This is a genomic window from Granulicatella adiacens ATCC 49175, assembly GCF_025150565.1.
Taxonomy (GTDB): Bacteria; Bacillota; Bacilli; order Lactobacillales; family Aerococcaceae; genus Granulicatella; species Granulicatella adiacens.
In genome coordinates this window covers 1,672,471-1,787,813 of sequence record NZ_CP102283.1, presented here as the reverse complement: position 1 = coordinate 1,787,813, position 115,343 = coordinate 1,672,471, and the positions used below count along the sequence as shown (strand labels likewise).

Annotated in this window: 106 protein-coding genes, 1 other RNA gene and 5 pseudogenes (1 of these 112 running past the window's edge); 89 read left to right on the top strand and 23 right to left on the bottom strand. The window is 38.1% G+C overall.

Annotated features, from left to right (window positions below; translation table 11 throughout):
* Positions 1-162: 162 nt before the first annotated feature.
* From ffs to NQ540_RS08750, 9 genes are all read left to right on the top strand, one after another.
* An RNA gene (gene ffs, locus NQ540_RS08790) (signal recognition particle sRNA small type) lies at positions 163-249 on the top strand.
* A gap of 78 nt (positions 250-327) precedes the next feature.
* On the top strand, positions 328-2,472 hold the full coding sequence (locus NQ540_RS08785) for a HelD family protein (RefSeq protein ID WP_005606322.1): 2,145 nt from the start codon (positions 328-330) through the stop codon (positions 2,470-2,472).
* 61 nt (positions 2,473-2,533) lie between these two features.
* The gene (dnaX, locus tag NQ540_RS08780) at positions 2,534-4,252 is read left to right on the top strand and encodes a DNA polymerase III subunit gamma/tau (protein WP_005606320.1); all 1,719 of its coding nucleotides are present in this window, start codon (positions 2,534-2,536) and stop codon (positions 4,250-4,252) included.
* A 28-nt stretch (positions 4,253-4,280) separates the two neighbouring features.
* Positions 4,281-4,598 carry a YbaB/EbfC family nucleoid-associated protein gene (locus tag NQ540_RS08775; protein ID WP_039848979.1) on the top strand — a complete coding sequence of 106 codons (318 nt, stop codon included), beginning with the start codon at positions 4,281-4,283 and terminating at the stop codon, positions 4,596-4,598.
* Between the two features lie 17 nt (positions 4,599-4,615).
* On the top strand, positions 4,616-5,212 hold the full coding sequence (gene recR, locus NQ540_RS08770; protein WP_005606316.1) for a recombination mediator RecR: 597 nt from the start codon (positions 4,616-4,618) through the stop codon (positions 5,210-5,212).
* Positions 5,213-6,022: 810 nt separating this feature from the next.
* Positions 6,023-6,466, top strand: coding sequence for a hypothetical protein (locus tag NQ540_RS08765; RefSeq protein WP_223429362.1), 444 nt, complete (start codon positions 6,023-6,025; stop codon positions 6,464-6,466).
* 11 nt (positions 6,467-6,477) lie between these two features.
* Complete coding sequence (locus NQ540_RS08760) at positions 6,478-6,849, top strand: TIGR02328 family protein (protein WP_005606314.1); 372 nt, start codon at positions 6,478-6,480, stop codon at positions 6,847-6,849.
* A 1-nt stretch (position 6,850) separates the two neighbouring features.
* Entirely contained in the window at positions 6,851-7,318 is a 468-nt protein-coding gene (locus tag NQ540_RS08755; RefSeq protein ID WP_005606313.1) for a hypothetical protein, read from the top strand.
* A gap of 12 nt (positions 7,319-7,330) precedes the next feature.
* Positions 7,331-7,792 (top strand): hypothetical protein, encoded by a 462-nt coding sequence (locus NQ540_RS08750; protein WP_005606312.1) that lies wholly within the window; start codon positions 7,331-7,333, stop codon positions 7,790-7,792.
* A gap of 416 nt (positions 7,793-8,208) precedes the next feature.
* Here the strand turns inward: NQ540_RS08750 and NQ540_RS08745 are convergent, their stop codons facing one another.
* On the bottom strand, positions 8,209-9,426 hold the full coding sequence (locus NQ540_RS08745) for an alpha/beta hydrolase family protein (RefSeq protein ID WP_005606311.1): 1,218 nt from the start codon (positions 9,424-9,426) through the stop codon (positions 8,209-8,211).
* A 398-nt stretch (positions 9,427-9,824) separates the two neighbouring features.
* Between NQ540_RS08745 and NQ540_RS08740 the strand changes: the two genes are divergently transcribed.
* The 4 genes from NQ540_RS08740 to NQ540_RS08725 all read left to right on the top strand — a co-directional run bounded on the left by NQ540_RS08740 (position 9,825) and on the right by NQ540_RS08725 (position 12,892).
* The gene (locus tag NQ540_RS08740) at positions 9,825-10,310 is read left to right on the top strand and encodes a hypothetical protein (RefSeq protein WP_005606309.1); all 486 of its coding nucleotides are present in this window, start codon (positions 9,825-9,827) and stop codon (positions 10,308-10,310) included.
* 17 nt (positions 10,311-10,327) lie between these two features.
* Positions 10,328-10,807, top strand: a complete 480-nt coding sequence (locus tag NQ540_RS08735) for a hypothetical protein (protein WP_005606307.1) — start codon at positions 10,328-10,330, stop codon at positions 10,805-10,807.
* 211 nt (positions 10,808-11,018) lie between these two features.
* Positions 11,019-11,792, top strand: a complete 774-nt coding sequence (locus NQ540_RS08730) for a hypothetical protein (RefSeq protein ID WP_156780439.1) — start codon at positions 11,019-11,021, stop codon at positions 11,790-11,792.
* Positions 11,793-11,905: 113 nt separating this feature from the next.
* The gene (locus tag NQ540_RS08725; protein WP_039848976.1) at positions 11,906-12,892 is read left to right on the top strand and encodes a hypothetical protein; all 987 of its coding nucleotides are present in this window, start codon (positions 11,906-11,908) and stop codon (positions 12,890-12,892) included.
* Between the two features lie 33 nt (positions 12,893-12,925).
* Here the strand turns inward: NQ540_RS08725 and NQ540_RS08720 are convergent, their stop codons facing one another.
* Positions 12,926-13,141, bottom strand: a complete 216-nt coding sequence (locus tag NQ540_RS08720; RefSeq protein WP_005606301.1) for a hypothetical protein — start codon at positions 13,139-13,141, stop codon at positions 12,926-12,928.
* Positions 13,142-13,394: 253 nt separating this feature from the next.
* Between NQ540_RS08720 and NQ540_RS08715 the strand changes: the two genes are divergently transcribed.
* The 9 genes and pseudogenes from NQ540_RS08715 (at position 13,395) to NQ540_RS08675 (ending at position 22,593) form a co-directional block, all read left to right on the top strand.
* Entirely contained in the window at positions 13,395-13,880 is a 486-nt protein-coding gene (locus tag NQ540_RS08715; RefSeq protein ID WP_005606299.1) for a hypothetical protein, read from the top strand.
* 21 nt (positions 13,881-13,901) lie between these two features.
* Complete coding sequence (locus NQ540_RS08710) at positions 13,902-14,588, top strand: YjjG family noncanonical pyrimidine nucleotidase (protein WP_005606298.1); 687 nt, start codon at positions 13,902-13,904, stop codon at positions 14,586-14,588.
* 127 nt (positions 14,589-14,715) lie between these two features.
* Positions 14,716-15,621 carry an alpha/beta hydrolase family protein gene (locus tag NQ540_RS08705; protein ID WP_005606297.1) on the top strand — a complete coding sequence of 302 codons (906 nt, stop codon included), beginning with the start codon at positions 14,716-14,718 and terminating at the stop codon, positions 15,619-15,621.
* A gap of 191 nt (positions 15,622-15,812) precedes the next feature.
* Positions 15,813-16,318: pseudogene (locus tag NQ540_RS08700) on the top strand (mobilization protein); the annotation flags it as partial.
* Positions 16,319-16,469: 151 nt separating this feature from the next.
* Positions 16,470-16,667: pseudogene (locus tag NQ540_RS08695) on the top strand (CopY/TcrY family copper transport repressor); the annotation flags it as partial.
* 17 nt (positions 16,668-16,684) lie between these two features.
* Positions 16,685-18,127, top strand: coding sequence for a multicopper oxidase family protein (locus NQ540_RS08690; protein ID WP_005606293.1), 1,443 nt, complete (start codon positions 16,685-16,687; stop codon positions 18,125-18,127).
* 645 nt (positions 18,128-18,772) lie between these two features.
* A pseudogene (locus tag NQ540_RS08685) lies at positions 18,773-19,707 on the top strand (replication initiator protein A).
* A gap of 527 nt (positions 19,708-20,234) precedes the next feature.
* A pseudogene (locus NQ540_RS08680) lies at positions 20,235-20,432 on the top strand (CopY/TcrY family copper transport repressor); the annotation flags it as partial.
* Positions 20,433-20,451: 19 nt separating this feature from the next.
* Entirely contained in the window at positions 20,452-22,593 is a 2,142-nt protein-coding gene (locus NQ540_RS08675; RefSeq protein ID WP_039848973.1) for a heavy metal translocating P-type ATPase, read from the top strand.
* 331 nt (positions 22,594-22,924) lie between these two features.
* Here the strand turns inward: NQ540_RS08675 and NQ540_RS09730 are convergent, their stop codons facing one another.
* On the bottom strand, positions 22,925-23,149 hold the full coding sequence (locus NQ540_RS09730; RefSeq protein WP_005606287.1) for a hypothetical protein: 225 nt from the start codon (positions 23,147-23,149) through the stop codon (positions 22,925-22,927).
* Positions 23,150-24,112: 963 nt separating this feature from the next.
* Here NQ540_RS09730 and NQ540_RS08665 point away from each other — a divergent pair.
* Both NQ540_RS08665 and NQ540_RS08660 read left to right on the top strand, forming a co-directional pair.
* The gene (locus tag NQ540_RS08665) at positions 24,113-24,481 is read left to right on the top strand and encodes an ArsR/SmtB family transcription factor (protein WP_005606286.1); all 369 of its coding nucleotides are present in this window, start codon (positions 24,113-24,115) and stop codon (positions 24,479-24,481) included.
* Positions 24,474-26,603 carry a heavy metal translocating P-type ATPase gene (locus NQ540_RS08660; RefSeq protein WP_005606284.1) on the top strand — a complete coding sequence of 710 codons (2,130 nt, stop codon included), beginning with the start codon at positions 24,474-24,476 and terminating at the stop codon, positions 26,601-26,603. Before NQ540_RS08665 ends, NQ540_RS08660 begins: the two co-directional genes overlap by 8 nt.
* A 274-nt stretch (positions 26,604-26,877) precedes the next feature.
* On the opposite strand, the pseudogene NQ540_RS08655 reads toward NQ540_RS08660, so the two are convergent.
* Positions 26,878-28,224: pseudogene (locus NQ540_RS08655) on the bottom strand (IS3 family transposase).
* 276 nt (positions 28,225-28,500) lie between these two features.
* Between NQ540_RS08655 and NQ540_RS08650 the strand changes: the two are divergent.
* Positions 28,501-28,692, top strand: a complete 192-nt coding sequence (locus NQ540_RS08650) for a hypothetical protein (protein ID WP_039848970.1) — start codon at positions 28,501-28,503, stop codon at positions 28,690-28,692.
* A 178-nt stretch (positions 28,693-28,870) separates the two neighbouring features.
* Here NQ540_RS08650 and NQ540_RS08645 read toward each other — a convergent pair whose 3' ends face one another.
* The gene (locus tag NQ540_RS08645) at positions 28,871-29,005 is read right to left on the bottom strand and encodes a hypothetical protein (RefSeq protein WP_256365583.1); all 135 of its coding nucleotides are present in this window, start codon (positions 29,003-29,005) and stop codon (positions 28,871-28,873) included.
* Positions 29,006-29,282: 277 nt separating this feature from the next.
* A protein-coding gene (locus NQ540_RS08640; protein WP_217950634.1) for an IS3 family transposase occupies positions 29,283-30,631 on the bottom strand; the annotation gives its coding sequence in 2 pieces (ribosomal slippage) (positions 29,283-30,190 and positions 30,190-30,631; 1,350 coding nt in all).
* Positions 30,632-30,809: 178 nt separating this feature from the next.
* Here NQ540_RS08640 and NQ540_RS08635 point away from each other — a divergent pair.
* The 10 genes from NQ540_RS08635 to NQ540_RS08590 all read left to right on the top strand — a co-directional run bounded on the left by NQ540_RS08635 (position 30,810) and on the right by NQ540_RS08590 (position 42,711).
* On the top strand, positions 30,810-32,054 hold the full coding sequence (locus tag NQ540_RS08635) for a DUF6161 domain-containing protein (RefSeq protein ID WP_259912510.1): 1,245 nt from the start codon (positions 30,810-30,812) through the stop codon (positions 32,052-32,054).
* Between the two features lie 464 nt (positions 32,055-32,518).
* Positions 32,519-32,785 carry a hypothetical protein gene (locus tag NQ540_RS08630; protein WP_005606270.1) on the top strand — a complete coding sequence of 89 codons (267 nt, stop codon included), beginning with the start codon at positions 32,519-32,521 and terminating at the stop codon, positions 32,783-32,785.
* On the top strand, positions 32,727-33,017 hold the full coding sequence (locus NQ540_RS08625) for a helix-turn-helix domain-containing protein (RefSeq protein WP_223429363.1): 291 nt from the start codon (positions 32,727-32,729) through the stop codon (positions 33,015-33,017). Before NQ540_RS08630 ends, NQ540_RS08625 begins: the two co-directional genes overlap by 59 nt.
* A gap of 95 nt (positions 33,018-33,112) precedes the next feature.
* Positions 33,113-33,358 carry a DUF2922 domain-containing protein gene (locus NQ540_RS08620; protein ID WP_039848965.1) on the top strand — a complete coding sequence of 82 codons (246 nt, stop codon included), beginning with the start codon at positions 33,113-33,115 and terminating at the stop codon, positions 33,356-33,358.
* A 187-nt stretch (positions 33,359-33,545) separates the two neighbouring features.
* Entirely contained in the window at positions 33,546-33,785 is a 240-nt protein-coding gene (locus NQ540_RS08615) for a helix-turn-helix domain-containing protein (protein WP_005606264.1), read from the top strand.
* Positions 33,786-35,963 carry a type I restriction-modification system subunit M gene (locus NQ540_RS08610; RefSeq protein WP_005606262.1) on the top strand — a complete coding sequence of 726 codons (2,178 nt, stop codon included), beginning with the start codon at positions 33,786-33,788 and terminating at the stop codon, positions 35,961-35,963.
* Positions 35,956-37,335 carry a restriction endonuclease subunit S gene (locus tag NQ540_RS08605; RefSeq protein ID WP_005606260.1) on the top strand — a complete coding sequence of 460 codons (1,380 nt, stop codon included), beginning with the start codon at positions 35,956-35,958 and terminating at the stop codon, positions 37,333-37,335. The genes NQ540_RS08610 and NQ540_RS08605 overlap by 8 nt, the downstream gene beginning before the upstream one ends.
* Positions 37,325-40,234: a type I restriction endonuclease subunit R gene (locus NQ540_RS08600; RefSeq protein ID WP_005606258.1), complete on the top strand. Its 2,910-nt coding sequence runs from the start codon at positions 37,325-37,327 to the stop codon at positions 40,232-40,234. Before NQ540_RS08605 ends, NQ540_RS08600 begins: the two co-directional genes overlap by 11 nt.
* Before the next feature lie 209 nt (positions 40,235-40,443).
* Positions 40,444-41,520, top strand: coding sequence for a hypothetical protein (locus tag NQ540_RS08595; protein ID WP_039848962.1), 1,077 nt, complete (start codon positions 40,444-40,446; stop codon positions 41,518-41,520).
* 15 nt (positions 41,521-41,535) lie between these two features.
* On the top strand, positions 41,536-42,711 hold the full coding sequence (locus NQ540_RS08590; RefSeq protein WP_005606254.1) for a hypothetical protein: 1,176 nt from the start codon (positions 41,536-41,538) through the stop codon (positions 42,709-42,711).
* 780 nt (positions 42,712-43,491) lie between these two features.
* Here the strand turns inward: NQ540_RS08590 and NQ540_RS08585 are convergent.
* Positions 43,492-44,256: a class I SAM-dependent methyltransferase gene (locus tag NQ540_RS08585; RefSeq protein WP_005606252.1), complete on the bottom strand. Its 765-nt coding sequence runs from the start codon at positions 44,254-44,256 to the stop codon at positions 43,492-43,494.
* 148 nt (positions 44,257-44,404) lie between these two features.
* Here NQ540_RS08585 and NQ540_RS08580 point away from each other — a divergent pair, with 148 nt between their 5' ends.
* Both NQ540_RS08580 and NQ540_RS08575 read left to right on the top strand, forming a co-directional pair.
* Positions 44,405-45,124, top strand: a complete 720-nt coding sequence (locus tag NQ540_RS08580; protein ID WP_005606250.1) for a hypothetical protein — start codon at positions 44,405-44,407, stop codon at positions 45,122-45,124.
* Entirely contained in the window at positions 45,114-45,716 is a 603-nt protein-coding gene (locus NQ540_RS08575) for a hypothetical protein (RefSeq protein ID WP_005606249.1), read from the top strand. The genes NQ540_RS08580 and NQ540_RS08575 overlap by 11 nt, the downstream gene beginning before the upstream one ends.
* Positions 45,717-45,924: 208 nt before the next feature.
* On the opposite strand, the gene NQ540_RS08570 is transcribed toward NQ540_RS08575, so the two are convergent.
* Positions 45,925-47,277, bottom strand: coding sequence for an MATE family efflux transporter (locus NQ540_RS08570; protein ID WP_005606248.1), 1,353 nt, complete (start codon positions 47,275-47,277; stop codon positions 45,925-45,927).
* 280 nt (positions 47,278-47,557) lie between these two features.
* Here NQ540_RS08570 and NQ540_RS08565 point away from each other — a divergent pair, with 280 nt between their 5' ends.
* The 6 genes from NQ540_RS08565 to mscL all read left to right on the top strand — a co-directional run bounded on the left by NQ540_RS08565 (position 47,558) and on the right by mscL (position 53,329).
* A complete protein-coding gene (locus NQ540_RS08565) occupies positions 47,558-48,973 on the top strand; it encodes a Y-family DNA polymerase (protein ID WP_039848959.1) in 1,416 nt (471 codons plus the stop codon).
* 2 nt (positions 48,974-48,975) lie between these two features.
* Positions 48,976-49,332, top strand: a complete 357-nt coding sequence (locus NQ540_RS08560; RefSeq protein ID WP_156780437.1) for a hypothetical protein — start codon at positions 48,976-48,978, stop codon at positions 49,330-49,332.
* Between the two features lie 88 nt (positions 49,333-49,420).
* Complete coding sequence (locus NQ540_RS08555) at positions 49,421-50,119, top strand: GNAT family N-acetyltransferase (protein ID WP_005606242.1); 699 nt, start codon at positions 49,421-49,423, stop codon at positions 50,117-50,119.
* Between the two features lie 152 nt (positions 50,120-50,271).
* Entirely contained in the window at positions 50,272-51,720 is a 1,449-nt protein-coding gene (locus NQ540_RS08550; protein ID WP_005606240.1) for an amidase, read from the top strand.
* An 11-nt stretch (positions 51,721-51,731) separates the two neighbouring features.
* The gene (locus NQ540_RS08545) at positions 51,732-52,853 is read left to right on the top strand and encodes an NAD(P)/FAD-dependent oxidoreductase (RefSeq protein WP_005606238.1); all 1,122 of its coding nucleotides are present in this window, start codon (positions 51,732-51,734) and stop codon (positions 52,851-52,853) included.
* A 92-nt stretch (positions 52,854-52,945) separates the two neighbouring features.
* Positions 52,946-53,329: a large conductance mechanosensitive channel protein MscL gene (gene mscL, locus NQ540_RS08540; RefSeq protein WP_005606237.1), complete on the top strand. Its 384-nt coding sequence runs from the start codon at positions 52,946-52,948 to the stop codon at positions 53,327-53,329.
* A gap of 470 nt (positions 53,330-53,799) precedes the next feature.
* Here the strand turns inward: mscL and NQ540_RS08535 are convergent, their stop codons facing one another.
* On the bottom strand, positions 53,800-54,810 hold the full coding sequence (locus NQ540_RS08535) for a hypothetical protein (RefSeq protein ID WP_005606235.1): 1,011 nt from the start codon (positions 54,808-54,810) through the stop codon (positions 53,800-53,802).
* A gap of 170 nt (positions 54,811-54,980) precedes the next feature.
* On the opposite strand from NQ540_RS08535, the gene NQ540_RS08530 reads away from it, so the two are divergent.
* The gene (locus tag NQ540_RS08530; protein ID WP_005606233.1) at positions 54,981-55,394 is read left to right on the top strand and encodes an EamA family transporter; all 414 of its coding nucleotides are present in this window, start codon (positions 54,981-54,983) and stop codon (positions 55,392-55,394) included.
* Positions 55,395-55,440: 46 nt separating this feature from the next.
* On the opposite strand, the gene NQ540_RS08525 is transcribed toward NQ540_RS08530, so the two are convergent.
* Together NQ540_RS08525 and NQ540_RS08520 are read right to left on the bottom strand one after the other, a co-directional pair.
* On the bottom strand, positions 55,441-55,773 hold the full coding sequence (locus tag NQ540_RS08525) for a hypothetical protein (RefSeq protein ID WP_005606231.1): 333 nt from the start codon (positions 55,771-55,773) through the stop codon (positions 55,441-55,443).
* Between the two features lie 15 nt (positions 55,774-55,788).
* On the bottom strand, positions 55,789-56,181 hold the full coding sequence (locus tag NQ540_RS08520; RefSeq protein ID WP_005606229.1) for a hypothetical protein: 393 nt from the start codon (positions 56,179-56,181) through the stop codon (positions 55,789-55,791).
* 110 nt (positions 56,182-56,291) lie between these two features.
* Between NQ540_RS08520 and NQ540_RS08515 the strand changes: the two genes are divergently transcribed.
* The 3 genes from NQ540_RS08515 to NQ540_RS08505 all read left to right on the top strand — a co-directional run bounded on the left by NQ540_RS08515 (position 56,292) and on the right by NQ540_RS08505 (position 58,631).
* Positions 56,292-57,005: a YaaA family protein gene (locus tag NQ540_RS08515; RefSeq protein WP_039848957.1), complete on the top strand. Its 714-nt coding sequence runs from the start codon at positions 56,292-56,294 to the stop codon at positions 57,003-57,005.
* Between the two features lie 88 nt (positions 57,006-57,093).
* Positions 57,094-57,819, top strand: coding sequence for a helix-turn-helix domain-containing protein (locus NQ540_RS08510; protein WP_005608237.1), 726 nt, complete (start codon positions 57,094-57,096; stop codon positions 57,817-57,819).
* On the top strand, positions 57,711-58,631 hold the full coding sequence (locus NQ540_RS08505) for an IS3 family transposase (RefSeq protein WP_324602849.1): 921 nt from the start codon (positions 57,711-57,713) through the stop codon (positions 58,629-58,631). The genes NQ540_RS08510 and NQ540_RS08505 overlap by 109 nt, the downstream gene beginning before the upstream one ends.
* A 122-nt stretch (positions 58,632-58,753) precedes the next feature.
* On the opposite strand, the gene NQ540_RS08500 is transcribed toward NQ540_RS08505, so the two are convergent.
* From NQ540_RS08500 to NQ540_RS08470, 7 genes are all read right to left on the bottom strand, one after another.
* The gene (locus NQ540_RS08500; protein ID WP_005606227.1) at positions 58,754-59,131 is read right to left on the bottom strand and encodes a hypothetical protein; all 378 of its coding nucleotides are present in this window, start codon (positions 59,129-59,131) and stop codon (positions 58,754-58,756) included.
* A 20-nt stretch (positions 59,132-59,151) separates the two neighbouring features.
* On the bottom strand, positions 59,152-59,700 hold the full coding sequence (locus NQ540_RS08495; protein ID WP_005606226.1) for an EndoU domain-containing protein: 549 nt from the start codon (positions 59,698-59,700) through the stop codon (positions 59,152-59,154).
* Between the two features lie 312 nt (positions 59,701-60,012).
* Positions 60,013-60,345, bottom strand: a complete 333-nt coding sequence (locus NQ540_RS08490) for an Imm59 family immunity protein (RefSeq protein WP_005606224.1) — start codon at positions 60,343-60,345, stop codon at positions 60,013-60,015.
* Positions 60,346-60,347: 2 nt separating this feature from the next.
* Positions 60,348-62,318 (bottom strand): T7SS effector LXG polymorphic toxin, encoded by a 1,971-nt coding sequence (locus NQ540_RS08485; RefSeq protein WP_050755095.1) that lies wholly within the window; start codon positions 62,316-62,318, stop codon positions 60,348-60,350.
* A 184-nt stretch (positions 62,319-62,502) separates the two neighbouring features.
* Complete coding sequence (locus NQ540_RS08480) at positions 62,503-63,243, bottom strand: MerR family transcriptional regulator (protein ID WP_005606222.1); 741 nt, start codon at positions 63,241-63,243, stop codon at positions 62,503-62,505.
* Between the two features lie 370 nt (positions 63,244-63,613).
* Positions 63,614-64,027 (bottom strand): peptide deformylase, encoded by a 414-nt coding sequence (locus NQ540_RS08475; protein WP_005606220.1) that lies wholly within the window; start codon positions 64,025-64,027, stop codon positions 63,614-63,616.
* Positions 64,028-64,039: 12 nt separating this feature from the next.
* Entirely contained in the window at positions 64,040-64,585 is a 546-nt protein-coding gene (locus tag NQ540_RS08470) for a TetR/AcrR family transcriptional regulator (RefSeq protein ID WP_005606218.1), read from the bottom strand.
* Positions 64,586-64,721: 136 nt separating this feature from the next.
* Here NQ540_RS08470 and NQ540_RS08465 point away from each other — a divergent pair, with 136 nt between their 5' ends.
* Both NQ540_RS08465 and NQ540_RS08460 read left to right on the top strand, forming a co-directional pair.
* Positions 64,722-65,423, top strand: a complete 702-nt coding sequence (locus NQ540_RS08465; protein WP_005606217.1) for an ABC transporter ATP-binding protein — start codon at positions 64,722-64,724, stop codon at positions 65,421-65,423.
* A gap of 14 nt (positions 65,424-65,437) precedes the next feature.
* Positions 65,438-68,893, top strand: a complete 3,456-nt coding sequence (locus NQ540_RS08460) for an FtsX-like permease family protein (RefSeq protein WP_039848955.1) — start codon at positions 65,438-65,440, stop codon at positions 68,891-68,893.
* Positions 68,894-69,228: 335 nt separating this feature from the next.
* On the opposite strand, the gene brnQ is transcribed toward NQ540_RS08460, so the two are convergent.
* A complete protein-coding gene (brnQ, locus tag NQ540_RS08455) occupies positions 69,229-70,545 on the bottom strand; it encodes a branched-chain amino acid transport system II carrier protein (protein WP_005606215.1) in 1,317 nt (438 codons plus the stop codon).
* A 168-nt stretch (positions 70,546-70,713) separates the two neighbouring features.
* On the opposite strand from brnQ, the gene NQ540_RS08450 reads away from it, so the two are divergent.
* From NQ540_RS08450 to NQ540_RS08380, 15 genes are all read left to right on the top strand, one after another.
* Positions 70,714-71,652, top strand: coding sequence for a nucleoside hydrolase (locus tag NQ540_RS08450; RefSeq protein WP_005606214.1), 939 nt, complete (start codon positions 70,714-70,716; stop codon positions 71,650-71,652).
* A 232-nt stretch (positions 71,653-71,884) separates the two neighbouring features.
* Positions 71,885-73,255, top strand: coding sequence for a serine hydrolase domain-containing protein (locus NQ540_RS08445; RefSeq protein ID WP_005606213.1), 1,371 nt, complete (start codon positions 71,885-71,887; stop codon positions 73,253-73,255).
* Positions 73,256-73,268: 13 nt separating this feature from the next.
* Positions 73,269-73,631, top strand: coding sequence for a DUF2620 domain-containing protein (locus NQ540_RS08440; RefSeq protein WP_005606212.1), 363 nt, complete (start codon positions 73,269-73,271; stop codon positions 73,629-73,631).
* 20 nt (positions 73,632-73,651) lie between these two features.
* A complete protein-coding gene (locus NQ540_RS08435; protein ID WP_005606210.1) occupies positions 73,652-74,956 on the top strand; it encodes a YhfT family protein in 1,305 nt (434 codons plus the stop codon).
* A 12-nt stretch (positions 74,957-74,968) separates the two neighbouring features.
* On the top strand, positions 74,969-75,856 hold the full coding sequence (locus tag NQ540_RS08430) for a phosphotriesterase family protein (protein ID WP_005606208.1): 888 nt from the start codon (positions 74,969-74,971) through the stop codon (positions 75,854-75,856).
* Positions 75,853-76,950: an aminotransferase class V-fold PLP-dependent enzyme gene (locus NQ540_RS08425; protein ID WP_005606206.1), complete on the top strand. Its 1,098-nt coding sequence runs from the start codon at positions 75,853-75,855 to the stop codon at positions 76,948-76,950. The genes NQ540_RS08430 and NQ540_RS08425 overlap by 4 nt, the downstream gene beginning before the upstream one ends.
* A 14-nt stretch (positions 76,951-76,964) precedes the next feature.
* Complete coding sequence (gene yhfZ / locus NQ540_RS08420; RefSeq protein ID WP_005606204.1) at positions 76,965-77,888, top strand: GntR family transcriptional regulator YhfZ; 924 nt, start codon at positions 76,965-76,967, stop codon at positions 77,886-77,888.
* A 13-nt stretch (positions 77,889-77,901) separates the two neighbouring features.
* Positions 77,902-78,270 (top strand): hypothetical protein, encoded by a 369-nt coding sequence (locus tag NQ540_RS08415; RefSeq protein ID WP_005606201.1) that lies wholly within the window; start codon positions 77,902-77,904, stop codon positions 78,268-78,270.
* On the top strand, positions 78,260-79,414 hold the full coding sequence (locus NQ540_RS08410) for an alanine racemase (RefSeq protein WP_005606199.1): 1,155 nt from the start codon (positions 78,260-78,262) through the stop codon (positions 79,412-79,414). The genes NQ540_RS08415 and NQ540_RS08410 overlap by 11 nt, the downstream gene beginning before the upstream one ends.
* Before the next feature lie 4 nt (positions 79,415-79,418).
* Complete coding sequence (locus tag NQ540_RS08405) at positions 79,419-80,633, top strand: phosphopentomutase (RefSeq protein WP_005606198.1); 1,215 nt, start codon at positions 79,419-79,421, stop codon at positions 80,631-80,633.
* 9 nt (positions 80,634-80,642) lie between these two features.
* Positions 80,643-81,659: an amidase family protein gene (locus NQ540_RS08400; protein ID WP_005606197.1), complete on the top strand. Its 1,017-nt coding sequence runs from the start codon at positions 80,643-80,645 to the stop codon at positions 81,657-81,659.
* Positions 81,660-81,777: 118 nt separating this feature from the next.
* The gene (locus NQ540_RS08395; protein WP_005606196.1) at positions 81,778-82,239 is read left to right on the top strand and encodes a Dps family protein; all 462 of its coding nucleotides are present in this window, start codon (positions 81,778-81,780) and stop codon (positions 82,237-82,239) included.
* 151 nt (positions 82,240-82,390) lie between these two features.
* A protein-coding gene (locus NQ540_RS08390; RefSeq protein WP_223429364.1) for an IS3 family transposase occupies positions 82,391-83,739 on the top strand; the annotation gives its coding sequence in 2 pieces (ribosomal slippage) (positions 82,391-82,832 and positions 82,832-83,739; 1,350 coding nt in all).
* 706 nt (positions 83,740-84,445) lie between these two features.
* Positions 84,446-85,504, top strand: coding sequence for a PTS transporter subunit IIC (locus tag NQ540_RS08385; protein WP_039848954.1), 1,059 nt, complete (start codon positions 84,446-84,448; stop codon positions 85,502-85,504).
* A gap of 18 nt (positions 85,505-85,522) precedes the next feature.
* Positions 85,523-86,449, top strand: a complete 927-nt coding sequence (locus tag NQ540_RS08380) for a 2-dehydropantoate 2-reductase (protein WP_005606194.1) — start codon at positions 85,523-85,525, stop codon at positions 86,447-86,449.
* A gap of 246 nt (positions 86,450-86,695) precedes the next feature.
* Here the strand turns inward: NQ540_RS08380 and NQ540_RS08375 are convergent, their stop codons facing one another.
* Genes NQ540_RS08375 through NQ540_RS08365 form a run of 3 tightly spaced genes read right to left on the bottom strand, consistent with a single transcriptional unit; the run spans position 86,696 to position 88,804 of the window.
* Complete coding sequence (locus NQ540_RS08375; protein ID WP_005606193.1) at positions 86,696-87,388, bottom strand: 5'-methylthioadenosine/adenosylhomocysteine nucleosidase; 693 nt, start codon at positions 87,386-87,388, stop codon at positions 86,696-86,698.
* A gap of 3 nt (positions 87,389-87,391) precedes the next feature.
* Positions 87,392-88,279 carry a MetQ/NlpA family ABC transporter substrate-binding protein gene (locus NQ540_RS08370; protein WP_005606192.1) on the bottom strand — a complete coding sequence of 296 codons (888 nt, stop codon included), beginning with the start codon at positions 88,277-88,279 and terminating at the stop codon, positions 87,392-87,394.
* Positions 88,280-88,330: 51 nt separating this feature from the next.
* A complete protein-coding gene (locus NQ540_RS08365; RefSeq protein ID WP_039848953.1) occupies positions 88,331-88,804 on the bottom strand; it encodes an S-ribosylhomocysteine lyase in 474 nt (157 codons plus the stop codon).
* Positions 88,805-89,337: 533 nt separating this feature from the next.
* Between NQ540_RS08365 and NQ540_RS08360 the strand changes: the two genes are divergently transcribed.
* From NQ540_RS08360 to NQ540_RS08240, 25 genes are all read left to right on the top strand, one after another.
* Entirely contained in the window at positions 89,338-90,105 is a 768-nt protein-coding gene (locus NQ540_RS08360) for an ABC transporter ATP-binding protein (RefSeq protein WP_039848951.1), read from the top strand.
* Positions 90,098-92,068 (top strand): ABC transporter permease, encoded by a 1,971-nt coding sequence (locus NQ540_RS08355; protein WP_005606189.1) that lies wholly within the window; start codon positions 90,098-90,100, stop codon positions 92,066-92,068. The genes NQ540_RS08360 and NQ540_RS08355 overlap by 8 nt, the downstream gene beginning before the upstream one ends.
* Before the next feature lie 168 nt (positions 92,069-92,236).
* Complete coding sequence (locus NQ540_RS08350) at positions 92,237-93,004, top strand: ABC transporter ATP-binding protein (RefSeq protein WP_039848950.1); 768 nt, start codon at positions 92,237-92,239, stop codon at positions 93,002-93,004.
* On the top strand, positions 92,997-94,958 hold the full coding sequence (locus tag NQ540_RS08345) for an FtsX-like permease family protein (RefSeq protein WP_005606187.1): 1,962 nt from the start codon (positions 92,997-92,999) through the stop codon (positions 94,956-94,958). Before NQ540_RS08350 ends, NQ540_RS08345 begins: the two co-directional genes overlap by 8 nt.
* A gap of 234 nt (positions 94,959-95,192) precedes the next feature.
* A complete protein-coding gene (locus NQ540_RS08340; RefSeq protein ID WP_039848948.1) occupies positions 95,193-96,269 on the top strand; it encodes an ABC transporter ATP-binding protein in 1,077 nt (358 codons plus the stop codon).
* Positions 96,269-97,144 carry a carbohydrate ABC transporter permease gene (locus NQ540_RS08335; protein WP_005606185.1) on the top strand — a complete coding sequence of 292 codons (876 nt, stop codon included), beginning with the start codon at positions 96,269-96,271 and terminating at the stop codon, positions 97,142-97,144. Before NQ540_RS08340 ends, NQ540_RS08335 begins: the two co-directional genes overlap by 1 nt.
* 1 nt (position 97,145) lies before the next feature.
* Positions 97,146-97,964: a carbohydrate ABC transporter permease gene (locus tag NQ540_RS08330; RefSeq protein ID WP_005606183.1), complete on the top strand. Its 819-nt coding sequence runs from the start codon at positions 97,146-97,148 to the stop codon at positions 97,962-97,964.
* On the top strand, positions 97,948-99,240 hold the full coding sequence (locus tag NQ540_RS08325; protein WP_005606181.1) for an MBL fold metallo-hydrolase: 1,293 nt from the start codon (positions 97,948-97,950) through the stop codon (positions 99,238-99,240). The genes NQ540_RS08330 and NQ540_RS08325 overlap by 17 nt, the downstream gene beginning before the upstream one ends.
* A gap of 27 nt (positions 99,241-99,267) precedes the next feature.
* Complete coding sequence (locus NQ540_RS08320; RefSeq protein WP_005606180.1) at positions 99,268-100,563, top strand: extracellular solute-binding protein; 1,296 nt, start codon at positions 99,268-99,270, stop codon at positions 100,561-100,563.
* Positions 100,564-101,394: 831 nt separating this feature from the next.
* Complete coding sequence (locus NQ540_RS08315; protein WP_005606178.1) at positions 101,395-101,940, top strand: DUF1697 domain-containing protein; 546 nt, start codon at positions 101,395-101,397, stop codon at positions 101,938-101,940.
* A gap of 176 nt (positions 101,941-102,116) precedes the next feature.
* Complete coding sequence (locus NQ540_RS08310; RefSeq protein ID WP_005606176.1) at positions 102,117-103,673, top strand: bifunctional metallophosphatase/5'-nucleotidase; 1,557 nt, start codon at positions 102,117-102,119, stop codon at positions 103,671-103,673.
* Positions 103,674-104,098: 425 nt separating this feature from the next.
* Entirely contained in the window at positions 104,099-104,743 is a 645-nt protein-coding gene (locus NQ540_RS08305; RefSeq protein WP_005606172.1) for a hypothetical protein, read from the top strand.
* Between the two features lie 20 nt (positions 104,744-104,763).
* Positions 104,764-106,002: an alpha/beta hydrolase family protein gene (locus NQ540_RS08300; protein WP_005606169.1), complete on the top strand. Its 1,239-nt coding sequence runs from the start codon at positions 104,764-104,766 to the stop codon at positions 106,000-106,002.
* Between the two features lie 3 nt (positions 106,003-106,005).
* The gene (locus NQ540_RS08295) at positions 106,006-106,410 is read left to right on the top strand and encodes a hypothetical protein (protein WP_156780436.1); all 405 of its coding nucleotides are present in this window, start codon (positions 106,006-106,008) and stop codon (positions 106,408-106,410) included.
* A 14-nt stretch (positions 106,411-106,424) separates the two neighbouring features.
* Positions 106,425-106,745 carry a hypothetical protein gene (locus NQ540_RS08290; protein WP_005606165.1) on the top strand — a complete coding sequence of 107 codons (321 nt, stop codon included), beginning with the start codon at positions 106,425-106,427 and terminating at the stop codon, positions 106,743-106,745.
* Between the two features lie 200 nt (positions 106,746-106,945).
* Positions 106,946-107,590, top strand: a complete 645-nt coding sequence (locus tag NQ540_RS08285) for a hypothetical protein (protein ID WP_005606163.1) — start codon at positions 106,946-106,948, stop codon at positions 107,588-107,590.
* Positions 107,591-107,635: 45 nt separating this feature from the next.
* Entirely contained in the window at positions 107,636-108,280 is a 645-nt protein-coding gene (locus NQ540_RS08280; protein WP_005606161.1) for a hypothetical protein, read from the top strand.
* A gap of 128 nt (positions 108,281-108,408) precedes the next feature.
* Positions 108,409-109,077: a hypothetical protein gene (locus tag NQ540_RS08275; RefSeq protein WP_156780435.1), complete on the top strand. Its 669-nt coding sequence runs from the start codon at positions 108,409-108,411 to the stop codon at positions 109,075-109,077.
* 61 nt (positions 109,078-109,138) lie between these two features.
* The gene (locus NQ540_RS08270) at positions 109,139-109,822 is read left to right on the top strand and encodes a response regulator transcription factor (RefSeq protein WP_005606156.1); all 684 of its coding nucleotides are present in this window, start codon (positions 109,139-109,141) and stop codon (positions 109,820-109,822) included.
* Positions 109,819-110,817: a sensor histidine kinase gene (locus tag NQ540_RS08265; protein WP_005606154.1), complete on the top strand. Its 999-nt coding sequence runs from the start codon at positions 109,819-109,821 to the stop codon at positions 110,815-110,817. Before NQ540_RS08270 ends, NQ540_RS08265 begins: the two co-directional genes overlap by 4 nt.
* A 129-nt stretch (positions 110,818-110,946) precedes the next feature.
* Complete coding sequence (gene rapZ / locus NQ540_RS08260; RefSeq protein ID WP_005606151.1) at positions 110,947-111,843, top strand: RNase adapter RapZ; 897 nt, start codon at positions 110,947-110,949, stop codon at positions 111,841-111,843.
* Complete coding sequence (locus NQ540_RS08255; protein ID WP_005606148.1) at positions 111,840-112,883, top strand: gluconeogenesis factor YvcK family protein; 1,044 nt, start codon at positions 111,840-111,842, stop codon at positions 112,881-112,883. The genes rapZ and NQ540_RS08255 overlap by 4 nt, the downstream gene beginning before the upstream one ends.
* A 38-nt stretch (positions 112,884-112,921) precedes the next feature.
* Entirely contained in the window at positions 112,922-113,899 is a 978-nt protein-coding gene (whiA, locus tag NQ540_RS08250; protein WP_005606146.1) for a DNA-binding protein WhiA, read from the top strand.
* A gap of 48 nt (positions 113,900-113,947) precedes the next feature.
* Positions 113,948-114,325, top strand: coding sequence for a single-stranded DNA-binding protein (locus tag NQ540_RS08245; RefSeq protein WP_005606144.1), 378 nt, complete (start codon positions 113,948-113,950; stop codon positions 114,323-114,325).
* 54 nt (positions 114,326-114,379) lie between these two features.
* Positions 114,380-115,069: a DUF554 domain-containing protein gene (locus NQ540_RS08240; protein ID WP_005606141.1), complete on the top strand. Its 690-nt coding sequence runs from the start codon at positions 114,380-114,382 to the stop codon at positions 115,067-115,069.
* A gap of 44 nt (positions 115,070-115,113) precedes the next feature.
* Here NQ540_RS08240 and NQ540_RS08235 read toward each other — a convergent pair whose 3' ends face one another.
* Positions 115,114-115,343 carry the final stretch of an L-lactate dehydrogenase gene (locus NQ540_RS08235; protein ID WP_005606138.1) on the bottom strand. 745 nt of this gene lie beyond the right edge of the window, so only the last 230 of its 975 coding nucleotides appear in the window; its start codon lies beyond the right edge, outside the window; it ends in the stop codon at positions 115,114-115,116.

The window sequence follows — 115,343 nt, the reverse complement described above, 5'->3', positions numbered from 1 at the left end:
AGAAGAGAACACTATGTATGGAATACTCCCAGCATTTAACCGCAAAACCGATGGGATAGTTTCATTTGCGCCCTTTATTTAGTAGTTTCCAATAATTTCTTTCTCAAGCGTTATCTGCTTGCTTTTCAAAAAGAAGTTTTGTATAATAATACGTGCCGTTAGGCCATATGGCAATAGCGAACTTATGAATCGAGTCAGGTCCGGAAGGAAGCAGCTATAAGTAATGTTCGCTATGTGCTGTATGTACATAGAAGAAGATTCAGGCTGGACCAGAGGTTCAGCCTGTTTTTATGAGAAAGAATATCCAGTGGAGGGAGAGTGAGTCGCATGAAGAACCAGAATTTCCAAGAAGAAGCTAAACATCTAGAAGGTGTGAAAAAGCTAATGGAAGACAAAATTGCATTCGAAGAAAAACGTCTGCAAGAACGCGACCTGGATATCACTAGACAAGATACAATTCAGTATGGAATCCAGCAATTAGAAAGACAAAAAGAATCTCCGTACTTTGGAAGAATTGACGTTCAATTTGGAAAAGACGAAAAAGTAGAAAAAATGTACATTGGACCAGCGACCTTCTTTGATGAAGAAGATCAAGTGCAAGTGTATGACTGGAGAGCACCCATCGCAAGTTTGTTTTATGAAGGAACCTTAGGAGAGCTCCATTACGAGACTCCAAATGGGGCGCAAAAAGCACAAGCCTTCCTAAAACGCGACATCGTCATCAAAAAAGGAACCTTACAGTCTGTTTATGATATTGAAAATGAAGAATCGCTCTTAATGGAGGCCTTAAGTGCACCGACGAATAAGGATGGGCATTTAGAAGGAATCACCGCAACGATTCAAAAAGAACAAAATGAAATTATCCGTCTGAACCCGAAAGACTGGCTCATCGTGAATGGGTGTGCCGGAAGTGGGAAAACGACGATTTTACTACAACGCATTGCATATTTGATGTATCAAGCCAAAGATAAGCGGATGAGCGATATGTTGCTCCTATCACGCAACCAACTCTTTGCAAAATACGTATCGCATGTGATCCCAAGTTTAACGGGAAGCGAGTTATACCAACAAACACTTGCGCAACATACGATTGAGTTATACCGCAAGATGTACTTGCATAAAACAACGACTTTAAGCCAAGTACCAACGCGTAAAGTGTACTTAACGGATAGTGAGTGGATTGCACTCGTTCATCGCAATCTCCAAGGGCTAACGGCGAAAGACTTACCGTATCGAGCAATCGGGATTAAAGGACAAGCGGTCTTCACGATGAAAGACTACGAAAAACTCACTGAAAATGTGAATGTGACCTTACCATTGCATCAGCAATTAACGCAAATGCAAACCGTCTTAGAGCGTACTTTAAAACGTCGTCTCAATAAATTCTTTATGTCCGAGAAGGCCAAAGCCGTCTACGAGTCTATGAATGCGATGCAAATCGAAGTCTTGATGAAGGATGTTGAGACGAAGAGTGAGGCAGAGTATTTCCAAGTGCTTGGACAAAAAGTTTTCGAAAAAGAAGTGCTTGAAGTGACGCAACAAGTAGAAATGTTCGCATTCGTGGACATCGCCTACTTGGTTCAACAATGGATGCCGCAAGCTAAAGCGCGCCGACAAGAACTAGAGAAGATGGACAATGCGCCAATTCCGTTGAAGAAAATAGAAGGGTCTCGCCTCCAAGTGACGGCAGAAGGGATTCGTCTGTTGCAATATGTGGCGACAAGAGTCACTCCGGTTCGCGATTATGTGGGGTATAGTCATCTCTTTATCGACGAAGTGCAAGATGTGTCCTTATTATGGTTAGGCACCTTATCGAATTTTTATTTCCGTGCGAAATTCACGGTTGTTGGAGACACTTACCAGTCGTTTACGACGTCTTCTACGATTTTCACATTAGGAGCGCGCCATCCAGAACTGGTCGAACTCGTCTTTCCAAATCGGACCTTGATGAATCGCTCACTTGAAATCAGCTATCGTTGTACCGCACAAATTACACGATTTGCCAATGGAATTTTAAAATGGCCACTCGATAAAAATGTATTCCCACGTACGGGAAGCGAAGTAACGCTGTATAGCGATGCAGATGGCATGCAGCTGACGCGCTTGAAAGGCTTATTAGAAGAAAGTCCCAAAGTTTATCACACAACGGCGATTTTATGTCGAACGATGGAAGAAGCAAAAGCCTTACATCAATTGCTAAACGTGGAAGACATTGCGCTTCTAGAAGATAGCAGTGAGTCTCTTGGAAGTCGCTTTGTATTAACGACGATTCAAGTGGCGAAAGGGATGGAGTTTGACGAAGTGATCATTTGGAATGCGACCGATGAAGCGTATCATACCGCAAAAGAACAAATGATGCTGTATACGACTTGTACAAGGGCAAAACACCGTCTATCCCTCATTGTTCCAAAAGGGACAGAAAGTCGCTTTATTCAGACGTTACAGGCGCCGATGAAACGCGTCGAACAGTAGAATTTTTGAAGAATCTATACTAGAATAGAACTGTAAATTTTTAAAAAGGCAGGGAAGTAATATGGCTTATCAAGCATTATATCGAAAATGGCGTCCACAAACGTTCGATGATATGGTCGGGCAGAGTGCGGTGACGCATACGTTAAAAAACGCGATTAGTAATCAAAAAACGAGTCATGCTTACTTATTTACAGGGCCTCGTGGGACAGGAAAAACGAGTGCCGCGAAGGTCTTTGCAAAGGCCATTAACTGTCCAAACCAAAAAAACGGCGAACCTTGTAACGAATGTGAAATCTGTAAAGGCATCACAAACGGAACGATTGGCGATGTGATCGAAATCGATGCGGCCAGCAATAATGGGGTTGAAGAAATCCGTGATATTCGTGACAAGGCGCGTTATGCACCAACGCAAGCCGAATACAAAATTTATATTATCGACGAAGTGCATATGCTCTCAACAGGAGCGTTCAACGCACTCTTAAAAACTTTAGAAGAACCGCCTCAAAAGGTCATCTTCATTCTCGCAACGACGGAACCGCATAAAATTCCAGCGACGATTATTTCTCGGACGCAACGGTTTGACTTTAGACGGATTACGTCCCAAGAAATTATCGACCGATTGGCGTATATCCTAGACCAAGAAGGCATCCCGTACGAAGCAGATGCCCTCAGTGTAGTGGCTAGATGTGCCAACGGGGGAATGCGGGATGCCCTCAGTTTACTCGACCAAATGATTTCATTTGGCGACGGGAAAGTCACGTTTGAAGAAGCGATTCAAGTGTCAGGAAGCCTGACGGATGACTTGATGATTGATTTTGTAGCGGACTTACAAGCGCAAAAGGCAGAAGAAGCGTTGGAAAGCTTACAACAGCTCTTTAAAATGGGGAAAGAAGCAAGCCGATTAGTCGAAGAATGGCTAGAATTTGCCAGAGACCTCCTCGTAGCCAAACAAAGTGGTGAGGCAGTCGGTCGTAGCGAACGCTTCTTGCAGTTTAAAGACGAAGTGGATGCCGCCTTTTTATACCGCTTTGTGGAAGCTTTAAACCAAACGCAACAAGAAATGCGCTTCACGACGAAACCAACGATTTCACTTGAAGTCTTAACGATTAAAATGGCACAACCACAAACAAGTGCTTCGCCTAGAACAATAGAAGCGCCAAGTAGCGAGGAAGTGGAGCAATTGCAACAACAACTCGCGCAGTTAAGACAACAAATGGCTGCATTGATGCAAGGAGGAAACGTTCCTTCTTCGCAACCGGCTCCGCCAAAACCAGTTGCAAAAGCACCAAAAGCAAGCTTCAAGCCGAATGTGTCGGCCGTGAACAAAATTTTGATGGAAGCTACCAAAGAAGACATCGAAAAGGTGCGCGACTTATGGGGCGACTTGCTCAGCTGCTTAACGCCACAACAACGAGCGCTGATGAACCAAGCACAACCGGTTGCTGCAGGGCCAAATGGGTTTGTGATGCAATTTATGTATGAACATATTTGCGGACTGGCCGAGACGACTGTAGGATTCCATGAAGAAGTTCAAGGACATCTCGAACGCCTCGGAGGCTACAGCGGAACCTTTGTTGGAGTCACGAGCGAACAGTGGCAACAAATTCGTTCTGATTTCGTTCTCGAGCGCAAGAAGAATAAAGAAGGCGAAGCGGTCTCTCATGTGACAGAGGCACCTGTTGTGGAAGAGTCGATTTCTGAGGAAGAACAAGAATTTAAACAAAAAGTACAAGATACGATTGAGCTTTTCGGGGAAGAGTTCGTTCAAATTGAAGAATAGAAAAATACGAATTAACGGAGGTACAACCATGCGTGGAATGGGAAATATGCAAGGCATGATGAAACAAATGCAAAAATTGCAAAAACAAATGGCACAAGCACAAGAAGAGTTAAACCAAACAGAATACACTGGAACTTCTCAAAGTGATTTGGTAAAAGTAACGGTAAACGGAAAACGCCAAGTCTTAAACGTGGAAATCAAACCAGAAGCAGTTGATCCAGAGGATGTAGAATTATTACAAGACTTAGTGTTAATGGCGACAAACGATGCGTTAACGCAAGCAGAAAAAGCCAACGACCAAACAATGGGTCAATTCACTAAAGGATTAAACATCCCAGGATTTTAATCAATGGAGGTTGGAGCATGCATTATCCAGAACCGATTGCACGATTGATGGATAGCTTTATGAAGCTACCGGGGATTGGTGCGAAGACGGCTGCACGACTTGCCTTCTTCTGCATGGATATGCGTGAAGAAGACGTCTTAAACTTTGCAAATTCTCTCATTAGCTGCAAGCGTGACTTACGAATGTGTTCGGTTTGTGGCAATGTGACGCAAGAGGATCCGTGCGAGATTTGTGCGGATACAACGCGCGACCGTACGAAAATTCTCGTGGTGGAAGATGCCCGAGATGTGATGAGTATGGAGCGGATGAAGGAATATAAAGGGCTCTATCATGTGCTTCACGGGGTATTGTCTCCGATGGAAGGGACGGGGCCGGATGATATTAATATTACGTCGCTGATTACGAGGTTGCAGGACCCGGAAATCCAAGAGGTTATAATCGCCACCAACGCGACAGCGGAAGGTGAAGCGACTGCCATGTACTTGTCCCGTCTTATCAAGCCAGCGGGCATCAAAGTAACGCGTCTGGCTCATGGGCTAGCGGTCGGCAGCGACATCGAATACGCAGACGAAATGACTCTCTTCCGCGCCATCGAAGGACGAAGAGAACTATAATAAAATCTATTGATTCGATGAAAATGAAGGTTAAGACGTTGTCTTAAATCGCCCTCGGGGGACATCTTCATAGTGATGATAGTAAAGGCATCGGATTGAGCCTAGGTCTCAATCCTACCGAGCTTCAAAGAGGGTGCTAGGAATAAATTCCTGGCGCCCTCTAATTCACATCGGTTGCTTTTTCTTTACTATTCTCACTATAGAGTCCCCGAGGGCTTTTTTAAGCCAACGATACGGCTTTGAATCAATAGATTTTATTTTACCTTCGATGAGGCGGGAGAGTGCGTTTCGATGGGGTGCGGGGCTAGGATGAGCCAGGCTGGTTACTTCTCTGAGTTTGTGAAGGGGACAGGCGTGGCAGAGCTTGCCTTCCGGTCTTTGGAAGGGAGAAACGCGAATGTCTTAAATCGCCCTCTAATTCACATCGGTTACTGTTCGCTATTGTTGTTACTATAGAATCCGAGGAGGGGTCGTTTCCAATCGCGCAGTGTCAACCTGTTTTATTTTTTCCTTCGATGAGGCGGGAGAGTGCGTTTTGATGGGGTTCGGGGCTAGGATGAGCAGGGTGTTCCTTTTGTGCTTGATGAGGGGACGGGGCATGGCAGAGCTTGCCTTCCGGTCTTGGGAAGGGAAACAATGCGGTGTGGTGGTTTTAGAGGGAGATGGGTGCTGGAAAGTTTGCTGCGGAAGGGTGTTTTTCTTAATCATCCGATAAATTCATGGGGGTGTAGGCGAAGTGGGGGCGGAGATGATATAATTGGGAAATAAAGTAAAAAGGCATGTTCCAGGAAGGGGAAGGCAGTGAATCAGTTGTTTAGAAGTTTTCTGTCGAAGAAGACGGTCAGTCGTTTTCGTGAAATCGTTGAGTTTTTAGCTGAAAAGGCAGAGTTGACAGAGGAGGTTCCGGCTAAAGTGGAACGAAATCCTGTTGTGCCAACGGTTGTCGTGCTGGCACTTGCCATTATTTTCTATCGGAGTTCGTTTACGTGGGTTCCGTTTCAGACATTGTTGGAACAGTTTGGATGGTTTTCTATCGGGATTCCCGCTCTCTTTATGGGGCTCTGTGTATTCTTGGTCTTATTTTTAGATCAATTATGGATTCAAAAGGATTTAAAACGAGAATTAAAAAACTTAGTGACTTTTGCTGAGCAGGTGGTCGCTCGCTTGAAGGAAGAGGGGCGCACGGAACTGGCAGAGGATATCGAAGATGTAGAAGTCCTGATGGCGGACTATAAGGACCGATTTGGATTTTAGGAGGAAGATGGATGAGATTATGGCATGAAGACTTGATTGGAAAGCTTCCGCGTCCGCAACTCTTGGGGCAACACCGTGAATGTTGTGCCCTTAGAGGAAATGGATGGGGCAAGAAGCACGCAACGGTGGACTATGTGTTTACTTATAGCCCGTATGTGCTTTATCAGTACCATACGTTGATTATGGATGAAATGGAGCGCCGTGGGTATAATGTGACCCCTCTATGGAAAGAGGCGTCGTACCGGGGAAAAGTGTGTCCGCCGTATACCGAAGTTGTGACGTGTGAGTGGAAGAGTCCGTTATACAAAGAGCATGATGATGCGTATTACAAAGAATGTGTGGAGAATTTGGCACAAAAAGGAATCGCTCTAGGAGGAGAATAGTATGTTTAAATTTCTATTTAAAGACGTTGCGACGAGAAAAATGTTAGTGAACTTCCGTGAGTTGACAAGCTACTTAATGAAAGAGGCGGGAATGGATGATGAACTACCGGGACTAGTCGACAAAATAGCATTCATCAAAATGATTGCGGGCATGTTTTTATTCATCCTAGTGATGCGTACAGGGATTTTTGGGCTACCCGTTAAGTATTTTCTTGGTAAGTTCGCCCAAGAAAATAGTGTGGTTTTTCTAATCTTCCCATTTATTTCTTTATCCTTATTTTTGGTATTCTTTTTTCTTCTGTACCGAATCTGGTCTAAAAAAGTACTGACACGTAAACTTGGCGAACTGATACCCTTTGCGGAACGTGCGATTGCATCGCTCAAAGTAGCTGGACGCGACGACTTAGAAGAGGATATCGAAGACGCAGAATTTCTGATTGAGGATTATAAGGACCGATTTGGATTTTAGGAGGAGAAGAAGATGAAGTTTTCGTTTCATAATCGCATTACGAATCAACAGTTAGCGCAGTTTCGTTATTTGACTGACATATTGACGCAAGAAGCAGGTGTCACACAGGCGAAACCAAAGCGTGCAGAACAAAAACTGGCTACGATTGGATTTATTACGGGGTTTCTAGGCTATTTCTTTATCAAGACCGAAATCTTCAAAGCACCGACAATGGCCCTCGTCGCTCGTGTAGCACAGGAGCCGGGATTTGTCTCCATCTCGCTTTTAGTCTTGTTTTTTGCCGTTCCACTCTTCTTCCTTTGGTGCCTACTTCTTTTTCTAAAGCAAAAATTTTATGAAAAAGAAATCAGTGGACTCATCGTGCTGGCCAAGAAGAGCATGGCGATTTTAAAAGAAACTAACCGCATAGATATGGACGATGACATCGAAGACGCGGAGTTTCTTATCGCAAACTATGAAAAGAACAGCTTATGAAGGTATGAAATTCATTGATAGGATGGATTTGTAAAGGGAGTTTGTTTACATACTTGGGCGAAGAGTATTTGAATGTAATTGAAAAATACCTTCAACAAACCATCAGATTGAAGGTAATGAACATGCAAGCGCCAGAGTTAGGATTAGGAATCATAGAGGTCTAAACATAGAGAGATAAATAAAAACGGCTTTCTTGTAAGTGCATGTAGCACCACAAGAAAGCCGTTTTTTGCGACGAAACTATAAAAGGTAATTTTGATGAACGGAAGTATGCAAAGATAAACAAAAGACTTTAGTTTTCTGTTTATCTGCTTAGCCTAAGATGAATCAAATAGCGTAACTACTCAATCAAAAGGATGTTACAGCTACTCAAACATTATTGTTAGGAGGACTATAATCAGGATTATAAATCTAATTTATCCCTTCTGATTCCATTCAAATAAGGTGTCCAACCAATCAAAAACGACATTATGAGCGAGTCTCAAATTGTTGACTTGGCAATGAGCATCCGCACCACTTTCCGCTTCAAAAATTTGAAGTTTAGTTTGCGGATTTTTAGACTTAAGTGCTTCGAAAATCACTCTGGTTTGGTGTTGTAATTCGGCGCCTTCACCCTCTCCCATGATAAATAGGCAAGGACACTGAATTTTTTGATAGTCCACAACCTTTGCACGCTTAAACACTTCATTAATAGCACTCTTAAAATCAGAAGTACCAAACTGCCAAGCATATTTTTTAAGATTTAAATCCGCAGCCTCATTCAGACTTCCAGCTAACTTTAAAAGGACATTCATTAACCAACTTGGAGTTTTTAGGCCTGCCCCAAATTCTTTTCTAAAGATTTCCGAAACGTCATAAATAGGAGTGCTTGCAATCCATGCATGGATTCTTGTATCTTCTTCGACAGCTTGTGCGGTAAAATATCCCCCTCCGCTAACTCCATAAATGGCTAGATGATTCAGCTGAGGATTTCTTCCTTCTAACCAGTCTATGCACTGTGAAATTGGAATAGAGGCATTTACATCAAAGGTTAAACCTCTGCCAGGGTTGGACCCTTGACCAGGTAGATCAACCATTAAAACATTGTAACTTCGCATCCAACCTGGATAGCCAGCAAAGTAAAATAAATCTTCACGATAGGTATCTCCACCACCAATCATAATCAATGTTGGACAATGATTACCACTGTGAAGATAATAGCCCGGCAAATAGGAATCTTGATAAGGAATCGATAATTCTTCGACTGGGGCTCCTAGTGATTGAATGGCGTTAGAAAACGCCGTCTCCATTTTATGAACGGTAGGCAAATACTCGTCAGAAAAAGGATTGATAAACTGAATTGCTGAACGAAGGGAATAGGTCTGTGCTAGATAATATTGTGCCTTTGTTTGCTCACTCAAACCCGAATGACTTACTTTTTGTTCAAGATAGTTTCCATGCGATAAAAAAACACTTTTCCAGTTATCAGGTTTTGGTGATTTGCCCAACTCTTGGGCAAGATAATAAAGTTCTCCGTGAGAAAAACCAAAAACTTCTCCTATACCTAACAACCAATTAAAGAAAAAATCCGTATCCCCATTTTTGAAAAATATTCGAGTAGATTGCCTTTTTAAAATAACTTCATTTTCTTTCATAACGCGCCTCTTATATTTAGGATATTTCTGTTTTTTATCATACCATATCGATAAATCTTTAACACATTTAAATGTTCGAAGATTGATTTAAGCTTTATTTACAAAGGTTTTTAACTATCTTGTCATATTCATTTTTCCTATGTTTATGGTACAATATAAGCAATTCTCGTTATCAATAGATGATAGAATTATTTAATGAGGAAAGTACATAATGTATGCTTCGGAGCTACAACGTCAAAACGTTACGGCTCCACCTTAAATAAAGAATTTACTATATTGAAAATGTTAGAGAAAAAATTAAAAGAAACCAACCGCACAAATATGACAAGCGACATTGAAGACGCAGAGTTTCTTATTGAGGATTATAAGAAGATATTCGAATTTTAGGGAGATACGAAATGAAATTATTTAGAAAAGGGATCAGACAAAGACGATTAACGCGGATGCGGGAATTGCTTACAGCGGTGATGATGCAAAATAATAGTGAGAATGAGTTGCCGCAGGATGGAAGAATCTCTAGAGGCCTCGTTCTTGCACTAGAATTTATCTTAGTAGGTTCGCTACTTATGAATCCAGACATCTTTGAGTCGGGAGGAGCTTTTATTCTGATGGGGCTTTTTTTCCCGCCGTTTTTACTTTTTGGGATTTTACTAGGGATGGGCACGCTACTCCTCATTATAGGGGTCATTTATTTGGTTCATTATTTCAGGGTAGAGTCCTATTATCAAGAGTTTGGAATGTTAACTGAACTCGCCGAGGAAGAGATTTCTGTATACAAAGAAGATCCGCTGATTCCAATGAGTAAAGAAGCGGAAAGACTACTGTACTACATGGAAGAGTTGAAGTTAGAAACAGAAGTAACCAATGACAAGGGAAGTAAATAAATTTTGGGGAATAAAAGATGAAAAGAAGATTTGAAGAGGGAAGAATTGATAGACTACAACAATTGGTCAATGAAGTTGCGGCTTTATCTGGTATGGAAGAAGAGACGATTGAAGTGCGACCGTATAGATATATTCCAAAGATACTTTTTAACATTTTAATGATTGTCGAAATCTATAATATATGGTCATTAAATTATAAAATAAGAGGATTCTTTCATTTCGTGCAAGTTTGGTATGAAGGAAATCAATACGCTGTGAAGTATGCTCTGGAATATGTTCAACATGAACCTTATATTATCGTAGTTCTTCCAATAGTGATGCTCTTTTTATATTTCTTGCAACTGCACCTTCAAAAACAAGATGTGAGAGAAGTGATTGCAAGAGCGGATGAAGAGCTCGCGAAATGGGAACACACTCCATCTGCAGAGATTCCGCATTCTGTAAAAGCATTAAAATATCATTTAGAGGAGTTACGATTAGACTACGATTTGTCTTAGAAACCTGTAAAAGGAATCTTTTTAAAAAAGGATAAATTTTAGAATGGAGGAACACCGAGAGATGCCCAAGTCTTACTACAACCTATCTGAAGACCAGCTTAGTCGATTAAGGGACCTATTGAAGAAGGTTTCTCTAGAGAATAGTCAGGTACAATCATTGCCGCGTTCATTGAGAAAAATGAGAGAGGGTCTTTTTCTTGGCAAGTTGATAATGATTGGCATTCTTTGCATCACTGCTTTTCCGCTAGTAGCACTAACTTTTGTAGTGGTTTTATTACTAGGAAATATAGAGGGGGTAAGGTATATACTATTCACTAATCTAATGGCATGGCCAATCGTATTGATCTGCTGGGTGTTTCCTCTTTTGGTACTTATTTTTAGCAACAGATTTATTCGATTTTCTAAGCAAAGAGAAACTGATAGATTAATGAATGCTGCAAATATTATTATTAATGGATCAAAAAATATACCTCAAGATTCTCTTCCGCAGGAGATTGTAACTTTAAAATATTTTATGAGTGTTATGAAAAAGGGTACAGAATTTAATCAAAATGAAAAACAAAGAGAAGATTTCAGAATCCATCGATTAAAACAGCTTTTACGAAAGATAAACCCAAAAAGAACAGACATACCGGAATCGAAATGGGGAACTCCACAACTTGTTCAAAAATGGATAGTGATAGCAGATGTTATTTTTTGCTTAGTTCTATGGCATCATTTGATATTTAGAGCGTCTGCATCTTTTACCCTCGAAAAGGGAATTATTATACTCATTATACTTCTTCTAGGAATGATCATTAGTTATAAATTACTCCTTCAGTTCCAAAAGAAGAAAGCACAACAAGAGTTTGAGGAATTATTAAAACTTGCGGATGAGGATGCGAAAAGAATCAAGGAACAACAGTTAGAACTCTCAGAAGAGTTGATTCAAGAGTTGGATGATTGTGTGTATGAATTAAGCCAAGCATACGGAATGACGGTTTAAAAACATTAAGCAGAGGCAAAAATTGAGGGATCTCTTAAAGGGATTAGAAGAGAATATGACATAGATGGATTTATGTGATGAAAAGAAATAAACAGTCGGATTTAGGGGGATCTATGAATAAGAAAAAACGGATTGAAGAAATTCAGCTGGCGCAACTAAGAGAATTTCTAATGGCAGCGATTCGAGAACGTTCAGGGGAAGTGGTTGCACTTCCTAGTGCTTCAGTAATGCCAATTATCTTAAAAAACATTTTAAAAATATTCTTGATAATATTAACTGCATTCATCTTCCTGTTTTCTTTACCAGGTTTTGAATTTTTGTTTCAGAGGTTGGTTACACATCCTTTAGAATTTTTAAAGGATCAAATTGAGTTTAATCCGTTCTTTAGAATATATGTATTTATTTTTATCGTTGGAGTTGGACTTTCTCTATGGGAACGTATGGCTTTTAAAGAAGAGCAGGCACATATTTTACGTAGAGCAAAAGAAGAAGTCTTGGAATGGCAAAACTTCACCGACGAAGAACTTCCAAACAGTGTGAAAGCATTAAAGCAGTATTTGTCTGGAAATGATGATGCGTTCAACATCGAAGAGTCACGTGAACCGGGTATAAAGTCATTATTACGATTATTTCATAGAAACGTTTCACAAGAAGATATTTCTCAACTACGACAACAGCTTGTGACCATTTTATCCAAACGACAGCAAGACGCCACAAAGTTGCCAAAAGGTGTGCCATGCTTTCTGATTAGTATCATTCATAATATAGTGCTGTTCGGTTGTTTGGTTGTCACTCTTCCAATAATAGGGTTATTCACTAAATCATACTATGATGCCATGATTGTGCTTGCTTTCTTTGGGCTTCCAATCGGCATGCTATGGGTGTTATATTTTGGGATCTCTTCTAGCGTTCATGAATATCGAAGAAGCGCTTTTACTAAACTAATAGAGATCGCTCGAGCAGAAATTGCACTGTATAAGAATGTTGCTGTGGAGGATGTTCCGGGAGAAATCAAGCAGCTTCAAAGATTGATGCAAGTGTTAGAGTCGAAATATTATATCCTGGGAGAGAACTTAGGATGGAAGAAAACCGAGAAATAATCAAGTCTTACTACAGACTTTCTGAAGACCAACTTAGTCGATTGAAGTTCCTCTAGAAAGAGTAGTCATAGAAGAGAATTTAAATATAACCGTTCCGTATACGGATGCAAAGATACGAAAAGTAGCCTCGATGTTGTTGACGTTCTTTGCAATCATTTTATCGTTGACGGGGTTTGGAACCGTCCTGTTATCCGTGGCTGCGATTATTATGCCACCTTTACTGTATTTTGCCTTTTTGATGATTGCCACTCTTTATTTATGGCTCATCTGGAGGATTCCCATTTTAGGAATTTTTTTGCAACGGCGCTATACACACGTAACCGGCTCTTTATCCAAAAAGACATCCGCGCACTCTTGCCGGTTGCCGAAGAAGCACTGAAGGCATTTCACGGAAACGAGAACGACTACGTCAAACACGCTCAGTTCCTCGTTAAAAAATACAAAACTTATGGGTTATAAGGCTACTTTAAAATAAAGAGATTTAAAAACAGAAGGAGTAAGAATGAAGAAGAAAGTCACACAAGAAACAGCCAACCGACTCCGAGAATTATTGGAAAAGGTGATTTCTGAAAGAGAAGATGCAGCACCTTTACCGAAAGATCATCAAATAGCGCGTATACTATGGCCCGTATTCGCTCTTTGTTTTGCAGGTGTCTATTTACAAAATACATACTTCTTTTTGTTGATAGGGAGTGAATTGGAATTCATTCCTAAACTGGGTGTTGGGAGAGTGATCGAAGCCTTAGTAATCATCACGAACTACTATTTCTTGTTATGGAGTGTTCCTTTTATCGTTCTAGGAGCTGTCTTTTTCTGGAGACGTCATTCTTTCAAGAAGGAATTCAATGCTTTAGTGGAACGGGCAAAGGAAGAAATCACTCTCGGGAAAAAGAAACCACTCGAGACAAATCGCACCCTTGTAAAAGGACTAGAAGGCTTTTTAAAAACATTGCAAACGGAATATCAGTTTGAACAAAGAATAAGGTAACAATGTAAAGGGGTTAGGTAGATGATCTACAAAACATTATTGTTTGATTTGGATTCGACGGTTTGGGATTTTCATTCGGCGGAGAATTACGCGCTGACGAAATTGCTGGAGAATCAAGGGGTCAGTGAGATAGAGAAGTATATTGAGGTGTACATTCCGATGAATCGTGCGATGTGGCGCTCGCTGGAGAAAAACGAAATCACCCGTGAAGAGTTAGTGGGGACGCGTTTTGCCAAGTTATTCGACCATTTCGGTTTGGAAAAAGATGGCCACGAATTAGCATCCGAATATGAGGCCATCCTCTCCACGCAAGGGCAAACGATCGATGGTGCGGAGGAAATGCTACATACGCTTACCAAGGCGGGATATGAACTCTACGCAGCTACGAATGGCATCACGACGATTCAAAAGGGTCGCTTGGAGCATTCTCCGGTTACGAAGTATTTCAAAAAAGTATTTATCTCGGAAGAATTAAAAGTCGCAAAACCAAGTCCGCTCTTTTTCGAACGAGTGGCAAAAGACATCCCGGATTTCGACAAAGAGACAGCGGTGATGATTGGGGATTCGCTCACAGCCGATATCCAAGGCGGGATTAATGCGGGAATCGACACGATTTGGATGAACCTAGCGCGTAAGGAGAACCGAACGGCGGTAAAACCAACCGTGGAAGTCCGTAGCTACGCGGAATTATTAGAATTTTTAGTATAAATGAAAACGACTGCGGGAATGTCTTGCGGTCGTTTTTTGCAAACAGAACAGTTGAGCTTTCAAGGGGAAGCGGGTAGACTACTAAAAAGGGCAAAGACCCTCTACCAGAAAAGAAAGATGGAATTCGATGAAACAACGATTGAAATTACTAGGAACACTATTTGCGGTACTCCTACTAGGAGCATGCGGACTACTGACAGAAAACACGGAGGCTCCTACGACAACAACCGTTCAAGAGACCACGCAAGCCCTGCGCGTGGAAGTGAAAGCAGACGGTACCTATACCGTGAAGGAATACACCTTTGTTAGTAACGGGAAGAAACTCTATGCCAGAGCGTACATTCCATATGTTCAAGGACAAGTTCCTTTAGTGGTCTATAGCCATGGACTCGGAGCCAGCGTGGAGCACGATGAAGAAGTACAGAAAACCTTGGCGAAGTCCGGGGTGGCGGTGTTCAGCTTTGAATTTGCCGGTGGATCTTCTTCCTCCTCTCCAAAAAGCGAGGGGGCCACGACGGAAATGTCTGTTCTAACCGAAGTGCAAAACTTGCGAGATGCCTTGCAATTTGCAAGTTCCCTCCCGTTTGTCAATACGGACCGACTCTATTTAATGGGAAGCAGTCAAGGCGGATTCGTCTCGGCACTCTTGGCGCAAGAGGCGGCAAATTTAGCGGGAGTCTTCTTGCTCTATCCAGCGTTCTCCTTACCAGACGATATCAGAAGTACCTTCGCGAGCCTAGACGCAGCCCCTGAAACGTTTAATCTTCTAGGGACAAAAATTAGCAAGAAATACTTAGCCGACGTCTATCCAATCGACGCGTATGAGGGACTGGGCAAGATTAGTTCACCCGTCCATATTTATCACGGCGCGGATGACTTTATCGTGCCCATCACTGCTTCCAAAAAAGCGGTGAAAACCCTCAAGGACGCACGATTAACCACCCTAGACGAAACCGGACACTCCCTCACAGCAGAGCAACAAGCACAAATTGGACTAGAAATTGCCGATGAGATTTTTAATGGGATGAAGTAAAAGCGACATAGAAAATTAAATACAACAAACAGGAGAAACCAGGGCGAGGGCTCTGGTTTTTTGTATAGTTTCAATCAAAAACCACCGGCTAAGTGAAGTGCACCCCAAAAGTTAGATTTTGTGTCTAACTTTTGGGGTGCACTTCAATTCAACTTGGAGGTGTTTTTATTTAATTCTCATTTACGGGGTTCAGTGCCAAAGGTTATGAAGTTTGGGCAAGAAAACATAATATCAAAACAATGGCAGATTCAATAATTAAATTAAGAAAACAAGGCATTAATTCCATTACCCAGCTCGATGATCTAATCAAAAAATCTGCCGATGATAGACAAGATTTGTTACATAAAATAAAGAACATTGAAACTAAAATGAAGAGTTTATCTCAAGATATGGAAAATATAAATACTATAAATAAGTATCGTGAAATCTATAAATACCACAAGAGAAATCCTGAAGATGAACAATTTGCAGAGGAGTATTATAGCGAACTTTCCGTATATAAAATTGCCACTAAAGAAATTTTAGAAAACTATAAAAAGCTACCAAAAACAAAAGAAATACTATCAAAACTCGATAAATTGCAAGAAAAAAGAACACCCTTATGCAAGAGTATTCTTTGAATAAAGAACAATTTTCTGACCTTGTTCAGTATAGGAAAAACTATGAAAATTATTATGGGATAGAAGTGGAGAGATAAAAAGCTATAAGCGTTGCTTATATTTATTAAAAAGACTTGACACAATTCGTTTACAATAGTAAACTTGCTTTGAACATAGTTGTTCACATCTGTAAACAACTAGGTGGAAAGAAGAATGAGCACAATACAATTTAATACTTATATCACAGATGCAGAAGATATTTTTAACCGTATTTGCAATAAGAAAGTTGGAAATGTAATAGGAAGTATCATTGAAGATCATGTTTTAAGCTTCGATGATATAGATCGACTAGAGAAAATATTAGAGATAAAAAAATCTTTCGCAGTAGAAGAAGTGGCTTGCAATTGTCCAGAAGGACAATGCGAGTGTCATTTACATCATCATTAACATAAGAAGGAATAAAAATGAGTAAGAATAAACATATGTTATTAGGTATTGGACTTACAGTCGTATTAACTGCAGTTGGATATATTACATTTTTAGAACCAATGATTAGTTATTTTAAAATAAACCAGAGTGCAGTTAATATAGATATTCAAACAAGTAAAACAAAAAGTACGCTTCCTATACCACCACTATTAGAGGATAAAAATCCAGATCCTAATATTGCGGATTTTACTTTAGAACCTCAAGAAGGAGAAACTTCATTTTTACCAAATACCAAGACACGAACTATGGGTTACAACGGAAGCTTCTTAGGCCCTGTCATCAGAGTAAGTAAAGGTGAGCAAGTAAATATGCACGTAAATAACAAGCTCAAAGAAGCAACTACAGTTCACTGGCATGGACTAGAGGTAGAAGGAGAAAAGGATGGGGGCCCTCATCAAGGAATTGAACCAGGAACAACTTGGGGGCCTAGTTTTACAGTAAATCAACAGGCTGCAACATTGTGGTATCATCCGCACTTTGGAGGAAATACTGCTACCCAAGTTTATAAAGGTTTAGCAGGACTATTCTATGTGGATGATGAAGTATCAAAAAGCTTAAATATTCCTAAGGAATATGGAGTAAATGATATACCTTTAGTAATTCAAGATAGAAGCTTTGGCAAGGACGGGAGTTTTATTTATAATACAAATATGATGGATGGAGCAACAGGGGATACTATCATAGTTAACGGAGCTATTAAACCTAATTTAGAGGTTAATAGAGTCAAGATGAGATTTAGAATAGTTAATGGTGCTAATGCAAGTAACTTTAATTTGAAGTTAGATAATAGAGATGGATTCTATCAAATAGCATCTGATGGTGGATTTTTAGAAAAACCGGTTAGCAAGAGAAATATAATGTTATCACCTGGGGAAAGAGCAGAGATAATAGTGGACTTTTCAAAGTATGAAAAGGGAACGCAGCTATCACTTATGAGTAATAAGGAAGCCATTATGACCTTTAATGTTAAAGGCGATGGGAAAGATGATACTGAAGTACCTAGCACTTTAACGAATATAGAAAGAATGTCAGAAGCACAAGCTACTAAGATAAGAAGCTTTGAGCTTCAAGGTATGGGTCACATGGTATCAATAAACGGTAAAAAGTTTGATATGAATAGAATTGATGAAACAGTGAAGCTTGGAGATACAGAGATTTGGGAAATTACAAACCCAGGATCTATGATGCATGAAATGGGGCACCCATTCCATATTCATGGCACACAGGTTCAAATTCTATCAAGAAACGGTAATGCGCCTTCTCCAGAGGAGAGCGGATGGAAAGATACTGTATATATTGAGCCTAACGAAAAAGTAAGACTTATAGTTAAGTTTAATAAGAAGGGTACTTATATGTACCACTGTCACATTCTTGAACATGAAGAAGCAGGTATGATGGGACAAATTAAAGTAGAATAATAAATAATATTTTATATCTTCATAATGCTCCCACAATTTAAGTGTAAGATTCTAATATAGAAATTACGAGGAGAGGATAAGGATATGAGAATATTAAAAATGTTGTTCAGTAAAAAATTTAAAGAAGAATATTCAAAAAAATTCAGTCTGTATTTTACCAGTTTGATAGAGATTAACGAACGATTGTTTGAAATCCTCGTCGTAACGTTTAAAACCTGACATAAAAATCCTTTCATTTTGTGTCTTAATAGACAGATTATAACACACAATTTTCTGTCCACTTTTATAGTATAGTATAGCTCCAGTTTCGACTCCTCTCAAAATTTCAGACACATACTGCGCGGTAAGTGTCTAGAGTTTTGAGAAATAAGAAAAATACTCAATAAATTTAAGAGAACGAGAAATCGTTCTCTTTTTGTTTACTTTTTACTACCCGAAAGGAAAATATTTTATGACATCAAGCTATAAAAAACACACGTTCTAAACAAAGACAGTCAAGAAACATGGTTATTGTTTCTTTGATGAAAGATACTGGTTGGTCACCTTCCAAAGTCGAAGAGTCTCTCAAAGAGCTTTAGCAATTCAATTTAATTAAATTTCCCGAATCAGGTGGGATGATGTTAAAAGTAGGTGAGGCAAAATAATATGGAAAATATTAATTTAATAAGTGTCGATGAATATCAAACTTCAGAAAGATTCTATGCATTGCCTAAAATACTTTTTGAGAGTGATCTTTACAAAGAAATGAGATTAGATGCCAAAGTCTTCTATGCAGTATTAAAAGATAGATTAAGTTTGTCTTTTAAAAATAATTGGATTGATGAAGATGGATATGGATATGTGTTTTTAGTCTATTCCAATTCTAAACTGATGGATATTTTAAATTGTTCTAAGTCTACTCTGTTAAGAATGAAAAAAGAATTAACACAATTTGGTTTAATTTATGACGTTCAACAATCAACGACCAAGACTGGGAACTTGGAAAATCGTATATATCTAGGTCAATTGAAGGATAACTTCCTTACCCAAAATAACAAAAAAGTTGAAGATTCCCATGTAGAATCTAGAGTGGTGTCAAATTTATACCAGGAGGATGTCAAAATAACACGAGGCTAGTGTCAAAATCAGCCCCTAATGATACTGAAGACAATGAGACTTATTTAAGTGAATATACTAGTTCTAGAAAGAGCTCAAAAAATTCTAAAGAATTTTCTTCGTCTACTAGAGCTGATAATATCTCATCTATTGAAAAATCCGAAAAATATATTGACCCTCAATATTATTCTCTCCTGCAGGTAATTGCTGATGAATATAACGGTAAATTTTGCCAACAAGATTTATTCACTGGTGAGTTTTAAAATTATAGTCTAACTCATAAACAAAAAATGATGATAGGACAATACCTCTCTGACGGCTATATAACAAGTCGAGAAATAATTAACGTTATTGAGCGAATATCCTATGACAGTGAATCCCCTTTAGCGTACCTTCTTAAGTCCTTAGAAAATCTCAAGGAAGAAAGAAGACTTGAAGCTAAAATCCTTGCTCATAGAAAAGCTGAAATGGCTTTTTCCGAATAGTAGGAAATCAAATAGATGGGTACTAGGTATTGTAGCAGTTTACCTTTTCTATATTTAGATACTCGAACTCGAGGATATTAATAAGACATGAAATTAAGACAATTAATAGTCGGTAAAATTGAATATTTAGAACAACAGAACAAAAGATTTGATAATTTCCGTGTGTATAGGTTTTTTTCTATTTTTCCGCTTTTTCTCAATTCTTGATTTCCTAAATACGATAAACAATTAAATTGCTCAATAGTGTTCATCATATTTAGAAAATATAATTTTAAAAATAAGGAATTCTAAAATCAATAAAAATAAATCAATGGTAACCTTATAATTAGTATTGGGTAAAGATAGGAAAACAAAGGCAATAATAGCTGTTATATTTATTTAAAAAACAAGATGCTTACATTTATTAAAAAGACTTGACACAATTCGTTTACAATAGTAAACTTACTTTGAACATAGTTGTTCACATCTGTAAACAACTAGGGAAAAGGAGAATGAGCACAATAGAATTTAATACTTATATCACAGATGCAGAAGATATTTTTAACCGTATTTGCAATAAGAAAGTCGGAAATGTAATAGGAAGCATCATTTAAGATCATGTTTTAAGCTTCGATGATATAGATCGACTAGAAAAAATATTAGAGATGAAAAAATCTTTCGCAGTAGAAGAAGTGGATTGCAATTGTCCAGAAGGACAATGCGAATGTCATTTACATCATCATTAAGTATAAGGAGGAATTTAAAATGAATAATGACAACAGATATTCGTCCCATAATCACCATGATTATGACGACATGGATAAGTTAAAACAGGAGCATGGAATCACAGATGAACATGGATACCATAAGGATCAACATCAAGTACATCATGCTGAGCATGATCACAGCGGGCACAGTGGGCATGATCACAGCGGGCATAATCACAGAGGACACAGTGGGCATGCCCACCATCATCACGGAAGCTTTAAGGAACTTTTCTTAAAGTCATTGCCACTAGGAATTATTATTATGTTCTTTTCCCCTTTGCATGGATTTAAACTACCATTCCAGTTTACTTTTCCATATTCTGATATTGTAGTAGCTATTTTATCTACTATATTAATTGTTTATGGTGGACGTCCATTCTATCAAGGTGCAGTTGACGAATTTAAACAAAAAAAACCTGGAATGATGGCACTCGTTTCTTTAGGTATAAGTGTTTCATATTTATACAGTATTTATGCTGTGATCATTACCTACGTAACGGGTGGACACGTGATGGACTTTTTCTTTGAATTTGCTTCATTACTATTAATCATGCTATTAGGTCACTGGATTGAGATGAAAGCTATTGGAGAAGCAGGAGACGCACAAGCAGCATTGGCTAAGTTAGTGCCGAAAGATGCTCACGTTGTATTAGAAGACGATTCAATTGAAACACGACCAGTTGCTGACTTAAAGATAGGTGATTTAATTCGTGTTCAAGCCGGAGAAAATGTGCCAGCAGACGGGATTATCGAGCGTGGCGAATCACGTTTAAATGAAGCTCTTCTAACTGGGGAGTCAAAAGCAGTAAAAAAAGGCCCTGGCGATGAAGTAATCGGGGGCTCAACAAATGGAGAAGGGGTACTTTATATTAAAGTGCTTGAGACAGGTGATCAATCCTTTATCTCTCAAGTACAGACTTTAATTAGCCAAGCTCAAAGTCAGCCTTCCAGGGCAGAAAATATTGCGCAAAAGGTTGCAGGGTGGCTCTTCTATATTGCTGTTATTGTCGCGCTATTTGCTTTTGTAGTGTGGATGATTATTGGAGATATCCCAACGGCAGTTATATTTACTATTACTACATTAGTTATTGCTTGTCCGCACGCATTGGGTCTGGCTATTCCATTGGTAACCGCCCGTAGCACAAGCTTAGGGGCTAGCCGTGGCTTACTAGTAAAAGACCGCCAAGCCTTAGAAATAGCTCAAGATGCAGATGTGATCATTTTAGATAAAACGGGTACTTTAACAACTGGTGAATTTAAAGTATTAGATGTAAAACTTCTTAATGACAAATATACAAAAGAGGAAATCATTGCCTTATTGGCAGGTATTGAAGGAGGATCGAGCCACCCAATTGCTCAATCAATTATAAGGTTCGCCGAGCAGCAAGATATACGTCTAGCATCTTTTGATTCGATTGATGTGATTTCCGGTGCTGGAGTAGAGGGTAAAGCAGGTGAGCACCGTTACCAATTAATCAGTCAAAAAGCCTATGGACGTAATCTTGATATGGATATTCCAAAAGGAGCAACTCTTAGTGTCTTAGTAGAAAACGATGATGCCATTGGTGCTGTAGCTTTAGGGGACGAATTAAAACCAACGAGTAAAGAGTTAATTAAAGCTCTTAAAAAGAACAATATTCAACCAATTATGGCAACAGGTGATAATGAAAAAGCGGCTCAAGGCGCAGCAGAAGTTTTAGGGATTGAATATAGATCAAATCAATCTCCACAAGACAAATATGAGTTGGTTAAAACACTTAAAGATGAAGGAAAGAAAGTTATCATGGTAGGTGATGGTGTAAATGATGCTCCTTCTCTTGCCTTAGCAGATGTTGGTATAGCTATAGGTGCTGGAACTCAAGTTGCATTGGATTCAGCTGATGTCATATTGACTCAATCCGATCCAGGAGATATTGAATCATTCATTGAATTAGCACACAAAACAACTCGTAAAATGAAACAAAACCTATTTTGGGGAGCTGGTTATAACTTTATAGCTATCCCTCTAGCTGCAGGAATTTTGGCTCCTATTGGTATCACATTAAGCCCTGCATTAGGAGCAATCCTAATGTCTGTGTCAACAGTCATCGTCGCCATTAATGCGATGTTATTAAGTTTAGATCCAAAAAATAATGGGTAACAGATTGACTGATTGCAACTCCTTAAAGTATCAAGATACAATAGTTTTACAGGAGAAAAAGAGATGTAAGTACAGGCTCTTTGTAAAATCGTGTTGGTAGAAGTAGACGATTTTTCTACCAACACGATTTTTAATGAGAAACTCAAAAAAATCAAGAGTACGAATGATTGTGCTCACTGTACTCGTACTAATCGTAGGTGCTTAGTGGGCTTTTTCAACAATGATATACAATGACAACATCAATCAGCGATTTGAAAGTTACAAGCCGCTAATGTTTAAAGTTGAAGACTTTGAAGGGCTTAAATGCACAAATTATAAATTTTCTTCATATCTATCCGCAAAATCCAACAGAGTTGCTCCCTTTGGAAAATGAAGATCTGAATTGCTTTGGTAATTTAGCCTTGATTACGGTCTCCGGTAATTCAACGTTTAATAATGCAACGCCTGTTGGCAAAGCTAGTTCAAACCCAGGAATAATTGCGCAGAGTTTGAGCTGAAAATCATGGCTGAAATGATGAAACAAAATAACAATATCTGGGACCAAAAATTGGCACATATTATCAGGACGAGATGATTAAAATTCTCGTCTCCCAAAAAGGGTAGATGATAGTAGAGATATTCTTGCAAACCCATCTATTTTGATAAGCCAATAAAACCTAAACATTTCATTTAAAAGGAAGAAGTACCAGTACATTCGGCGCAATTAGATATTATAGAAAAAATAATTCCTAAGAATCTAGTTGCTTCAATAAAATGGTGATTTTAATTATATAATGAGACGATAGAAAATAGGAGTGGTCTTTTGCATCACTCCTATTTTTGTACTAAATATGTTGTAGTTTTCTTGTACGAATAGCGGTAGATTAGTGGATTCTCTTCTAAAGAGAAACTAACAGAGCTGTTTGAGAGGATTTTAGTGGAAATTTGATTTTTTAGATATGGGACAGTTTCGTTCCACAGTATCATTTCAGCTTTTATCAACAGTCTTTCGTTCTATAGTATAGGGGGGTGCTATCAGCACATGTGGAGTGTGTGGTACTGTTGATTAGAATTTATTAGAGATAAGAGATTTGCTAATGACCGTCAAAGACACAGCCGAACAGATGGTTTTGATGTATTGCTATCTTCATAATTATACTTGGTAGCGTATCGGAGAAGTTCTATTTGCTGATGTAAGAACGGTAAGGAGATGGCATAAAAAGGCACTTGAAACGATAAAAGTCCCGGAAAATCCGATTCGAATTATAAATAGTTCTTGAGAATTTCAGTTGTTTGATAAATTTGTAGGTGATTACGCTGAAATTCAAGCTGATTCATAGAGCACCTCCTCAACAAGTTCAATACTAATAATGTTATGTACTTAAAGTCTTATGCAGATTGGTTATTTTGTTATTAGAATTGGGTACTCCAAGTCTTTTTTTATGAATTTTTTTATTCACTCAAAAAAACACTTGACTTAATTAATGAAAAGGGTGATACTATATTCAAACAAATACTTGAATGATATTGAGGTGAGAATATGATTAAAAAAGATACTTGTGAAATTTATTGTTATGACGAAGAAAAGGTCAATCGAATACAAGGTAATTTACAGACAGTAGATATTTCTAGTGTTGCCCAAATGTTAAAAGCTATTGCAGATAAAAATAGAGCAAAAATTACCTATGCATTGTGTCAAGATGACGAACTGTGTGTGTGTGATATTGCAAATATTATAGGTGTTACGGTTGCAAATGCCTCTCATCACCTGCGAACGCTCCATAAGCAAGGGATTGTTAAGTTTCGAAAAGAGGGGAAACTTGCATTTTATTCATTAGATGATGAGCATATCAGAAAAATTATGATGATTGCATTGGCATTTAAGAAAGAGGTGAAGATCAATGTCTAGTGGGAAAGCAAAACAGTTCGAAGAAGAAATGAAAGCCTATCGTGTTCAAGGATTTACTTGTACTAACTGTGCAGCCATTTTTGAAAATAATGTTAAAGAACTTCCCGGTGTTCAGGATGCGAAAGTAAATTTCGGAGCATCTAAAGTTTATGTTAAAGGGACGACAACCATTGAAGAATTAGAAAAAGCAGGAGCATTTGAAAATTTAAAAATTCGAGATGAAAAAGAACAAAGGGTAGAAGGAGAACCTTTTTGGAAGCAGAAAGAAAACATTAAGGTATATATATCAGCTCTTTTACTTGTAGTTAGCTGGTTCCTAGGAGAGCAGTATGGTGAAGAGCATGTTCTACCGACAATTGGTTATGCAGCGTCCATTTTAATCGGTGGATATTCGTTATTTATTAAAGGTCTCAAAAATTTAAGCAGATTAAATTTCGATATGAATACGCTTATGACTATTGCCATTATAGGAGCTGCAATTATTGGTGAATGGGGTGAAGGGGCAACCGTTGTTATCCTATTTGCGATTAGTGAAGCATTAGAGCGTTATTCAATGGATAAAGCACGTCAATCTATTGAATCTTTAATGGATATTGCCCCAAAAGAAGCGTTAATTCGACGAGGCAATGAAGAAATGATGATTCATGTTGATGAGATTCAAGTTGGAGACATCATGATAGTTAAGCCCGGTCAAAAGTTAGCAATGGATGGAATAGTGGTTAAAGGTACATCGACATTAAATCAGGCTGCGATTACAGGTGAAAGTGTTCCAGTAACGAAAATCACAAATGATGAAGTATTTGCAGGAACCTTGAATGAAGAAGGGTTACTTGAGGTTAAAGTAACAAAACGAGTTGAAGATACCACTCTTTCAAAAATCATTCACTTGGTAGAAGAAGCCCAAGCAGAACGGGCCCCCTCTCAAGCGTTTGTCGATAAATTTGCAAAATACTATACACCAGCTATTGTCATACTAGCTCTTTTAATTGCAGTAGTTCCACCATTATTTGGCGGAGACTGGAGCCAATGGATTTATCAAGGATTAGCTGTATTAGTGGTTGGTTGTCCTTGTGCCTTAGTAGTCTCAACTCCAGTTGCTGTGGTTACAGCAATAGGAAATGCAGCGAAAAATGGTGTATTAATTAAAGGTGGTATCCATTTAGAAGCAGCAGGACACTTAAAAGCGATAGCCTTTGATAAAACAGGAACATTAACCAAAGGGATTCCAGCTGTAACAGACATTGTGACATATGGTAGAAATGAAAATGAATTAATAACCATAACATCAGCCATTGAAAAAGGATCGCAGCACCCTCTTGCTTCAGCGATTATGCGAAAAGCAGAAGAAAATGGATTAAAATTCAATGAAGTAACAGTAGAGGATTTTCAATCCATTACAGGTAAAGGCGTTAAAGCCAAAATAAATAATGAAATGTATTATGTGGGAAGTCAAAATCTTTTTGAGGAATTACACGGAAGCATTTCAAGCGATAAAAAAGAAAAAATTGCCGATATGCAAACTCAAGGTAAAACGGTGATGGTGTTAGGAACAGAAAAAGAAATTCTTTCGTTTATTGCCGTAGCCGATGAAATGAGGGAATCGTCTAAAGAAGTTATCGGCAAGTTGAACAATATGGGAATCGAAACAGTGATGCTAACAGGCGATAACCAAAGAACGGCAACAGCCATCGGAAAACAAGTTGGTGTTTCGGATATTAAAGCTGACTTACTTCCAGAAGATAAGCTTAATTTTATTAAAGAACTTCGAGAAAAACATCAAAGTGTGGGGATGGTCGGAGATGGCGTGAATGATGCTCCAGCCCTTGCGGCATCTACCGTTGGTGTAGCAATGGGTGGTGCTGGAACTGATACAGCTTTAGAAACGGCTGACATCGCCTTAATGTCTGATGATTTGAGTAAATTGCCATATACAATAAAATTAAGTCGTAAGGCTTTAGCAATCATCAAGCAAAACATTACCTTCTCTTTGGCGATTAAATTAGTGGCATTACTTTTGGTCATGCCCGGTTGGTTAACACTTTGGATAGCGATATTTGCTGATATGGGAGCAACTTTACTTGTAACATTAAACAGTTTACGCTTATTGAAAATCAAAGGATAGGTTCTAAAATGGGTGTCAACAATCGGGTGCGATCATTGAGAACAATGTTATGCTTCAAAAGGGATATTAACAGGAAATATACAACTAAAGGACGCTTTAACTGAGCAACGGAAAAAGCCAAATTTCTCAATTGATGTTGAGAAATTTGGAGAATGTTTATACGATTAGTAAAGTTGGCGAAAATAATAAAGTTATTAATCTCATGGAGTATTTGAACTTGCAAAAAAATATTTATGAGTCATTGTACTGACCCCAAAAAGTTAGACAAAAAATATTATTGAAAGGATTTAGTTCTATACTGAACAGGACTAAGTCCTTTTAGTTTTGCTTTAATGCGTTTATTGTTGTAGTAAAAAATATACTCGGTAATAGCTTGCTCCAGTTGATCCAGAGACTTGAAATTTTTCTCAAATCCGTAAAACATTTCTGTTTTCAAGATACCAAAGAAGGACTCCATCATGCCATTATCTATGCTGGTTCCCTTGCGAGACATGGATGGACGTATACCTTTACTGGCAAGAAAACGATGATAAGCTTCATGTTGGTATTGCCACCCCTGATCACTGTGGAGAACAGTATTCTCGTATTCTTCTTCTCTAAAAAGCTTGTTCTAACATATCCTTTACTTGTTTTAAATTTGGCGAAGACGATAGAGTATACGCTATAATCTCGCTGTTATAACCATCTAAAATTGGTGATAAATATAGTTTTTGATTACTTGTTGGAATAGAAAACTCTGTAATGCCTGTATAGCACTTTTCCATCGGTTTTTCAGCTGTAAATTGACGTTGAATAATATTCTCAGCTTTCTTACCAACTTCTCCATGATAAGAAGAATACTTACGTTTTCTACGAATACGAGCAGTTAGCCCCAACAGTTTCATCAAGCGTTGTAGCTTCTTATGGTTTACGATGAACCCACGGTTTCTAAGTTCAAGAGTAATACGACGATATCCATAATTTCCTTTATGTTCGGTATAAATGGTTTCTATTTCGTTTTTTACGGCCTGATTCTTATCTTCTAGGTTTAGCTGCTTTAAGTGATAGTAGTAAGTTGAACGAGCAAGTGTAATAATCTTTGGAAGAATATCTAAAGGAAACTCTGACACTAACTCTCTGACAATCTGCGCCTTTCTTCTTTCTCTTTTTCCTCCTTCAAGCGGAGTTCTCTCAACTTTTTTAGAATGGCATTCTCCGCTCTTAAATACTCATTTTCAGCCTGAAGGCGTTCTAGTTCTGTCATCTCTTCTGGTTTTTTCTTTGGCTTACGTCCCATTTCAGGTACTCTCCCTCTTGTTTTCTCAACAATAGTATACTTATTTTTCTTGTATTGTGCGAGCCAGTTGTGAAGAGTGGCACGCGCAGGGAGGCCGTATTCGAGAGAAACTCTTTCTTTACTCCAACCTTCGAGTAAGAATTTATCAATCATTTCTTGTTTTATTTCTGGAGAATAATAATTATTTCTCCCTTTTTTAACTATCTCTAACCCATAACGTTCAATCAATTTAATCATGTAGGAAAGACTTCTCGCATCTATACCGAACATATCTGCAAGTCGTGAGTAGCTAAATCTCTGTTTTCTGGGGGCAAAAGCAAGTGGTGAGCCGGTGCCAATCGTCATCTCAGGACCTGGCATCCGTCAGGATAAGGTAGAACACTACGACGAAATCTCATGTGCCGAAGGAGCGATTAACCGCATCAAAGGCCGCGAATTCGTCTGGACACTGATCGACTATCTAGAAGTAGTGCCGAAATAGGGGAACTAAATTCGAATATAATAAACTTGAGAAACCAGGGCGAGTGCCTCGGTTTATTGTGTGAAAGAACCGATATTTATGACATAGCGTTGACAATACACGAAAAAGATGTACAATATACGCAAAGAAGGGGTGAAAGGATGAGTACATCAAATTTAAATATCCAAATCGATAAAGATATCAATGGGCAAGGACTCCCTTCCTCTCCGAAATTGGATAATTATAATAAAGAAACTATTGAAGCAATTGAAGAAGGAAGAAAGATTGCTAAAGATTCAAACGTTAAAGGTTATCACTCAGTGGATGAATTGAAGAAAGCGTTGGAATTATGAAGTGTTAACGATATTTAATATAAATTGAACAAATATGAGAAAACGGGGCAAGCGCCTCGTTTTTTTGTTAGAAAACAATACTATAGAAATTTCATTTGAAAAATAAAGCGCAGTTCAAAAGCTAGATTTTCGGTCTAAGCTTTGGGCTGCGTTTCAAGATCCTGGTCTTAAATTTTTGTTATAGAGGCTCTGCCATGCAAGCTACCCATCGTGTAATCGTATCTAAGTAATTTTGAATATTGTTTAAGATGATAAAATTCGAAGCATCAATTAGCAATTGTAAAGTTGAAATAATTAATGAGATTTTTTCCATCGTAATCACCTCACTAGTAGTCTTTTTTTGAAAACTTACTGTTTTGGTCATTTTATAATAAATTACAACGATTAAGGGTAGCCACATGAGACCGTGCGTTTGCACGGCACAACCTCTAAAAACAATATTATACTATTAGTTTTGAACTGTAAATAATTTTATGATTCAATAATACATTTATAAATTAATATAAATATAAGAGCAAAGTAATACTATAAAAGAGCAAAATTATCATCAAAGATGAAGTGTACTGACCCCAAAAAGTTAGACAATTAATTTAAGTAAAGGATTTAGTTCTGTATTGCACAGGACTAAGTCCTTTTAATTTTACTTTGATTCGTTTGTTGTTGTAATAATCAATATAGTCGACGATTGCCCCCTCAAGTTCCTTTATAGACTTAAATGTCTGCTCATAGCCATAAAACATCTCTGATTTAAGAATGCCAAAGAACGATTCCATCATGCCATTGTCAGTACTATTACCCTTACGGGACATAGATGGCTGAATTCCCTTATCTTCTAAAAAACTATGATAAAACTCATGCTGATATTGCCATCCCTGATCACTGTGGAGAATAGTACTCTCGTATTGTTCTTCTCTAAAAGCTTGTTTTAACATATCTTTTAATTGGTCTAAATTTGGTGAAGACGAAAGGGAATAAGCTATAATTTCGCTGTTATAACCATCTAAAATTGGTGATAAATATAGTTTTTTGTTACTTGTTGGGATAGAAAATTCCGTAATGTCTGTATAGCACTTTTCCATCGGTTTTGAAGCTTCAAATTGGCGTTGAATAATGTTTCCAACTCTCTTTCCAACGGTTCCATGATAAGAAGAGTACTTACGTTTTCTGCGAATACGAGCCCTTAGACCTAACATTTTCATCAGGCGCTGTACCTTTTTATGGTTTACGATGAAACCACGGTTTCTAAGTTCAAGAGTAATACGACGATAGCCATAATTTCCTTTATGCTCGTTATAAATAGTTTCTATTTCGTTTTTTACGGCCTGATTCTTATCTTCTAGGTTTAGCTGCTTTAAGTGATAGTAGTAAGTTGAACGAGCAAGTTTAATAATCTTTAGAAGAATATCTAAAGGAAACTCTGGCACTAACTCTCTGACAATCTGTGTCTTTCTTCTTTCTCTTTTTCCTCCTTCAAGCGGAGTTCTCTCAACTTTTTTAGAATGGCATTCTCCGCTCTTAAATACTCATTTTCAGCCTGAAGGCGTTCTAGTTCTGTCATCTCTTCTGGTTTTTTCTTTGGCTTACGTCCCATCTTAAGTAGTCTCCCTCTTGTTTTCTCAACAATAGTATACTTATTTTTCTTGTATTGTGCGAGCCAGTTATAAAGCATCGCAGGACCTGGAAGACCGTATTCAAGAGAAACTTTTTCTATACTCAAACCTTTATGTAAGACTTTATCAATCATTTCTTGTTTTATTTCTGGAGGATAATAAATATTCTTCCCTCTTTTTACTATCTCTAAACCATAACGATCAATCAATTTAATCATATAGACAAGATTTCTCGCATTTATACCGAACGTATCCGCAAGTCGTGCGTAGCTAACTCCTTGTTTTCTGAGTTCGTAAATTTGAATTTTATCCTCATAAGTTAATTTCATAAAAAAACACCCCAAAAGTTAGAATTTCTGTCTAACTTTTGGGGTGCACTTCAGAAGACTATATATGATAAGTTTAATTTATGGAGAGGAAGAAGCATTTAGAATTATGAGAGAAATAGTAGATTTTATTTAGAAAGGTGTTTTTATGAGTTTTACGAAGAAACAGATATCCAATTTTTTGGACGATAAACTTTTATTTAGATTTTCGATAGGAGAAGAATATGTAATCAATTATAATCGACAGAGTGAGGAATATACTTTTGATGAATTAGAGAAAATTGCTAAAAGAAATTTTGAATATTGGGATTCAGTTTCGGGAGATTATTTTTCTCAAGAATGGGCGAGTTTAAGTAGGAATATTAATAAGGTAAGAGAATATTTATCAACTATAGAAGAATTAGACTTAGATAGAATACATAGTTATTTCTATAATAATATATCAAGTGATCGAGAAAATGTAGAGAAAAATAAATATTTGTATATTATTTCAATGAGCTCACCTATCGATAAAGATACAGAGTTTGGAGCAATAAAAAACTTTGTTTCATTCTATACGCAATATTTAACAAATGATCTTAAAAATGCAGTAAGTAATTTTATTCGATTATCCAAAAATATGCATGAAATAGGTAATGCCCTATCAAGTACATCTCAATATATATTTTATCCTGCGCTATATCTGCTGAAACAACATCTCTCAGATCTTAAGGAAAGTAAGGATGATTTTGAAACCAATATAGTGCTACCTATAAAGAGTAAACTACAAGAAATAAGTGATGATTCAGATGAACAATATAAAGAAATAACAACTTTTATAGAAACAAAACATAACGAAATTCAGAAACAGTTTGATGAACAATCTAAAGGGTTGAAAGAATTTCGTAGTTTAATAAATGTCTGGCAAGATGAAAAGGAAGCTAGACTCAATGATTTAGAAGAAACGTATAAGAACAAACTGTCTTTAGCATTACCTGAACTACATTGGAATAATCGTTCGGAAGAATATAGGAGACTAGCGAGATGTTGGACGGGGGTACTTGTGGTTTTCGTTGTAGCACTAGTAGTATCTTTAAGAGAATTAGTGATTGTTATACACGAATATTCGCTTGATACAGTACAAGAAATTCCTTTCGTTTCTAAATCATTTATATTAGTTTCGATTATATCTTTCTTTGTTTATATTATTAGAGTATTGATAAAGATAGTAATGTCAAATCATCATCTGGCTACTGAATACGAACAAAAAGCTGCATTGACGAGGTTCTATCAAGCTTTAACTTATGCAGGAACAGATATTTCGCAAGAAGAAAGGATTATAATAATTCATTCTCTATTTAGTAAAACCGAGACAGGCTTGGTAAAAACAGAAAGTTCAAATGATGTTGATGCAATTCTTTCAGTTTTATCGAAGAATGCTAAATAATATAGAATGACTTAAGTAGTTATCTGCTTAAGTCATTTTTTAAATCTATTCACATATGTTTTTTCACCTATGCAATAATATTTTTGATATATCATATAGACAGAAAAAAACGAAAAATTGTTTTTTATAGAAATATTATTGCTATAGGATTTGTATCAGGTTGAAATTAAATAAAAACGGTTTTATAAAAATATCTTACTAGGGAGACCCAATGCTCTAATCAGGTATAATGATTAGAGTATTGGGTTAATAATAAGGATGTCGGGAGAATTTTTTGAAAACAAATGATATATTTAGCTGCTCGAAATTTACTTTGATATGCTCCCATTAAAGTGGACACTAAAAAGTAAACTATTTTAGAGGAGACATTTTTATAAAACAGCAAAACAGTAACAGAAGAAAGCAAAATTAACATGTTTGTTAATTAACATATATGTTAATTTTAGAATAGGGAGGTGGAGCATATGAAGCGAAAGTTCATAGCATCAAAAGAATTGGCGGATCGGTTAGATAGTTACGATTATGATGAGATGGTGAAATTAGCTGCGGTGCTAAAAATGCTAGAAGAAGATGGTGTAACTGAAGAAATGATTCAAAAATGGGGAGTACATTATAAAGGGAAAAGTTATTTAGAGGTTGTAATATGCAAGAAGAAAAAGGAGGAAACAGACGATGAGTACGTATCTAACTTCCAAACTAAAAAAGTTCGTATCGGAATACCCGAATTTTAATAAAGATCTTGAAAAGACTATGTTTTTACAAAGGGTAGCACTGCAGATGGTAAAACTTCAAAATGATAGTGGATTAGCTTTAGAAGACTTTGCGAGAGAAGTTGAACTGCCAAATTCTCACATTTCAAGGCTGCAAAGCGGGGAACACAACCCAACGATACTTACATTATTGGATATTGCTGAAAGATGTGGATACAAGTTAGAAATTAAAGTTAAAAAGAGTAGAAAATAAAAAATTTTTTCAAAGTACATAGCTATTTAACCTCTAAATTTATTCTTATTAGTGTAGAGAGCAAAAAAGCTACTAAAATAATGAGGAGGGAAAGTTTGGGACATGAAACAATCGTCGACAAAAAACTACACTTAGTTTTCAAAGGAAGTAATGGAGAAACAAAACGCCTTACTATTGCACGACCTCAAGATGAATTACAGAAAAATGTCGCTGAAGCAGCCATGGATAAAATTAGTGAATCTAACCTGTTTGAAAATGAAGGTGTGTTATTGTATACAACTAAAAAAGCTGCTTATTATAAGACGTGTAGAGTAGATGTGTTCAGCTATGATGAGAATTAAGATTAGAAGGATAGAAATGGGGCGTGTTTAGATTTTAAGTGAAGGGTTTCCGTGTCTAGCGTTAAACTAGATGATGGGGCCTCTTTTTTTAGTTTAAATCATAATAATTTTTAAATTAGACAAGCTAAATTTGTATAGAATAAAATTGTTGAAAATGGTATGATGAATGTATTAAAACTCCATTTTTTTGGAAAAAAGAGGTGAGAATATGAAGTTTAATTACAATGGTTTGTGGAAAACGTTAATTGATAGAAATATGAAAAAGAAAGATTTAATAGATAAAACAGGAATATCCCCAACAACAGTATCGAAAATGGTCAGAGGCGACGCTGTATCACTTACGATTATTGGAAAAATTTGCGAAGAACTTGGAACAGATATTGGGGATTTGATTTGTATAAATAAGGATATTAAGGAGAATAAGTAAATGGAAAGTACATACAATGCACTTGAATATAATAAGTTAATTAGTTTTATTTGGTCTGTGGCAGATGATTGCCTAAGAGATGTTTATGTTAGAGGAAAATATAGAGATGTAATTCTTCCTATGACCGTAATAAGAAGGTTTGATTCTATTATAGAGCCTGAAAAAGCCAACATAATGAAAGTAAAAGAAATGGCAGAAAAACAGGGATGGGATGTTACAAAAACATTAGATACAGCTGTTGGCCTTCCGTTTTACAATACTTCTAATTTCTGCTTAAAAGACTTAAAGCATGAAACTAACAGACAAAATTTAAAGAAAAACTTTGAAGAATATTTAAATGGTTTCTCCGAAAATATAAAAGAAATACTTCAAAAATTTGATTTTAATAATCAGCTAAATAAGATGACGGAGGCTGGTATTTTAGGTTCAGTTATAGAAAAATTCACATCAAGTGAACTCAATTTAAGCCCGTATAATGAAATAAATTCAAAAGGAAAAATCATCAAAAAAGGCCTAGACAACCATGCGATGGGCACTTTGTTTGAAGAAATTATCAGAAAATTTAATGAAGAAAATAATGAAGAGGCGGGGGAGCACTTTACACCTCGTGATGTAATTGAGTTAATGGCAGATATTGCTATTTTCCCTATAATGAATAAAATTATGGACGGGACTTATTCAATTTATGATGCAGCATGTGGAACTCTAGGTATGGGGACTGTTGCAGAAGAAAGATTAAAAGAGCTTGCTCAGAAGGATAAGAAAAATGTATCTATTCACTTATATGGTCAAGAAGTTAGTGCAGAAACTTATGCGATTGCAAAGGCTGATTTATTAATCAAAGGTGGAGATACAGATTCCAGTCAAGTTTACTACGGTTCTACCATTTCTGATGATAAGACTTCAGGGCAACATTTTGATTTCATGTTATCAAATCCTCCTTATGGTAAAACGTGGAAAACAGATTTGGCTATTCTGGGAAGTGGAAATGATAAGGATCCAAAGAAAAATATAACAGATATTCGATTTGTCAGAAATTATAAAGAACAAGATGAATTCAGAATGATACCAGATGTAAGTGATGGACAGTTACTGTTCTTACTTAATAATATTTCCAAGATGAAAAATACTGAAATGGGGTCTCGTATTGTTGAAGTTCATAATGGCTCGGCTCTATTTACAGGTGATGCAGGAAATGGAGCAAGTAATGCAAGGAGGTTTATGATTGAGGAAGATTTGATTGAAGCTATAATTCAGATGCCTGAAAATATGTTTTATAACACGGGAATAACAACATATATTTGGATTCTTTCAAATAGAAAAGAAGAAAGAAGAAAAGGCAAAATTCAGCTTATTAATGCAAGTGGCGTCAAGACTGCACTGCGAAAGAATATGGGCAAGAAAAATTGCGAATTTTCAAAAGATGATAGGGAATTTATATTAAATCAATATCTGAATTTCGAAGAAAATGAGTACTCAAAGATTTTTTCAAACGATGAGTTTGGGTATTATAAAGTTATAGTAGAAAGACCTTTAAGACAAGCAGTAGTATGTAATGAAAAAAATATAAAAGAAATAGAGGATGAGCTAAATAAGATAGGAGTTTTTTCAGGAAAGATAGATAAGAAAGTACTGGAGGATAGTTTTATCAAAAGAACTGCCTCCTCTATCAAAGAACTTGAAAAGACCGAAAATGTTGAAGCGTATTTGGAAACCTTAAAGTTAATGAAAAGCGATGAAAGATATCTGGATTATGTGGCTTTTGAGAAAGACTTTAACAAACACTTAAAAAAGAGAAATGTAAAAGGCGCGAGTTTAAATAAGCTTGTTTCAACAGGTTTGCTTGCCAATATGATTATTCGAGATGAGAGTGCTGTTATTCAAAAGGACTCAAAAGGAAATGTGATTGTGGATCCAAATCTTAAAGACACAGAAACTATTCCTAGGACGTTTGAAGGAGGAATAGAAGAGTTTATCAAACAAGAAGTATTGCCATATCATGTGGATGCTTTTGTAGATGAGAGCAAAACACAGATTGGCTATGAAATAAATTTTACAAAGTATTTCTATAAGGCGCAAGAACTTGAAAGTGTAGAAGAAATTGTAGATAGGATTAAAGAATTAGAAAGACAATCTGATGGTATGATGGCTTCTATATTGGAGGGACTTTATGAATAGGTATGAGAAATATAGTAATTCGGAGATTACTTGGTCAGAGTCTATACCAGAACATTGGGACGTAAAAAGAATTGCTAAAGTGTTTGAGATAAGAAAAGAAAAGAATTCCCCTATTAAAACAAAAGAAATTCTATCTTTAAGCGCAAAGTATGGTGTTTCTTTATACACCGACAAAAAAGAGAAAGGAGGAAATAAACCAAAAGAAGATTTGACATCATATAATCTTTGTTATCCAGGAGATATTCTTGTTAATTGCATGAATATTGTTGCGGGATCTGTTGGGATTTCTAATTATTTAGGTGCGGTAAGTCCAGTATATTATCCCTTAGTTAATATAAGCCAAGAAAATAATAATACTAGATATATGGAATATGTATTTAGAAATTATAACTTTCAAAGGAGTTTAGTGGGACTTGGAAAAGGAATTCAGATGTCTGAAACTGATGCTGGAAGACTGAATACAGTAAGAATGAGGATATCTTGGGATATATTGAAAACACAGCTTTTGCCAATACCACCAATAAATGAACAAAAGCAAATTGCAAATTATCTTGATTGGAAAATCAATGAGATAGATAGATTAATTGAAATAAATAAAGAGAAGATAAAATGTATAAGAAAATATATTATATCTTCTCATGAAAAATTGATTTTACAAAATTCAGATTTTAAGGAATGGATTGTTAAAGATAATATTTACAATTTTAAAAACAAAAATTTCAAAATAAGGAAATTAAAAAGTATCTTAGTTAAGATAGAGAATGATGCCCTCCCTGATTCTGATATAATTATTTGTTCCAATAGTGGAAAATCTTTTGTTCGTGGGGATAAAAAAATTGGGTTATATTCAGATGATATAAATATGTATCAAAACGTAAATTATGGACAGATTATGATTCATGGAATGGACACTTGGCATGGTGCTATCTGTATATCAAAATATAGTGGAAGATGTAGTAGAGTTGTTCATGTATGTGAAACTTCAGAAGATAAGATGTATGTTTATTACTATCTTAGATTATTAGCATTTTTGAAGATGTACAAACCATTTTCAAATGGTGTCAGACAAAATACAAGTGATTTTAGAAGTTGGGACAGACTAGGACAAGTGAACATTATATTACCAGCGATTGAACAACAACACAAAATTGCGGATAAGCTCACCAAATTGATTAATAATTCTGAAAAAATGATAGACGAAATAATGAAAGAAATTGATATGTTGGGAAATCTCAAACAATCATTAATTTCAGAAGTAGTAACTGGAAAAATTGATGTGAGGAATATTGCGATACCTGAATATGAAAAAGTAACTCTTTTAGATGATGAAGAAGAACTTGATGAAGTGGAGGGAATAGGCGATGGGGATTAAAGATACAAAAATGGAGGCAGAACTTGAAAATAATATTATTGAATATCTTGTTTCAAATCAGGGGTATAAATATATAAAACCGGATGAGATGAAGATTTCTTTTAATAGAAAGTATGCTTTTGATGAAAAGAGACTTTTGGAATTTATTAAGATATCTCAGCCAAATGAGTTTGATATATTAAGACTTGATACAGAAAGTGGAAAAGAAAAGTTCTATAAGCAACTGGATACTTCAATTAGACAAAATGGGATTGTTTCTGTTTTAAAGAATGGTATTAAGTGCTACCCATCTTCAGGGACTATCATTTTTTATCATGCCTTAGACCCTAAAAGACCAAGTTCTTATGATGAATTTAACACAAATATTTTTTCAGCTACAAACCAATTGACATATTCTGAAAAAAATAGAGGATTAGAACTGGATTTGGCAATTTTTGTGAATGGTCTTCCTGTAATAACGATGGAACTGAAGAGTAGAGCATCAAGCACGGGTTGGACATACAAGGATGCAGAAGAACAATACAAGAATGACAGAGATTCTAAAGAAGCTTTATTTAATTTTAAACGATGTATTGCTCATTTTGCTGTTGATGAAAATTTTATTACTTTTACAACCAAAATTGATGGTAAAAACACCAGATTTATGCCATTTAATAAGGGTACTGTGCAAGGTGGGTCAGGAAATCCAATTAATAATAGTGGAACTATGACAGATTACCTTTGGAAAGATTTTCTGCAAAAGGAAACATTAACTAGTTTGATAAGGGATTTTGCTTATGTTTCGGTAGATAAAGTTAAGAAAACGGAGACTTTGATTTTCCCGAGATACCATCAGTATAGGGTTGTCACAAAACTTGTTGATGACGTGAAGAATAATGGTGTAGGTAATAGATATTTAATACAACATAGTGCTGGAAGTGGTAAGAGTAATTCTATAACATGGTTGGCTTATCGTTTGGTTGAAGTAAATTATAATGGTCAGAAAGCCTTTGACTCAGTCATAGTTGTTACAGATAGATTGAACTTGGATAAACAAATCAATGATAATATCAGGAAGTTTATAGATGAAAAGAGTATTGTTGGGCACGCTGGATCTTCGACAGATTTAAAGAATATGTTGATTGATGGTAAGAAGATTATCATTACAACTGTTCAGAAATTCCCATATTTACTTGAGAAAATAGGTACAGATTTAAAAGGGAAAAACTTTGCAATTGTGATTGACGAAGCTCATTCATCACAAAGTGGAAAAGCTGCAGCTTCATTAAATATGGCTGTTTCAGGTAGCCTTGGCAATGAGGCAGAGTTTGAAATTGAGGATAAGCTGAATGAATTGATTGAAGCAAGAAAGATGCCAGAGAATGCAAGTTTTTTTGCGTTTACAGCTACTCCTAAAGCTAAGACAATTCAGATGTTCGGAAGTGTGTTTGATTTATATTCTATGAAACAAGCTATTGAAGAAGGATTTATCCTTGATGTTTTAAAAAATTATACTCACTACGAAAACTACTATAAAATTTATAAAACAGTAGAAGATAATCCAGAATTTGATAAGAGAAAAGCTCAGAAGAAAATTAGAAACTATGTAGAAGGACAAGAATTTCCAATTAGAGAAAAAGCGGAAGTTATGATAAATCATATTCTTACAAACACAACGAATAAGATTAATGGAAAAGCCAAGGCAATGATTATAACTCAGAGTATTCGTAGAGCTATCGAGTATTATCATATAGTAAAAGAATTGTTAGAAAATTCAAATACTGGATATGAAGCTTTAATTGCTTTTTCAGGTGAGAAAGAATACAACGGGAAGATTGTCACAGAAACGAGTTTAAATGGATTTTCTGATAAAGAAACAACTGAGAAATTTAAACAGGATAAATATAGAATTTTAATTGTTGCTGATAAATATCAGACGGGGTATGATGAACCTCTCTTACATACAATGTATGTGGATAAACCTTTGAATGATGTAAAAGCTGTACAAACGCTATCTAGACTAAATAGAAGCGCAAAGTATAAGATAGACACTTGTGTAATTGACTTTGCAAATCAACCTGAACATATAATGGAAGCATTTCAGCCCTATTATAAAGAAACAAAATTAGAAGAGGAAACAGATCCGAATAAGCTTCATAATTTACTCTCATTACTCGATAGCAAATATGTTTATGAAGAAGATGAAGTAGATAATTTTGTAGAATTATTCTTAAATAATAGTCCAAGAAGCTCAATTGATAGTATTGTTGATAAATGCGTAGAACGATATATATCTTTAAGTGAAGATGATCAAGTAGAGTTTAAGAGTGGGGTGAAATCTTTTATCAGAACGTATAATTTCTTGGCGTCTATCCTACCAATAGGTCAAGTTGATTGGGAGAAAAAAGTGATTTTCTTTGAACAATTAATTCATAGACTTCCAACTCCTGAAGGAAAAGATTTATCAGCTGGAATTCTAGAGTCTGTAGATTTAGAAAGTTACAGATTAGAAAAGAAAAAGACTATCGATATCATTTTAGAGGATGAAGATGGTAAGGTTGAAGGTTTGAGCATAGGAGCAGGGAAGAAAAATTCAGTAGAATTAGATTCGTTAGAAAATATTGTGTCTACATTTAATGATATATTTGGGAATATAGAATGGCAAGATAAAGATAATGTTGCAAGGCAAATTAAAGAATTACCTGCAATGGTCATGAAAAATGAAAAGTTCAAAAACGCTCTTAAAAACTCAGATTTAGAAAATATAAAAAGAGAGTATCAATCGGCATTAAAAGAAGTTTTCCGAATTATTATGATAGATAATATGGAGCTGTTTGGGCAATGGACAAATAATTCTAATTTCAGTAAATGGTTGAACAATCTTATTTTCGATGAAATAATGAAGAAATATAAGAAATAGAGGGTTATCTCAATATATTTAAAAGTTAACAATAAAATAATACAAGAAAAATAATTACTTCCGTATTGCTCTAGATATGATTATAATTTCTAAAGTTATACAGTTAAATTTGTATTTAAGCATTGGACTAAAACTCCAATGCTTTTTCTTTCCCACCTATGCTATAATATTCATGACAAGAGAAGGCTTTCATGATTGGAGGAGAGAGGATGAAGGGTAGACAATTATTTGCATCAGCGCTGTGTGTATTGGCGCTTGTAGCATGCAACAAAAAGCCTGATGAGGCGGTGACGACAACCGAGGCACCTACTACCGCTCAAGCGACAACCGTGACAGAGACGACGGTGCAAGAAGTGCAGGAGTCGTATTTTGAACAGTTGCATTTAGCGTATAATCTAGTTGCTAAGGATGCCGATGCCCAGTCTGGCTTGCAAGCAGCTCGCGAGGAGAGTCAGAAGTTGATTACTGCGCATCCAAGCGACAAGGCGATGATCGAGAAGCACTATAAGGACTTGGAACGTCTCGTTCAGCACAATTCAACAGGATTTGCCAAATTTATGCAGGAGTGGAACAAACGAAGAGACCAGCACTACGAACCGCTGCAAGAAGGGCTGGATTTAACAGCGGCGAAGGTGAACGGTGAGGCTACCTCTTGGAATATGATGGGGAAGGTGACGTCGAATGACTATCAGATTCTCATCGTGGATGCTTATATCGACAACACCAACCAGCAGGCGTATCTCTTTGGCTACAAGGGTGATGAACCGATTTTCTTACAGGCCCGTTCTGTCTCGCGAGACACGCTGAAGGATGCGAACTTTGAAGAAGTGGAGAATGCGGATCTCCGGGCAGGATTCCTCAATAATGTCACTTGGAAGCAAAAAGCGCCCCAAAGTAACCCATCGATTGCGGATGTAATGGCCATTTACGCACGTAAGAAAGGCGAAGTCTATGAGCGCACGAGTCCGGCGACGCAGCGGATGTTCTATGATTTAGCCGTTCCAGATCAGCTCTTCCAATATGCGACGGTTGCGGGAATGAAGGCGAAGTTTACATGGGGAGATCTCACATTTAAACAAGGCGACGTCCCTTATGAAATCGTGGAGTGCTATGTGTCCGCATCAGGAACGACGGTGATTGTTTTTGCCAAAGTCGGCAATGGCAAGGTGATTTTAATCGGCCAAACAGCTCCAGAGACGGTGAAGAACGCGGATGGAACGATCAAGTCGAGCACCGTGAACCTCCAGCCGTACAATAGCGAAACATTATCACGCGCAACGTGGTAAGACAGGAGAAGTAGAATGACAGAAAAACAACAACTCGAAACTTTAATGAATGAGATGCTGCCGGGATTGCAGCTGTTTGCTAGAGATATTAACCTCACGCCTGAAGAAGTGGCGTGTTATAGAGTCGGGGAGGTCGTTCGTAATCCCGCCTTTACCGATGCGACGAGTCGCGTTGGGGGCATGGTGACGACTCACCGCTATGGTATTCTATCGAACCATATGATGGATTTGTCTTATGCAGAACATGGAACCAACTGGGGACTCTGTATTGCCAACCGCGACAGCCACTTTAAGGTGCTGGACATTTACGAGCATGAAGGCAAGACGCAGATTCTGCTCTTGCATTTGCCGGACGATTATCGTTGGAAATGGTTAGAAGATTTCACGATACACCTTCCTGGAAACTTAGTGGACGATTGTAGAAGTCGTTTCTTGAATAAAGCGTTTGGCGAACCGATTCCGGAAGTGACGAGTGAGGATTGGATGGAACGATGTGGATTTCCGATAGGGATTGATATGAAAGGGAAGCTATTTTCAAACGAAATCCCGATTGCACAACAAATGCGACCCGTCAAAGAGGCTTCGTTTAGAAGTTTCTACCATGAACTCGTGTACGTTCGCTGCGTGGCGCTGATTGAAGACGTGATGCCAGAAGTGGCCAAGGAAGGCGATACGGGGCTCGTCCTCTACGGCTATATCGACGAGGAGGCTGGCGTTTCCTTCCAACCGCTATGGGTGGCTAAAGAGGGAGAATCAACGCTAGACATGCGCCTCATTCCAGAAGAGACGATGTATCTGATTCGTCTGGCGAACCTCGATGACTGCGACTTCTGTTCGATGAAATGGATTGAAGTCGATTCCTATATTGTAGATCGTGCAAGACGCGTCATTGCGGAAGTGTATGATACGAAAAGCAAGGAAAAAGAAGAGACACGAACCTTCCAAGGCCTCGACCAATTCCGCCACCGCGCGCATCCCGATAACTTTGGCGTGGCCGTCTACTACGAAGACAAGAGCAAAGATCCAGAACGCTTGTGGGTCCGCATCTCGCGCGTGGAAGGCAACCAGTGCTTTGGCACTCTCTTGATGGATTCGTCTAACCCGGGCGGACTCAAAGCAGGCGATGAGATTGTGTTCCGCGTCCTTCAGAACGAAAACGGCGAGCTCGAAGTTGTGTCAGTTCAAAAATAATGCAAAAGACAAAAATAACCCTCGGTTGCTTCATAGTGTTGATGGTAAGGCACCGGGCCAAGCTTACATCTTGGCTCCTACCAAGCTTCAAACTGACTCTACGGGTTTTACCCTAGAGTCAGTAATTCACATTGGTTGCTCTTCTTACCATTCACACTATAGAACTGAGGGTCTTTTGTCTTTTTTTAAACTGGCACACCTTCTTCGTGTATGAGTGCAATCTCACCGGTCTTCTACCTTGAATGGAGCGTACCTTGACATTAAAGAAATTTATGGTATATTAAAGGTGCAAGAAATAAAGTGAATATTTCAAAGCACTAAAGCCAGAAAGAGCATTGGATGGTCTAGATCCAATGCTCTTTTTTTCGTTAAATAGTATCTAACGTTCTGGTGCTAAGGCAACTATTTTTTCTTGCTAGAGTTCAGCAAATACTCCACTAATATTAAAATTAGTCCCACATGTAATGGGGCAAGGAAATATAAAGTGAATATTTCCACTAAAACCTCACCTCCTAACGAGGCCAGTTGCCTACCATAAGTATAACACTTCACAAGCAGGTGTTGAATAGGTGTTTTGATATTTTCAACCAGAAAAAAAGGCTAAGCGAGAATGTCGCTTAGCCTTTTCTAACTGAATATCGATTTCCTTGATTATAAAAAGAAGTATGTTATAGTGAAGGGGTAGATAATAAATACCTTCACAGAAAGAGCATTGGATCTAGACCATCCAATGCTCTTTTCTTTTTGTTTACTCAATGTATGCGAGTATATTCTATCACATTACAGTTTAACGCAGAGTGTAGCGATATAGTCATTCCCATAATGGGATAATCGATTCCTTTTATCACACGATTCATAAAAATCGATCATCGCGAGACCATTTTTCAGTTGTCCTCTAATCTGACTTTCTAAGGTATGGCTAAATTCATATCCGTATTCTGGATTGATGGTGATTTTACCTTCCTTTTCAAGCTCTTTGGAGTTAAAAGGGATGGAGAATTTTAACAGTAATTCCTCATCAGGTTGGTCCCATACAACGTCAGCATCGTACATGTATATCCAAGGATTCATAAACCCGACCATTAACAGTCCGCCTTTTTTCAATACGCGAGCGGCTTCTTTATACATGTTTTCTAAATCTTCTATATAGACATTTGAAACGGGATTAAAAACAATATCAAACGTTTCATCTTCAAATGGGAATGGTTTTGTCAGATCGCCTTGAACGGTATTGATTGTTAAACCTTCTCTTTCAGCCACCATCTCATCTCTTTGTAATTGTGATGTGGAAAAATCCATTATGGTGACATCATACCCTTTTGCAGCAAAAACGGGACCCTGCTGCCCGCCACCACACGCTAATCCTAGTATCTTTTTCCCGTTGGCTTTTTCAAACCAGTCTTCCGGAACTTTTTTCCCAACCGTTAACGCAACAGAAATGGGATGCTTTCTAGCTTCTTCTAATTCTTCATGTGTCAATGGTTCAGTATAGGTATTTTGTACATTATTCCATCGATCTTGATTACTTTTTATATAATTGCTCATCTGATAATCTCCTCACCGTTTTTTAATTTAGCTACTTTCATTATACGACAAATTCTTAGTAAAAAAAGAGGTGTTGTAGAGAATTATGATGAAATAGAGCTATTAAAGACTAATTCCTAGTGATATAATGAGCAAAAGGAGGCGTTAGATGTGTAGTGTTTATAAAAAGCTAATAACACAATTAATTGAAGAAGGAGACTTATGGGAGCAGTTAGGAATCACCAATGATGGTAAGAATTTTGATTTAGTAAATTATTCAATGCGTCTAGTTAAAGATATAGATGACTTAGATGAAAAATTTAATAAAGTAATAGATGAAGATATACAGGTGTTTAATGATACCAATTATTTTTCGGCATTTAAAGATTTAGATAAAAGATGGGCTGTAGGTGGATACGGAATTGTTGATGCTAGTACTCTTGGAAAAAGTAAACGTAGTAAAAAGAAACGATATAAACCTACTATATTTCATTCAGGACATATTCTTGCACAAAGATTGTTTCGAGGAGTTGTTAAGGGAATTTGTCTAAATTATTATAATGTAAATAATATTTATCCTCAAACGGAGTTATCAAATAGAGGGAGTGTATATTGGGGAAAGAAATTTTTTGATAATCAATCCTATTATGAAAGTTATTTAGAAATGGAAGTATTAAAAACTGGAAAAAAATATTTTTATAGGGCAAAACTTATGTATGGAAAAGATGAAATAGTACCTAGAGGAATAAGATTGCAAGCTGTTGAAGTTAAAGAAAGAGATTCAAGAATGTTTATAGATAAAAATAAAATTTTATTCAATGTTTTTATACCTAATACATTCTCAGATTCTTTACCGAACTATAAAAAAATTACTTTGATTGGAGAGTAAGAAAAATATGATATTGGTAATAGTGATTGGTTCTTTTGGAGTTATGCTAGTATTATCCATAGTTCAACAATTCATTAGTTGGGGCATTTTTAAATATTTGCTTAATATTGTAGCGTTTGTTTTTGTGATTTCTGGTATTTTAGAAATAATAATTTTGATTCCAAATATTATTGAGTATGTGTTAAATCTAGATAGTGTTTTTAAAGTAGCAATTGTGACAGGTGTAGTTTCAATCGCAGGGGTTGTATATTCCGCATACATGAAAAGAAAAGAATATCTTTCTGAGAAGAGGAAAGATGCGTATTTGCTATTCCTGAGATTTATGTATGAATTAATGATTATCAATCCAGACATGGATAAAAAGAGGATTATTAAAAATATAAATAAATTCCAATCTAGTATCTTGTTGTGGGGATCTCCCTCTGTAATTAGAGCGTGGAATACATTTAAGCAAAATAACACGGATAATCCGCAAGATACCGAGAAGACTTTACATTATATTGAAATTCTAATAAATGCAATGAGAACAGACTTAGGGGTAAACAAAGTAAAAGAAAATGAAATAATAAAAACTATTACTAAACTAAAATGAATAAAAAGTTTGGAAATAATCAAAAATTGAATTAGGGCGTCAGTTGATTTTATCAACATGACGCCCTTTGAAGTTCGATAGGCAAAGAGACTTCGGCTCTTGCCGGTACAGTTATTTCCTTTACTATGAAGATATCCGAAAGGTCAACAGAAGCCCTTGGCGTCCAACACTATGAAGACACCGAGGATTTTATTTTGTCTCTTTTCAATCAAAATATTTCATGCCTTACTTCTTTAATGAGCGGATGACGCAAGAAGGCGTAGGAAAGATAGATGGCCATCAGGCACCAAATGATCGGCTCTGCAAAAATCACCCCAAGATACCCCGCCTGCGGAATCACAAACACCACGAAAAGCACCTTCCCTGCCAGCTCGATAAAACTCGACACAAGCGGCGTCACCTTTTGCCCAAGCCCTTGCAAACTATTTCGTAAAATCAAAAGGAGCGCTAACGGTACATAGAAGAGTGATCCGATGCGGTTATACAGCGCGGCATTATCCAGTAGAAGCGGGTCGCTCGATCCAGAGACGAGTTCGTTTAGGAATGGACTCGCAAAGAATAAAATAATGCAGACCAGAATCGCCCATCCAAACGCCAGCAGACTGCCTTGACGAATCCCTTTGGCAATCCGGTGCACTTTGTTGGCACCGAAGTTTTGCGAAGTGAAGGTCGTCATTGCTGCCGCAATCGCCGCAAATGGCAAGGTCGAGAACGCAAAAATCCGTCTGGCAGAAGTTTGTGCACTGATGATGACCGGTCCAAGGGCGTTGATGGAAGTCTGTAGCATCACGGATCCTAGTGAGACGATGGATGACATGAGTCCCATGGCTAAGCCTTGGCTGAGGAGGTCTAAATATAGTTCGTCGTCGCGGACAAAATCACTTTTGGCCGGGATAAGGAAGCTGGCGCGTTTTTTGATATAGATAAAGCAGAGAACGGCCGATATGCCCTGAGCAATAATCGTCGCAATGGCCGCTGCTGCAACGCCCATGTTGAACGTTGTAATGAGTAAAATATCGAGGAAGATATTCGCCACCGCTGAGAAAATCAAGAAGTAAAGGGCTGCTTGACTATCCCCTACAGCACGCAGCAACCCGGCGCATAAATTATACGCAAATGTCACCGCGATTCCGAGCACGATAATGGAGATGTACTCGTAGGACTGGTCGATAATACTAGCGGGTGTTCCAAGAAACTCGAGCAGTGGATACATTCCGAAGAATCCGATGGTTGCCACTAAGAGACTGAGGACAGCCCCGATGACGATGGTGGCTGAGACGGCGCGTTTTAAGAGGCGATGGTTATTGGCGCCGTAGTAGCGCGCGATGATGACGCCCATCCCGTTGCCGACGCCGAGTGCGAATCCGACAATCAGTTCAAAGATGGCTGCGGTCGCCCCAACAGCTGCCAGCGCATCCTGCCCAAGGAACCTCCCTACAATCATAATATCGGCAGTGTTATAGAGTTGCTGGAATATATTTGAAATAACAATTGGAATTGCAAATGTAATAATGGACCGCAAAATCGGTCCGTCTGTTAAGTTAATAGCGGTCTTTTTCATAAGGGAAATTATACTCGCACGCTTGGGGAAATTCAAGAACGTTTCTTGTAAAAATTTCCTTTTTGGGGGACTTCATTTTTTGAAAAGTGAGAAGGAATTTCGCTTGAAAGAGAACATATGTTCGTGTTATAACTAAGGTAGTTCAAACAGATTCGGCACTAAAAGAGAAAAAATTCAACAACAAGCCCCTTAGAAACGTTGCTATAGAGAGGTTTCTAGGGGCTACGTGAAAAATTAGTCGTTTTAAAACCGAAACATCGCAAGAAGGGAGGCGTGTTCGATGAGTCTGATTAACTACAGTTTGGAACCAAGAAGCGACATTGCGTTTATCGATATGAAGTCGTTCTATGCCAGCGTCGAGTGCATCGCCAGAGGACTGCATCCGCTCAAGGCGTCGTTGTGTGTGATGAGTCGCGCGGATAATTGCAAGGGGCTCATTTTGGCGTCTTCTCCCGTCTTCAAGAAAGTCTTTGGGCGCAAAAATGTCGGTCGAACCTACGACTTGCCGTTTGATATTCATACGCGTCGCTTTTCCTATTATAAGGCCGAGCGTCAAGGGCTCCCCACGGATGCGGCCTTCGTGCGTTTCATCGAGGCGTGGGCGAGGGCGACCGTCATTGTCCCACCAAGGATGTCCGAGTATATCCGGATTAATATGCAGATTCAGCGTATTTTGCAAAATTTTGCCACGACGAGTGAGATTTATCCGTATTCCATCGATGAAGGCTTTGTCGATTTGACGACTTCTTTGAATTATTTCTTCCCGGATCCGACGCTTTCTAGAAAGGAAAAATTAGACCTCTTGTCCGCGCAAATTCAGCGGGCGATTTGGAAGGAGACAGGGCTCTATTCAACGGTAGGGATGTCTAATGCGAATCCTCTCCTTGCTAAACTCGCGCTGGATAATGAGGCTAAGAGTGCGAAGAATATGCGCGCCAACTGGTCGTACGAGGACGTGGAAACGAAGGTCTGGGGAATCGAGAAGATGACGGATTTCTGGGGAATTGGCAGTCGTATGGAAAAGCGGCTGAACCAGCTGAAGATTTACACGATTAAGGAATTGGCGCATGCGGATGCGGATCTATTGAAGAAGCATCTGGGGATTATGGGCGTGGAGCTGTGGTTTCACGCGAATGGCATCGATGAGAGCAATGTCCATCATCCCTACAAGGTGAAATCACACGGTATCGGGAACTCGCAAATTTTGCCGAAAGATTACCGTCGCAAGGGCGATATCGAGTTGATTTTAAGAGAAATGGCCGAGCAAGTGGCCGTTCGCCTGCGCAGGGTCCGCAAGAAGACGACTTGTGTATCGATTCATGTGGGGTACTCTAGAACGGAGGAGAAAAAATCGATTCAGGCGCAACGAAAAATCGACCCCACGAATCAAACGAAGCCTCTGACGGAAGTGGTATTGGACTTGTTTCGCCAGAAATATACGAGTGGTGCGGTGCGTCGAGTAGGGATTTCCTATCAAGGGCTCGTAGATGAGGCGATTACGGTATTTTCATTATTCGACGATTACGAGCAGGTCGAAAAGGAAGAAAAATTGCAAAAGGCCGTCGATACGATTCGCGACGAATTCGGCTTCACCTCGCTCTTGAAGGCGAACTCTCTATTGGAATCGTCCCGCGTGAAGGCGCGCAGTCAGCTCGTCGGAGGGCATTCGGCAGGAGGGTTAGATGGATTGACATGAATATGCGTATGTATTTACCGTATAAAGCAACCAGAGAATATACAGACCGTGGCATGGCGAAGTGGCAAGGCTTCTTCTTGTCGGAACATACGAGTGAAATCGCCAAGGAGAAGCGGATGGAGCATTACACGAGTCGCCTCACGAAAGAGGAAAAATGGACGCTGCTGACTCAACTCTATGTTCACCGGCAACTGGCGTGTTTTCGCGTGAAGAAGAAGGAAGGGCATGAAATGGTGGTCGGTGTGCCTGTGGAATTGAGCGGCGAAGCCGTCTACGTGGAGTCGCAGGCAGAAGCAAGGTGGCTGTCTATCAGCGACCTCCAGGAGCTCTATTTAGTGGAGACAGCAGAGGAAGAGTAGAGTAGGAAGTCCTCATTTTTACAAAGAAGTGGTATAATAAGGTACTTTAAGAAGTGATGAGACTGACAGATAGAAGGTAGAAGAGGATATGAAGACAAATGAATTTGGACAAGTGATTGGGGAAGCTGTTCCTGGGTTTACTCCAGGGGTACTTCCAACGGCGGCGAGCATTGAAGGAAGATATACGCGCTTGGAGAAGCTGAACGAGTCGCATAAAGAAGCTTTATATGCTGTCTATGGGCCAGATACTCCTGCGCACATGTGGACGTATTTAGCGGGAAGTTCGGTTGCCAATAAAGCCGAATGGGACGAGCTTTTTGAGCGTTTATTACGAGATTCCTCCAAATTTTATTATGTAATTTTGGATAAAAATACCCAAAAGGCGCTGGGAACCTTCGCGTTAATGCGCCTGGATACAGCAAACCGAGTGGTCGAAATCGGTTCGGTGACTTATTTACCCGAGTTACAGCGAACCAGAATTGCGACAGAGGCGCAATATTTAATGGCACGGTATGTATTTGAAGAGATGGGCTATCGCCGTTATGAATGGAAATGTGATGCGCTCAATGAACCTTCGAAGCGTGCCGCAAAACGTCTAGGATTTACCTATGAAGGGCGATTTAGACAAGCCGTCGTTTATAAAGGGCGAACTAGAGATACAGATTGGTATTCGATGATTGATCAAGAGTGGCCTAAGCGAAAGGAACGGTTCGAAAAATGGTTGCATCCAGAGAACTTTAATGAAGAGGGAGTGCAGTACCACTCCCTTTCACAACAATCCTTATGAAGTATTAGGATGAAGCTTTAGAAGTTAGAGCGGTAGAAATACCGCTTTTTTGCTAGGAATTAGAATGAAAAGTAAAGAGAATCTTTACGAACTGCCCCTTTACCCTCTTTCTTTTTCCTTGTACAATGAAGCTGTAGAGAGGACGTGGAACTATGTGGAAAGACGCCATTGAGATGCGAGAGGCTGTAAGGAATCAGGAAGTCTCTCCGGTTGAATTAGTACAAGAAAGTTTAGAAAAAATCCATGCATTCAATCCCGAGTTGAATGCGGTTGTTCACATCCAAGCAGAGCGGGCGCTAGAAGAAGCGAAGACGCGCTCGTTTGAGGGCTTGCCGTTTGGAGGCGTGCCGCTTCTATTGAAAGACCTCGGGCAAAATCAAGCGGGGGAACCATCCAGTTGCGGAAGTAAACTGTTAAAGGACATCCCAATGAAACGCACCGACAACTTTGTGAAGCGTCTGGAAGAGGCCGGGTTTATTATCGTGGGGCGGACGAATACTCCCGAGTTTGGGTTTAAAAATATGACGGAAGCTAAGCTCTGGGGGCCGGTGAATAATCCCTATGACCTGAAACGCAATGCTGGTGGGTCTAGCGGTGGTGCAGCGGCAGCCGTTGCAAGCGGCATGGTGCAGATTGCAGCAGCCAGTGATGGCGGCGGTTCAATTCGTATTCCCGCAAGTTTCTCAGGACTATTAGGCTTGAAGCCGAGTCGGGGTCGAATTCCTGTCGGTCCTGGTAGCTATCGTGGCTGGCAAGGGGCTTCGGTGAATTTTGCGATGACGAAGAGTGTGCGCGACACGCGTGAACTGTTGCGCGCCTTACAAGTTGAGCAGAAGGATAGTCCGTTTTTAGCGCCACTGATTCGCGAGTGGGAAGTCCGTTTAGAGCGTCCGCTTCGAGTGGGCGTCATTGAGAAATCCCCAATTGAGAGCGTGGTTGCTCCAGAAGCTAAAGCCGCGCTACGTAAGGCGGTTCATTTCCTTGAAGACATCGGCTGTGAAGTGGAACCCATCGGCTGGCCTGTCGACGGTGTGGAAGTGATGAAGAATTACTATTTAATGAATAGTGTCGAGACCGCAGCGATGATGCAAGGCTTGGAAGCCAGTCTTGGACGAGCGCTGACTAAGGACGATATGGAACTGATGACATGGGGCATTTATCAATCCGGGCAGCACATTCTTGCCAAAGATTACAGTGTGGCTCTTGCCAAATGGGATACTTACGCGCATGCGATGGAGAAGGTGCATGAGGAGTTTGACCTGATTTTAACGCCGACCGTCAGTGATGTGGCGCCTCTTCAAACGCAATTTCCGATGGAGGAATCGGTTCGTCAGGCGCTCAACCAGATCGAAGAACTCAGCGTCCCTGAGCAACAAAGTGTGATTTGGCGGATGTTTGATCGTACCTTGGCCTTGACGCCATTTACGCAATTATCGAATATTACAGGTGCGCCTGCGATTAGCTTACCGGTGTATCTTAGTGATAAAGGCCTACCAATCGGCGTGCAGTTCATGGCAGCTCGTGGGCAAGAGGCACTGCTCTTGCAAGTAGCAGAGTGGTTTGAAGAACAAGGGCAATTTGAAATGAGACAGTTCAGCTAGGAGTGAACAAGATGACTAAATCAGTAGCAATCGTAGGAGCTGGGATTGTAGGGGCAACGGCGGCCTACCAACTCAGTAAAAAAGGAATCGCCGTGACCGTTTTTGATGCGGGCGTCGGTCAAGCCACCAAGGCCGCAGCGGGGATTATTTGTCCGTGGTTATCCCAACGCCGTAATAAAGACTGGTACCAACTCGTGTCGCATGGGGCAGCGTATTATCCCCTTTTAATGGAACAATTACGTGCGGATGGAGTCACATATTTGCCGTATGAACAAGTTGGGGCGTATATTTTCAAACATACTGAAAAACAACTCAAAAAAGTGGAAGAAATGGCGATTGAACGCCGAGTGGATGCGCCGATGATCGGGGAAGTAGAGGCGCTATCTAGAGAAGACGTCGCAAAGGTGATCCCAGGATGGGCGAATCCAGATGGGGCTTTGTATTGTAGCGGTGGCGGTCGTGTGGATGGAGAAAAACTTGTAGCCCTCCTTCTAGAGCAAGCCGTAAAAAACGGAGCTACCGTGAAGCGTCAAAAAGTTTCTTTATCCAAAGAAGGCGAAGACATTCGAGTGGTAGCCGGTGAAGAGGTTCATTCTTTTGATGCCGTAATTCTCTCCAGTGGCGCTTGGGTCAAGGAATTATTAGAAGGACTCGACTACTATGTGGATGTGCGTCCGCAAAAAGGGCAATTGATCGAATTGGAACTAGAAACGAGTGAAGATACCTCAAAATGGCCGGTGTGCATGCTTCATGGGGAGATTGATATCCTACCGTTTCCAGGTGGCAAGATTTTAGTTGGGGCGACGCATGAGAATACGAAAGGATTCGATTTGACGCCAGATGAAGCCTTGTTAGACGGCATGTATGAAGAAGCCTGTGCAAGTTTGCCAGCGTTAAAAGCCGCGAAACGAAGTGGGGTTCGTGTAGGAACACGCGCGTATACTTCCGATTTTCTACCATTTTTTGGGAAAGTTCCGGAAACTTCGAATGCCTTTGTGGCGAGTGGATTGGGTTCTTCTGGTTTGACGAGTGGAGTGTGGATTGGCGAATTATTAGCGCGGTTATCCGCAAAAGAGACCGTTGATTTTGACGTTGAAAATTATCCTCCAAAAAATTATATAAGAAAAACATAGAAACATAACATAATTTTATTTGTTTTTTGAATCAAAATTTAGTATTCTATTAAGAGTAATTATGTAACTTTTTATAAAAGGAGGAAAAACGAATGTTAAAAGAGTTCAAAGAGTTTTTAATGCGTGGGAATATCGTTGAATTAGCTGTAGCCGTTATTATTGGTGGTGCTTTTAAAGCAATCGTTGATTCATTAGTAAAAGACATTATCTCACCAATCATCGCAATGGTGGCTAACACTGGCGATATCGCAGCAGTTTCATTTAAATTAGGTTCTGCTCAAATCGGTATTGGAGCGTTCATCGCTGCAATCATCAACTTTGTAATCGTTGGAGCGGTATTATTCTTAATCGTTAAAGGAATGAATAAAGCTTCTGAATTAGCAAAAGGTAACAAACCTGCTGAAGAAGCTGCACCAGCTGCACCAACTGCGGAAGATTATTTAAAAGAAATCCGCGACTTATTAGCAAACAAATAATCATTCAGAAAAGCCGAGAAACCTCTCGGCTTTTTGTGTGCAAAAATTTTGTGTGTGCTTAGTTTACATTGAATCGATTGATGAATTATAGAGGATAAAGCGTTGCTTTATTTCTTTGGATTGGAAGAAATGAGTGCATTGGTGGATAAACGAGTTCAGAATCAGTTTGATGATTGAAAGAGTTATAGTGGGGCACCGGTTCGAGTCTAGGTCTCTCACCTTTAAAGCCTCAAAGACGGAGTAAGGAATGAATTCCTAACTCCGCCTTATTCGTTTTAATGTGTAGTCCCACTATTCTTTCAATCAACTGATTCTTTTCGTTATCCACCAAATCGGTTTAACGCAGAATCCAAAGAAATAAATTCGTTTAGAACTTATCAATCTATTCAATGTAAATTTACAAAAAACGAGAGGTTTCGGTTTTCAATGATTAAAATTTGCTTCGTCGACCACCGGACCATCCGAGTTTTTTATAAGGATTTTACTAAGTATCGTGAGCTGAGATTTGAAGTTCCGTCATTATTCCTTTCTTCGATTAGAAGATCTGATAAAAAATCTTTTGTTTGTTCCCAATCGAAATTTTCTTTAAATCCGTTGCTACCATCCGAAAATAGATTTAAACAAAATGTAGCGAAGATTGTCTCGCAAGTTCTTCTTGGAAATTTTGCTAAATAGGAATCGAAAAATGAATTTGAGTATCTATAATGATGAGTATGAATGAAGTCTTTCCACGTATTTAGCATAGATTCTTCATCTATAATATCAATTACTGAAACCTCTTCAAGCGGTCTTTTGTCAATGTTTCCCCAGGCTTTTTTCATTAGCTTAATCGCTTCTGCATCAGTTTTAGGAGCGCTATATCCAAAGATTGTGAGCATATATGATTGATCAATATAGTAATGTAATGCTTCCCAACAAAAATTAATGTATTTATCAGAAGAGTAATTTTTATGTTTTACTGGGTATAATAATTTAGTAGGCGCTAATCTTTTAAAACATTTTGGACAGGTACAGTCTAATGTTCCAAATTCAATATGATCATTACAATATCCAACTGCAACGTTTCCATGCAAACAAAGAATTAATGGTAAATTACGAGTAATCTGTGAGCAACGAACGTAGGCTTGAATTAATAAAGGATCCCAATTAAATGTGGCTATACAATCCTTTTTAGTTAAACTTAGTATTAAAAAATCGTAAAGGTTTATTTCGTCAGGTAATTCTAAAGATGAAAAATAACTGTACAGTCTATCTTCGAGTTCTTTAACAATTTTTGTGCAGTCTTCTCTTTCATATAGTTCTGAATAAATATCCTCTAAGTTATCACTTTTGGTTTGCAACTCAATGTTGGCAAGAAGCTCTTCTAAATTTAATTTTTTTATTAATCCATTCATTACAGAAGATTTTTTGCCGTTTTTATCACCTTTTGGAATTGCGGCAATAGTGGCTCCCGCTCCTAAAATAACAGTATGTGCTCTCATAGTATCCCTCCTAAATTCTAATTATAGCACTAACTTTTTAAAGAAAAATATATTCTAAAGAAAAAGTGAAACTTAACGAATCTATTTTCAGATTTTAAATTGCTTTATAAATCATTCTTACTCTAAATTAGGTATAATAGTAGAAAGATGTAAATAAAGGGGTCTTTCAAATGTGGATTGTATTTGCGTTGTTATCAGCTGTGTTTGCGGCGTTGACGTCGATATTTGCCAAAATAGGGATTGATGGAGTGAATTCAAATTTGGCAACGGCAGTGCGAACGGTTGTGGTCGTTGTGATGTCGTGGTTGATGGTGTTTATCACGAACAATCAGTCAGGACTAGCACAAATTAGTAAGAAAAGTTGGGTGTTTCTCATTTTATCCGGGATTGCGACAGGGGCGTCATGGTTGTGCTATTACCGAGCGCTCCAACTAGGAAAGGCGACTGAAGTGGCTGCGGTGGATAAACTGAGCATTATTTTCACTTTGGTTTTAGCGTTTATTTTTTTGCACGATACATTTACGGTGAAATCACTCATCGGTTGTGCGCTCATTGCAACAGGGACAATTCTGATGGTGTGGTAGATAGAAATAGCGTACGGAATTTTCCGTACGCTATTTTTGATGTTGATTAAACAAGCGCCAACCCAATCGTGAGAAGGATTGCAATGGTGATGCGGATGACGTGGTGCATGGTGTTGTTATTGCCTTTTTCTTTTCCGTTCATATAGGCTCCCACGCAGCAAAGCGTTGCCCCAACAATCCATGTAACAAATGAAATTCTGGGAACTATTGCTAGTAACGGAATTGCAGGAAGTGCGATTAGAGCTCCTACAAAAATGAGGATGTTTCCTGTTGTTTTGTCTCCTTTTAGAAGAGCGGCACCAGCTGCAAGTAGATGTAAGAGAGCAAATGTAACGATAAAGAAACTAAGAATAAAAAATAAGATGAATACAAAGTCCATATGAGGTCCTCCCTGTTAGGCGATAATCATTAAAATTGTGAGTACGAGTGCAATGATGGCACGAAGTTTGTTTGGGTCTTCGATTTTGTCAGGAAACGGATTTCCGTTCACAATACGGACGAGAAAATCCAGCATGGCGTTTTCTGTTTTATAGGGCTTTTCATGCTGGTTATTCCAGTAAGACGCGTAAAGAATCAGCGCCCATGCTACAAACCATATGATATATCCAGTAACTGATTTTTGATAGATGAGACGGATGGAATGGAGGGCGTTAATACCTCCAAAGAAAAGTAAGAAGTTTGCGAGTGAATATTTTTTGGACCAAATAGCATAAATCCCAACGCTTAAAAATGGTAATAAGTAAAATGAGGCGATGGAATTAATCAGAAGTGTCAAAGGTTGAGGCATACAATTCTCCTTTAAGCTTGATAGTAATCAGTATAAATCGCTCCTTGTGTTTTGTCAAAACAGGGGGAGTACGGTACACTAAGGAGGACATGAACGAAGGGAGGACCAAGATGAAATTCATACTATCGCCTGCAAAGGAAATGAATAGTGACGCATTAGAGGCGTGTGACTGGGAAGTGAGCCCGGCAGCTAGGAAAGTAGTGGAGGCTGTGAGCGCAGTGCCTGAAGAAGACCTTACCCGTGTGCTTGGGGTGAAAGGGAAGTTGCTTGAAGAAAATAAAGCCTTTATCGAAGGTTGGAAGGTGGCAGAGGCTGCTCCTGCCATTGAACTTTACAATGGACTGGCGTTTCGCTGGTTGAAGCAAGTAGACGGATGGAACGAGGGATTAGGCTATGGAAGTGATCATGTACGTATTTTGTCTGCCTTGTATGGGGCTGTGGCGCCAGATGCTTATATAAAGCCGTACCGTTTGGATATGTTACGACCATTGCGCGTGGACGGGAAGAGCTTGAAGGCTTACTGGAAAGCGGAGTGGGCTGAGCTGTTTGAAGAAGGCGAAACGGTGGTGAACTGTGCTAGTGATGAATTCAGCACGAACCTCTACCGCTCGCGTTACAACTGGATAGACGTGGAATTTTACGAGCGTAAAGAGGGGAAGTTAAAACAACACTCCACGACTTCTAAAAAAGGACGTGGGTTATTGGTTGGTTTTGCCCTGCGTGAACAAGTAACCGACGTCAAGCAGTTGGAGGCTTTTAGAGAAGACGGATTTGCGTTTGACGCGGAACTATCAACGCCAGAAAAATTAGTATTTGTAAGATAAAAATAGAGGAGTAGGACAGCAGTCTGATATGCTCCCTCTAAAGTAGACACTAAAAAAGTAAACTACTTTAGAGGGGGTATTTTTTAGATTGGCTAAGAAACATACTGCAAAAGAATTAGAACGATTCATAGAATTGTATTTAGATGGTGTGCCTTTTCGTGAGTTGCGTAGTGAATATGGTTTAAGGATTTCACCTGGAACATTTAATATGCATTTTTTGAACTATAAAGCATATGGAGCTTCTGCATTAGAAGATCGAGATGGGTTTAACACTTATACAAATGAATTTAAAGAAAAGGTGGTTAAAGAGTTTTTAGAATCGAAAACCTATTTAACGGCAATCACAAGAAAATATAAAATTCCTTCTATTACAACTGTACGAAATTGGATTATTAAGTATACTAATGGTGAGGCCACGAAGGCCTACTATCCTAAGCCAGAGGTATACACTATGAAATATAGAAAAACATCGCACGAAGAAAGAATCCTTATCGTCAAAGACTGTATTCGAAATCAATTAAACTATAAACAAACCGCACAGAAATATAACATCTCTTACAACTTGGTGTATCAATGGGTAAAAAAATATCAAAAATATGGCCCTGATGGATTAATAGACAGTCGAGGAAAACGAAAACCAGATAATATACAGACAGAAACTGAGCGTATTCGTGCAGAAATGGCTATATTAAAGGCACGAAACGAATATTTAGAAACAGAAAATGCCGCACTAAAAAAATTACAAGAAGTGGAAAGCGAGCTGATGTTTGCCAGACGAGATTTGAAGCGGAATATCAAACGATTAAAAAATTAAGTAAAAGAGGATTTCATATTACTCAATTATGTAAAGTGTTAAAAGTCAGTAGAGCTGGCTATTATAAATGGTTAAATCGTGTCCCTTCGGAATCTGAAAAACGACTATGTCGTTTAATGGAATTAATACACGAAGTATATGAATCTGTTCAAGGTATATATGGATATCGTCGTATCACAATCTATTTAAACTATTATAGAAATGCAAAAGTGAATCATAAATGTATTCAGCGTCTTATGAAACTAATGGGATTAAAGGCAATTATACGAAAAAAACGTTATCGTTATAAATCCAACTCTGAAGAATACACCGCAGCTAATATTTTAAATAGAGAATTTAAGAAAGAATACGAGCCAATGGCTCTACTATTAACGGATATTACTGAATTAAAGTATGGAAAGGGAGAAAAAGCTTATTTAAGTGCAGTTTTAGACTATGGCACAAAGAAAATAGTTGCATATCAAATATCTAAACAAAATAATAATCAAATTGTTAAAGACACTTTTGATCAAATAAAGAGAAAGATAATCCCAACAAAAACAATGATTCATAGTGATCGAGGATTTCAATACACTTCTCATTTCTTTAAGCACTTTATAGAAAAAGGTCAGATAACACACAGCATGTCCCGTCCTGGCAGATGTATCGATAACGGCCCAATTGAATCGTTCTGGGGAACATTAAAGGAAGAAGTATATCGTTTATATCATTTCAAAAACTATGAATCTCTTTTCAAGAAAGTTGAAGAGTATATCCACTTCTATAATGAGAAAAGAATTACTTTATCAATGGGGTTAAAAATCCCTGCATAAACAAAAAGACGAGTTCTTATGAACTCGTCATACAATTTAATTATTTTCCTGTCTACTTGACAGGGTGCACTTCAGTCTTACTCCTCTTTTGCTTGTTATTTTATGATGCCTTCTAATACATCTTAATCCTCTATCATCAGCGGAAAAATATCTTCCCCTCTGTACATTTTATCTTTCATTTCTTTCCACTCAATGACTAGTTTATACAGTTCATCAGTTGAAATAAAACATGGTGCACCTAATATTTCTTCCTCAAATTGAAAGTAAACTTCTGTTATTTCTTTCCCAATTTCGATTCCCAACATATTACCATCAAAAGCATACTCTTCCATATTCCCAGAAATTACACTCTCCAAAGCTTCTCGAACATCCAGATAAAAATTATGAACCTCAGTGATAAAAAACTCGCCTAAAGTTTGATATTTTTCATCCAAGAATTTTATTGATAATCTAATATCACCGTTGGGATATTTAAATATTCCATATTGTCTTTTTAACATTTGTTACGTCCTATACCTTTCTATTTACTGTTAGGAAAAGCTGAAATAATTTTTTCATCAGAGTCTAAATACATCGTAATTTTCATTCCATTCTTACTTATACCTTCATACTTGTTCCTTGAATTAGTGTCAAATTCCCTTGTTTCATATGCCTCATTAATGGCATCCACAACCTCCTGCGGGCTCATATGGTCAGGGAAGAAGGTTGATTTCTTTACATTTGCTTTTTTAGGCATTCCATTCACCTCAACTTTCGCTTCATAAATCCCAGCATCATTTAAAACGGGACCTTTAGTACCTTCTATGATACTGCCAGAAGTACCCTCTATCATATCATAGTGATAACCTCCTGCTCGTCCTTTCCTATTTATATCACCTTCAAAAATGTGAATTAAAGACTTCTCAGTAAAGTTCTCTGTGTGTTGGAGTTTAGCTATGTCATCCATATTGTACATTTTGGATTTAGAAGTATTTTGATTCCAACTATCAAGTATAGATTTTTCCTTCTCTACATACCGTTTAAACCCTGAACTTTCCCTTGCTGCCTTATTTACTTTTATATTTTCCAATACTTAATTTTTTATTTCAAGTGCTGAGTCAACTTTTGGCACAGTCTTCCCGTTCAAACTAAACTTCTCAACTGCTTTAGATGCTGAATACCCACCTACAAAGTTTCCTAATAAGTTCATCAACTGTGCGGTGTCTTCATTCTTTTTTTGCCTTGCCAATCTGGATGAATGTTTCGGTGCATGATGGGATAATTGATATTGTGAACATTCTGTTGGATTTGAAGAGAATTCTATTTAAAGCAAGAGTTTACCAATAAAACATTAGTAAACTCTTGCTTCATTTTTTCTATCATAAAAAGGGGGAGTTATTTATTATTCTGTGACATCATCCCAGAGGGGGGATGGATAATACGGAGGGTGTCCAGTTTGAATTTCAAGTCTATTTAACTGGACAAAGGTTTCCATTTTTTTGATAAAAAAATGTTTTGCCTCCTCATAGTTCTCAAATTCCCATGATTTCCCAATAATATAGGAACGATCATCTCGACTATTAACTATAAATTTATTATTTTTATAATACAGGTGAATAGCCCAAGGCAAATTACTGTCCTCATCAAATAGTACATAATATAGATTCTCGTATCCATGTTCATGTATAGTTTTATCTAAGTCGGCTACTAAATTCAACATGTTAATTTCTGACATAATTACTTAATCTCCTTCACTAAACCTAAATCTTCATACAAACTAAGAGATGAAGCAAATTGAATCTGGGTTCCCCCTCCCTGACCAAATACTTTGGCAATTTTTCCTTTACGAATATTCGCCAAATCCTCTATGTCAAGGCCATAATATTCAAGAGATATCCTGATTTTCTCTTTTACAATGTCTGGGGCTTCTTTAAATGCTTGTAAAATATTCTCCTTAGTTAAATCTCTCACAATTTCATACTGATGGTAGACTTGATGATCTTCAGGATAAGGCAAACCTCGTGTATTAAACGGTAATTTTTCTTCGTTATCAACTGGACTGGCGAAACGCCCACCATTTGATCCAAAACGGTCAATCACTTGTCCAGCTTTTAAATTAGCCCGCTCTGTAATGGGGTTTCCAACACTATCTACAACAAAGCCATCTGTTCCTTTTGGTGGCCATTTGATTTTACCCTGTGCATCCACAAAAGATCTTGATCGAACCGGAATTTGTTTACCTTCAAAATAATCTGCTGAAAGATAAGCTTTTTTACCATTTGGCATAATTATGCGCTCTGGAAAATATTTTCCTTGTTGAGCATATTCTTGTCGTAAATAATTATCAAACTTCGAACTTTCTCTCGCCGCCTTACTAGCTTCTATATTCTCCAATACTCGATTTTTTATTTCAGGTGCTGATTCAACTTTTGGCACTCGAATCGTATTTAAGCTGAAATTCTCAGCAATTTTAGAAAATTTATATCCACCCACGAAGTTCCCTAATAAGTTCATCAACTGTGCGGTTTCTTCATTTCCACCAAGAAGCTTTGTACCATGGTAGGCTGCTTGACCAGTTGCTAAAGCTCCGACTGTTCCCCAGAAGAACTGCGAGATTCCTTGGGCAATACTTTGCGTCTGGGCAATCGGTATGAACACCCCTGTTGTAAGACTGAAAATTTGCCCCAAACTGTGGTATAACTCGCCGTTTCCTAAGAAAAGTGTATCTCGAATCGGATTTACCGCAAAGGATTTTCCGTCGCCAGACAATCCATAATAAATATTCTGTCCAGCTTCGATAGAATTTGAAGCCCCATACATGGACAAAGCCATTGCTCCAACCTTAAAAGCTGAGGTTACAATCGGTAACATAGTCCCACCCGACATTACTAGAGCACTAGCACCAGCAACAACCGTCAAGACACCAAACACAAGATTCATGAGCCCTTGCTTGGTTCGTTCTTCGGCATGAAGTGCCTCCATGCGCACTTGATCACGTTCGAGAGCTGCTTGAATAATGCCCATACGATCATTTAGTTGGGCTGTCACTTGTTCATAAGCTACCATAAACCGTTGTACAGAGGGTAGTTTTCCAAAGGCTCCCGATTGATAACTTTCAAGACTCCGATTTCTACTCGAATGTTCCGCTATCAAGCTTTTCGTTGCATCTAGTAATTCCTTAAACGCCTGCAAGTCTTGTCGAGCATGCATCTCTTCATATTGCGTAATGGATTCGTCTAGATGCTGGATATCTTTCATCAGCTTCTCATATGTGAATTTCGTTTTTGTATGACTAGTTCCTTGGTAATTCACTAATCCTGCAACTCTGAGTTTGGCAGCTGTTAACTGCTCCGACTGGTGTTCGAATCGCTGCTTAGACTTTCCTAGGTCTGAATGAAGCCCCTTATAGACATTCTCTGGTAATTCGGCATGGTTATGCGTATCGATTTGATAATAGCCATCTTTATACAGTAACAAACTCGTTGAATAGTCATTCATTAGTTGGAGAAAAGTTTGAAGAAGTGTTCCATGAACTTCTCTCATATAAGTTTGCGCACTCGTCATTGCCTTCCCTTGAAGACTACTGTTCCCCGCAAATCCTTCAACCGCTTTGCTTAGGTTTGTTATTGACTCGCCCCATTGTTGGATGGTTTGATTTGTTTGGCCATGCATGGAGGTAATGTCGTTAAATTTTACGTGATAACTCATTTATCATCTTCCTTAAACTGCTAAAAGTAAAATTATGTTTGTAAAAACGTTTGTTGCTTTCAATTGATATTATAGCATAATGAATTAAAAAAAATACGAGAATAAGAAGTTTAATGATATTAAAATAAGCAGTCAATGACTGCTTATAATTATGGATTATAATATGCTTAGGGAACGAATCTTTTTATTTCTTCTCCTGTGCGACATAGGCTTGAATCGCGTCGCAAGCGTATTGGCCTAGACCTTTGCCGTATTTATCGAGGTTCGTTCTGAACTCTTCGTTTTGAGCGTAGCCAAATCCGATGCTTGAGAAGACATCGATGGAGCAGTCGAATGCATAGGCGCACATGTGTTGGTGGAGTTGTTTGGCTAAGTCCACGTTCACAGCGTCTGTTGCAGGAAGGCCTTTTTCGATATTTTCAGCAAACGCGAACCAGATCTTGTTGAAGCCGTCTGCTATGATTTCTTCCTTGCCTTTTTGTTTTTCTGCAGTCTCGTTCAACACTGTTTCACCGTACTTTTCAGTCGCGGCCTGTTTATATTTTTCGTTATCTTTAAAGGTGAAGCCTTTGAATTTTTCTTCTGTTGTCATTGTAATTTTCCTTTCTTTTGACTCAATGGTCTTTTCTAAAGTGTCGATTAATGTTAGAAGACGTTCTTTTTCTTTTTGCATTAAAATCAACTGATGTTTCAAGTGAGGCAAGAGATCTTCCTCTTCTTGTTTCATGAGATTTTTGATGTCTTTTAGTGAAAATCCTAAATACTTATAGTATAGGATGGTTTGAAGGAGGGACAATTCCTCTTCACTATAGTAGCGGTATCCATTCTCATGTTTTTTAGGGGATAGTAAGCCGATTTCGTCATAGTGATGTAAAGTGCGCACCGATACACCACTGATTTCGCTCACCTGTTTGATTAAATACATATTTTCAACTCCTAACAATTTGAAGTATAAGCTATAACGTTACGTAAGGGTCAAGCCTTTTCTCTTTTTTTCTTTTTCTTACTATATGAAACGAAGAAGATGACACACCTCGCGTCGCAAGGAGGACGTCCCGCCTTCTCGGAACAAGTCTCCTTCTTCGTCCATTTAGAAGCGCAGTAAGATACGATTACGGAAATCTTGCGGACTCATCGTAGCAGTAATGGGGGATAGCAACCAATGTGAATTAGGGCGGGTTAAGGAACAACCTTTACCCGCCCTTTGAAGCTTGGTAGAGCTTGAGAACAAGGCTCAAGCCGTTGCCCCATTACAGCTATGGTGAAACAATCCGCAAGGATTGGAGTAATCGTATTTATATGAGTATACCTTCTAAGTGATCGATCTCATGTTGGATGACTTGCGCTGTGAAGTCGGTGAACGTTCCCGTATGCTTCTTGCCGCTTGGATCCGTGTAGGCTACTTCAATCGTTTGATAGCGCGTCGTTTTCTTCGTTCCAGTATGACTTAGACATCCTTCTTCTGTTTCATAGGGGCCTTGCTTCTTCGTAATACGCGGATTCAGCATCACCAAATCCATCGGTCCAATCGCTACAATAATAATGTTCTTCTTCACACCAATCATATTCGCTGCCATCCCCACACAACGGTCGCGGTTAGCGCGAAGCGTATCTTGTAAGTCGCGGACTACCTGAGCATCGGCTTTCGGATCGGCAACACTGGATTTTTGGCTGAGGAAGAGGGGGTCTTTCATAATATTTTTTTGCATGAGTTTGCTCCTTTATACTGACATTCTAAAAAAGATTTTTGCGATTTCTTCGGGACTTTCTACGCCACCTTTTTGAATCCAGTGGAAGAAAATCGCGCTATTACTATAAATAAAGACTTCTGCGGCATAGTCTTCCGGTAGCGGATAGACGGTCTTGATGGTCTCTTTAATCGGACCGATTTGTTTGGATAATTCCAGTAAGAAATTTCGGACTAGATGAGAAGTATAGTTAAACCGGTTGAGCGAGATGGCATGAATAAAGTCGAAATCTTCTTTTAAATACTCGAAGATTTTAACGATGGGCGCAAATGCTTCTTCTTTCGTTTTCGGCTGGTCTTTATTTAATAAGAAAATAATGTTTTGTAAAATCTCGTCAATCAGCTGGTCGATCATATCAAATTTATCGACATAATGCAGATAGAAGGTTCCACGGTTGATTCCGGCTTCCTTTGCTATATCGCTCACGCTAATCGCTTCGAAGTCCTTTTGTTTCAGGAGTCTCGTGAGCGCAACTTTTAAATCACTTTTCGTTGTGGTTTTACGTTTTTGAATCGTCATTTTTTAAACTCTTTCTTAAATCAACACATTGTTGAGTATTGTGTATTGTTTTTTCGCTAGGCCTATTATAAAGTATGAATGAAGGATAATCAACACGGTGTTCATTTAACTGCGTTGATAGAAATGAGGGATAGACATGGCTTATATCGAAATGAAGAATAGCTATAAACGGTATCATGTCGGAGATACAGAGATTATCGCGAATAATGATGTGAATTTTGAAATTGAAAAAGGCGAATTAGTAATGATTTTAGGGGCCAGCGGTGCAGGGAAATCCACGGTTCTCAATATTTTAGGTGGCATGGACACCAACGACGAAGGACAAGTCCTTATTGACGGCGTGGACATTTCGACTTTTGATGAAAAACAACTCACTTACTATAGAAGAGACGATGTTGGATTTGTCTTCCAATTTTATAATCTAGTGCCGAACTTAACGGCGAAGGAAAATGTGGAACTAGCGGCTGAAATCGTAAAAGACGCTCAAGATGCAGAGGAAGCCTTGAAGGCAGTGGGGCTTGAACACCGCATGAATAATTTCCCGTCGCAATTATCCGGTGGGGAACAACAACGCGTTTCCATCGCACGTGCGGTTGCCAAAAATCCAAAGTTATTACTTTGCGACGAGCCAACCGGAGCGCTCGACTACCATACAGGAAAACAAGTGCTTCAAATTTTACAAGATATGTCGCGTAACCAAGGCGCAACGGTCATTATCGTAACGCATAACTCTGCGCTTGCGCCGATTGCCGACCGCGTGATTTATATGCATGACGCGCGCGTGAAGAAAATGGAACTCAATCCAAATCCACAAGATATTCAAACGCTTGAATATTAGAAGGGGGGAGGACGTTGAATAAGAAGACATTAAATAAGGATATAAGGAACTCACTTCGCCAGTCGAAGGGCCGCTTCCTTTCTATTATGTTACTCATGATGCTCGGGGCATTTGCTCTTGTGGGCCTAAAAGTATCGGGGCCGGATATTGAAGACACCTTGAACAGCTATATGGAACAGTCCAACGCTGCCGATTTATTCGTGGTGGCAGGCTACGGGTTAAGTGGCGAAGACCAAGCCGAGATCAAACAAGAGAACGCTGATGTGGAGTTTGGTTATTTCGCCGATACGGTGATTGGCGATACTCCGAACGCGATACGTGTGTTCTCTCAGACGACAGATATTTCAACGTTCGAATTGGTGAGTGGTGAGTTCCCTACGAAATCAAATGAAGTGGCGCTTACCCAAACGATGGCGGATCAGTACAAGATTGGGGACACGATTCGTTTGAATGAATCCGGAAGTTCTACTCTACTAAAAGAGCATGAATTTACGATTACCGGGTTTGTGAACTCCAGCGAGATTCTCTCGAAGACGATTAAGGGCGTGTCGAGTGCGGGGAGCGGGGACCTTAGCGGGTTTGCCGTAGTGCCAAAAGACACCTTCGATTCTGAAGTGTATACGATTGCCAGACTTCGTTATCCGGATTTACGTAAATGGAAAACAACGAGTCGTGAGTATGCAGATAAGGTGGCGCAGTTGCAACAGGCGCTAGAAGAAAAGTTGGCTGACAATGGAGCGGCGCGCTTAGACGCATTGAAGACGACGGCCGACGATAAGATTTCAGAAGGTAAAGAAAAAATTGCCGATGCCAAAACGCAGCTCTCGGACGCCGAGAAGAAATTGACAGATGGTAAGAGTGAAATCGAAAAGAACGAAAAGACGCTTGCAAACGGTCAAAAAGAAGTAGCTGACAACGAAGCAACGATTGCATCAGGAGACGCGAAGCTAAACGCAGCGTGGAATCAGTTGGAAGCAAGCCGTGTGCAGCTCGAAAGTGCCCGTGTGCAAATCGAACAAGCCGTGGCTACTTTAGCCCAGAAGAAAACTCAGTTGGATGATGCAAGTACTAAACTAACCCAAGCGGAGGCGCAACTTGCTGCGAAAAAAGAGGAACTCGCCAGTGGAAAAGAGCAGCTTGAAGCCGGTAAGACGCAATTAGCGCAGGCCAAAGCGCAACTAGAAACAGGGAAGACAGAACTCGAAGCTAAAAAGACAGCCTTTGCACAAGGGAAGGCACTACTAGCTAGCGACCCGGCTGCGGCTGCGGCAAAAGGCATTACCAAAGCGAGTCTTCAAGCGATGGAGACAGCTTTAACACAGGCTGAAAACCAGCTTACTCAAACCGAAGCGACACTTCATGCCAAAGAACAAGTGCTTACTCAAAAAGAACAAGAACTTACAGCTGGCCAAACAGCGATTTCAAATGCTGAAGCGGAATTTGCATCGAAGAAACAACAATTACGCGCAGGGCAAGAAGCGTACCAACAAGGTTTAGCGAAGTATTACGCTAGTTACAGCCAGTACGTCGATGGGCTAGAACAATATCGCCAAGGAGTAGCAACTTTTGAAGCCAACGCTGGTACTTTAGAAGAAGGCAAGGCGAAACTAGCTGAAGCTAAGAAAACGTTAGCGGACGGCGAAGCTAAACTCTCAGATGCCAAAACGCAGCTAAAAGAAAGCGAAGAAACTTATAACGAGAAGAAAGAAACCGCCGATAAAGATATTGAGAAGGCTGAATCCGAACTTGAAAAGGCGGAAGTGGACGTTTCAAAACTCACGAAGCCGAAGTACTCTGTCTACACACGTTCGACGATGCTTGGAAGCGAAGGATTCTTCAACATGAAAACCACGGCGGAAGGAATTACGTCGGTGGGGAACCTCTTCCCGATTGTACTTTATGCCGTGGCGGCGCTTGTAACGGTAACGACGATGACGCGTTTTGTAAACGAAGAACGGATCAACGCCGGAGTGTTGAAGGCGCTAGGGTATGAAACGAAAGACGTGATGAAGAAATTTGCTGTCTATGGATTTACGGCAGGGGTCTCAGGAACAATTCTAGGGATCTTACTTGGGACGTATGCATTGCCAAGTGCTTTAGGTGCGACCTTGATGAAGGATACCGTATTGCCAAGCATCCAGTTGAATTTCCATCCACTCATCGCCGTAATTGCGATTATTTGCTCGCTCATCTGTAGCGTGGTACCTCCATTATGGATTGCCCGCCGTGAACTTCATGAGCAAGCTTCAGCGCTTCTCTTGCCGAAAGCTCCAGTGGCTGGGTCGAAGATTCTTCTCGAACGCATTCCGTTCATTTGGAATCGTCTCAGTTTCACGCATAAGGTAACGGCGCGGAATATTTTCCGTTATAAACAACGGATGTTCATGACGATTTTCGGGGTAGCTGGGAGCGTGGCGCTTCTCTTTGCAGGGCGCGGAATTCTCGGGTCACTAGACGGGATTGCGGATCGTCAGTTCAAGGAATTGATTACCTATGATGCGATTGTGTCAAAAGAGTCCGTGTTGACGGTTTCCGAACAAACAGCATTACAAAACTATTTAACCTCTTCAAACGTGACTGCTTATAGCGACGTCTATAGCGAATCGGTAACACGTGAGGTGCCAGGTGTGGACGATGAGCAGTCCGTGACAGTGCTTGTCGGGGAGGAAACCAACCTTTCTCCGTATCTTCATTTGAATGATGCGAAGACGAAGAAAGCTGTGACACTTCCAGAGGGTGGCGTGTTGATTTCCGAGAAATTAGCTAAACTCTTGAACGTGAAAACAGGCGACACCTTTACGCTTCCAAATAAGGACGGTGAGGATGTGACGTTAACGGTTGGAGGCATCGTAGAAATGTACGCTGGCCACTTCGTCATCATGACACCAGAAGTGTACGCCAAATTTTATGGTGTAGCGCCGCAAAACAACGCGATTTTCGTACAGTTTAAAGACAAAGACGCTTCTAGCGTACAAAAAGCCGCAGCAGACTTAATGGCTCTTGACGGGGTGAAAGCCGTTGTGCAAAACACGTCCATGGTGAGTCGTATCAATACGATTGTTGGTTCGTTAAGTCGCGTAATGATGATTTTAACGGCTGTGTCGATTTTACTCGCGGTGGTCATCTTGTATAACTTAACAAATATCAACGTAGCCGAACGGATTCGCGAGCTTTCAACGATTAAGGTACTCGGTTTCTTGAACAAAGAAGTGACGATGTATATTTACCGTGAAACGATTTTATTATCGGTGATTGGGATTGTTGTGGGATTGTTGTTCGGGCGAGTGCTGCATCGGGTGATTATTGAGACGGTGGCACCGGGGTTTGTTATGTTCAATCCCGCTGTCGGATGGTTTGTATATGTGTTGCCAAGTGTGATTGTGATTGTCATCTTGGTGGCGCTAGGGTATATGGTGAACCATCTCCTCCAACGCATCGATATGCTAGAAGCCCTCAAGTCTGTGGATTAGAAACTATTATATAAGCAAAGAAAAATCCTTACGGATTCATCAATAATGATTGTAAGTCGGGTACCGGCTGTAGCCTATGGTCTACAGCCTACCGAGCTTCAAACTGACTCTAGGAAATAAATTTCCAGAGTCAGTAATTCACATCGGTTACTAAACCGTACTACAATCATTATTGGATCCGTAGGATTTTTTTCTTTGCTTCTTTTGTGCCTACAGATTTGGGGATCTGCATTTGGAGCAGGGATTACCTATATCACATGGCAACCATATACAAACCGTCCTTTTTAGAGAGGGGCGGATGGGAAACAAAAAACGGAGCTGGGAGGCTCCGTTTTTTAATCGAATTCAAGTTGTTTTGGTTTTAAGATGGCGGATGCAATGGTGAAGAGGATGGCGCCTATAAAGGTTGGGACAATCCACTCAAGGCCGTATGTGGCTAGTGGGAGAGTTCCAATCCAAGTGGCAGCATCTCCTAGTAGGTTCCCGCCTAGTAGTTGTGAAAGTGTGTTGATTCCTTGTACAAGTCCAACGATTCCAGCTCCGACAACCGCTCCAAGATACGTCCAGTCGCATGGGATGTATTGGTCAAACGCTGAGAAGAGGATGAGTGCAATCACGATTGGGAAGATGAAGGTCAATATTGGCACGGCGAGGTTAATGAGTGAATCCACACCGACAAGCGAGATGATGAATTCCACTGCTACCGTGACAAGAATAATCTTCTTGTATTGCAATCTTCCTTTAGAGACTTCTTCGAAATACTGCCCGCAAGTGGTTGTTAGTCCAATCGCAGTTGTGAGGCAGGCGAAGCAGACCGCAAGTCCCATCGCAAGTTGTCCCCATGATCCGAGTAATGTTTTAACAATGGTTGTTAAAATAGCAGAACGTTGCGCAGTTGAGTCAATAACTGTGCTCATGCTGGCCCCGCTGTATGCTAGTGTTGAATATACGACAGCAAGTAGGACGAAGGCTACGATGCCGACGCCGAACATCATTCTGAATTGCTCTTTTCGATTTAAATACCCACGACGCGTAATATCTTTCATCACGACTCCGGCTAAGAGAGGAGCTCCGAGCACGTCCATGGTTTGATAGCCTTCTTTAAAACCTTGTGCAAATAGTCCACTTCCGTCTGTTGTGGCAAATGTTGCATTTGGTTGAAGGACGGCTCCGACAAAGATACAGAAGAGAATAAGTAAGAGAATCGGTGTTAAGTATTTTCCGATGGCATCCATGACGGAGTTTTCCTTGTATGTAATCCAGAGGACAATTCCGAAGAAGACAAGGGAAGTGATCCATTGAGGCGCATTTGGGAAATACGATTGTACGAAAATCTCATGCGTTGATGCTCCGGTACGTGGAACCGCAAAAATGGGCCCGATTAAGAGAACGCAGATAGCATTCAAGACGCCTGCAAAAACAGGGTGAATCCGTCGTCCGACCGCTAGTGCGCTACCGCCAAGAGTGGCCACGACCATTACGGCAACAACGGATAGCAGTGGGTCACTGATTAAAAATGCAAGAGTAGCAGTTCCCCAGTTTTCTCCTGCAGACACTCCTAGATAAGGTGGGAAAATTAAATTTCCGGCTCCAAAGAAGATGGCAAACAGAGCAAAACCGATAATGATAATATCTATGAATTTCTTTTTCATTGAACCACACCCTAACATTAAAAAATAATTAAAAATAGTTTAACATAAACTGAGAATGAATGCACTCGAAAACAAAACCAAACGTTAAATAAAATAGTTTCAATATCGTTCGTTTTTAGGTATAATAAAGCGTGCAAGAAAACCATTTTAAAGGAGCGTAACTCATAAATGCGTAAAGTTTATTTAAACCACGATGGTGGCGTTGATGATTTAGTATCATTATATTTACTATTAAAAATGGAAGATGTGGAATTAGTAGGGGTCGGCGTTATCGAAGCGGACTGCTATTTATTACCAGCGGTGGAAGCCAGCAAGAAGATTATTCATAAGTTCGGTTCTGAAAAGGACAAACAATTGAAAGTCGCTTCTTCAGACTCACGCCCTGTGAACCCATTCCCGAAAGAGTGGAGAATGCACGCTTTCACAGTGGACGCACTTCCAATTTTAAACGAACATAAACCAATCACGGTGCAAGATTCACCATTAAAAGCGCACGAAGATTTAATCCGTGCCTTAAAAGAATCGGAGGAGAAAGTGGATCTTGTGTTCGTAGGACCCTTAACAGACTTAGCGCGTGCGTTAGATCAAGACCCAACCATCGAAGAAAACATCGGTAAACTTTACTGGATGGGTGGAACCTTCCTTGATATGGGGAACGTGGAAGATCCTGAACACGACGGAACTGCGGAGTGGAACGTGTACTGGGATCCATTCGCTGCAAAACGCGTCTGGGAATCCAGCATTCAAATCGAACTCGTGGCGCTTGAAAGTACAAACATGGTGCCATTATCTCTGGATGTTCGCGACCGTTGGGCAAAAGAACGTGCCATCGAAGGCGTTGACTTCTTAGGGCAATGTTACGCAATCGTGCCTCCTCTTACTCACTACGTAACGAACTCAACATACTTCCTATGGGACGTGTTAACGACCGCTTCATTCGGGAAAGAAGACCTTGTGAAACGCTCTGTTGTGAACAGTGACGTGATTGTTGCTGGTGCAAGCCGTGGCCGTACTATCAAAGCAGAAAATGGCCGCCCAGTCGACCTTGTCTACCATGTCGACCGTGATGCCTTCTTCGACTACATCACCGATTTAGCGAAAAAATAATATAAATAGCTTCTGGCGCTCTCGAAAGAGAAGCGCCTTTTTTTATGATTTAGTATTATAAATAGCAGAATTTATCTAAAGAAAGGGTTTACAAAAAAATAAGATAGTATTATACTTGGCGTATAGATAAGGTACAAAAAAGTGTATTTTCATAAATGGGGGTGCTTTTTATGATCGTTTAAGGAAAGATAGTTTCTATTGTACAAAAAAATGTATATTGAACGGAGGAGTTATGATGTTAAAAAATTTTAAGAAGCAAGTGTTAATGATTAGCTCTGTAGTATGTGCATTAGGATTAGTAGGATGTTCAAATAAAGCAGTTCCTCAAAGTTCTGAAACAACAGTTGTGGCTGAGAATAAAGAAAACAATGAGTCGTCAAAAGCTCTTGAAAAAGCAATTGATGCAGTTGCTTTTTCTTATGTGAAAAGCCAATTAGCAGAAACAAACCCTAAAGCTACTCCTGGAGCGCAAATTGTTGTTTTAAAAGATGGAAAAATAGTTTTTAAAAAGAGCTATGGAACGATTCAAGCATTTGATTTTTCGAAGAATCCTGCTGAAAAGATTGAAAATCCTTCTGCAGTTACTGATGATACGCTCTTTGATTTAGCCTCAGTTACAAAAATTAGTGCGACAACTCAAGTTTTTATGCATTTAGTATATGAAGGAAAAGTGAAGCTAGATGATAAGGTAACGAAATATTTACCTGAATTTGGAAAGAATGGAAAAGAAGATGTAACAATTGGTCAATTACTCAGTCATACATCCGGTCTTCCACAATGGAAAGCAATTTATTTATATTCAAACAATCGACAAGATACATTGAAATACATTGAAGATCAAAAGTTAGAATTTAAACCTGGAGAGTATAAGTACAGTGATTTAGGCTATATGACTTTAGCGTTTATTGCAGAAAAAATTACAGGAGAAGCATTTGACAAATATGTTGCTAAAACGATTTATGAACCGCTTGAAATGAAAAATACGATGTTTAACCCAACTAAAAATGGTGTTGGTAAATCAAAAATTGCGGTAACTTCATACGGAAATCCTTTTGAAAAGATGATGATCGATGAGGTAAATTTCCCTAAATTTGGATATGACATGACAGCAGATAAAGAAGCGTTCGAAAAGTTCAATGGATGGCGTAATTACGAGCTCCAAGGTGAAGTGAATGATGGGAATGCTTTTATGGCAAATGAAGGATATGCTGGTCACGCAGGGTTGTTTTCTACTGCTACTGATTTATCAACCTTATATCAAGTTTTAGTAGATAAAGGAAAACGAGGAGATACGGTTCTATATGACGAAAAAACCGTGGAACTATTCTTACAAGACGTGTTTAAAACAAAATCAGGTTCAATTCAATCTTATGGATATTTAAAGAATGCTGGGTGGATGCAATCTTTGGCGGAAGATGCGATTGGACACAATGGATTTACGGGCACTTATGTAACAATTTCTCCAAAAAATAAGATAGTAGTAATTGTTCTGACCAATAAAATGAATAATGGACAACAAAAATCTGGAAATTATAGTAACACACACGATTTTGCTAGCGCAGTCAATTATGCAGTCCATAATGAATTTTTAAGTGAAAAATAGAGGAGGATGTTAGATGAAAAAAATTGTAGTTGGTGGTCAAATTGATAAAGAGGAAGTAAAAGCTTTAGTACTTCAGTATGGTTTGCCAGAAGATAGCGTGGAAGTGAAGAGTGATTTGGATGCTGCGATGGCTATTAAATCTGGGACAGCTGATTATTATATTGGAGCTTGCAACACTGGCGGGGGAGGAGCTTTGGCGATGGCGCTAGCTCTTTTAGGAAGAGATAATTGTGTGACAGTTTCGATGCCTGGAAAAATAATGCCAGAAGAAGAAATTAGGGAAAATGTTCGAAGTGGAAAGAAAGCATTTGGATTTACAGCGCAACATAAAAATGATGTTATCCCAATTATCATGGAAGAACTAAATAAAATTTAATAGAAAAAGAGGGAAAGACGATGGATAAAACTTTAGAATTAATAGTTATTGCGTTGCTAGGCGCATTGTGTTCGATTCTAGCGAATAAAGGAATCGCTGTTTTTAATGATGGGTTAAGACCAATTCTTCCAGAATATTTAGAAAAGAAGATTGGTAAAAAGGAATTAGCAGCAACAAGTTTTGCGTTGAGTTTTGGATTGGTTATCGGATTTGGTATTCCAGTATCGATTGGGGCTTCCATTATTTTAGTGCATAGTATTTTATTGATGACAGATATTATCGGTTCTTGGGCTCCAGAAGGAAAAATCGGGATGGTTGTATCAGGAGTAGTTGGAGCACTCTATGGTGTGGGACTTGTGTTAGGTTTACAAGCTGTAGTTGATTTGTTCAATATGCTACCTGTGAACTTTATGCCTGCACTATCTTCTGTAGGATCGCCTATTATCGTAGGGTTTAGTATTTTCCCTGCAATTGCGATTGCAAGCCAACATGGATTTAAAAAAGCAGCAATCACTCTATTAGCGACTTTATTAGCATTGTTTACAGTCAAACAATTTGGAACGATTAAATTAGAAGCGACTACCATTAAACTAAGTGCAGAAGGAATGTCTTTACTTGTAGGTATGATTTTCATGATTGTATTTGCAATGCAAGTAAAAGGAGATGGAAGTAATTCGAATGAGACTTTAGTGAGTGTATTCTTAGAACGTGTAAATAGAATTAAGAAAAATTGGCTTTGGTTATCACTTACAGGAGGTCTTGTATCTGCTTCTACTAGTTTAATGATTCTTGCTGGGGATCCAATTTCATTAAAATTATTAACTGAAGGAAAAATTAGTGAAGCTGCTTTAGCTGCTTTTGCTCGAGGTATTGGATTTATTCCGTTAGTCTTCTCAACAGCAATTGTAACAGGGGTTTATAGCCCAGCTGGAGCGACGTTTGTATTTGTAGTGGGGATGTTACTAAATGGTAATCCGTTAGTTGCATTTATTGCCGGTGCGGCATTGATGTTTGTTGAAGTTCAATTGTTAGCATTAGTGGCTAAAGGATTGGATAAATTCCCTGGAATTCGTGAAATGGGCGAACACATTCGTACAGCAATGAATAAAGTCTTAGAAGTGGCTTTATTAGTTGGTGGTGCTATTGCATCTGAAAAAATCGCACCTGGGATTGGATACTTCTGGGTTATCGGCTTGCTTCTTCTAAATAGAAAGGCTAAAAGTCCTATCGTTGAACTAGCTATCGGACCAGTTGCAGCAATCAGTTTAGGAATTATTGTTAATATTCTTTACATGGTTGGATTATTCACACCAGTTGCTGGATAGGAGATTGTTGATATGACGTTCATAGATGGAATTACTTATATGCACGAGCATACGACCATTGATTTATCTAGATTAAAAAATATTGATGATACTAATTTAAATTGCTTTGATGAAACAGTAGAAGAATTTAAAAAATTATATGCTGAAGGGGTTCGTAACATCGTAGATGTTACGAATCTTGATATGAGAAGAAATCCTTTATATGTTCAAAAGGTTGCTGAGCTTAGTAAAATTAATATCATTCAAGCGACAGGCTTTTATCAAGATAAATTTTTACCGGATTTTGTAACAGATGCTAGTGTTGAAGAGTTAGCTGATTTAATGCGAAGAGAGATTCTTGAAGGGATTGACGGTACAAATATAAAAGCGCAAATTATCGGTGAAATAGGAACTAGTAAAAACATGATGACTGATAGAGAGAAAAAGGTTTTTCTTGCTTCGTCAATTGTTCATAAAGAGTTGGGAATTCCGATTACCACTCATACAACTCTAGGAACATATGGTCATGAACAAGTTGCCTTCTTTAAAAAAGAAAATGTAGATTTAGATAGAGTCATTATTGGACATGTCGATTTAACGGGCGATGTAAATTATATTCTTAAGATGCTAGATGAAGGTGTCTATGTAGAGTTTGATACTGTTGGTAAAGAGAATTACCAACCGGACTTATTGCGAGTAGAAATGCTAAAAGAAATTGAGAAAAGAGGCTATGAAGATAAGGTATTCTTATCTATGGATATTACGCGGAAGTCAAACCTAGAATATCAAGGTGGAATAGGTTATTCTTATCTATTAGATTGTTTTGTTCCAATGTTACGAGAGGGAGGAGTCTCAGACAAATTCATCCGTAAAATGTTAGTGGAAAATCCTAAGCGATTTTTGGTAAGGAGTAAAAGATGAAAAGTTATCCTTTAAAAAGTTTAACAATCGCAGAAGCGCAAGAAATGCAATTCAGGTTAGTAGATGAGATTACTAAAGTCTTTCCTGGAAATGAAATTTTAACTAGGGGAGATTTAGGAGTAGTTAAAGGTCTGAATCAACCTGTGTATACAAGAAAGGTCGAAAAAGTTATAGCAAACTTTTTTGACGCCGACGAAGCGCTGTTAGTTAGAGGGTCAGGAACAAATGCTATAAGACTGGCGTTACATGCGGGTGTTAACCGTAAAAAGAAAATATTAATTCATAATGCACCTATTTATCCAACAACGAATGTGAGTTTTGAGATGTTAGGTATCGCATATGAAAAAGTGGACTTTAATGATTTAAATGCTCTGAAAGATATCATTAAAAGTAAAGAAATAACGTCAGCTCTGGTTCAAGTTACGAGACAACTTCCATCTGATTCATATGAAACAGAAACAGTTATTAAAACAATTAAAGAGTTGCGCCCTGATATATTTGTGATTACAGATGATAACTACTCTGTTTTTAAAACAGAAAAGATTGGGGTTCAATATGGAGCGGATATTTCTTGTTTTTCAACATTTAAGCTCTTAGGTCCAGAAGGAATAGGTTGTTTAGTAGGAAATTCCGAATCGCTACAAAGCTTGAAAAAAGAAAACTATTCTGGTGGAGGACAAGTGCAGGGACATGAAGCTCTAGATGTTTTAAAAGGGATGATATATGTTCCGGTTTCTCAAGCTATTTCCGCTAAAGTTGGCGAGGAAGTATGTGAATCGCTAAATCAGGGGACCTTAGATATGGTTAAAGAAGCCTCTATTGTGAATGCACAATCGAGAGTTTTGATTGTAGAATTAAAAGAACCGATTGCTGAAGCGGTGATTGAGGAAGCGACGAAGTTAGGTGCGTTGCCGTATCCTGTAGGAGCTGAATCTCAATATGAGTTTTGCCCTTTGTTTTATAGAGTTTCCGGCACTTTTAGAAATGCGGATCCAACAGCAGAAAAGCGTTTGATCCGAATTAATCCGAATCGCTCTGGGGCTAAAACTATTATAAGAATATTGAAAGAATCTATAGAAAAAGTGAAAGAATAAATAAGAGGAAGAGTATGGTAGAAAAGTTTTTAATGAAAAAAGGTCAAGTAATCAATGCTATTGCATCTGATTTCTTAAAGAAATCGGTAGGAGATAAGGTGCCTAGTATTTCTGAATATCAAGAAGATTTAGAAGTAGCTCGTGGGACCGTTCAAAATGCGATTTCTTATTTAAAAAGTGAGGGGGCCTTTAAATTAATCAGCAAAGGACACCAAGGTTCGTTTATTTCAGAAATTAATTATGAAATATTACAATCTTATGCATTGTCAGAAACGGTTCTTGGGACTATGACGTTGCCATACTCTAAACTCTATGAAGGTTTAGCAACCGGAATTTACGAAGAATTCCGCAATAACCATATTCCATTGAATTTAGGTTATATTCGTGGGTCTAAAGAAAGAATTAAAGCAGTTACGAGTAAGTTTTATCGTTTTGCAATTGTTTCTAAATTTGCTGCTAAACAAGCTATTCATAATCGCGAACCGTTAGAAGTAGCACTAGACTTCGGTAAAAATAGTTATTTAAGTGAGCACGTTGTTGTCTTTTCTAGTGAAAATACTGATAAGACTATTGAAAGTAAGAAGGTAGCTATTGATTATAATTCAATCGACCAATATCTACTAACTGAAGAAGTTGTAAAAGGTAAAAATGTTCAATTAGTTGAAATGCCTGGATTTCAAATTCTAACAGCGCTAAGAAAGGGAATTGTAGACGTTGGTGTTTGGAATTTAGATGAATTAATGGATAAAGATTATTCCGATTTAAGCTATTCGAAAATAAAACACAATCAGTGGATTGATGATATGACATCTGCAGTTGTTGTAGTTCATAAAGATGATGATTCGCTTATGGCGTTCTTTAATCAAAGTGTAGCTGCAGATAAAATAATTGAGATTCAAGAAAAAGTGAAAAATAATGAGATGATTCCTCAATATTAAAAGGGGTGAGTTCATGCTAGAAGAGAAATTAGATGTTCTGGTAGTGGCGGATGTTATAGATGAAGATACAAAAAAATATATATTGAAGGCTAGTGACTTTTTTCGAAATGAAATGAAGATTAATGATGACACGAAGGTCGAAGTATTTCTTATTCATTTAGCGATGGCTGAATCGAGACGCAGAAAAAATGAAGTGTTGGATGCCAAAATGGAAGAAATCATTCGAAATGAAGTTAATAACCATCATAATTTTGCTGAATGTAAAGAATTTTGGAGCCGCTTATCAAATTATATCGGTGAAGAAGTTTATTCAGAGAATGAATTAGAGTTTATTTATCTTCATTTATTGAATTTGTTAGAAGGTGACAAAGATGTTTCTTGATCTTGTGAATAGAAGAAATCGATCTTTAGTCGATTTTGCAGTCAAGCTTCATCAAGATGGTGAAATCCTCCCAGATACTTATGTGGTTGATTTAGATGCGGTTATCCAAAACGCAAAATATATGTCTGAAATCGCAAATAAAGAAAATGTTGAGCTTTATTATATGCTTAAACAGATTGGAAGAAATCCATTTATAGCAAGGGCGCTTGCTGAAAATACAGATATAAAAAAGGCTGTTGTTGTTGACTATAAAGAAGCTTTGCGGATGATGGAAGAGGGATTGTCTTTAGGGAATGTGGGACATCTAGTACAAATTCCGGATGCCTTGTTGGAGAAAATCATTTCTTATGGAACAGATTACATTACGGTGTACTCACTTGAGAAAGTACAGCAGATTATTCGTGTTGCGAATCGATTAAAAAAACATCAGAAGTTTTTGTTGAAAGTTATTGAGAAAGGCGACAATATTTATGATGGCCAATACGGTGGCTTTCATCTGTCCGATTTAAATGAGGTTATTGCTATTGTTGAGGCGTCTGAATGGGTAGAAATAGGTGGACTCACTTCGTTTCCTTGTTTTTTATTTGATGGTAAAGAAAATATTATTCCAACAAATAACATGAAAACAGTAGAAAAAGCAAAAGAAATTCTTGAAAAAGAAGGAATTCAATCAATCTTAAATATGCCATCTGCTACTTGCTCAGTGACAATACCAGAAATTCGAAAATTAGGAGGTCACCAAGGAGAACCGGGGCATGCTTTGACGGGAACCACTCCGCTTCATGCTGTTCTGGATTTGCCAGAAATTCCTGCCTTAGTGTATGTTAGCGAAATCTCTCATAATTTAGATGGCCGTTCATATTTTTATGGTGGAGGATATTATAGGCGAGGTCATTTTGAGAATGTGGAAGTTGTTAATGGAGATAATGTTGTTTTTGATACAGTTCTTCCTCTGAAAGATGAGAGTATTGATTATTATATTGAGACTAAAAATGAGCATCCAGTTGGAGCAACAGTGATTGGTTCTTTTAGAACACAGATTTTTGTTACTCGAAGTGATTTAGCTATTGTTTCAGGACTACAGAGTGGGAAACCACATTTAGTTGGAATCTATGATAGTTTGGGAAATAAAGTGAGAAGGTGAAAAAATGGGAAGATTTGTTCTCATTGTTTTAGATAGTTTTGGTGTAGGAGCAATGGATGATTGTGTAGAGGTAAGACCTAGAGATGTTGGAAGTAATACAGCAAAACATATCATTCAATCAAAACCTGATATAAAAATTCCTACGTTAGAAAAATTAGGACTTATGAACGCTATTGGTGAGGAAGTCGGAGAACATAAATTTTCGGATACGGCTAATTATGGGATAGCCAATTTAACTCATTATGGAGCAGATTCTTTTTTAGGACATCAAGAAATAATGGGGACTACTCCGAAAGTTCCGTTGATTCAACCGTTTAATGAAAAAATAGATGAAGTTGAAAATAATCTATTAAAATATGGTTATAAAGTTAGACGCGTTGGAGATCCGGGATTACAAATTCTTGTTGTGAACGAAGTAGCAACAGTAGGTGATAATTTAGAAACAGATTATGGACAAGTTTATAATGTTTCAGCTTGCTTAGATTTAATTAGCTTTGAAGAGTTAAGTAAGATTGGGCATGTTGTTAGAGAGGTTGTTCAAGTATCAAGGGTTATCACTTTTGGAGGAGAACAAATTACGCTGGATAACCTTTTACGAGCTAGAAAAGTGAAGAATGACAAGATAGCAGGGGTAGATGCTCCAGAGTCAGGAGTTTATAATCACGGATATCAGGTAGTTCATTTAGGGTATGGAATTGATAAGAATGTTCAAATACCGACGATTTTAGATAAGAAAGGAATTACAGTTTCTTTCTTAGGTAAGATAGCGGATATCATACAAACAACAAGCACAAGACTTTTCCCTGGTGTCGACTCTGAATATTTGTTTGATTGTTTAATGGGAGAAGTTAAGAGCATTGAAAATGGTTTTATTGCATTAAATATTCAAGAAACCGATTTGGCTGGTCATGCTGAAGATGTGGAGAGATATGCAGATCGGTTAGAAGTGAGCGATAAACGCATTGCTGAATTACTTCCTCAGTTAAATGTCGGAGATATTTTAATTGTGATGGCGGATCACGGGAATGATCCAACAATTGGGCATAGTAATCATACGAGAGAAAGAGTCCCTCTTCTGATATACAGTCCTGGTATTACAGGGAAATATGTTGGAGAACGTGATACTATGGCTGATGTTGCTGCTACTGTTGGAGAATACTTTAATGTGGATTCTCCGCAGCATGGACATTCCTTCTTAAATAGAATTTTTGAAAAATAGGTTTTTACTATGGAAAAAATACAAAAATACGCTTATAAAACAATGCTTGCGATGAAGAATCCGTTAAAATCAGTAGATAGGGTATATCCCTTGGCTTTTGATGAGATTTCTAATCATGATGGGTATTATTTTGGAGTAAAAATTAGTCTATATCTAACGAATGAGATGGAAGAAAAATTGAATCAATGTTCGTACTATCTGCATACTCGAGATCAATCTAGTTTAGGTGGTCGTGCAATTGATATTAATCTAAAAAATCCAATAACCGGTTTACCTATGACAGGGTCTTCAAGTGGAACAGCAATCAATGTCTTCTTAGGGATAAATGATATAGGAATGGGCACAGACGGTGGAGGTTCAGTTCTAGCTCCAGCTGTTTCTCTAAATTTATTTTCTGTGATTGATCCATTATTGTTTTACGAAGAACGAAAAAAAGAAAATGAGAAAGTATCAACCGATGGGATTTCGTTTATGCCATCTATAGGTTTAATCTCCAGAAATCTAAAATTACTTCGAGAATTATACTTAAAATTAAGAGTTTTAGAAGATTCTAATCAAAGAGTAAAGATACTAGTAGACGACAAAAATATCTGTGACTTGTTTAATGATGAAGAAGTAGACTTAGATACATTCGAAGGGAAGTATACTGATGAACGTTTAGAGCTGATAGAAACCACAAAAAGACGGTTAGAAAAATATGATATTATTGTTAGTAAAGAAGGTCCCGTAGATTTAAATGGGTTTGGAGATACTGTTTTTGGACATTTTGATGATAAAACTAAAAAAATTCAGATTGATGCCAATAAAGGATTCCTTCGAATAGCCAATATGACAAACTGTTTTGCTTTAACTGTTCCCAGTGGAGAATTGTCTACAGCCTATGTGATTTTATGTAATGCTCATAATGAAGTAGCGATAAAAAAATCTTTTACCATTGCAGAAAATTTATACACAGAGAATGATGAACTGTCAGAGAGATACTTTTTGAATTATAAGAATTACTTTATAAATGGGTATAGTAACTAGAAGGGGTAGAAAAATCTATCCCTTTTTCTGTACTCGTCTATTGACAATCTACTGAAATGGGGCTATACTATATTCATAGTTTAGAATAATTCTAAACTAGAAACAGGAGGTAATAGATATGTCAAAAGAACAAACAAAACAAGTATTAAATCAATTAGTGGCTGATTTAAGCCAACAATCAGTAATCGTACACCAAGCTCACTGGTACATGCGCGGAGCTACTTTCATCACAATGCATCCATTAATGGATCAACATATGGAAATGTTAGATGCTCAATTAGATGAAGTATCAGAACGTTTAATCACATTAGGTGGAGCACCTTATTCAACATTACGTGAATTTACTGAAAACACTAAGATTGCCGATGCTAAAGGAAACTACAGCGACAGCATGGAAGACCGTATCCGTCATTTATTAGTAGGATACCGTTACTTAATCGACCTTTACCAAAAAGGTATTGAAGTAGCTGGCGAAGAAGGCGACGATGTTACACAAGATATCTTCACTGGTGCAAAAGGTGCATTAGAAAAATTAGTTTGGATGCTTACAGCAACAATCAACGAAGCACCAGGTTTATAATTTTTGAAGACTCTAGGGCTGGGCAGTTTGTCCGGCCTTTTTCTTTTGTTCAAATTTTTGAAAATTATCATATATGATAATTAACATATATGATAATTTGAAGTGCACCCCAAAAGTTAGACAGAAAATCTAACTTTTGGGGTGTTTTTTTATGAAATTAACTTATGAGGATAAAATTCAAATTTACGAACTCAGAAAACAAGGAGTTAGCTACGCACGACTTGCGGATACGTTCGGTATAAATGCGAGAAATCTTGTCTATATGATTAAATTGATTGATCGTTATGGTTTAGAGATAGTAAAAAGAGGGAAGAATATTTATTATCCTCCAGAAATAAAACAAGAAATGATTGATAAAGTCTTACATAAAGGTTTGAGTATAGAAAAAGTTTCTCTTGAATACGGTCTTCCAGGTCCTGCGATGCTTTATAACTGGCTCGCACAATACAAGAAAAATAAGTATACTATTGTTGAGAAAACAAGAGGGAGACTACTTAAGATGGGACGTAAGCCAAAGAAAAAACCAGAAGAGATGACAGAACTAGAACGCCTTCAGGCTGAAAATGAGTATTTAAGAGCGGAGAATGCCATTCTAAAAAAGTTGAGAGAACTCCGCTTGAAGGAGGAAAAAGAGAAAGAAGAAAGACACAGATTGTCAGAGAGTTAGTGCCAGAGTTTCCTTTAGATATTCTTCTAAAGATTATTAAACTTGCTCGTTCAACTTACTACTATCACTTAAAGCAGCTAAACCTAGAAGATAAGAATCAGGCCGTAAAAAACGAAATAGAAACTATTTATAACGAGCATAAAGGAAATTATGGCTATCGTCGTATTACTCTTGAACTTAGAAACCGTGGTTTCATCGTAAACCATAAAAAGGTACAGCGCCTGATGAAAATGTTAGGTCTAAGGGCTCGTATTCGCAGAAAACGTAAGTACTCTTCTTATCATGGAACCGTTGGAAAGAGAGTTGGAAACATTATTCAACGCCAATTTGAAGCTTCAAAACCGATGGAAAAGTGCTATACAGACATTACGGAATTTTCTATCCCAACAAGTAACAAAAAACTATATTTATCACCAATTTTAGATGGTTATAACAGCGAAATTATAGCTTATTCCCTTTCGTCTTCACCAAATTTAGACCAATTAAAAGATATGTTAAAACAAGCTTTTAGAGAAGAACAATACGAGAGTACTATTCTCCACAGTGATCAGGGATGGCAATATCAGCATGAGTTTTATCATAGTTTTTTAGAAGATAAGGGAATTCAGCCATCTATGTCCCGTAAGGGTAATAGTACTGACAATGGCATGATGGAATCGTTCTTTGGCATTCTTAAATCAGAGATGTTTTTTGGCTATGAGCAGACATTTAAGTCTATAAAGGAACTTGAGGGGGCAATCGTCGACTATATTGATTATTACAACAACAAACGAATCAAAGTAAAATTAAAAGGACTTAGTCCTGTGCAATACAGAACTAAATCCTTTACTTAAATTAATTGTCTAACTTTTTGGGGTCAGTACAAATTACCAAATATGGTAATTTCATCCATGCAAAGTTCAAAAGTGTAACCTTGTCTAATCATTAAGCCGTTAGAAAGCACTCTGCCCCTTGGAACTCATCCCACCATAACGAAGCTTTTTTAAGATTGACTTTAATACATTCCCAGCACAGTGATATTTTCAGAAGAACCAAGATAAAAGATTGTAGGCGTTATGCAAACATAAATTCACTAAGCAGAGATTACGAAGAATCATACGGATCCTATAATCGCAGTGGTGGGGAATCGTATCAAATGCGAGGGAGAAAGACAGAAACACCCTAGATACATTATTGTATCTAGGATGTTTCGTTTTCTTTCCCCCACACAGTTGAATAGGTATGAGCAAACTGTTTACAGTGTAGCTCATACCATTCAACCACTGTGACTAAAGGGAGTTAGGAATTTATTCCTTACTCCCTTTTTGAGGCTTTGAAGGTGAGAGACTTTAGGCTCGAACCGGTACCCCACTACAGCGATTATGGAAACATCCGTAATGATTCGTAGTAATCAAAACTTTTTAACAGGAAACTAATTTTATATTTTGCAGAAAAAATGTAACGGTCTACGGTCTTTTATATGATTTTATAAGAAAATATCACAATACTAGTTGCTGGGTATGCTATAATAAAGCCAATCTTATGAAAGGTGGAAGCTTTATGGAACAAAAGAAATACAGCGGGAAAGAGTTCACGATGAACGTCCTTAACGCACTTGCATTAGGCGTGGTCGTTACACTTATCCCTGGAGCACTACTGGGGGAATTAGTGAAGGCGTTGTTACCAGTATTCCCACAAGGCCAATTGATAATCCAAGCAACACAAGTGGCCAATACATTAATGGGAGCAATTATCGGATTGATGGTCGGTCAATTCTTCAAATTCACTCCAATTCAAACAGGAGCGTTGGCACTAGCAGTCTTATTTGCAGGTGGAGTTGCGAATTTCAATCCTGACGTAAAAGGAATTGTGTTTAGTGGTACAGGAGACATCATTACGATGGGGCTTACTGCAGCGTTAGGAGCAGCAGTCATTTTATGGATTGGCAATAAAGCAAAAGCATACTCTATTATCGTGATTCCAACGGTGTTATTAGTCGTTGTTGGTGGAATAGGTCGTCTTGCGTTACCAACCATCAAAACTTTAACAACCTTACTAGGACAAGGAATCGGAAATCTATTATCATTACAACCCGTTATTATGTGTTTATTATTAGCCGTTATTTTCTGTATGTTAATCGTTTCTCCGTTTACAACAGTAGGGATTGCCGTGGCGATTAGCCTTAGCGGTGTTGGTTCAGGGGCAGCAAACCTTGGAATCTGTGCGGCTGGTTTCGGTCTTGCGATTGCGGGATGGAAAGTGAATCCAAAAGGAACTGCGATTGCGCATTTCATCGGTTCACCAAAAATGTCAATGGCGAATGTGTTGGCAAAACCAAAAATCTTATTACCAATGATGTGTACTTCTGCTGTACTTGGTGTGTTAGCAGCTTTATTGAACATCCAAGGAACCCCTCAAAGTGCAGGTTTTGGGTTCAGCGGATTAGTAGGACCAATCAATGCGTTGAACCTAGCTGAGGGCGGATGGAGTGTGATGAATATCGTTATTGTGACACTTATTTTCGTCGTTGCGCCAATCGCGTTAAACATCGTATTCGTTCATTTATTCGAAAAAGTGTTAAAATGGATTCAACCAGAAGATTACAAATTAACCGTTTAAGAGAAAAGGGGAGTTAAAATGAAAATCGCAATTGCGGGTGCAGGAGCAATGGGATGCCGTTTCGGCTACATGTTAACAAAAACAGGACAAGAGGTGACGCTGATCGATGAATGGCCAGCTCATATCGAAGCCATCCAAAAAAATGGATTGAAAGTCGTTGATGGAGAAAACACAGATACGATTGATATCAAAATTATTCGCCCAGAAGAAGCAACAGAAGAAGTAGATGTGGTCATCGCATTTACAAAATCAATGAAATTAGGCGAAATGCTTGAAAAGATTAAAGCGATTATCCACGAAGATACAAAAGTGCTTTGTCTTTTAAATGGTCTAGGACACGAAGACACAATGGCAAAATACGTTCCTCGTAAAAACATTATTATGGGGGTTACGATTTGGACTGCGGGTATAATCGAACCAGGGGTAGCGCGTTTAGGCGGTACTGGTACGGTAGAAATGCAAGCTGCAGACCCAAGTGGTGTAGCAATTGCTAAAGAATTAGTAGAAGTGATGGACAAAGCGGGCTTGAACGCAAGCTACAGCGAAGACGTTCATTTCTCAACATGGCGTAAAGCGTGTGTAAATGGTACGATGAACGCAACATGTGCGATCTTAGACGCAAACATCGGCGAAGTGTTCGATACTTCAACAGCAGAAGCGATTGTAATGCAAATTATTGCTGAATTTGTCGCTGTTGCGGAAAAAGAAGGCGTGCATTTGGATCCAGCTGCGATGAAAGATTATGTGTATACAGCGTCTAATAAAGTTCGCGGACACTATCCTTCAATGCACCAAGATTTAATTCAAAACCACCGCTTTACTGAAGTGGACTTCTTGAACGGCTTTGTGGCTAGAAAAGGGAAGGAATATGGTATTCCAACACCTTACTGTCAATTGATTACAGAGCTTATCCACGCGAAAGAAGATATTTTGAAAGTTAAATAATACAGCAATATAAAAGAACAATTTAAAGAATCAGTTGGTTGTTGAAAGAGTCATAGTGGGGCACCGGCTTGAGCCTCGCCATTCTTTCAATCAACTGATTCTTTTTCATTGTTCTTTTACGTGAATATTGCTTCTAAATATCTCTTTTGCATCGACTAGCAATTAAATAATACAGCACACAAAATAGGAGCGAGGCGAGTAGCCTGCTCCTTTTTGGGTTTAGCGTTTGCGTATATCTAGGAAGATTTATAAGAAGTTTTCAACGAGGATCCATACTGCTTCGAATGCGTTTTGTGAAGCTTTTTCAAGGGTTTCCTCGAAAGTACCCGGAGCGTCTCCACCAACATGGTCACTGATACCACGGATGTTCAACACAGGGATGTCATAGAAACTAGCCACTTGCGCAATAGGTGCTGCTTCCATGTCGCTGGCTGTGATATCCGGTAATTTAGCACGAATGTTCGCAACCGCATCAACCGAACTCATAAAGGAATCACTTGTCGCGATAAAACCGCTATGGACAGAGAAATTTTGGACTTGTTCGCGAAGAAGCGTGAGTACTTTTTGTTGTAATTTTACATCGACAGGGTAATCGGCTGGCATTTGAGGAACTTGTCCCCATGAGTAGTCGAATCCGGTCGCATCCACATCGCTATAGGCAAATTTCGTAGAGACAATCACGTCTGCTAATCCTAATTCAGGATTAAAACTTCCTGTTGTCCCGGTGTTGATGATGAGATCTGGATGGATTTTATCGCATAACCAAGCACTAGCCGCGGCAGCATTCGCTTTTCCAATACCCGATTGCACGAGAATCAGATTCTCATGCACTTCTAAAATACGAATAGGCCCTTTTGAAAAGATGACGTTTCCTTGAGAAAAATGCTCTTCAAACGGAAGGAGTTCTTCTTTCATGGCAGCAACAATCGCAATCTTCATGAATTATTTCCCCCACACTTCAGAAATTGGTTTATTCACTTCCACTTTAGTTCCGTCGAATTTTTCTGAAATCCATTTTTGAATCTCTGGATCATGATACAGCTCCACTAGTTTTAAGGTTTCTGGATTTTTGGCATTCTCTGCCTTCACAACAATTACATTGATACTAGTAATGGTTGATTCATCCGCTTTTTCATAGAATAAAGCATCTTTTAATACATTTAATCCACCTTCAAGTGCGATGGTGTTTCCGATTGCGATTAAATCAGCATCGTCTAAGACACGTACGCTAGTCGTATCATCAATCATTAAGAACTCAAAGTTTTTCTTGTTTTCAACGATATCACTGGTAGTCCCCGTTCCTTCTTTGAAAGAACTAGATAGTTTAATCAGTCCGGCACTTTCTAATAAACGAAGGGCACGAGTCGCATTATATGGACTATCTGGAAGTGCAATTTTTGCACCGTTTGGTAAGACGTTTAGACTTTTCACCTTCTTAGAGTAAAGCCCCATTGGTTCGATATAAGTCGTACCGATTGGAACGAGTTTGTTGGAATTCGCTTCGTTAAATCCCTGCAAGTATCCAATGGATTGGAATGCGTTGGCATCGACGGTTCCATCAGCCACACTTTCGTTCAATGGCACGCCACCGTTAATTTCTTGTACTTCGATTTTAAGACCTGCTTTTTTAGCTTGTTCAGACTCGGCAATATGTCTCCATATATCCGCATCAGAACCAACGGAAGCAATTTTAACGGTTTTAGGTTCACTGCTTGAAGCCTCTGATCCTTGCGAAGCTTGAGAGCTTGAAGCAGTGTTATTTCCGCAAGCGCCTAAGACGAATGCAGTAGAGAGAGCGATAAGGGATTTAGCAATCGTTTTTAATTTCATATGGGGAGGTCCTCCAGTCTAGGTGTCTAATGTTTCTTACTGAATGAGTGGTTAAATGACTTTTCTCTCGAAAGGATCGATACTAATACCTTGTTCTAATACTTGTTTGGCGTATTCTTTTGCGCCAAATAAGGAATGGTCACGGTAGTTTCCGCACTGAACGGCGGAGACGCCTTGAATATCTTTGAATTGAATCTTCTCAACGATTTCTTCTAGCGTTGATTTCAATGCGCGTGCAATGTCTTCTGGTGATCGTTCTTCCCATAAAATTAAGTGGAATCCTGTACGACATCCAAAAGGAGAGATATCGATAATTCCTTCTAAGCGGTCCCGTAAAAGATCGGCTAAGAGATGTTCAAAGGTATGAACAACACCGGTCGGCATTTCTTGTTTATTCGGTTGTAAGAAACGGATATCAAAATTTGAAATCACATCTCCTTTTCTTCCGTGCTCATTCGCGATTAATCGAACATAAGGAGCGATGACCTTGTTGTGGTCGAGTGTAAAGCTTTCTACTTCAGCCATGTTTATTCCTCCAATCATTGAAACAAAATAAAAAAAGCCCGCACTTCTAGCCAACGCTAAAAGGACGAGTTGAAGTTGTGGTGGCGCCATTACAGTCTTCTTATAGAAGATTACTTCCGTACAACTATACGGTAACTCTGTAACGGGAGAACCCGTATTGTCCTATCAAATCAGACAATCAGCTCAAAAACCTCGTTAAAAATAGAGTGATATTCGGTTTGCGGTAAGCTCTATTTTTGACTCTCTTTTCACAGCGTTTCAAATAAGTTATATAAAGACTATACTAGAAATAAAGAAGATTGTCAATCTCAAAAGCAAACTATAGGAAACGTTTTTATGAAATAGTTCGTGAATTAGTAAAATATACGTACTATAAAGATAGTGTTTTTTTAATTTGTTCGTTTTTATAGTTGGGTACACTGTTGTTTTCGAGCCAAAGAGGGGAAGTCCATAAAATAATAGTAGAATGTCATGAATTTGTAATTTTTTTACGGTATACTAAGGTTAACAATTTTAAAATGAAGGTGACAATAATGACATTATTAGATGTACAGCACGTACAAAAAGTGTATCAAACAAGATTCGGAGCTACTGAAGTAACGGCTTTGAAAGATATTAGCTTCTCTGTGGAAGAGGGAGAATATGTAGCCGTCATGGGGGAATCTGGTTCAGGGAAAACGACGCTTTTAAATATTTTAGCGACTCTAGACCGTCCAACAGAAGGGAAAGTCCTCCTAAATGGTGAAGATATTCAAAAAATCTCAGACAAAGTATTAACGGAATTTCGTCGCGATCATCTTGGTTTCGTATTCCAAGATTTCAATCTGTTAGAAACATTATCGGTGTATGACAACATGGTGCTTCCACTCGTATTGGCTCGTCGACCAATAGAAGAAATGGAAAAGAAAGTGAAACCAATTGCGGAAATGCTTGGGATTGAAGATTTATTGAAAAAATATCCCTATGAATTATCAGGCGGTCAACAACAACGTGTAGCCATTGGTCGTGCCATGATTACCGATCCAAGTTTACTGCTAGCCGATGAACCGACTGGAGCGCTTGACTCTAAATCAGCTAGCAACACATTAGATTTGTTCGATAAAATCAATGAAAATGGTCAAACAATCTTAATGGTAACACATAGTACCGTAGCTGCCAGTCGCGCTAAACGAGTGCTCTTTATTAAAGATGGGTTGATTTATAATCAATTGTATCGTGGAGACAGAACGGATCAACAAATGTTTGAATTAATCTCAGAAACACTCACTGTGATGGCAAACAGAGGTGAGGCACATGTTTAATTTACTTCGTTCGATGGCGATTACGAATTTACGGAAGAACCATTCATTATACTTACCATATGCCCTAGCAACGGTATTGGTAACCGTTGTTCTTTATATTACACATGCCTTATCTGCGATGCCGGAGCTTGCAAGTTTAAACGGTGGTGCCCAGATGGCTAAAACATTGCAATTTGGGGTTATTATTGTTCAAATTGTATCGCTTGTTATTATTTTATATGCGAATGCGTTTGTGATGAAAAACCGTTCGAAAGAGTTCGGTTTATACGGAATCTTGGGTCTGGACCGTAAAAATATTCAATTACTCAGTCTTATTGAATTAGTCATCTTTGCTTTTGTCAGTGTTACTCTAGGGATTGTTCTTGGAATGATTTTCCACCGCATATCCTTTGCCTTATTGTTGGGGTTGATTCAATATTCCATCGGGATTGAATATTCGTTACAAATCGGAAGTATCTTCTATGTGTACTTTACTTTAGCGGTTATTTTCGCTCTGGTGTTCTTTATCAATGCGACAAGATTATATATGAGTCGTCCGCTTGAACTCTTGAAGGAAAAGAAAAAAGGAGAAAAACAAGGTCGTTTTGTTGCCTTCCGTGCCATTGTTGGTTTTGTGATGCTAGGAACTGCTTATACGATGTCTCAAGCCATTGAGTCACCTGTTAAAGCACTTCTTTATTTCTTCTTAGCAGTTCTTTTAGTAGTTATTGCAACTTACATTTTATTTGATGCGGGTTCAATTGCGTTGCTGGCTCTACTGCAAAAAAATAAAAAGTTATTTTACAAACCAACGAACTTTATCTCGATTTCAAACTTAAAGTTCCGTATGCGTAAAAATGCTGCAGGTCTTGCAAGTGTGTGTGTACTATCAACTATGGTTTTAGTGACGTTAGCGACGACAGTGGCCCTACAAAAAGGAACGACTGAAAAACTAGATCAAAACTATCCAACGGCCTATTCCGCAATTGGATATATTATCGACCAATCAGAAGTGAATAAATACCCAGAAATCGTTCAACAAATCAAGGCGCAATCGAAGGGGAAACTTTCTAATGAAAGAAGTTATTTAAGTGTACTTCGCTTTGGTGCTCGCACAGAGAAAGGGTTTGATTTAACAGGGATTCACTCTGGAGACAGCCCAGCTGCAATGTTGACTATTATTTCGGCCGACGAGTATAATCGCTTGTTTGGAACGAAGTATTCGGTAGGAGATAAAGAAATCATTCTAGGTCTTGTCAAAGGGAATGTTACAAAAGTGGACGAGGTGAAGACTTGGTCTGTGGTATTCAATGCGACTTTGAAAGTCAAAGAAATGATTGATGCCCAAGCGTATAAAAAAGTAATGCCTCAGCTTCCGTATGTATCTGATAATATTTATGTGGCGATTGTCCAAGCTCCGATGAAGTTTATGGAACCTTCTGTCGGAAAGGCTATGTATTATTCGTTGTGGGATACAACAACGGAATTTTCTCAACGAGATGCAGAATTCAAAGCGTATCAAAAAGTAGCAAATCAGTATAAAAATGGCAATTTGCTCTTAGCTAGTAAGAATGAAGCGGCTAAGGAATTATATAGCTTTATGGGAAGTTTGCTCTTTGTGGGAGCTCTTCTATCTATTGCTTTCTTTATCGGAGCAGCGCTTGTCATTTACTACAAACAAATTTCTGAAGGGTATGAAGATAGAGATCGATTTGTCATCTTGCAAAAATTGGGAATTGATCAAAAAACGATTAAGAAATCCATCAATCGTCAAGTACTCATCGTCTTCTTCTTACCATTAGTCATGGCGTTTATCCATACGGCGTTTGCCTTTAAGATGTACCGTAAGATTATCGAACTCTTCGGCGTTGACGGTAGTGTCACATTAAATGCAACAATCGTGATTGGAGCTGTTTTCGTGGTGGTTTATCTCGTTGTTTACCAAATTACTTCAAGAAGTTACTTCAGAATTATCAAGCGATAATTGCCTAAAAATATTCAAAGAGGTTTCCGAAGGGAGCCTCTTTTTTGATAAAATTTTTAAAGTGACAAAAATGTAAGAAACGAATAAAAAATGATAGGATGGTGTCATGAATTCACTTTTTATTTCGGTTATACTGTGTTCAACAAATTAAAACAAAGGGTGAAAACAATGACATTATTAGACGTACAACATGTACAAAAAGTATATCAAACAAGATTCGGAGCTGCGGAAGTAACCGCGCTAAAAGACATCAATTTCTCAATTGAGGAAGGCGAATATGTGGCAGTGATGGGGGAATCCGGTTCAGGGAAAACAACGCTATTAAATATTTTAGCGACTCTAGACCGTCCAACAGGAGGAAGTGTTCTATTAAATGGAGAAGACATCCAAAAGATTTCTTCAAAAGTACTAACAGAATTCAGACGTGACCATTTAGGATTCGTGTTCCAAGACTTCAACTTATTAGAAACTTTATCAGTATATGACAATATCGTATTGCCACTCGTTTTAGCAAGACGTCCGATTGCGGAGATGGAACAAAAAGTGAAGCCGATTGCTGAAATGCTAGGGATTTCAGACCTATTGAAAAAATATCCTTATGAATTATCAGGTGGTCAACAACAACGTGTGGCAATCGGTCGTGCAATGATTACTGATCCAAGTTTACTACTGGCCGATGAACCAACCGGAGCGCTGGACTCAAAATCAGCTAGCAACACATTAGATTTATTCGATAAAATCAATGAAAATGGTCAAACAATCTTAATGGTAACACATAGTACGGTTGCGGCAAGTCGTGCTAAACGAGTGCTCTTTATTAAAGATGGATTAATTTATAACCAATTGTATCGTGGAGAAAGAAGCGACCAACAAATGTTTGAATTAATCTCTGAAACGTTAACCGTGATGGCGAACAGAGGTGAGGCACATGTTTAAACTACTAAGTTCATTAGCTGTGACGAATTTGAAAAAGAATCATTCGCTGTATTTACCATTTGGACTCGCAACTGTCATGGTCACGATGATTTCTTATATCGTTCACGCATTATCTTCAATGCCAGAACTTTCCACTTTAAGAGGGGGTTCTTCTATCGCTCTTTCTTTAGGCTTGGGAGTGATTGTGATTCAAGTTGTGGCGCTATTAATTGTGCTTTACGCCAATAGTTTTGTAATGAAGAACCGTTCGAAAGAATTTGGCTTGTATGGAATTTTAGGCTTAGACCGTAAAAATGTACAAATTCTTAGCTTTATGGAATTGTTCTTATTTGCACTCGCTAGTGTAACGGCTGGGATTGCACTTGGGATGGTTTTCCACCGTTTCGCATTTGCGGTTCTCTTAAAACTGATTCAATATCCGATTGGACTAGAGTATCACTTGCAAATCGGTAGCGTCTTCTTTGTATATATTTTCATGGGTGTCATCTTCTTGATTGTGTTCTTCTTAAATGCTACGAAAATTTATACAAGTCGTCCATTAGAATTACTAAAAACAAAGAAATTTGGTGAAACAAAAGGTCGTTTCATGAAGACGCGCGCAGTCATTGGTTTTGTGATTTTAGGACTAGCGTACTATATGTCCCAAACGATTGAAAGTCCGATGGCAGCCATCCTGATGTTCTTTGTTGCGGTTGTTATGGTTGTGATTGCAACGTACATTCTGTTTGATGCAGGTTCTATTGCCATTTTAAGTGCATTGCAAAAAAACAAAAAACTATTCTATCAACCTACAAACTTTATTTCAATCTCCAATTTAAAATTCCGTATGCGTAAAAACGCTGCTGGATTGGCTAGTGTGTGTATTTTATCTACCATGGTATTAGTAACACTAGGAACGACGGTGTCTTTACAAGTAGGAGCTTTTAAAACACTTAATGAATCTTATCCTACGGAATATTCGGTTTCTTCATTTTTGACTTCTAAAGAGGAAGAAGCAGAAGCAAGTAAAGCGATGAAAGATATTCAAGCTAAATCTTTATCAACTGTTAAGAATGAAATTTCATTTGGACAATCCGTTCGTTTTGGTCTTCAAAAAGGGGATTCTGTTGAGATTATGAATTCTTTCTCTGGGGCAGAGAATGTGGTAGCTCTGACGGTGATGTCTCAAGAGGATTATAACCGCATTTTTGGAACGAATCTTTCTTTAAAAGAAAATGAAATGGTAGTGAGCCATACAAAAGGAGACGGCAAAGAGTTTTCAACACTGACTACTGCCAAAAAAAACTATAAAGTTGTTGGTGATTTAAACGATGATAAGTATAAGACGACCTTGCCTCAACTATCAGCCTTAGTGGATAATATTTATATGGTGGTTGTGAAAGACGTATATGACTTTATCAATCCAGGAAATCATGAGAGAGTGCAGTACTATTCACTATGGAATACAGATACAAAAGAAGAAAGTTTAAAAGAAGAATTTGATGCTTATCAAAATATAGATGTAGATCAATATAGTGTCCCTATAGCCATGTCTAGTAAAACAGAAGCTGCGAAAGAAATATATGGATTTATGGGAAGTCTTCTCTTCATTGGGGCCTTACTTTCAGTTTCCTTCTTTGTGGGTGCGGTATTAGTGATTTACTACAAACAAATCTCTGAAGGATATGAGGATCGAGATCGTTTTGTCATCTTACAAAAAATGGGAATTGATCATAAAACGGTTAAACAATCTATCAATCGCCAAGTATTAATTGTCTTCTTCATGCCTCTATTAACGGCATTCATGCATACAGCTTTTGCGTTTAAAATGTATACGAAGATTGCACAATTATTTGGAGTAAATACTCAAATCACATTGATTGCATCGATTGTCATTGGGATTATTTTCTTAATTGTTTACTTTATTGTCTACAAAGTAACCTCTAGAAGTTACTTTAAGATTGTAAAACGTTAAAAAAACGTTCACAAAGAGCAGACTGTTTTGAATAAGAAACCTATTTTGGATGGCTTCTTTCACATTAAAAAAAACACAAAAGGACAAGAGGTTTCTTGTCCTTTTTATGTGCTCAAAAATAGGATAACTGTCTACAATAAAAAGCTTTCAAAAAAAACAAGATTTCGGTTTTCAGAAACTAAAAAACATGGTAGAATAGAATGTATTGAAGTAAATAAAACTGGAGGATTAGTCATGATCGATGTTATTGACTTAAACAAAGTATTCGATAACGGCTTTGAAGCATTGAAGTCAGTAAATTTCTCAATTGAACAAGGAGATTTAGTATGTTTACTAGGTCCTAGTGGATGCGGGAAATCAACAATTTTAAATTTAATCGCGGGATTATTATCACCTACTGGGGGAGACATCCAATTTAAAGGAGATTCAGTTGTTAAGACAGAACCAAAAGACCGTAATATTGGATTTGTATTCCAAAACTATGCGTTATATCCGCATATGACAGTGTTAGAGAACATCATGTTCCCACTAACGGTTGGTAAAAATAAAATTTCTAAAGAAGAAGCTCAAAAAATTGCAGAAGAATATATGCAATTAACGAACATTGAAGAGTTGGCAGGTAAAAAACCTGGTACTTTATCAGGGGGACAACAACAACGTGTGGCCATCACTCGTGCGCTTGTTCAAAAACCTGAAGTGCTCTTACTAGATGAGCCATTAAGTAACTTGGATGCTCGTTTACGTTTGAAAATCCGTGAAGAAATTCGTCGTCTTGTAAAAGAAGTAGGAATTACAACAATCTTCGTAACGCACGACCAAGAAGAAGCTTTATCTATCTCAGATAAAATTATTCTTTTAAACGAAGGGTACATTCAACAACATGATGACCCACAAAACTTATACCTAGAACCAAGTAACTTATTCGTTGCGAAATTCATCGGTAACCCAATCATTAATATTACAGAAGTGGAAATTAAAGACGGTGTGATTACTCACCCATCATTCAACTTACCAACTTCTGAATTATCTCAAGACCGCAAACGTCAAGAATTAGCAGATGGACATTACTATTTAGGAATGCGTCCAGAAGACGTCGTTCCAGCTGCTGAAGGAGAAGGTTTATTCTCTACAACAATTAGTGGGGTTGAGTTAATCGGACGTGAACGTATTCTTCACTTCCCATTAGGCGAACAATACTTGAAATCAATCGTAAGTGTGGAACATAAGATTGAAGAAGGAGACACACTTGCATTTAACATTCTAAAACACAAAATCTTCTTATTTGATAAAGATGGAGCGCGTGTTTACTAATGAGAAAATATAATCCAGAAAACCAACCTAAAGCTTGGTTCTTCCTTCTCCCATCTTTAGGAGTGATTCTCTTATTTAATATTTATCCATTACTTCGTTCGTTCTGGATGAGTTTCCAAAAGGGTTCACTATTAAAATTACAATATACAGGCTTGGACAATTACCAAAAAGTAATCTCAGACCCAATTTTCCATAAAGCACTTATGAACACTGCATTATATGCGTTCGCGGTTGTACCCGTTGCACTACTGATTTCAGTGGTCGTTGCGTGGATTATTTTTGAGAAGATTAAACATAAGAGTTTTTTTGAAACTATCTTCTTCATGCCATATGTTACAAGTACAATCGCTATCGGGATTGTATTCCGTTACTTCTTCAATGGAGACTACGGGATTATCAATTTCTTCTTAGGCTTGATTGGTATTCCGGCTGTTAACTGGCTGGATAATGTAAATATGAGCATGCCAACATTAATTATTTTTGGGGTATGGACAAGTTTAGCGTTCAATATCATTATTTTGTTAGCAGGGTTAAGAAACATCGATTCAGAGCATTTCAAAATTGCAAAAATGTTTGGTGCAACAGATCGTGAAATCTTCTGGCGTATTACTTTCCCTCAATTAGTACCTACAATTGCCTTCTTATCAACAGTAAACTTAATTGGTGCATTCAAAGTGTATACTCAAGTTTATGCGTTGTTTGGGGGAAGTGCTGGTACAGCCAACTCAGCAACAACTGCTGTGTACTATATTTACGATAAATTCCATGTGGCAGGAAGACCAGGGGTTGCCATGGCAGCAACTGTAATCTTATTTGCAATCATTCTTTTTGCAACATTCCTCCAAAACAAATTCCTAAGAAAGGCGGAGGGATAAGATGAAGAAAGTATTTAATGGATTTTCGGTTGCGCTATTAATTTTCTTAGCGTTAATTACAGTATTCCCATTTATTTATATGATTATGACAGGGTTAATGACGTACGCAGAAGCAACAAGCATTCCGCCATCATTTATTCCTAGTTCGTTCCAATTTAGTAACTACCTAGAAGTATTTAGCCGTGCTCCGTTCTTACGTTACTTTGGAAACACATTATTCGTGTCTCTATTTACAACAGTGGCTACGGTCACTACTTCGTTACTAGCAGCCTTTGCTGTCACAAGCTTACAGTTCAAAGGGAAAAATATTGTAATGATGATTTTAGTTTCCTTATTAATGGTTCCATATGAATCAATCATCTTTACAAACTACCAAACAATCGCTCAATTAGGGTTGTTAAACACTTATATTGCGTTAATCATTCCGTTTTTAACAAGTATCTTCTATATTTATTACTTAAACGGATACTTAAAAGGAATCCCAAGTACATTCTACAAGGCTGCTAAAATTGATGGTGCCAGTGATTTGGAATATATCCGTCGCATTTTAGTGCCAATGTGTAAACCAGCGTTGGTAACAGTAGGGATTTTAACATTTATCCAAAGCTGGAATTCATTCCTATGGCCATTATTGGTTACAAATACGAAAGAATTCCGTCTATTGAACAATGGTCTTTCTGCCTTCACAACAGAAGCTGGAAGTGACGTTCATTTACAAATGGCCGCTGCTACTTTAACGGTTATCCCGATTCTGTTAATTTACTTCGTATTCCGAAAAGAAATTATTAGAGGGGTAGCGAAGAATGGTATCAAAGGATAAAACAACGATTACCTTTCATAGCGGAATTTTAACCATTGGTGGGACTGTCATTGAAGTTGCTTATAAAGATAGCCATATCTTTTTCGACTTTGGAACAGAATTCCTCCCAAAATTAGAATTGACCGATGAATCGGTACAAACGCTCGTAAATCATAGAGTTATTCCACATTTAAAAAATGTTTATGATGCAAGAATTCCTTACAAATATGAAGGAGATGAAGATAAAGACTACGCCAATACGGCTGTCTTTATCTCACATGCGCATCTAGATCATACGAGAATGTTGAATTATTTAGACCCAAATATTCCTTTATATACATTGAAGGAAACGAAAATGATTGTGAACTCGCTCAATCGAAATGGAGTATTCTTGCTTCCATCACCATTTGAAGACGAGTCATTTACAAGAGACATGATTGGCTTAGATGCTGGTGATGTGATTAAAGTGGGAGAAATCGAAGTAGAAATCGTTCGTGTAGACCATGATGCCTACGGGGCTGCTGCTTTAATCATCAAAACACCAGGTCACCATATTACGTATACCGGTGATTTAAGACTTCATGGGCATAATGCCGAAGATACGATTGAGTTTTGTAAAAAAGCAAAACATACTGACATTTTAATGATGGAAGGAGTCTCTATCAGTTTTGGTGACCGTCCAGCAGAAGTGGAAGCTTTCAAACCGGAAACTGAGGAAGATGTGATCCGTCAGATTGCTTTTCTAGAAAAAGAAAATCCGCATCGACAAATTACATTTAATGGGTATCCGGCAAATGTTCGTCGTTTTGAGAAAATCGTCGAAGGAACAAGCCGTACTGTTGTTCTTGAAGCAACAATGGCAGCACTTCTTAAAGAAGTCTTCCAAAAAGAAGCTCATTACTACTATCGTGAAGGAGCTCCTCGACTAGAAGAACTCGATCCAGCATTAGAAATTCCATACGAAACGTTATTAGAGGATACTTCAGAGTACTTATGGCAAGTGGTGGATCATTTTGATCGCTTGCAAGAGGGAAGCTTATACATCCATAGTGATGCACAGCCTCTAGGAGACTTTGATCCGAACTATCAACCGTTTCTGGACTTATTGGCGGAAAAAAACATTGAATTTGTTCGCCTTGCCTGCTCAGGTCACGCAAAACCGGAAGATTTAGACCGAATTATTGCGATGATTGAGCCTAAGTGTTTGATTCCAATCCATACGTTAAAACCAGAACTTTTGGAAAATCCGTATGGCAAAAGAATATTGCCGTATCGCGGCGAAAAAATTGTGTTGTAAAAACTATATAACAAAAGGAGAAGAAAAATGAAATTCAAATCTTTAGTAAAAGCGACACTAGCAACAGCATCAGTTGTAGCGTTAACAGCATGTGGAGCTAACTCATCAAATGGCTCACAACAAGCTGAAACTAAAAAAGATATCGTAACAGAGGTTAAATCAGAAACAACAATCACTTTCTGGCATGCCATGAACGGACAGCTTGAAAAAGCTCTTCAAAAATTAACAGAAGACTTCATGAAAGCTAATCCAAATATTAAAGTAGAGTTACAAAACCAATCTACTTATAAAGATTTACAAGCTAAAATCAACTCAACTTTAACTTCACCAAAAGATTTGCCAACAATCACTCAAGCATATCCTAACTGGTTATTCAATGCTGCGAGCCAAGATTCGTTAGTAGATTTCAAACCATATCTTGAAAACGAAACAATCGGATTCAAGAAAGGTGAAGAAATTCGTTCAGACTTAATGGAAGGTGCTCGAATCAACGGAGTACAATACGGTATCCCATTCAACAAATCTACAGAAGTATTATTCTACAATGCAGATTTATTAAAAGAATACGGTGTTAAAGTTCCAACTACTTTAGATGAATTAAAAGAAGCCGCTAAAACAATTTACGAAAAATCAAACCACGAAGTTGTGGGTGCTGGTTTCGACTCATTAAATAACTACTATGCAATTGGTATGAAGAACAAAGGCGTTGACTTCACTAAAGAATTAGACTTCACAAGTGATGCTTCAAAAGAAGTTGTTAAATACTATGCAGACGGAATTCGTGACGGATACTTCCGTACAGCTGGTTCAGATAAATACTTATCAGGACCATTCCAAAACAAAAAAGTAGCGATGTATGTTGGTTCAACAGCTGGTGAATCATTTGTAGCTAAAGGTGCTAAAGAAGCTGGATACGAATACGGCGTAGCTCCACGTCCTGATAAATTCAACTTGCAACAAGGTACTGACATTTACATGTTCGAAGGTTCTACTACTGAAGAACAACGTACAGCAGCATTCTTATACTTGAAATTCTTATCTTCAGCTGAATCTCAATTATACTGGGCACAAAAAACAGGTTACATGCCAACAGTTGCTTCAGTGTTAGAAAAAGATGAATACAAGAAATCAGGTTCTAAAGTTCCTGCAATCTTAGCAGATGCTACTAAGAACTTATTCTCAATTCCTGTAGTTGAAAACTCAGATCCTGCATTTGCTGAAGTTCGTACGATTTTAGAAAAAATCTTTGCAACTCAAAATGGCAATGTGGATCAATTAATTCAAGATTCTAAAGCGCAATTTGATGCTGCGTGGAATCAATAATCACTTATAAAGTTCATTCACAACACAATTACAATGAAAGCCTGGGGAATTTTCCTCAGGCTTTTTGTGTGGAATGAGTGCTGGAATAGGTGTTAGTGCGGAATAGGTATTAGTGCTGTGATGCCCCTTCGGGGAGGCTTTTAGGTGTATGAAGTCCGGTGCGAATTGCTTTAGAAACAAGCGGTTTTTATTGTTGAAAGAGGCCACCGACTCGAGCCGCCTGTCTCTCGTCTTTGAAGCCTCAAAGAGACACTAACGAATAGATTCGTAAGTGTCTCTAATTCGCATTCAATGGATGTTCTCACTAATCTTTCAACAAAACCGCTGTTTCTATCGCAATGGACGTTTTTGGTATACACCTAAAAGCCTCCTGAGGGGAATTCCACACAACAAAGCTGAGGAAAGTTGTGTGGCGTTCTTGAAATTGTGTTCTTCGTTCACGACGAATCGGTGTTGGATGAGGTGATGATTGCTTTAGAAAAAAGCGGTATCTATTGTTGAAAGAGGATTAGTGAGCCACCGACTCGAGTCGCCGGTCTCTCGTCTTTGAAGCCTCAAAGAGACACTAACGAATGGATTCGTAAGTGTCTCTAATTCGCATTCAATGGATATTCTCACTAATCTTTCAACAAAACCGTTGTTTCTGTCGCAATTGATGTTATTCGTGTACACCTAAAAGCCTCCTGAGGGGAATTCCACACAAAAAAGCTGAGGAAAGTTGAGAGGCTTTCCCTAGAATGTGTTTCTCATTCACGACGAATCGGTGCTGGATGAGATGAGTGTCTTTTATGGAGAGTATGTTATAATGAACCGACAGGAGAGGTGATTTGAATGCGATATGTGCTTTTATTAAGAGGCATCAATGTTGGAGGAAAAAATAAAGTCGTAATGAGTGAGCTGAAGGAACTATTAAAGAGTGAAGGCTTCAGTGAGGTGGATTCGTACATTAATAGTGGAAATTTATTTTTTACAAGTAGCGAGAGTATGGAAAAAATCGTTTCGAAAGTTGAAAAATTATTAGAAAAGAATTATGACTTCTCGATTCCTTTTGCGTTACTTTCAAAAGAAACTTATTTAGAAGAAATTGCAAATCTTCCAGAGTGGTGGAACGAAGAATTTGCTAGAAAAGATATTTTGTTTTATTCTCAGGGGACAAATTCGGATGAGGTCGTTGAATTTGCAAAAAATTCTGAGCTTTATAATGAAAAAGTGTATATCGGAAAGAATGCAGTCTTTTGGGCTAAGATGGATGAAGGGGAATTTTTGAAGACGACTTATCATAAGCAGTTGTTGAAGCAACCTTTTTATAAAACGATTACAATTCGAAACGGTAAGACATTTGATAAAATTGCAGAACTACTGCAAAAAGAACAGTAATGTTTATAGAAGAAAATTGATCTAAAAACAGTAAGTCGATGAATTTACTGTTTTTTTATTTAAAATGGAAGAGAAATCAGTGTGTAAGACAGATATGAAGTAGAAAGAAGTGCCTTTATGACAGGGCTTTTTTATGGTACAATAATTTGTGAATTTGTAGAAAGTAGAGGCGCATTATGGAAATAAAAATTATTGAAACAAGTGATATGCATGGGTATGTATTGCCAACGAATTATACTGAAAGAAACTTGGATTTAGGATTCAGTACCGCAAAGGCTGCGACGGTCATTCAACGATTAAAACAAGAAGCTAAAGGACCAGTAATCCAAATTGAAAATGGAGACTTTATTCAAGGGTCGCCTTTAAGCTATTATGTACGTAAAAATGATGTAAAAGTAGCTGCAGATTTAACTAAAGTATTAAATTACTTAGGTTATGATTTAGGGATTCTAGGAAATCATGAGTTCAACTATGGGCTTGACTATTTAAGAGAAGCGATCACGTCTTATAATCATCCTATTCTTTGTGCAAACATTTTAACAAAAGACGGTAAGCCTGCCTTTGGGGAGCCATACAAGGTGTTTGAAAAAGAAGGTGTAAAAGTCGCTGTTCTAGGGATTACAACGCCTTATATTCCAAATTGGGAACAACCTGCAACGGTGAAAGATTTAGTATTTGTGAGTGCGTTAGAAACTGCGAAGAAATATGTTCCAGAAATGCGTAAAGTGGCGGACATTGTTGTGGTAACTTACCACGGAGGATTCGAGTGCGACCTTTCATGCGGGGACCCAACAGAGTTATTAACAGGAGAAAACGAAGGGTATGCGATTGCGACTCAAGTAGAAGGAATCGACGCCTTAGTGACAGGACACCAACACCGAGTGATTGCCCAAAAAGTGAATGGGATTCCAGTGATTCAGCCAGGATACCGCGGAGCATATGTGGGTGAAATCAGCTTACAAGTGGAAAAAGTAGACGGGAAGTATACCGTTGTTTCAAGCGAAGCAAAACTTCATCCAACTGAAGAAGTTCCAGCAGATCCTAAAGTTGTAGAAATGTTTAGCGACTTACAAGCAGAAGTAGAAGATTGGCTAGACACAACTGTTGGAACAGTAGTCGGGGATATGACGATTAAAGATCCTCACGAAGCGCGTTTAAAAGAACATCCATATGTTGAATTTATTAACAAAGTTCAAATGGATGCCAGTGGTGCAGATATTTCCGGAACGGCGTTATTTAATAATGATGGACGTGGGTTTAATTCTGAAATTCGCATGCGTGACGTGATTACGAACTACATTTATCCAAATACATTAGCCGTTCTAAAAGTGAGCGGAGCGGACTTGAAAGCGGCTCTTGAACGAGTAGCTACTTATTTCATTGTTGAAAATGGAAAAGCAGTCTTCAATCCTAAATATGTGGAGCCAAAACCTCAATTCTACAACTATGATATGTATGAAGGAATCGAGTATACTTTAGACTTTACAAGACCATTTGGAGACCGTGTCACACGTTTAGACTATCATGGAAAACCAGTTCAACCGACTGATGAATTAGAAGTGGTGGCAAATCAATATCGTGCAGTTGGTGGCGGAAACTATAGTATGTTTAAGCCGGAGAAGATTGTGCGTGAGGTGCAGATTGACATGACGGAGCTCATTGCGGAATACTTGCGCAAACATCCAGTCATCGAAGCAACAGTTAACAACAACTTTAAGACTGTGGTGAAATAATATAAAGACACTTCAAACTCCTCAGAGTTTGTTATAGAAAAGCATTATAGGATACCGGTTTGAGCCTTAGGTCTCAAACCTACCAAGCTTCAAACAGTCTCTACGAAATGAATTTCTAGAGACTGTAATTCACATTGGTTATCATCCCCTATAATGCTTTCTATAACCTCTGAGGAGTTTTTCGTGTTATCAGCGCTTAAGTTAATGTATTGCTTCGATGAAGTTAGAACAAATATTCCTTCATTCGAAAGAAGGAAAAGCTAGTATAGAAGGAATTCTAATCTTGGATTTTGATACGCCATTTATTAACGGAGTAGACAGGAGTTTAAATTTTGGAAATTGAAAAGTGTTTATGATGATATATTGTGTTTTTTGTGAAGTGTGATATGATTAAATCAACAAACTCAACAAGAGAGGTGTTCTGTATGATAGTGAAAAGATTTATTAAATTTAGTTTTTTGGGGGTATTACTAATGATTCTTTTTGGATGTAATGAAAGAAATAGTAGAGCATACTTGGAGGACAGAATAGGGAATCAAATTAGTCGAGTGTATCCGACGAAAAAATTGGAAGATTTATTTGAGCAATTTCCTAATGGGTTTACGATTTATCAATCTTATCAGTTGTCAGATAAGTTCATTGATATAGTATTAGATGGGGTTGAGAAGGGGAAGCCTATAGAAGGAACGATAAAAGTAATTAATAGAGATAGTGGGGCTGAGGAAAAGAAAATCGCAGTTACGTATGATGCAGGAAAGTATTCATACGACAATGAAGAAGAGGCAAGAAAACTCTGGCCGTTAGAAAAGTTTTTATTCCAAGAAATGACGTTGAATAAAGAGATTTTATCGAAATTTAAACTGAAGGATACTTACTACAACCGTAATAGTGGTGGTTTTGACTTAGAATATATCGTTAAAAACGAACAAATCAACGAGTTTCTTGGGCTTGAAAACCAACCGCAAGTTACATTAGGTTTCCATGGTAGTAATGCGAATAGAGGTTATTACTATACGCTTACAGTTGAGCTAGACAGAAACTTTAAATTTAGAGAACGAATTAGTGAGTAATTGGTACAGGGGATGAGTATATGGGTAAAGTTCAAGAAACCGGAAGCTTGATACCTTCTTTAGATGGGTCTAATCTTTCATATGAATTTGAGAAAGAAAGAATTACTAACCCAAATGAAACAGATAATTCTGTTGTAATTAAGAATGTGGACGAGAGGAAAAAAGTTCCTGATAATTTAGAATATCTTGATGATTTTTATGATAAGATAACAGGGACAAGTGGGACGGCCTTTCGTGATAAAAATACTGGTAAGATAATTGTTTCTTATACTGGGACCAATCTGGATGGGAATGCAGGGGAAGATATTTATGCCGATGCTTCAGGTATTTTCTTAGGAACAGGCTTTCACTATAAACCTGCATTTGAATTCTATGAAAAACTTGCAGAAAAATATGGTTCTGAGAATTTAATTCCAACTGGTCATTCGCTTGGTGGGAACGTCGCGATGCGTGTCGCGCTCAGGTATAATTCAAAGATGGCAATAGTTTATAATCCCGCTCCGCTTTATATGAAAGGGATTCAAATAAAAATTAGTCCCATAGTTTCTCAAAATATTAATCAAATAAATGAGGATATTGCGAACTATACTGGTAGAATTGTTCGTATCGTTGCAAAAAATGATCCGTTAACAAACACAAGTGAAAATTCCAATGGCGTATTTGTAGGAGATAAATTTACTCTGCCAATTTTGAGTGGACATGGATTAGACCTTATTGTGGAAAATGCGAAACAAGTTGCAAAGATATTACGAATTATTAATGCAGAAGAACAATTGGTTTCGACAATAGAAATGGTAAGTAGTAGGATGCAATCTCTAAAGAAGAGAAAAAGATCCTTTGCCAACTCTAATTCTATTAGCCTCGAAGGGGTAACAAGTTCTCAATTGATTTATCTAGATGCAATGCAAGCGCAAACTCTTTCAGAGGGATTAATTAATGTGTCAACATCATCATTAGAACTAATAGAACATTCGGGGGAAGGGACTCAATATAAAGCACAGAGTTTGTATGATTCTTTAACAAATTCTAATTTAGGATTGAGTCTAAGTCCAGATGAATTATTATCAGCCTTTGCAGAAGCAGGAGTTCATTATGACTCGATTGTTGGTGAAATTTCTCGTCGTTGTAGTGACAAGGAAAAAGAAGTCCGAAATATTGTGGATGCATTTAATAGATTAAAAACTAATCTTGATACTGGCATTCAGGCTTTGATTGAAAAAGATAAAGAATTAGAAAATATGTTTACATTAGAAGGATAACCAGTGATGAATGATAAAGATGAAGTAGTCATAAAAATAAAAGAAGCCTATTTGAGATTAGATGATATAAAAGATAAGTTTAATAAAGAAAAAAAGAAACTTGAAAATGAGTTGAGTGAATTAATGCATTTTGAAAAATCTATTTCTAGATGGTTAGAAGATAAATATGACAGAGTTATTTATGATTTAAAAAAAGACAATGAAGATAGTGAAGAAGAGTTAAATAGATTAAAACAAATTTTTAATGCCTACTCTGAAGCTAATAAGAACCAATTTGTACTCAGAAGACAAGCTGTCGAAAATAATGTTGATGATTTATATGTTCATTATAGAGAAACGGTTCGTGTGCAAGAAATGCAAATTGAAGAATTACAAAACAAATTTCGAAAGCTAAATACTGAAGAATAATAAGAGGAGAAAAAATGTTTAGATTTTCTGATGAAGCAGAACGTACTATGAATCAAATATATAATCAATTTCCAGGTGATGTATATCATGGACTTTCGACACTAGCTAAAGCATTTGATAAACTATTAGTGCGATTAATTTACGCACCTAGGAGAATAGAAATAAGAAATCGCTATTTAGAAGAATATAATATTGCTCTTTCAAAGATTGGAGAAAAAGCAAATCAAGAAATTCGTAAAATCAATTCAGAAATTGATGAAGAAATTAAAGGGCAATTTTCAAAGGCTATTACTCAATCCATTGAGCATGAAAACGAGAAATGGTTAAGTTTATAGAATGTCAATAAAATGTTAATTGAAGAATAAGAAAGGAATTAAGCGGCTTTGCTTAATTCTTTTTCTTTACATTTTAAAGTTTTGTTATAGATAGGAATAGTATTTGTGAAATTGGAAATGAGATTTTGATAAGGGTGTATCGTTTCGTTTGTAAAGTATGATATGATTAAAACAAAAGGTCATGTAGAGAGGATCCGAGTATGAAAGGGAAAAAGGTATTTTATATTGCACTGTTTTTTTCAGTAATCACAATACTGTATGGATGTAATGAAAGAAATAGTAGAGGCTATTTAGAAGACCGAATAGGGACTCAAATTAGTCGAGTGTATCAAACGAAAAACTTAGAAGATTTATTCGAGCAATTTCCGAATGGCTTTACGATTTATCAATCTCATACTGAAGGAGAATATCGAATCAAGGTTGAACTTACAGGAGACCCTGAAACAAAGATGATTGCGGGAACCATAAAGAAAGTAAATCGAAAAAATAGAGAGATAACTTCTCAAGTGGAAGTTAAGTATCAGAATGAGGAGTTCTCTTTTTCTGATGAAAAATTAGCAACGGAACTTTGGGGATATAAAAGATTCTTGTTCCAAGAAATGAAGATAGATAAGGATGTAATGTCGCGTTTAAAACTGAAAGATAAATCATACAATCCAAAAAATGGGAGTTTTGAGATATATTACGCTATTCAAAACAGTGGTTTAAATCAATTTTTCGAATTAGATGAATCAGAAGTGTTAGATATATCGTTTTATGGAAGCAATAGTAATGCTGGATATTATTATACTGTGTCGGTTGAAAATAAAGCTGGATTAGAGTTTAACGAACGAGTGTATGATTAACTGCTTGATAATAGGATAAAAACGTCGTGAAGAAAGGATTAGCTTATGAAAGGGAAAAAGGTATTTTATATTGCACTGTTTTTTGCGTTAATCTTTATGCTGTTCCGATGTGAAGGAAGAGATAGCAGAGAATATTTGGAAGAGCGAGTTGGGATTCCAATCAGTCGAGTTTATCCAACGAAAAACTTAGAAGATCTATTTTTGGAATTTCCTAATGGGTTTACGATTTATCAATCTTACCGTTTGGAAGGTAAATTCATTGATATAGAATTAGACGGGGTTGAGAAGGGGAAACCAATAGAAGGAACAATAAAACAAATCGATATAAAAAGTGGAGCCGAAGAAAAGAAAATTGCAGTTACGTATGATAAAGGGAAGTATTCATACGACAATGAAGAAGAGGCGAGAAAGCTTTGGTCATTAGAAAAGTTTTTATTCCAAGAATTGACGTTGAATAAAGAGGTTCTTTCGAAATTTAAGCTAAAGGATACTTACTACAACGGTAATAACGGTAGCTTTGAAATAGATTATGTCGTTAAGAATGAACAAATTAATGAGTTCCTTGGGCTAGAAAAGAAACAACAAGTCACATTAGGGCTACATGGAAGCAATTCAAATAAAAGATACTACTACTCGCTTACAGTCGAGATAGATAAAAAATTAGACTTTATTGAAAGAATTGAAGAGTAAGAAAGGAATTAAGCAACTTTGCTTAATTCTTTTTTTGTTTCAAAGTTTAGGATTTTATTAGGGAATGTGGTGGTGAAGGTGGGATATGGTATGATGAAGGCACTGAATTGCAAAGTGAGGTTTTGTGTGTGAAGTTAAAGAAATGGTCGTGGATTGGGCTATTGATGTTATGCGTGACGATGTTAGTGGGATGCCAGGGGCGCGAAAGTCGTGGGTATCTTGAAGAGCTAGCTAGGAAAGAATTAAGTCGTGTGTATCCGACAGAAAATATTGAAGATTTATTTGAGCAGTTTCCGAAGGGATTTACCGTAAGTCAGATGCGTGTAGTAGGTGACGCGAATGTATTTGTTTATCTTGAGGCTAGGGAAAAAGGGAAACCACTAGTTGGGACGATTAAGCAGCTCAATTCTAAAACAAAGGAAGAAGAGAAAAGTATTACGTTCCAATATGTGGATGGAAAGTTTGTTTTTGAAAACGAAGAAGAGGCGAAAAAACTCTGGCCACAAGGAAAGTTCTTATTCCAGGAATTGCAATTGAATAAAGATATTTTAGCAAAAGCAAAATTGGTAAATAAGAATTATACGAAGAAAGAAGAAAGTCCTACTGGGGATAATGAATTTTATCTGAAATATAACATTCAACTTCCAGTGGTTAATCGAATTTTGGGGATAGACGAATCGCAACCGATAGATTTTTCTATTTTCGGGTACGATGAGTCCAAAGGATTTGAATATGAAATTGGAGCGCACCAAGATAATATAACGACTTTATGGGAAATGATACGAGAAATTAGGTAAAAGAAAAGTCGACAGTTTTCTGAAAAAACGAAAGATGATACAATGATAGCGAGGTGAGTATATGCAAACAATTATGATTGTAGAAGATGAAAAAGTCATTCGTGATGCGGTGGTATCCGAGTTAGAAAAATGGAATTATGAAGTTGTCGCTGTAGAAGATTTTTCTCAGGTATATACTCAATTTTTATCTGTGAATCCTCAGTTGGTCATTCTCGATATTACATTGCCGTTTTTTAATGGTTATTATTGGTGCCAAGAGATTCGTAAAGTGTCTCAAGTGCCGATTATGTTTTTATCCTCTCACGATCAACCGATGGATATTGTGATGTCGATTAATATGGGTGCAGATGACTATATGACAAAACCTTTTGAACCTAGCGTTCTTGTAGCAAAGATTCAAGGGATGATGCGTAGAAGTTATGAATTTGTACAGCAGAAAGACTGGATAGAGTATAAAGGTGCAACCCTTCAATTAGCAAGCACAAAAGTGAGTTTTAATGGAGAGGAAATAGATCTCTCTAAAAATGAATTAATTGTTCTAAGAGTCTTGTTTGAGAAACAAGGGGATATCGCCACTAGAGAAGAGTTGATGAATCAACTTTGGAATAGTGATTTGTTTGTAGATGACAATACTCTCTCAGTGACAGTGGCGAGACTTCGTAAAAAGCTAGCTGAAATTGGTTTAGCAAATCTCATCACGACTAAAAAAGGAATTGGGTATGGAATGGCGGAAGAAATTCAATGATGACAAAAAAAGATTTTAGTATTCAATGGCTCAAGTCGCACCATACTTTAATGATTTCATTTGGATGTATCGAAGTGTTTTCGGCGATATTTGCATTGGTGTTTAACTGGGGCGGTACAGGAGCTTTCTACTATTTATTTTTATTAGGATTGTTCCTATGCTTTATTTTGTTTATTTTGCTCTGGCATGGCTGGAGAAAATATAAAAGCATGGTGAAAGCTTTGAATCAGCAAGCGAGATCCTTGGAAGAAGAGTTTTCTCCTATGATCCATCTTCTCTTTGAAAAGAATCAAGATTTAACGCAAGAAATGCAGCAGTTAAAGACCAAAATGCAACAAAGTAGAAAAGAAGATATTGATTATTACACGCTTTGGGCGCACCAGATTAAAACGAGTATTGCGTCCAGCCAACTCTTAATTCGGAACCTTCCACAAACTGCGGAAAAGTCCATGTTGGAACAAGAATTGGTACGAATTACAGCCTACACGGAATTGGCATTGCACTATGTACGGATGGAAACTTTCCATAGAGATTTGGATTTACAAAAGGTAAAGATAGATGAAATACTCCATCCTGTCATCAAAAAATACGCCACATTCTTCATTCATAAGAAGTTGAAATTACAATATATTCCTATTGATGAGGTAGTCGTAACGGATAAGAAATGGCTAGGGGTCATTGTGGAGCAAGTATTGTCCAATGCGGTTAAGTATACTCCGGATGGGGGAAGGATTGAGATTACTTTCGATAAGGATGTACTAACTATTAAAGATACAGGAATTGGAATTGCTTCTCATGATCAAACTCGAATTTTTGAAAGAGGATTTAGTGGATTCAATGGAAGAGTAAACCATCAATCGACTGGACTAGGGCTCTATTTATCTAGTGAAATTGCAAAGAAATTAGGAGTTACTTTAAGCGTCGATTCTACTGTTGGAGAAGGAACCGCGATTCATATTCAGATTCCTAAAGAAGGTTTACAAGTCAAAGATTAGAGAAGGGAAGACTTCCCTTCTTTTTATTTTGTATGTTTTGTTCAATTGAAATTTTCATAAACATTAACGATGACACGCCCGGATATGTTATAATTAAAAAGGTTATTATATCTGATAAAAGATAGGAGAATGACAATGACAGTAGATCAATTAGAATTAGTCGTCATTACAGGAATGAGCGGTGCAGGAAAAACCGTTGCTATGCAAAGTTTTGAAGATATGGGATATTTCTGTGTCGATAATATGCCGCCAAGTTTATTACCAAAATTTTGGGAATTAGTGAAAGAATCAGGAAAAATTACAAAGATTGCGCTCGTAATCGATTTACGTTCTCGTGCGTTCTTTGATGAAATCATGTCTGCAATCGCTGGACTAGATAATACTTCCTTTATTACCACAAAAATTTTATTTTTAGAAGCGAGTGATGATGCATTAGTCTCTCGTTATAAAGAAACTAGAAGAACTCACCCATTAGCTGGGGAAGGGCGTATTTATGATGGAATTATTGCGGAGCGTCGCTTACTACAAGATATTAAGACTCGCTCGCAAAAAGTCATTGATACAACGAATTTATCTCCTCGTCAGTTACGTGAAGAAATCATGCAAGCTTTCTCTAATGGACAAGAGGGTGTGTTTACGATTCAAGTGATGTCCTTTGGCTTTAAATATGGATTACCGATTGATGCAGATGTAGTGATGGATGTTCGTTTCTTACCAAACCCACACTATATTCCAGAGTTACGTCCTTTGACTGGATTAGATGAACCGGTTTATGACTATGTAATGAGTCAGCCAGAAGCGAAGACGTTCTATCATAAATTGATGGACTTACTGGACTTCTCAATTCCGGGCTACAAGAAAGAAGGGAAATCAAGCGTAACAATTGCGATTGGATGTACAGGTGGACAACACCGTTCGGTAGCTTTTGCTGAACGAATTGGCCGTGAATTATTATCCGACTCTTATAATGTGAAAATTTCTCATCGTGACAAAGATCGTCGTAAAGAAGGGAATGGACGCTCATGATGTTTGAGGTAACACCAAACCCTCCGAGGAAGAAAAAGGGCCCGAAAATTACGGTAATTGGAGGAGGAACGGGACTCCCTGTTCTCCTTAGAAATCTCCGCAAGCGTGATGCAGAAGTCACTGCAATCGTAACAGTTGCTGATGATGGTGGAAGTTCAGGAGTTATCAGGGACTATATGAACGTTGTCCCACCAGGAGATATTCGAAATTGCATGATTGCTCTTTCGCCAATGAATCCCTTGCAAAAAGAAATCTTCCAATACCGTTTCAATTCGGATGATCAGTTCTTTGCTGGACATGCGATTGGGAACTTGATTATTGCGGCATTAACGGAAATGCGTGGGAATAATATTTTTGATGCTATTCGTTTACTGTCTCGAATGATGGCGGTTGAAGGGCATGTTTATCCAGCGGCAGAAGAACCTTTATTACTTCGTGCGGAGTTTAAAGATGGTACGATTGTAGATGGGGAATCTAAATTAGTGAAATTACGCAAAAAAATTAAAAAAGTTTCGGTTCACTGTTATGATGAAAATCGCCAATTAGATGAACGTCGCACTCCTATGGCAGCTAGAGAAGTGATTAATGCCATTATGGAAGCAGATATGGTCGTGTTGGGGCCGGGTAGTCTATACACAAGCATTCTGCCAAACCTCATGATTAGTGATATTGGTGAAGCAGTCTGTGAAACGAATGCAGAAGTCGTGTATATTTGTAACATCATGACCCAATTAGGGGAGACCGAGCAATTTACGGATGCTGATCATGTGCGCGTCTTACATGAACATTTAGGAACGGAATTTATTGATACCGTTCTTGTGAATACAGAGGAAGTACCGGAAGAATATTTAAGCCAACAAAAGAATGAAGAATATCTTTATCAGGTAAAATATGACTTCCAAGGGTTAAGAGACCAAGGATGTCGCGTGATTTCATCAGACTTTATTCGTCTTCGTGAAAATGGGGTATACCATGACGGGGAAAAAGTGATTGATGAATTATTCCGTCTCTTACAAAGTGCAAAAACTGAAAATAATTAAGGAAAAGGAGCCAAGGCTTGTCTTTTGGCTCCTTCATTATGACAAAAAGAGAAAGGAGGAACAAACGAGTGTCCTTATTATCTTTTGCTGCAGAAACAAAACAAGAGTTAACACAGCTAGAAGTGCAATATGATTATTCCAAATACGAATTAGCGGCGCTTATTCGTATGAATGGTGCGGTTGGGATTTTAAATCGCCAATTAATCTTAAATATTCAAACGGAAAATGCAGCCATTGCTAGACGTATTTATATTTTATTGAAAAAGTATTATCAAGTTGAGAGTGAGCTCTTGGTTCGACGCAAAATGAAGCTAAAGAAAAACAATGTTTATATTGTACGTCTGAAACATGGAACGGAAGAAATTTTAGAAGATTTGAATATCAAATCAAGCGGATTATTCAATATGCGCGTTCCAGAAAATATTAGAGACGATGAAGAAAAAATGCGTGCGTATCTTCGAGGCGCTTTTCTAGCAGGAGGATCCATTAATGATCCAAAGACGAGCCGTTATCATCTAGAAATCTACTCTATTTATGAAGAACACAATGATGATATTTGCCAGATGATGAATGCTTTTGGATTGAATGCTAGAACGATTGAGCGTCGAAAAGGATATATCACTTATTTAAAAGAAGCAGAGAAAATTGCGGACTTTTTAGCGGTGATTCACGCATCGAATGCCATGCTTCATTTTGAAGATATTCGTATTATTCGAGATATGAGAAATACAGCTAACCGCCTTGTGAATTGCGAAAATGCAAATATCAATAAGGTAGTTAATGCCGCAACTCGTCAAATTGAAGAGATTCAATATATCGAAGATACGGTAGGATTAGATTCCTTACCGGATAAATTATCCGAAATCGCAAAAATCCGATTAGAAAATCCGGAAATTAGTTTGAAAGAATTAGGGGAGATGCTTCCTTCTGGTCCAATCTCAAAATCGGGAGTGAATCATAGACTTCGAAAAATCTCGGAATTTGCTCAAAACCTAAAAGAAGAAAAATCCAATTAAAAGGAGGGAACGTAGCTTACTATAGAAAAACTATAGGAGGTAGGTTCCATGAATTTAGTATCTTTAATTGGTCGTGTTGTCAAAGAGGTGGAAGTACAACAGCTTCAACCTTCAGGAAAAAGTGTGTTTAATAATACAATTGCTGTGCAAAATGTATATCGAAACAATGATGATTCTTATCATTCACACTTCATTCAAGTGGTCGCTTGGGGCAAAATTGCAGAACGGATCGGCAAGTTTGTCAGAAAAGGAGACCGGATTGGAGTAGAAGGAAGACTGAATACCCGTCGCTATACGAACAAGAACCATCAAGAAGTTTACGTTACCGAAGTTGTTATTGAACAAGTATATTTTTTAGAAAGAAAGCACGAAACAGAGGAGATAGAATCTCCGTTTGAAGATCCACAAAGTCTTTTTGTGGAATAGCGTTAAGGAGAAAAATTCCTTCGCGTCATAGATTTAGAATGAAGGAGTTTTTCAGTGATTATTTTAATAAATGGAGTAGCTATTGCAGTAGGGGCGATTGTGGGAGTATTTCTCAGAAATATTATCGCAGATCGTTTTTCCCAACATATTATGCAAGGTTTAGCTCTTTGTGTATTTTTAGTAGGAATTAAAGGAGCCATTCAAATTCCTAGTAGTATGATTATGATTTTATCGCTCGTTTGTGGAGCGCTCGTAGGTGAAGGCGTTCAAATGGAGGAGCGTGTTCGTAAATTTGCGGATTGGCTTCAAGAGAAGACTTCAAAAGGAAAAGAAACAAATGTCAATTTAGGAGAAGGATTTGTCGCAGCAGTGATGATTTTCTGTGTAGGAGCCTTGGCTACAATGGGGTCGATTCAATTAGGTTTGACCGGAGAGCCAAGTTTACTTCAAACTAAATCCATTTTAGATGGCATTACTTCGATATTTCTTGCTGCAACTGAAGGGATTGGCGTTGGCCTATCATCTGTAGCTGTGATTGCATATGAATTAATTCTAGTAGGATTATCGCAATTTGTATCTCCTTATTTAAGTGAGACAGTCACAGTTTCTATGTCTGCAGTGGGGTCCTTACTGTTAGTTGGCTTAGCGATGAATCTTTTAGGGATTACAAAGATAAAAGTCCTTAATTTCTTGCCCGCTATTTTCATGCCTATTATAATCGTGCCCATTTTAACGATGTTTTAATGAAAAAAACTGAGTCGATAAAATCGACTCAGTTTTCTTTTTGATTAGTTATTTTCTGCTTCTAGTTTTTCAAAAGCATCATTTAAGATGGATTTCAATGTTTTTGCAGATAAGTTCATTTTCTCTTGTTCAGAGTCTGCTAGAGGGATTTCGATGATTTGACGAATCCCTTCACGACCAATAACGGCTGGGGCACCGATATAAATATCATCTTGTCCATATTGACCTTCAAGATATACCGATAATGGGAAAATCGCTTGTTCATTATTTAAGA

Excerpts from the sequence above, each read along its gene's own strand:
- NQ540_RS08785 (WP_005606322.1), top strand. The coding sequence starts at position 328 with ATGAAGAACCAGAATTTCCAAGAAGAAGCTAAACATCTAGAAGGTGTG.
- dnaX (WP_005606320.1), top strand. The coding sequence starts at position 2,534 with ATGGCTTATCAAGCATTATATCGAAAATGGCGTCCACAAACGTTCGAT.
- NQ540_RS08775 (WP_039848979.1), top strand. The coding sequence starts at position 4,281 with ATGCGTGGAATGGGAAATATGCAAGGCATGATGAAACAAATGCAAAAA.
- recR (WP_005606316.1), top strand. The coding sequence starts at position 4,616 with ATGCATTATCCAGAACCGATTGCACGATTGATGGATAGCTTTATGAAG.
- NQ540_RS08760 (WP_005606314.1), top strand. The coding sequence starts at position 6,478 with ATGAGATTATGGCATGAAGACTTGATTGGAAAGCTTCCGCGTCCGCAA.
- NQ540_RS08755 (WP_005606313.1), top strand. The coding sequence starts at position 6,851 with ATGTTTAAATTTCTATTTAAAGACGTTGCGACGAGAAAAATGTTAGTG.
- NQ540_RS08750 (WP_005606312.1), top strand. The coding sequence starts at position 7,331 with ATGAAGTTTTCGTTTCATAATCGCATTACGAATCAACAGTTAGCGCAG.
- NQ540_RS08745 (WP_005606311.1), bottom strand. The coding sequence starts at position 9,426 with ATGAAAGAAAATGAAGTTATTTTAAAAAGGCAATCTACTCGAATATTT.
- NQ540_RS08740 (WP_005606309.1), top strand. The coding sequence starts at position 9,825 with ATGAAATTATTTAGAAAAGGGATCAGACAAAGACGATTAACGCGGATG.
- NQ540_RS08735 (WP_005606307.1), top strand. The coding sequence starts at position 10,328 with ATGAAAAGAAGATTTGAAGAGGGAAGAATTGATAGACTACAACAATTG.
- NQ540_RS08730 (WP_156780439.1), top strand. The coding sequence starts at position 11,019 with ATGATTGGCATTCTTTGCATCACTGCTTTTCCGCTAGTAGCACTAACT.
- NQ540_RS08725 (WP_039848976.1), top strand. The coding sequence starts at position 11,906 with ATGAATAAGAAAAAACGGATTGAAGAAATTCAGCTGGCGCAACTAAGA.
- NQ540_RS08715 (WP_005606299.1), top strand. The coding sequence starts at position 13,395 with ATGAAGAAGAAAGTCACACAAGAAACAGCCAACCGACTCCGAGAATTA.
- NQ540_RS08710 (WP_005606298.1), top strand. The coding sequence starts at position 13,902 with ATGATCTACAAAACATTATTGTTTGATTTGGATTCGACGGTTTGGGAT.
- NQ540_RS08705 (WP_005606297.1), top strand. The coding sequence starts at position 14,716 with ATGAAACAACGATTGAAATTACTAGGAACACTATTTGCGGTACTCCTA.
- NQ540_RS08690 (WP_005606293.1), top strand. The coding sequence starts at position 16,685 with ATGAGTAAGAATAAACATATGTTATTAGGTATTGGACTTACAGTCGTA.
- NQ540_RS08675 (WP_039848973.1), top strand. The coding sequence starts at position 20,452 with ATGAATAATGACAACAGATATTCGTCCCATAATCACCATGATTATGAC.
- NQ540_RS09730 (WP_005606287.1), bottom strand. The coding sequence starts at position 23,149 with ATGTGCCAATTTTTGGTCCCAGATATTGTTATTTTGTTTCATCATTTC.
- NQ540_RS08665 (WP_005606286.1), top strand. The coding sequence starts at position 24,113 with ATGATTAAAAAAGATACTTGTGAAATTTATTGTTATGACGAAGAAAAG.
- NQ540_RS08660 (WP_005606284.1), top strand. The coding sequence starts at position 24,474 with ATGTCTAGTGGGAAAGCAAAACAGTTCGAAGAAGAAATGAAAGCCTAT.
- NQ540_RS08650 (WP_039848970.1), top strand. The coding sequence starts at position 28,501 with ATGAGTACATCAAATTTAAATATCCAAATCGATAAAGATATCAATGGG.
- NQ540_RS08645 (WP_256365583.1), bottom strand. The coding sequence starts at position 29,005 with ATGGAAAAAATCTCATTAATTATTTCAACTTTACAATTGCTAATTGAT.
- NQ540_RS08630 (WP_005606270.1), top strand. The coding sequence starts at position 32,519 with ATGAAGCGAAAGTTCATAGCATCAAAAGAATTGGCGGATCGGTTAGAT.
- NQ540_RS08625 (WP_223429363.1), top strand. The coding sequence starts at position 32,727 with ATGAGTACGTATCTAACTTCCAAACTAAAAAAGTTCGTATCGGAATAC.
- NQ540_RS08610 (WP_005606262.1), top strand. The coding sequence starts at position 33,786 with ATGGAAAGTACATACAATGCACTTGAATATAATAAGTTAATTAGTTTT.
- NQ540_RS08605 (WP_005606260.1), top strand. The coding sequence starts at position 35,956 with ATGAATAGGTATGAGAAATATAGTAATTCGGAGATTACTTGGTCAGAG.
- NQ540_RS08600 (WP_005606258.1), top strand. The coding sequence starts at position 37,325 with ATGGGGATTAAAGATACAAAAATGGAGGCAGAACTTGAAAATAATATT.
- NQ540_RS08595 (WP_039848962.1), top strand. The coding sequence starts at position 40,444 with ATGAAGGGTAGACAATTATTTGCATCAGCGCTGTGTGTATTGGCGCTT.
- NQ540_RS08590 (WP_005606254.1), top strand. The coding sequence starts at position 41,536 with ATGACAGAAAAACAACAACTCGAAACTTTAATGAATGAGATGCTGCCG.
- NQ540_RS08585 (WP_005606252.1), bottom strand. The coding sequence starts at position 44,256 with ATGAGCAATTATATAAAAAGTAATCAAGATCGATGGAATAATGTACAA.
- NQ540_RS08580 (WP_005606250.1), top strand. The coding sequence starts at position 44,405 with ATGTGTAGTGTTTATAAAAAGCTAATAACACAATTAATTGAAGAAGGA.
- NQ540_RS08570 (WP_005606248.1), bottom strand. The coding sequence starts at position 47,277 with ATGAAAAAGACCGCTATTAACTTAACAGACGGACCGATTTTGCGGTCC.
- NQ540_RS08565 (WP_039848959.1), top strand. The coding sequence starts at position 47,558 with ATGAGTCTGATTAACTACAGTTTGGAACCAAGAAGCGACATTGCGTTT.
- NQ540_RS08560 (WP_156780437.1), top strand. The coding sequence starts at position 48,976 with ATGCGTATGTATTTACCGTATAAAGCAACCAGAGAATATACAGACCGT.
- NQ540_RS08555 (WP_005606242.1), top strand. The coding sequence starts at position 49,421 with ATGAAGACAAATGAATTTGGACAAGTGATTGGGGAAGCTGTTCCTGGG.
- NQ540_RS08550 (WP_005606240.1), top strand. The coding sequence starts at position 50,272 with ATGTGGAAAGACGCCATTGAGATGCGAGAGGCTGTAAGGAATCAGGAA.
- NQ540_RS08545 (WP_005606238.1), top strand. The coding sequence starts at position 51,732 with ATGACTAAATCAGTAGCAATCGTAGGAGCTGGGATTGTAGGGGCAACG.
- mscL (WP_005606237.1), top strand. The coding sequence starts at position 52,946 with ATGTTAAAAGAGTTCAAAGAGTTTTTAATGCGTGGGAATATCGTTGAA.
- NQ540_RS08535 (WP_005606235.1), bottom strand. The coding sequence starts at position 54,810 with ATGAGAGCACATACTGTTATTTTAGGAGCGGGAGCCACTATTGCCGCA.
- NQ540_RS08530 (WP_005606233.1), top strand. The coding sequence starts at position 54,981 with ATGTGGATTGTATTTGCGTTGTTATCAGCTGTGTTTGCGGCGTTGACG.
- NQ540_RS08525 (WP_005606231.1), bottom strand. The coding sequence starts at position 55,773 with ATGGACTTTGTATTCATCTTATTTTTTATTCTTAGTTTCTTTATCGTT.
- NQ540_RS08520 (WP_005606229.1), bottom strand. The coding sequence starts at position 56,181 with ATGCCTCAACCTTTGACACTTCTGATTAATTCCATCGCCTCATTTTAC.
- NQ540_RS08515 (WP_039848957.1), top strand. The coding sequence starts at position 56,292 with ATGAAATTCATACTATCGCCTGCAAAGGAAATGAATAGTGACGCATTA.
- NQ540_RS08500 (WP_005606227.1), bottom strand. The coding sequence starts at position 59,131 with ATGTTAAAAAGACAATATGGAATATTTAAATATCCCAACGGTGATATT.
- NQ540_RS08490 (WP_005606224.1), bottom strand. The coding sequence starts at position 60,345 with ATGTCAGAAATTAACATGTTGAATTTAGTAGCCGACTTAGATAAAACT.
- NQ540_RS08485 (WP_050755095.1), bottom strand. The coding sequence starts at position 62,318 with ATGAGTTATCACGTAAAATTTAACGACATTACCTCCATGCATGGCCAA.
- NQ540_RS08480 (WP_005606222.1), bottom strand. The coding sequence starts at position 63,243 with ATGTATTTAATCAAACAGGTGAGCGAAATCAGTGGTGTATCGGTGCGC.
- NQ540_RS08475 (WP_005606220.1), bottom strand. The coding sequence starts at position 64,027 with ATGCAAAAAAATATTATGAAAGACCCCCTCTTCCTCAGCCAAAAATCC.
- NQ540_RS08470 (WP_005606218.1), bottom strand. The coding sequence starts at position 64,585 with ATGACGATTCAAAAACGTAAAACCACAACGAAAAGTGATTTAAAAGTT.
- NQ540_RS08465 (WP_005606217.1), top strand. The coding sequence starts at position 64,722 with ATGGCTTATATCGAAATGAAGAATAGCTATAAACGGTATCATGTCGGA.
- brnQ (WP_005606215.1), bottom strand. The coding sequence starts at position 70,545 with ATGAAAAAGAAATTCATAGATATTATCATTATCGGTTTTGCTCTGTTT.
- NQ540_RS08450 (WP_005606214.1), top strand. The coding sequence starts at position 70,714 with ATGCGTAAAGTTTATTTAAACCACGATGGTGGCGTTGATGATTTAGTA.
- NQ540_RS08445 (WP_005606213.1), top strand. The coding sequence starts at position 71,885 with ATGATGTTAAAAAATTTTAAGAAGCAAGTGTTAATGATTAGCTCTGTA.
- NQ540_RS08440 (WP_005606212.1), top strand. The coding sequence starts at position 73,269 with ATGAAAAAAATTGTAGTTGGTGGTCAAATTGATAAAGAGGAAGTAAAA.
- NQ540_RS08435 (WP_005606210.1), top strand. The coding sequence starts at position 73,652 with ATGGATAAAACTTTAGAATTAATAGTTATTGCGTTGCTAGGCGCATTG.
- NQ540_RS08430 (WP_005606208.1), top strand. The coding sequence starts at position 74,969 with ATGACGTTCATAGATGGAATTACTTATATGCACGAGCATACGACCATT.
- NQ540_RS08425 (WP_005606206.1), top strand. The coding sequence starts at position 75,853 with ATGAAAAGTTATCCTTTAAAAAGTTTAACAATCGCAGAAGCGCAAGAA.
- yhfZ (WP_005606204.1), top strand. The coding sequence starts at position 76,965 with ATGGTAGAAAAGTTTTTAATGAAAAAAGGTCAAGTAATCAATGCTATT.
- NQ540_RS08415 (WP_005606201.1), top strand. The coding sequence starts at position 77,902 with ATGCTAGAAGAGAAATTAGATGTTCTGGTAGTGGCGGATGTTATAGAT.
- NQ540_RS08410 (WP_005606199.1), top strand. The coding sequence starts at position 78,260 with ATGTTTCTTGATCTTGTGAATAGAAGAAATCGATCTTTAGTCGATTTT.
- NQ540_RS08405 (WP_005606198.1), top strand. The coding sequence starts at position 79,419 with ATGGGAAGATTTGTTCTCATTGTTTTAGATAGTTTTGGTGTAGGAGCA.
- NQ540_RS08400 (WP_005606197.1), top strand. The coding sequence starts at position 80,643 with ATGGAAAAAATACAAAAATACGCTTATAAAACAATGCTTGCGATGAAG.
- NQ540_RS08395 (WP_005606196.1), top strand. The coding sequence starts at position 81,778 with ATGTCAAAAGAACAAACAAAACAAGTATTAAATCAATTAGTGGCTGAT.
- NQ540_RS08385 (WP_039848954.1), top strand. The coding sequence starts at position 84,446 with ATGGAACAAAAGAAATACAGCGGGAAAGAGTTCACGATGAACGTCCTT.
- NQ540_RS08380 (WP_005606194.1), top strand. The coding sequence starts at position 85,523 with ATGAAAATCGCAATTGCGGGTGCAGGAGCAATGGGATGCCGTTTCGGC.
- NQ540_RS08375 (WP_005606193.1), bottom strand. The coding sequence starts at position 87,388 with ATGAAGATTGCGATTGTTGCTGCCATGAAAGAAGAACTCCTTCCGTTT.
- NQ540_RS08370 (WP_005606192.1), bottom strand. The coding sequence starts at position 88,279 with ATGAAATTAAAAACGATTGCTAAATCCCTTATCGCTCTCTCTACTGCA.
- NQ540_RS08365 (WP_039848953.1), bottom strand. The coding sequence starts at position 88,804 with ATGGCTGAAGTAGAAAGCTTTACACTCGACCACAACAAGGTCATCGCT.
- NQ540_RS08360 (WP_039848951.1), top strand. The coding sequence starts at position 89,338 with ATGACATTATTAGATGTACAGCACGTACAAAAAGTGTATCAAACAAGA.
- NQ540_RS08355 (WP_005606189.1), top strand. The coding sequence starts at position 90,098 with ATGTTTAATTTACTTCGTTCGATGGCGATTACGAATTTACGGAAGAAC.
- NQ540_RS08350 (WP_039848950.1), top strand. The coding sequence starts at position 92,237 with ATGACATTATTAGACGTACAACATGTACAAAAAGTATATCAAACAAGA.
- NQ540_RS08345 (WP_005606187.1), top strand. The coding sequence starts at position 92,997 with ATGTTTAAACTACTAAGTTCATTAGCTGTGACGAATTTGAAAAAGAAT.
- NQ540_RS08340 (WP_039848948.1), top strand. The coding sequence starts at position 95,193 with ATGATCGATGTTATTGACTTAAACAAAGTATTCGATAACGGCTTTGAA.
- NQ540_RS08335 (WP_005606185.1), top strand. The coding sequence starts at position 96,269 with ATGAGAAAATATAATCCAGAAAACCAACCTAAAGCTTGGTTCTTCCTT.
- NQ540_RS08330 (WP_005606183.1), top strand. The coding sequence starts at position 97,146 with ATGAAGAAAGTATTTAATGGATTTTCGGTTGCGCTATTAATTTTCTTA.
- NQ540_RS08325 (WP_005606181.1), top strand. The coding sequence starts at position 97,948 with ATGGTATCAAAGGATAAAACAACGATTACCTTTCATAGCGGAATTTTA.
- NQ540_RS08320 (WP_005606180.1), top strand. The coding sequence starts at position 99,268 with ATGAAATTCAAATCTTTAGTAAAAGCGACACTAGCAACAGCATCAGTT.
- NQ540_RS08315 (WP_005606178.1), top strand. The coding sequence starts at position 101,395 with ATGCGATATGTGCTTTTATTAAGAGGCATCAATGTTGGAGGAAAAAAT.
- NQ540_RS08310 (WP_005606176.1), top strand. The coding sequence starts at position 102,117 with ATGGAAATAAAAATTATTGAAACAAGTGATATGCATGGGTATGTATTG.
- NQ540_RS08305 (WP_005606172.1), top strand. The coding sequence starts at position 104,099 with ATGATAGTGAAAAGATTTATTAAATTTAGTTTTTTGGGGGTATTACTA.
- NQ540_RS08300 (WP_005606169.1), top strand. The coding sequence starts at position 104,764 with ATGGGTAAAGTTCAAGAAACCGGAAGCTTGATACCTTCTTTAGATGGG.
- NQ540_RS08290 (WP_005606165.1), top strand. The coding sequence starts at position 106,425 with ATGTTTAGATTTTCTGATGAAGCAGAACGTACTATGAATCAAATATAT.
- NQ540_RS08285 (WP_005606163.1), top strand. The coding sequence starts at position 106,946 with ATGAAAGGGAAAAAGGTATTTTATATTGCACTGTTTTTTTCAGTAATC.
- NQ540_RS08280 (WP_005606161.1), top strand. The coding sequence starts at position 107,636 with ATGAAAGGGAAAAAGGTATTTTATATTGCACTGTTTTTTGCGTTAATC.
- NQ540_RS08270 (WP_005606156.1), top strand. The coding sequence starts at position 109,139 with ATGCAAACAATTATGATTGTAGAAGATGAAAAAGTCATTCGTGATGCG.
- NQ540_RS08265 (WP_005606154.1), top strand. The coding sequence starts at position 109,819 with ATGATGACAAAAAAAGATTTTAGTATTCAATGGCTCAAGTCGCACCAT.
- rapZ (WP_005606151.1), top strand. The coding sequence starts at position 110,947 with ATGACAATGACAGTAGATCAATTAGAATTAGTCGTCATTACAGGAATG.
- NQ540_RS08255 (WP_005606148.1), top strand. The coding sequence starts at position 111,840 with ATGATGTTTGAGGTAACACCAAACCCTCCGAGGAAGAAAAAGGGCCCG.
- whiA (WP_005606146.1), top strand. The coding sequence starts at position 112,922 with ATGACAAAAAGAGAAAGGAGGAACAAACGAGTGTCCTTATTATCTTTT.
- NQ540_RS08245 (WP_005606144.1), top strand. The coding sequence starts at position 113,948 with ATGAATTTAGTATCTTTAATTGGTCGTGTTGTCAAAGAGGTGGAAGTA.